The sequence below is a fragment of the Nocardioides sp. NBC_00163 genome (genome assembly GCF_045206295.1).
Lineage (GTDB): Bacteria > Actinomycetota > Actinomycetes > Propionibacteriales > Nocardioidaceae > Nocardioides.
In genome coordinates this window covers 3,561,808-3,673,791 of record NZ_CP108155.1, presented here as the reverse complement: position 1 = coordinate 3,673,791, position 111,984 = coordinate 3,561,808, and the positions used below count along the sequence as shown (strand labels likewise).

Below are 111,984 nucleotides of genomic sequence, written 5' to 3'. Positions count from 1 at the left end.
GCCTCGATGATCTCCGCCTCGGTGGTCGCGGTGACGAACTCCGCCGCCGGGCCGCCGAGATGGAAGGTGGTGTAGCCGGAGAGCTTTTCAGACACGTACGGAGACCTTCGGCATGCCGAGGACCTTCTGGTCGCCGGAGAGGACGGTCAGGGCGATCGTCGCCAGACCGTCCTCGACCGACTTCACGGTGCCGCTGATCGTCACCGAGGTGCCCTCGTCGTCATCGGGCACGACGACCGGGTTGGTGAACTTGGCGCCGAAGTCGACGACCTCGGCACCGTCGGTCCACTCCGAGACCGCTCGGGCGACCAGCGCCATGGTGAACATGCCGTGGGCGATCACGCCGGGGAGGCCGACGGCGGTGGCGATCCGGTCGGACCAGTGGATCGGGTTGAAGTCGCCGCTCGCGCCCGCGTAGCGCACCAGCGACGCCCGGGTGACGGGGTAGGTCTTCGAGGCCAGCTCGGCGCCTGCTTCGAGTGCCATCACGCGACCTCCGCCGCTCGGTGGACCAGGGTGGCCGAGGTGGTGCAGACGACCGCCCCGGATTCGTCGGTGATCTCCGAGACCGTTCCGATGATGTCGTTGCCGCCGATCTGCCGCAGCGAGGCGACGCTCAGGGTCGCGACCAGCACGTCCCCCGGTGCGATCGGCCGGGCGTACGAGAACTTCTGCTCGCCGTGCACGATCCGCGACAGCTCGACCTGGACGTCCTCCAGGAAGGCGTTCATCGCGTCGAAGGCGAGCACGATCGGGAACGTCGCCGGAACCGGGTCCCCGCTCTCCCAGCCCACACCGGTGGCGGCAGCGAACTCCCGCACCTTCTCATCGGTGACCCGATAGGGCCTGGTCGGAGGAAACGCGCGCCCTACGAGCGACCCATCAACTGCCATGCGGGCAACTCTAGTGGCCAGCCGAGAAGTCACCCACGTCGGCCGAAGCGTCACCTCGGTCACGTCTCGGCAAATGACGAACGCCCCGCCTCCCGGCCATCTGGAATTCAGTGGCGGGGGCGGGGCGTTCGGAGCGCCGATCAGCGTGGCGCTCTACTGAGAGGATTCAGCGGGTCTCGCGGTGCGGGGTGTGCTTGCGGCAACGCGGGCAGTACTTGTTGAGCTCGATACGGTCGGGGTCGTTCCGACGGTTCTTCTTCGAGATGTAGTTCCGCTCCTTGCACTCGGTGCAAGCGAGGGTGATCTTCGGGCGAACGTCGCTGCTCTTGCTGGCCACAGGAGTTTCCTTACGGTGCTGATCGAGGTGGTGCGGTCTTTGGCGGTAGCGGGGGCGGGGATCGAACCCGCGACCTCACGATTATGAGTCGTGCGCTCTAACCGCCTGAGCTACCCCGCCTCAACAGGAATCAGGCCCGCAGTATTCCTACTGCGGGACCTCAACCCAAGAATCCTAATGGACTCAGAGCCCCTTTACGGAATCGAACCGTAGACCTTCTCCTTACCATGGAGACGCTCTGCCGACTGAGCTAAAGGGGCGTTGCGTGAGAGAACATTACGGTAGGGGCGCCACGCTCAACAAATCGACACGGCCCTTCCCTTCACCGACCGCATCATCGCAGGTCAGCGGGGCCCTCGGCACCTCGATCGGGGTCCCAGATGCGAGCGAAACCCATCGCTTCCTCGAGCTCGTAGGACAGCTCGAGCAGCATTCGCTCGCGTCCCGGCGCCGCCCCGAACATCATCCCCTGAGGCAGCCCGGCGAGGGTCTGCTGAATCGGCAGCGACACCGCAGGCCCACCGGTGACGTTCTGCCACGGCGTGAACGCCACCCAGTCCATCAGCCCCTTCATGACCAGCTCGTAGACCTGGCCCGGCGCCAGCCGCCCGATCTCCGGGGTCTCGTGCGCGACCGTGGGCGTCAGGACGACGTCGTACGCCGCGTGGAACCCCTCCGCGATCGCCTGCGCCTTACGCAGCCGGACGATGGCGGCCGGGACGTACTTGGCGTTCTTGAGCGTGTGCTGTGCGAGGCCGACCGTGAGGTTGTCGAGCCGGCTGCGGTCCCAGGTCTTGCCGCGGAGCGGGCCGGCGTTGACCAGGGCGACCGCGAGGGTCCCCCAGTAGAGGACGAAGTCGTCGGCGAAGGTCTCGGGCACCGGCGGCGGCACCGTCTCGACGGTGTGCCCGAGCTCCTCCAGCACGGCCGCCGTCTTCAGCGTCAGCTCGGCGACCTCGGGACTGGCGTCGCGCCCGAGCGCACCGGTGAAGATGGCACAGCGCAGCCGCTTCGACCCGGGGCCGGTGACGTCCCCGATCGGCGGCAGCGAGGTGTGGTGCGCCTTCTCGGCCTCCCGGAAGAAGGCGGCGGTGTCGCGCACCGAGCGGGTCAGCACGCCGTCGGTGACGATCTTGAGCGGCAGCAGACCGTAGAGCGGGTCCTGGGGCAGCCGGTCGCGGGTCGGCTTGAGCCCGACCAACCCGCACGCAGCCGCCGGTATCCGGATCGAGCCGCCGCCGTCGTTGCCGTGGGCGATCGGTACGGCCCCGGCGGCCACCAGTGCACCCGAACCGGCCGACGAAGCGCCCGCAACGCGGCCGGTGTCCCACGGGTTGCGCACCGCGCCGAGACGCGCGTGCTCGGCCGTGCCCGAGAACCCGAACTCCGAGAGCTGGGTCTTCCCCAGCGACAGCAACCCGAGCTTGAAGAGCAGCTTGGTCATCTCGCCGTTGCGTGAGGCCGGCGGCATGACGTACGAATCCGTGCCGTTCCTGGTGGGCACGCCGGCGACGTCGGTGTTGTCCTTGATCAGGGTGGGGACGCCGGCGAAGAAGCCGGCCCGGGGAGCGCGCGCCTGGATCCGGGCCCGGTCGAAGGTGCGGTAGGCCATCGCTCCGAGCGCGGCATCGACCGCCTCGATCCGGGCGATGGACGCCTCGACCGCCTCGAGAGTGCTGAAGTCACCGCGCCGCAGAGCCTCGGCGACCCCGACCGCGTCGAGAGTGCCGAGTACGTCGTCGGTGAAGGCATGCACACGGGCCATGAGACCAACGGTAGGCCGCAGGGAGCCTCAGAGGAGGAAGTACGCCACCAGCGGAACCAGGAGACATGTCACAACCGCGGTGAGTCCCATCGCCAGTCCGGAGAAGGCGCCCTCGACCCGGCTCTCCTCCAGCATCCGGGCGGTGCCGATGCCGTGGGAGACCGCCCCGACGGCGATGCCGCGGGCACGCGGGTCGCGGATGCGGAGCAGGGTCAGGACCCGCGGTGCGACCATCGCGGCGAAGGTGCCGATCACGATCGCGAAGCACGCCGACAGCTCCGGGTAGCCGCCCAGCCGCTCGGCCAGCGCGATCGTCACCGGAGCCGTGACGGCCTTCGTGGCCATCGTCCGCTCCAGCACGTCCCCGCCACCGAGCCAGCGCACCAGCAGGATGCCGCTGACCATCGACACGACCGCGCCGGCGGTCAGCGCGACCAGGACGGGCACCACCATCCCCTTCAGCCGCGCGACCTGGTGGTAGAGCGGGATCGCCAGCGCGACCGTCGCCGGGCCGAGCAGGAAGCTGATCAGCGTGGTGGCGTCGGCGTAGTCGTCGTAGGACGTGCCGCTGACGGCCAGCAGGGTGCCGACGATCACGATCGCCACCGCCACCGGCTGGGCCAGCGGCGAATGGGTCCGCTTGCGAAGCCACCGCCCGAACTCGTACGCCGCCACCGTCACGAAGAGCCACAGGATGACGCTCACTCGATCTCCTCCCCCGGCGCGCCTTCGGTGCCGGCGACCTCGGGCACGCGGCGCAGGAACAGGCTGAGCACCCAGCCGACGGTGACCAGCCCGAGGAACCAGGAGCCGAGCAGCGCGACGACGATCGGCACCGCCGCGTCGCGGATGACCGCGAGGTAGGCGATCACGCCGACTCCGGCCGGGATGAAGAAGAGCTGCAGGTGGGAGAGGAAGTAGTCGCCGACCTGGATGACCGGGTCGTCCTCGCCGTCACGGCGCCGCAGGACGAGGACGACGAAGAGCAGCAGCATCCCCACGACGGGGCCGGGCAGCGGGATCCCGGTCAGCTCGACGATCGCGGTTCCGGCCAGCTGGCATCCGAGCAGCCAGAGCAGGCCGACGATCACTGCGGGTCGGAGAGGGACTCGATCGCCATCGCGGCGCAGCCCACCAGGCCCGAGGAGTCGCCGTGGAGCTGAGCCATGAAGGTGAGCTCGCGGGTGGCGATCGGGTTGGAGCGGGCGTAGACGCTCTCGCGCACCCCAGCGGTGTAGAGGTCGAAGGCACCGGCCATGTCGCCGCCGATGACGACGACCTCCGGGTTGAGCAGGTTGACGGCGATGGCCACGACTTCGCCGAGCTGTCGTCCGCCCTCGCGCAGCAGCCCGCGCGCGACGGCGTCACCGGCGAGCGCGGCGGCCACCAGGTCGCGTACGTGGCCAGCGGGGACCCCGGAGTCCGTCAGCCGTTGGGCGAGCGCCCAGCCGGACGCGACGGTCTCCAGGCAGCCGGTCGAGCCACAACGGCAGGGCCGGTCTCCGGCCGCGTCGATGCGGGTGTGGCCGATCTCGCCGGCCGCCCCGAGTGCGCCGGTGACGACCTTGCCGTCGACGATGATGCCCATGCCGAGACCGGTCGAGGCCTTGACGACCAGGGCGTTGCGTACGGGATGGTCGGAGTTGAAGAGCTCCGACCGAGCCAGCGCGTGGGCGTCGTGGGCGAGGATCAGCGGCGCGTCGGTCAGCGCGGTGAAGTAGGGGGCCAGCTGGACGCCGTCCCAGCCGCCCATCGCCGGGGTGTCGATGCTCATCCCGAGATCGGGGTTGACCACGCCGGGCAGACTCATCCCGATCGCCAGCACCGGCAGGTCGATCGAGGTCACCATCTTGGTCATCCGCTCGACGACCTCGGGCATCAGCACCTCGGCGGAGATGCCGACCTCGTGGTCACGGGTGTCGCCGGCCAGCTCGCGCCCGGCGAGGTCGAAGACCGCCGCCTGGCTACGGCTGCGGCCCACCGCCACGGCCAGCACGACCCCTGGGTCTGAGGATTCGTCACTCACGACTGCAGTCTAAGCACGAACTGAGCACGAGCACTGACGCGACCTAAGACCGCGAGCGAAGCCGCGCATTGGGAAGCGGGGGTGCCGGGATCGGCCGCTGGTGGTTGCCCTCGACCACACCGAAACGGCCCTCGGCCAGGTCCTGGGAGTCCTCGACCACCTCGCCGCCACCGCGGGTGACCTGGCCCTGCCACTCCTCGCGGAAGCCGACGACCTCCTCGTGGGTGCGCCCGACGAAGTTCCACCACATGATGATCGACTCGCCGAACGGCGTACCGCCGAGGAGGAGCAACCGGGTCCACGCCTCCCCGGCCTGCAGGATCAGCGTGGTGGCGCCCGGAGGGGCGTAGGCGAGCGAGTCCTTCTCCACCTCGGCCGAAGCCGGGCCGGACGCGCCCAGGCCGGTCATCGACACCTCGCCGGTGTCCACGAGTACGCCGTGCTCGAACCGCTCGTCCACCGGGATCTCGAGCCGGGTGCCGGGCTCGAGCAGGATCTCGGCGCCGAGGATCTCGGAGTGGGTCCGCACCGGCGAGGTGACGCCGAGGAGCGACCCCATGAAGACCCGTACGGTCGCCCCGTCGCGCTCGATCGGCGTGGGCGCATGGTTCTGGAACCCCGGCTCGACGTCGCGGAACTCGTCCGGCAGCGCGACCCACAGCTGCGCTCCGTGCAGGACGGTGGTCTCGGCGGTGGAGTTCTCCGAGTGGGATATCCCTCGCCCGGCGGTCATCAGGTTGACCTCGCCCGGGCGCACCATCGCGACCGTGCCGACCGAGTCGCGGTGCTCGATCTCCCCGGTGAACAGCCAGGAGACCGTCGCCAGCCCGGTGTGCGGGTGCGGCGGCACCTCCATCCCGCCGGAGACGACGACGTCGTCGGGACCGTAGTGGTCCAGGAAGCACCACGCGCCGATCAGCGAGCGCGAGCGGGCGGGCAGGGTGCGGCGTACGTTCATCGCTCGTGGACCGCCCAGCGGGACGTCACGCGGAGTGATGATCTGGATCTCGACGCCTTCGTCCCCGTTTCCACCGACACACTCGACGGGGATGGGGTGCGCGTCCAGGTTGGTCATATCTTCAACGATATCTCGTACGTTGCCTCGCCATGCCGACGTCACATCGAGGTCGCCGCAGGGCTACCTCGATGCCACACGATGTGGCCGTGCTCATCGCTCAGCTCGCGAACTTCGTCGGCCCCACCTCCGGCGGCATGAAGACGGCTCTGGAGGCCCTCGCCCGTGGCTATCTCGAAGCGGGCCACGACCGACTTCTGGTCGTCCCCGGTCCGTACGACTCGGTCACCTCGACCGACCTCGGCGAGGTGGTGCAGCTGAGAGCGCCTCGCGTGGGCGGCGGCTACCGGCTGATCATCGAGCCGTGGCGGGTGACCGACGTGCTGACCCGCTTCAACCCGACGAGCCTCGAGGTCAGCGACAAGTTCACGATGCTGCCCGTCTCCCGCTGGGCCCGGCGCCAGGGCATCGGGACGGTGCTCTTCTCCCACGAGCGGCTCGACGAGTACATGCCCACCTACACCGGCATGGACACCACCTCGAAGGTCTCCACCGCGCTGCTCAACCGGATGCTGGTGCGCTCCTTCGACCAGGTGCTGGTGACCTCCGACTACGCCCGGCACGAGTTCGAGCCGCTGGCCGCGACCGTCGGCTGCCCGATCGCGCAGGTGCCGCTGGGCGTCGACCTCGACTTCTTCCAGCCCTCGCTCGGGCACCGCGACGACACTCTGAGGCTCGTCCACGTCGGCCGCCTCTCCCGCGAGAAGTCCCCCGACCTCGCCGTCGCCACCGCCGTCGAGCTGCATCGGCGAGGGTTCGACGTACGCATGGACGTCTACGGCGACGGGCCGCACCGTGCCGAGATCGAAGCTCTCGCCGCCGGAGCGCCGGTCATCTTCCACGGGCACGTCTCCGACCGCCACCGGATCGCCCGGGCGCTCGCCGAGGCCGACGTGGCCCTCTCCGTCTGCCCGCGCGAGACCTTCGGACTGGCCGTCCTGGAAGCCCTCGCCAGCGGTACGCCGGTGGTGACCGCAGACCGCGGCGGCGCCCGGGAGCTCATCGACCCCAGGTGCGGAGCCTGGGCGTCCGCCCATCCGGCGGCGCTTGCCGACGCGGTCATCGACGTCGCCGAGCGGCCGGTGGTGGCGACCCGGCACGCGGCACGCGAGCGGGCCGAGCAGTTCCCCTGGTCGCGCACGATCGAGGACATGCTGGAGCTTCACGAGAGCCTCACGCAGGAGACCGCGCCGACATATCTCCTCGCCCGCTCGCGGCAGCGACAGGCCGCCCGGCGGGCTCGGCGCTATGCGTGAACGGAGCGGGTTCGTCAGGGTGTCGGAGCGCAATTTCTGTTGGGACACCGTTACCCTGCTGTGACCATTCCCTGCAATGACCACGTGAGGCGCACATGAGTGAGTTGACGACGAAACAGCGCACGCACTTCGCCGACTCCTTCGGGCCGGTGTGTCGGGCGTACGGAGAAGAACCGCTGACCTCCTACGACTATCGAGACGTCACCTGTGGTGAATGCCGGCATGCCGCGCCCTACATCAGCGCGCTGCCCGAGCACCTCAAGCCCAGGTCGACCAGGCGCCGCTCGTGGCCGCGATCGATGCAGGACCGCTAGGAGACCCGGATCTCGGTTCGCTCGTCCTGCACCGGGGTCCATCTGCTCGCCGACCGTGACCGGGCGAGCCCGACGATCCCGGTGACCAGCAGCGCGCCGGCGCTCACCGCGACCCACAGCGTGGGGGCCGAGGCGCCGAAGGCGACCACCGCGGCGACGTACGAGACGGTGGGGTTGGTGATCGTCATCGCCGCCATCGCCCAGGGCAGCGGACCGGCGGCGAGGGCCGCCTGGGTGAGCACGATCCCGAGGCCGCAGGTGCACAGCAGCCCGTAGAACGCCGGCAGCGTGAACAGCCCGAGGAATCCGTCGGCGGCGGCCCGGTCGGCGGTGATCTTCAACAGCACCGAGGTGGTGGCGAACGAGCAGCCGGCCGCGACCGCGGTGGTCGCCGCCGCGACCGGCGGCGGGAACCGGTGCGCCGCCAGCAGGAGTACGCAGATCACGACCGCCACACACCCGGCGAAGAGCGCGACGCGGCCGACGTCGGCATAGGTGCCGCCGCGATGGTCGTCGGTGACCAGCAGGATCACGCCGCCACAGATCGCGGCCCCGCTGAGCCAGTCGGAGACCGTCGGCCAGTGGCGGGCGGCGATCGAGGCGAAGACGAGCGCGAAGAGCAGCTGCGTGGGCATCACCGACTGCACGACGGAGACCGACCCCAGGTGGAGTGCGACCGCCTGCACCCCGAAGCCGATCGCGTTGATCATCGCGCCGATGACCCACAGCGGATTGCGCACCAGCGCCAGCATCAGCTGCTCGACGCCGGCCATTCCGCCGCTGCGGCCGGGCGCGAGCGCGCTCGCGCGCTGCTGGACCGCGGCGGAGAGCGAGAACAGGACGCATGCGCCGATGGCCAGGCTCACGGCCGCAGCATGATCCATGCTTCGACGCTAGGCCCCGCGAGAAAAGCCCAGCCGCCGCGCGCGCGAGCATCGTGCGATCAGCGGATGAACCCTGAGGGTCAGATCTTCACCTTCGCGCCCAGGATCTCGCCGTACTCGACCCCGAGGACCGAAGCCTCGCCGTCCTTCGGCACCAGCACCGCGACCGTCACCGCGGTCCGGATGGACAGGTTCTTGCCGGCCTGGCTGCGGAACTCGTCGAAGGGCGGGTTCCACTCCCACTCGGTGCCCTGGCCACCGACGATGCTGTCGACGGTGAACTCCAGCATCGCGAACACGCCCTCGCGCGTCTGCACCATCCGGGGTCCGGTCTCATCGAATGGCTCCACGGTCGTCTTGACCGTGTCCACACCCATCTCCGCGACGTACGCGTCCATTTCGCGCCGCGGTGCCTTGAGCTTCTTGAGCCCGGCGAGACCTTCGACCCTCTTGGGCTTGCCGAGGTATGCGTCGATCTCGTCGGCGACGTCCTGGACCCGCTTCGCATCGGCGGCGGAGACCGGCGCGGCGCCCTCGACCTCGGTGGGGATGGCGCTCGCCTTGACCTTGACCTCGCCACGGTGCTTCCAGGGCGAGAGGGCGTCCTGCTGCTCGTAGACCGCCAGCGGAGACCTCCGGTCGCCGCCGTTGATCTCCACGATGGCCCACATCGGATACTCGCCGAGCTGCGCCGACCAGACCCGGCCCGCATCCACATTGAAGGTGCGCGAGCGCTGCTTGTAGCCAGTGGCCTCGGCCGCGACCGTCGCGGCCTGGAACACGGCGAGCATGGGACCAGTGGCGGCCTGGTCCCATGCCTCGACCTTCCACTTCCCACGCCCGTTGGCCCTGATCGCCTCGTTGCTGCGCGCGTTCCAGTCCCGCATCACAACGCCGACGTCGTCGCTCCGCAGCGAGACCTTGCTCGGCTGCTCGAGCTCGACGGACGCGGGCATCGAGCATCCAGTCAGCGAGAACGCCACGACGCCGATCCCGGCCGCTACGCCTAAGCGGCGGTAGAGCCCGCCGGCCGGCGGACGCGGCATGGCCAGGCGAGTCGGCGCCGGCCCCGTCGGCCCCGTCGGCCCCGTCGGCCCCGTCAGGACAGGACGGGCCGGCTGGGTCGGGTAGCCCGGCTGGGCGGGGTGGGGCGGCTGGGCGTACGAAACCGGTGGCCGGGGCGGCTGCCACTGGTGCCGGCGTTCACGCTTCCCGGTCACCAGCAGGACGACCGCGCCGATCAGCAGAAGGGCGCCGAAGCCCGCAATGCCCAGCGCGACCAGGAAGATCCCATCGAGCCGATAGCCGAAGGCGACCTTGATCGGCGCACCGTCCCGGCTCGCGGCCAGGAACGAGACCGGCTCCCCAGTGAGCGTCACGTTCAGCTCCTGGGCGCCGGAGCCCGAGACCGTCTCGTCCCACCACGGCGCCTCGGAGGCATCCGGCACGTTCTCCCCCGAGCCGGCCGCACCGCTGACCCTGGTCAGCGGAGTCTTGGCGATCTCGACGGCCTTGGTGCCCTTGACGACGTCGAGCACGTCGACCGGGTTGCCGACACCGACGTACGCCTCCCCCATCGCCTCCACGCGCACGGTGACCGGTAGCCGGTCGAAGGCGAACGCCTCCGGCGTGGAGTACGCCGCGCCCTGCTGGATCGGGGTCTCCTTGCCCATCACGACGTCGTCGGGTCCGGCCGCGACGGCCAGGCCCGCTCCGACGAGAAGGAGTGGTGCGCCGAGCAGGCCGATGAGCACCGACAGGAGGACCCTGCCGCCCTTCCTCGGCCGACTGGAATCAGCGATCACGGGTGCGTACGTTGCCGAGCTCATCGATGCCTTCTAGGTGGGGGTCCCGAGAAGAGGACGCGGCAATCTAGCGCGCTCGACGAATTCCAGGAATCCAATAACCCGACCGGGCATGGTATTACCCGGCGGTATGGAACGTTTACGTCCACTTGGTAATTACGAAGCCGTGTCGGACAGAACATCGCACGGTGAGCATCCCTAGCGTCATGAACCGCACGCGGACGTGTCGAAACGAGTGTTATCAGCTCGGCGGCCGCGATGCGATCGATTCGAATTGACGATGAAAGGTATGAAATGAGCAAGAAGACAGGGCTGCTCCGCCGCGCCGCGGCCATCGCCGCCTTCTCGGGTGTCGCCGTCGCACTGACCACCGGCACCGCCGTCGCCGCGCCGGCGCCGGCCACCGCCAGCGTCTCCTCCTCCGACCTCTCGCCCTCCTCGCAGAAGGCGTGGGAGGACTTCATCCTCGGCGGCTCCTACGTCGCCGGCGGTGCTGCCCAGATGGTCAGCGGCGCCTGGGTCGGCGCCCCGGGCCTGATCCTCGCCGGCGCCACCGGCTCCCCGATCACCCCGGAGCAGCTGGCTGCCTGGGAGAACTGGGACGAGGGTGGCCACAAGATCGGTGAGGGTGCCGCCATGATGGTCGCGGGCGCCTACGTCGGCGCCCCCGGCATCATCCTCGACCAGATCGCGGGCGGGGCGACCCCGAGCGACCTGTCGCCGAGCGAGCTCGAGCAGGTCACGTTCCTCATCCCGCAGGACAGCCCGGCACTCGACGGTGTTCCCACCGAGCAGATCCCGAACCCGATGGCTCCCTTCGGGTCCTTCTGAGCGTCGACATGACGACCGCCGACCGACCGTAGCTCCCACCACGATCCGATCGGCGCCGTCCCCAGATGGCCCCGGCCGTGCCTTCGCGCACGACCGGGCCATCTGCGCATTTACGCACGTTCAAACAAGAACGTTGCAGATTGGCGAAAATTACGTCATTACATTTCATTTGTCATTAGTTGACATGAAAACAGCCGTGTCGACTTGCTGCGATGGTCGTTGATTCTCCTAGCATCACTTCCCGGATGCGAACGTATCGATGCATCTGTTATCGATCCGGGGGTCGCGTCCGTGCGTGATGTTTCAATTCGAATTGATCGATGAAAGGTACGAAATGAACAAGAAGACAGGGCTGCTCCGCCGCGTCGCGGCCGTCGCCGCCTTCTCGGGTGTCGCAGTCGCACTGACCACGGGTACCGCCACCGCAGCCGACGGCACCCACCACAACCGCACCGAGGCCGAGTGCATCGCGGAGAACTCCTCCGGTGCCTCGGACCTCTCGCCCTCGAGCCAGAAGGCCTGGGCCGGCTTCATCTGCGGCGCCGGTCAGGCGACCGGCGGCGCGGCCCGCATGGTCTCCGGCGCCTGGGTCGGCGCTCCGGGCCTCATCCTGATGGGCGCCACCGGCGGCGAGCTGAGCCCGGCGCAGAAGAAGGCCTGGGTGAACTGGGACGGTGGCTCGCACCAGGTCGGCAACGGTGCCGCCATGGTCGTCTCCGGCGCCTACGTCGGTGCCCCCGGCATCGTGATGGACAAGATCATGGGCGGCGCCCTGCCGTCCGAGCTGTCCGACAGCGAGATGGACCAGGTTTCGTTCCTGCTCCCGATGGAGAACCCGGCTCTCGACGGCCTCCCCGTCGACCAGGTCCCGAACCCGCTGGCGCTCGGCACCTTCTGAGAAACATGACGATGGCCGAGTGATCAACCCCCTACCGACTGCTCGGCTACGTCACACAGGTGGCCCTGGGCGTGCACACGTGCACAGCCGGGGCCACCTGCACGTTTTCCGCTGTGTCCAGGCATGTTCAGGAGTGTTCAGTCGTACGCCAGCGGCTCCTCGATCACGTCCATCACCGCTCTGGCGATCCAGTAGTGCCGGCCGCCGCGGCCCGACCGGCCGGCGGCCTCGATCCACCCACGCCGCTCGGCGTCCTGGATCAGGTTGCGGGCACCCTGGTTGGTCAGGCCGGTCGCGTCCTGGACGCGCTTGACGGTCAGGTAGGGGTTGGCGAACAGCAGCGTGACCAGCCCGGACAGGTTGGCGCGCGAGGTGGCGGCCTCATCGAGATAGCTCTCCCGGAGCGCGACCAGGCGCTCGGATCTGGTGGTGGCGTCCTCGGCCGAACGTCGCACCGCGGTGAGGAAGAACTGCAGCCACTCCTGCATCTCACCGCGCTCCCGGACGCTCTGCAGCCGCTGGTAGTAGGTCTGGCGGTTGGCCTCGATGTAGCCCGAGAGATAGAGCAGCGGGGTGGTCATCCGCCCCTCCTCCATCAGCATCAGGTTGATCAGCAGCCGCCCGATGCGCCCGTTGCCGTCGAGGAACGGGTGGATCGTCTCGAACTGGTAGTGCATCAGCGCGCACCGCACCAGCGTCGGACTGAGATCGGGGACGTTGACGTACGCCTCCCAGTCGGCGATCAGCTCGGGCAGGTCGGGAGGGAGGGGTGGGACGTACGCGGCGGTGGTGGGGTTGTCGGTCGGCGACCCGACCCAGACCGGGCTCCGCCGGAACTCGCCGGGGTGGCGCTCGTGACCCCGGACGCCGGTGAGGAGGGTCTTGTGCAGCTCGAGGACGAGCCGCTGGCTGAGCGGCCAGCTCCTGATGAGCTCGAATCCCTGACGGGTCGCGGCAAGGTAGGCCTTGACCTCGGCGACGTCCTCGCTCCTGGTCGCCTGACCGCTGACCTCGTCCTGGAGGACCTCCTCGAGGGAGGTCTGGGTGCCCTCGATCCGGGAGGAGGCGACCGCCTCCTGGGTCAGGTAGGGCCCGATCAACAGCTCGGGGTCCTGGATCAGCGCGCTCACTCCTTGGAGGCGCCCCAGCGCGGCGTCGGCATCCGAGAGCGCCTTCACGGTGAGCGGCTGTAACGGCAGGTCACGCGGGATGTGGGCGGGTCGGTAGTACCAGTAGGCCCACTTGTTCCCCGGCTCGCGCGTCGCCCTGCCGAACTGCGGAGCGTCGTACCTCTCCGGATCCATGACGGGTCAACTTACCACTCAGGGGTGGTTTGAGTTGGAAGTTGATGAGAACTTCCAAGTGGAGCTTGGGAGTTCCCCACCAACCTCCAAGTCAGAGCCGGTCGAGCAGGAGCTCGGTGGCTCGCCAGAGCTCGTCCTGGGCAGAGACGTCGGTGGCCGGATCCGCGGGAACGAGCTCGCGCCTGTGCTTCTCGGTGACGTACAGGCCGCTTCGCCCGGCGTAGCGCGCCTCGGTGGCGAGGTCGACGATCAAGCCCGCGCCGCGAGCAGGGTCACCGATGCGCAACGCTCGAAGCACCCGCTCGAGTCCGGCAGCGAAGCGGAGGTCGCGACCCAGGCCCGTCACGTTGAACCCTGGGTCCACGCAGTTGGCGGTGACCGTGGAACCGTCGAGTCTCCGAGCGAGCGCGAGCGTGAACATGATGTCGAGGAGCTTGCTCTGTCCGTAGCGCTCCGACGACCCGCGGGCCGTGAACGGGGTCGTGTCGCTCAGGACCTGCGGGATGCGGAGGTCGCCGTGTCGACGCGACGCCTCGGAGGCGACATTGACCACCCGGCCCGCGGGAGATCGCCGCAGCGACGGCAGCAGCTCACGGGTCAGCACGAAGGGCGCGAGGTAGTTGACCGCGATCATCTCGGGGAGTCCGTCCGCCGTGACCCGCGGCTCGAAGGCATGTATCCCCGCGTTGTTGATGAGTACATCGATCCGCCCGTGCCGAGACCGGATCTCCTCGCCCACCTTGCGCACCTCTCCCGGCCGGGAGAGGTCGACCACGAACACCTCCGGATCCGCGGACGGCGCGGCCTCGCGTACGGACGAGATCGTGGCCTCCGCGCGCTGCGCGCTCCGCGCCGTGATGACCAGGTGCGCTCCCGTCGCGGCCATCGAGGTCGCGGCGAGAGCACCGAGGCCACCCGTCGCCCCGGTGAGGACGATCGTCGGAGCCTCGTCGTTCATTCGGCACTGCCTCTCTTCGACCCAGCGGCCGATATAGTGTGAATATGCCCACTATATCTAATGGTGTGCAAATGCCCATTACTTGGAGAGCTGCATGACCCCGGCGACCACACGGCTCGGCTTCGAGCTCAACGCTCTGCTCAGCGCCTCGCGCGCACTCACCGAACGGTCCGCCGCGGCGTTCCACGAAGAGCTTCGCCCGGCCGCCTTCCACCTCGCCCGCTGGCTCTACGCGTACGGCCCAGCCAGACCGAGCGCAGTGGCCGAGGCCGTGGCGATGGACCGCAGCTCCGCCAGCGCCCTCTTCAAACGCATGACGTCCCTCGGTCTGGTCCAGAGCGATCGTGCGCCCGAGGACGGACGCTCGGTGCTCGTGTCCCTGACCGACGAGGGCCGCACGCAGGTCGAGCGAGCGCTCGCGCTGCGCCAGGACGAGCTGGAACGGCGTGTCGACGGCTGGTCCGAGGACGACCTGGATCGGCTCGTGTTGCTGCTCCATCGGTTCAACGACCTGCCGGGCGGTGGGGTGCAGCGAGACGGCAGTTGAACCTAGTGTGGGAACCGTGCAGTTCGGCCAGTACCCATCTCCACGTCATACGATCGCCCACCTCTCCGACCCTCACCTCTATGCCGGGGACCGGCGGATCTTCGGCAAGGTCGACCCGACGCCCGGGTTCGAGCGGGCGCTGGATCGGCTGCGGGGGATGACGACCCCACCGCAGGCGATCGTCTTCACCGGCGACCTCGCCGACCTCGGTGAGCGCGAGGCCTACGTACGCCTCCGGAAGCAGGTCGAGCCGGTCGCCGCGGACCTCGGCGCCGAGATCATCTGGGTGATGGGCAACCACGACGAGCGGGAGGTCTACTCCGAGGTGCTCTTCGGCGAGGCCTCGGACGCGCCGCAGGACCGGGTCTACGACATCGACGGGCTGCGGATCATCGCCCTGGACACCACCGTGCCCGGCTGGCACCACGGCGACATCACCGACCCCCAGCTGGACTGGCTGGCCGAGGTGCTCGCCGAGCCGGCGCCGCACGGCACCCTGCTCACGATGCATCACCCGCCGGTCCCGCTCCCCCTCAACGAGGCCAGCGTGATCATCGAGCTCGACGGCCAGGACCGGCTCGCTTCGGTGCTGGCGGGGACCGACGTACGCGCCGTTCTCGCAGGTCACCTGCACTACTCGACCTTCACCACCTTCGCCGGCATCCCGGTCTCGGTCGCCTCCGCGAGCTGCTACACCTCGGCGCCGGCGACCCTCGACCGCTACTCCGCCTCCGTCGACGGCCACCAGGCGATCTCGCTGGTCCACCTTTACGACGAGGGCGTCGGCGACGTCCCCGGCGCGCCGGTCGTCCACACCACCGTGCCGATCGGCGAGGCCCCCGAGGTCGCCGGCTTCCCCGCCTCCGTCCTCGAGAAGCTCGGCCCGATGACCCCGGCCGAGCGCCGCGACCTCTTCTCCCGCAAGGGCAAGGCCGCTCGCGCCCTGCGGCGTCAGCTTCGAGACTGACCAAGAACGCCTCGATCTCCGACTCGAGGCTGATGTGGGCGTACGCCCGGGCCCGGAACGATGGCTGCGAAACGTCAACGACGACAGGAGCAGCCATGTCTCGGACCCTCGTCCGCACGGGCACCGCAGCGATCGCCGCGGTGCTCCTTCCCCTGACGGCCGTATCGGCCGCGTACGCCCAGCCTGATCCCGAGCCCGCGGCGGCGGTCGCGCCGGACCCGACCGCACTGACCCGGGAGGCGACCGCGATCGCCGAGCGGGCCGCCGCCGAACGGCAGGGTCTCCGGGCCCGGTCGGCGACTCCCACGGCCGCCGACCTCGACCGTGCCGTCGACGCGTTCATCGCCGATGGCGCCGTCGGCGTGACCGCCCGGGTGGAGACGCCCGGCCTGGAATGGTCGGGGGCGGGTGGCGTACGCGAGGTCGGGAAGAAGAAGCCGGTAAGGCCCGGCGACCGGTTCCACGTGGCCAGCAACACCAAGACGCTGATCGCGACCCTGGTGATGCAGGAGGTCGAGCGCGGCGGCTGGACCCTGGACACGCCCGCCAACGACCTGCTCCCGGGCACCTTCCCCGACGGCGTCACGATCAAGCACCTGCTCAACCACACCTCCGGCGCCCCGCGCGGGCCCGAGGAGATCCTCTTCGATCGCGTCGAGGACCCGACCTCGTGGGACCAACTGATCGACGCGCTCGGGCAGTACTACTCCGAGGCCGAGCACCTCGCCTTCATGCGCGGCGCCGGCTGGCTCTTCGAGCCCGGCACCGACTTCTCGTACTCCAACTACGGCTATGTCGCGCTCGGGGTCATGCTCGAGAAGGAGACCGGGGAGCGGATCGAGGATCTCGTACGCGACCGGGTGCTCGAACCGGCAGGCATGCGGCAGAGCGCGTACCCGACCGACGCCCGCAACCGCGGCCCGTTCCTCGAGGACGCCGGCCACTACGAGGGCCGCTGGCGGCCGATGACCGACCTGCACCCCAGCATCTTCCACGCCGCCGGGGCCGCGACGAGCACCACCGAGGACCTCGCCGACCTCAACGAGTCGCTCCTCACCGGGCAGCTGCTCAGCCCGGCCTCGGTCGAGAAGATGTTGCCGCCGATCGCGGGCAGCGCCGACCCGGAGTACGGGTTCGGGATCTACCGGGTCGCCGACCCGTGCAATCCCGGCGAATATCTGTACGGCCATGACGGCGCCCACATGGGTGCGCAGTCGATCAGCTGGGGCTCACCGGACGGCACCCGCCAGATCACGCTCGGCTGGACCGGCCGCAACTGGGACAGCACCGACCCGATCTACGACCTCGGTCTCCTTCTCGAGCCCATGCTGCTGGCGACCTGCTGAGCCGTTGGGTGCCGTCGCCCGGCGTCAGGGTCGCAGGATGCGGCGCTCGATGGCCGTGGCGACGGCGCCGGCTCGGGTGTCGACGCCGAGCTTGGTGTAGATGTGGGAGAGGTGTGACTTGACCGTCGCCTCGCTGACCAGGAGCTCGCGGGCCATCTCCTTGTTGCCCAGGCCCCGGGCGAGCAGCCGCAGGATCTCGACCTCGCGCGGGCTCACCTTCGGCACCGGCGAGGCGGCCCGCTGCAGCAGCCGGGTCGCGACCGACGGCGCCAGCACGGTCTCTCCTCGTGCGGTGCCGCGGATGGCGCGGAACAGCTCGTCGGGCGGCGCGTCCTTCAACAGGTAGCCCGCGGCACCAGCGTCCACGGCCTCGAGGACGTCGGCCTCGGTGTCGTAGGTCGTCAGGACGAGTACGTGCGGCGGCGACGGCAGCTCCCGGACCAGCCGGGTGGTCTCCGCTCCGCCCGGTCCGTCGCCGAGGCTGAGGTCCATCAGCACGACGTCCGGCCAGGTCTCGCCGACGACCGCGACGGCCTGGGCCGAGTCGGCCGCCTCGCCGACCACGTCCAGGTCGTCCTGGGCGTCCACCAGGGCGCGTACGCCTGCCCGGACCACCGGATGGTCGTCCACCAGCACCACCCGGATGCGTTGCTCAGCCACGACGTTCCTCCCCCTGAGATGCTGCCTGTCCGGCCGCGAACGAGGCCGCGACCACCGTGCCCTCGCCCGGGGCGCTCTCGATGACCAAGTCTCCACCCAGCAGGCGGGCGCGAGCCCGCATTCCGGCCAGGCCGTGTCCGCGCAGCCCGTCCGGTTCCTTGAGCTGGGCCGCCTCGAACCCGGCTCCGTCGTCGCGTACGTCCAGGGCGACCCCGCCCTCGTGGAAGGTGAGCGAGACGACCGCCGTGCTCGCGTCGGCGTGCTCGGCGACGTTGGCGAGCGCGCCCCGCAGGGTGCGTACGACGGCGGTCGCCACCCGCCCGCCGACCTCGTGCGGGTCGCCGTGGACGTGGACCGGGACGCTGAGCCCGGTGGTGGCGGCGACGTCGTCGGCGACCTGGCGTACGGCGGTGGCCAGCGCCGATCCGCCGGTCAGCTCGGTGGGGGCGAGGTCGCGGACGACCCGTCGCGCCTCGTCGAGCGAGGAGCGGGCCATGGTGGCCGCCTGGTCGACGTGGCTGCGGGCGTCGGCCGGGCGCGACTCCCACTCCTGGTCGGACGCCTGGAGCAGCAGGTTGATGCTGGTCAGGCCCTGGGCGACGCTGTCGTGGATCTCCCGGCTCAGCCGCGCGCGCTCGGCCACGACACCGGCTCGGCGCTCGGCGTCGGCGACCTCGTCCTGGGCTGCCTCGAGCTCGTTGAGGAGTGCACGACGAGTCATCGCGTCGCGCTCGAGAGCACGGTAGGCGGTCACCGCGAGCACGGCGACACAGACCGGCCCGAGCAGCACGGTCGGGTCGGCAAGGCCGGTCATCCGGCTCCAGGCGACGGCGACGACCGCGACGAGGAACACCGTGACGGCCACGGCCCAGCGGAACGGCAGCACCCGCAGCGCCAGGAAGACCAGCGGCACGGCCGCCCACGAGAACGACGGCGCGATCAGCGCCAGCACCGTCCAGCAGGCGATCACTGCGCTCAGCCAGACGACCGCGGCCGTGCCGGCGAGGCGGCGGCCCGCGGCGTACGCGATCAGGAGGACGGCGGCGCCGGGCAGGACCACCTCGGCCTGGTCGCCGAAGCCGTGCCCCTGCAGGTAGCGCGCTACCGAGGCGATGACGAGCACCACCAGTGAGACGTGGAGCCAGCGGTCGAGCATCGTCTGGCCGGCCAGGATCCCACCGGCGCTGGGTCCTGGAGCTGGCGCGGCATCGGTCGACATGGTCGTTCAAGGCTAGGCCGCTCGCGGGGCTCCGGCATCATCCGATCGGCTATCCGGGGTGTCGCCGAACGGCTATCCAGACGTCGCCGGTCACCCGATGTCCGGACCCCTCCCCGACGGCGATGGTTGATGCATCAGCTCGACCAACCGCACCGAACACCGGAGGAGCACCACCATGCGTACGTCCCGAATCGCCGCCCTCGCCGGCCTGGCCGGCATCGCCGCCTCGGCCACCCTGTCCTTCACCGCCCTCGGCATGGGCACCGCGGCCAACGCCGCCGAGGGCAACGGCCGCCCGGCGAGCTACCTGCTCGAGGGCGACCCGTCCGCCCAGGGCGGCTCGAAGTTCGAGGGCATCGGCGTGGACCAGGAGTCCGGGAGGTTCTACGTCAGCGAGGTCACCGGCGGCGAGATCCAGCGCGGCTCGGCCGACCGTGCCCAGGCCGAGGAGTGGCTGGCCGGTGACGGCACCGACGGCCGCTACACCGCTCGCGGCATCACCGTCGACGACGAGGGCCGCGTCTACATCGCCGGCGGCCCGAACGGCACCGGCAATGACCGCCCCGACCTGTGGGTCTACAGCCCCGAGGGCGAGCTGCTCGCCGCCCTCCGCGTCCCCGACGACAACGCGTTCCTCAACGATGTCGCGATCGGGCCGGACGGGGCTGCGTACTTCACCAACTCCAACGACCCGACGATCATCCGCGTCGCCGAGGGTGCCGAGACGACCGGAGCGAGGTCGAGCGGCGAGCTTGCTCGTCCGCTTGCGCCGAGCGAGGGAGTAACCGCGCGAAGCGCGGACGGCTGGCAGGCCACCGAGTGGGCCGACGGCAGCTCGCTGATCACCCCGGTCGAGGGCTTCAACCTCGGTGGCATCGTGCTGAGCCAGGACCGCTCCGCGTTCGTGGTCGCCCAGGGCACCACCGGGCAGCTGTGGCGCTTCTCCGTCGCCACCGGCGAGGTCAGCGAGATCGACACCGACGGCGCGAACCTGCGCAACGCCGACGGTCTGATCCGGCAGGGGCGCGACCTCGCGGTGATCCGCAACTTCGACAAGGAGATCGTGCACCTCGAGCTGAACCCCTCCGCCACCTCCGCGGAGCACGTCTCCTCCCGTGCCACCGACCCGAACCGCGTCTTCACCACCGGCAAGCTGCTCGGCGGCAGGTTGCTGCTGGTCGACAGCCACTTCGACGAGCAGACCGCGCAGGGACCGTACGAGATCGTCACCGCCCGGATGCCGCGATGACGCTGTCCACATCTGCGCGGCCACACCTGCGGTGGTCGACCGCCGCCGCGGCGTTGGCCGTGCTTCTGGCAGGCTGCGCCGCGGCGCCGTCGGAGACTGCCGAACCGTCTCCATCGAGCTCCGCGTCGAGCCCGGCGTCCGCCCCGACGAAGGGGGCGAAGAGCACCCCCGACCCCGAGGAGCGACAGCGGATGAACGAGCAGCTGATCAAGGCCGCCTGGGACAACGACGTGGCCCGTGCCCGTCAGCTGATCCAGGCCGGGGCCGACGTCAACTACGAGGACGAGACCCAGCAGAGCGCCTACCTCATCGCCGCGAGCGAGGGCTATGTCGACCTGCTCGATCTGACCCTCCGCAACGGCGCCGAGGTCAACGCCAAGGACTCCTACGACGGCACCGCGCTGATCCGCGCCGCCGAGCGCGGCCACGCCGACGTCGTGGGGCGTCTGGTGCAGGCCGGGATCGACCTCGATCACGTCAACAACCTGGGCTGGACCGCCCTGCACGAGGCGGTCGTCCTGGGTGACGACGGCCCGGACGCGGCCGACACCGTACGGGTGCTCGTCGCGGCCGGCGTGGACATCTCGATCGAGGCGGGCCGGGACGGGAAGACAGCCCTGGAGCACGCCGAGGAGCGTGGTTTCGACGCGATCGTGTCGACGCTGCGTACGGCTTCGGCCGAGGTCGCCGACGGTGACCAGCAGCTCCTACGTTCCGCGTCAGGGGGTGATGCGGACTCGGCCGCGGCGGCCCTCCGTGGCGGCGCCGATCTGGAGACCAGGGACGGCAACCGGCGTACGCCGCTGCTGCTCGCGGTCACCGACGACCACCTCGAGACGGCCCGTCTGCTGGTGCACCTGGGTGCCGACCCGGACGCCCTCGACGGCCAGCACGACACGCCCTGGCTGGTCACCGGTGTCACCGGGAGCGTCCCGATGGCCGAGCTGTTGCTCAGCGTCGACCCGGACCTGACCGTACGCAACCGCTACGGCGGCCTCTCGATCATCCCCGCCAGCGAGCGCGGCCACGCGGACTACGTGGAGCGGGTCGCTCGCACCGAGATCGACATCGACCACGTCAACGACCTCGGCTGGACCGCCCTCCTCGAGGCCGTGATCCTCGGCGAGGGGTCCGACCGCTGGCAGCGGGTCGTCCGCAGCCTGCTCGAGAACGGCGCCGATCCGGGCATCGCCGACCGCGACGGCGTGACCCCGCTCGAGCACGCCCGCAACCGAGGCTTCACCGAGATCGCGCGGATCATTGAGCAGCAAGGCGGCTGATCAGCCGGCTCAGGTGACGCGAAAGACGGGCCAGCCGATCTCGGTGCGCCACGCAGCGGGATCGCTTGTGTCACGAGGACCGACGACGTAGACCTCCCGCACCGGCCCGGCCACCGACATCGCGTTCTCCACCACCCAGGTCCCGAGCTCGCCGTACGTCACCTCGATGCCGTCGTGCTCGCCGACGTGGGTGGTGACTGCCAGCTCCGCGGCCGGAAGGGTCGCGGGGTGCACACGGCCGGTGCGAGGTGGCGCATCGGTCGGCAGGTAGACGAGCGCGTGACCGCGCTCCTGCTCGAAGAGGGCGTTGTCGTAGCTGCCGCCCGGCGGTCCGGTCACGGCGGTGCCGACGGCCGCCTCCAGCTCGGCCATCGCGCCGGCGTACCAGGTCTTGACGTCGCGATGCCCGACGACGGCCTCCACCGCGGCGACCGTCCGGGCGGGCTCCGCGCGCAGCTCGACGTCGATCGGCGCGGGGTCGGGCCGGAGCAGGCGGCGCAGCGACACGACCGCGGCCCGGGTGCGGTCGAGCTCGTCCTCGAGGCGTTGCAGATGGTCCGCGACCAGGGCCGCCCGGACGCCCGGGTCGGGGGTCCGCAGGATCCGTTGCACATCGCCCAGAGGGACGTCGAGCTCGCGGAGTCGGTGGATGACCTGCGCGGTCGGGATCTGGTCGACGCTGTAGTAGCGGTATCCGGTGGTCTCGTCCACCACAGCGGGATCCAGCAGGGCCGCCTCGTGATAGCGACGCAGGGTCCGCACACTCAAGTGGGTCAACCGCGAGAACTCCCCGATGGTCAGCACCCCCTCATTGTGAACGCTCCCCCTGGGGGAGAGTCCACCGCTTGACCCTCCCGCGCGGCGAGGCCAGATGGTGGGCTCATGACACAGCACACCGATCTTCCGTCCGACCTGCTCCCGACCACCGTGCGCGAGTTCCTCGCCGCCCACGTCGCCCGCGACGCCGACACCGCCTCGTCGTTCCTCGTCGAGGATGCCGTGGTCGTCGACCAGGACGAGACCTTCCGCGGCCGAGAGGAAGCCCACGCGTTCCTGCGGGACGCCGGCACCGAGTTCGAGTACACGACCGAGCAGATCGGCGCTCGCCGCGTCGATGACGCCCACTGGGTGGTCACCGTGCGGCTCGAGGGCACCTTCCCGGGTGGCGTCGCCGAGCTCGACTACCGGTTCACGCTGCGAGACAGCCTCGTCGCCGAACTCGTCATCGCCAACCACCCAGCCTGACCGAACCCCACCACCTCGATCTTCAAAGGAGAGAAATGTCCATCTCAGATCGCGATCGTCTCGATGGTCGCCGGGCGTTGGTCACGGGCGGCTCGAAAGGCTCGGGCAAGACCGTCGCGGAGAGACTGCGAGAGCTGGGTGCCGACGTGTACGTGACGGCGCGCACCATGCCCGACGGGTACGAGCACCCTGACCGGTTCATCGAAGCAGACATCCTGACAGCAGAAGGCACCGACGCCGTGGCCGCTCGCATCGCGGAGGCCGGCGCACTCGACATCCTGGTTCACGTCGTCGGAGGGGCGTCGACACCGTCCGGTGGATTCGCGGTCATCACCGATGACCAGTGGTTCACGGAGCTGAACCTCAACTTCCTCGGGGCGGTGCGGCTGGATCGAGCTCTTCTCCCGGCGATGATCGGGGCCGGGTCGGGCGTGGTGCTGCACTTCACCTCGATCCAGCGTGAGCTGCCCCTGTACGACGCGTCCTTGGCCTACGCAGCAGCGAAGGCCGCGCTGCGCACGTACAGCAAGGGGCTTGCCAACGAGCTCGCGCCGCGCGGCGTACGGGTCAACGCGATCAGCCCCGGCGGGATCGAGACCGAAGCGTACGAACGATTCGTGGACCGGATCGCCGAGGGCAACGGACTCACCCGTGAAGCAGCCAAGCAGACGATCTACGACTCCCTCGGAGGAGTACCCCTGGGACGGTTCGCGAACACCGAGGAGATCGCGGACCTGGTCGGATTCCTCGTCTCGGACCGCGCCTCGGCGATCGTCGGCGCCGAGTACGTGATCGACGGCGGCACCGTCCCGACCGTCTAAGCCGGGCGCCGTCAGCGAGCAACCACCTCGTCCCGGCTGAACGTGAGCTGCTGGACGTCGATGTAATCGGCCGCGAACCCGGCCCGGGAGTACTCGAGGTAGAAGTGCCACATCCGCAGGAACGTCTCGTCGAACCCGAGCGCCCGGACCTCCTCGGCGCGATCACGCAGCGAGGCGTCCCACCGTCGCAGGGTCTCCGCGTAGTGGGCGCCGAAGGAGGGCCGGCTCCGCAGCCGGAGCCGGGTGTGTGCCTCGGTGACGCCGGTGATCGCCTCGGTCGAGGGGAGCAGCCCGCCGGGGAAGATGTACTTGGTGATCCAGGTCTCGGTGTTCCGGGTGGCGAGCATCCGGTCGTGCGGCATGGTGATCGCCTGGATCACCGCGGTGCCGCCCGGGGCCAGAACCTCGTCGATCTTCGCGAAGTAGACCGGCCAGAACCGTTCGCCGACCGCCTCGATCATCTCGACCGAGACCACCGCGTCGTACGTCCCGTCCACGGCCCGGTAGTCGCGCAGCTCCACGTCCACCCGATGGTCCAGACCGGCCGCGCCGATCCGGCGCCGGGCCAGCGCGGCCTGCTCGACGGAGAGGGTCACCGAGGTGACCTGGGCGCCCCGGGCGGCGGCCCGCAGGGCGAGCTCTCCCCAGCCGGTCCCGATCTCGAGCAGACGGGTGCCGGGTCCGACTCCCGCCTCGTCGAGGATCCGGTCGATCTTGCGGTGCTGGGCGAGCGCCAGGTCCTCCGTCGAGGGCAGAGTGGAGAAGAGGCCCGCCGAGTAGCTCATCGTCGGGTCCAGGAAGAGCGCGAAGAACTCGTTCGACAGGTCGTAGTGGTGGCCGATGTGCTCGCGCGCGTTCTCCGGGGTGTTCAGGTCCTTCGCGCCGCGGCGCCGCTCGTAGACCCCGCGCATCCGCTGCGCCCACCCGGGCAGGAGACCGTCGAGGTCCCGGCACAGCACGGTCAGGGTCTCCCCCAGCTCCGGGGCGTCCCAGGCTCCGGTCATGTACGCCTCGCCGAAGCCGATCAGCCCGTGCCGGCTGAGCCTGGCGTAGAACTCCTCGGGCCGGTGCAGCACGATGTCAGCCGGGCTGCCGTCCTCGCTCACATTGATCCCGAGCCGCTTCGTAGCGGCCCGGAAGACGGCCGCGGCGGCAGCCGCGGTGCCCCGGGTCACCGGGCCGCTCGGTGCTTCCTGCAGCATCGGCCAACGCTCACCCACCAGGTTCTGGGCGGCGGGGGCTTCGATGGTCTTCATCGGACTCCTTCGTGGTGGTGCAGTGGTGTCTACGTACCGGCAGGCGTCGTAGCCCCGGTCGCGGAGTCGGGCCGCTCCGCGGGGGTGGTCCAGGACAGTCCCAGCCGCTGGACAGCCCGGGCGCCGGATCGGGCGCCGTCCTCGTGGAACCCCCAGCCACGCCAGGCGCCGGCGAAGACCAGCGCGCCGGAGTCCAGCTCGTCGGCCCGCTGTTGCGCGGCCACCGACTCCGGGGTGTAGAGCGGGTGCTCGTACTCCATGGTGGCGATGACCTTCGCAGGATCGATCAGGTCGGCCCCACCGAGCGTGACCAGGTGACGTACGCCGCCTGGAGCCGGCAGCCGCATCAATCTGGTCAGGTCGTAGGTGACCGTGACCTGCCCGCGGCCCGGGCGCTCCAGATAGTTCCACGAGGACCGGACGTGCTCGCTGTCCGGCAGCAGGCTGGTGTCGGTGTGCAGCTGAGCCTGGTTGGCGGAGTACGGGAACCCACCCAGGATCTCCCGCTGGGCCGCCGTGGGCTCGCCGAGCATCGCCAGCGACTGTCCGGGATGGGTCGCCAGCACGGCCGCGTCGAAGAGCTCGGTGCGCCCGTTGCCGTCGGTGATCTCGATCCCCCTGCCGGTCTCGACCACGTTCACGACCTTCGTCGAGGTCAGCACCCGGCCGCCGCGGTCGCGGATCGCGGCGGCGACCCGCTCGACGTACGTCGCCGACCCGCCGGTGACCGTGCGCCAGCGCGGCGAACCGAAGATCTGCAGCATCCCGTGGTGGCTGAGGAACTCGAAGAGGTAGCGAGCCGGGTAGCTCAGCGCCGTGGCCGGGTCGCAGGACCACACCGCGGCGACCAGCGGAGCCATGAAATGGCGGCGGAAGTGCGGCGTGAACCCGTGCTCGTCCAGGAACGCCTCGAGGGTGCGATCGTCGGGCTCACCGCCGGCGAGGAGTGCCCGCGCCGCCCGGTGGAACCGCGGGATCTCGGTGAGCATCCGCAGGTGCGCCGGACGGAACGCACGACGGTCGGGCTGCACCCCGCGCAGCCCGCGCGCGCCTGCGTACTCCACTCCGGCGCTCTGCGAACGCACCGACATCGACATCTCGGAGACCTGCGTCGGCACATCGAGCTCCGCGAAGAGCCGGAGCAGGGTCGGATACGTACGCCGGTTGTGCACGATGAACCCCGTGTCGATCGCCAGCTCGCTCCCGTCCGGCGCGGTGACGCGGTGGGTGTCGGCATGGCCGCCCAGCCTGTCGTCGGCCTCGAAGAGAGTGACCGCGCCGTTCAGGGACGCGACGTACGCCGCGGTCAGGCCGGCCACCCCGCTGCCCACCACGGCGACCCGACGGCGATCGTGGTCGGGACTGCTCATCAGACTCCTCGGTGTCGAAGTGGGCGGTCGGCGCACACGCGCCGCCACCCGGTCTTCGGTCACCGGGGCGAATCGGATTGGCTTCAGGCCATCTTTTCCGTGCCGTCACCGAGACCGGCTCGGTGGGTAGCTGGTGCGAGTCCTCGGCCTATCTGCGTCTGGTGAAGCGGATGTCGCCGCTGGGTAGGCGCTCGTGGAGGTACGCGGTGTCGTGGGCGCGGTGGTGGTGATGGGAGCAGAGCAGGGCGGCGTTGTCGAGGTCGGTGTTTCCGCCGAGTGCCCAGGCGATCCAGTGGTGGGCCTCGGCCCAGGTGCCAGGGATGTCGCAGCCCTCGGCCTCACAGGTCGCGGATCGGAGCAGGAGGGCTCGGCGTTGGGCAGCGGTGAAGAAGCGTTGCATGCGGCCCAGGTCAAGAACCTCGGAAGCACCGCCGAGGACGGCGGGGATGATGTTCGCGTTGCAGGCCAGCCGGCGGGCCTCGGCGGCGGTGATCGGGGTGCCGCCCACGATCTGGGCGATGCCGGCCTCGGTGCGGAGCTGGTCGAGGTCGATGGTCACGATCACCGTGGTCGCATCCCCACCATGGATCGGGAGCCGGGTGGGGTCGAGGGTCTCCAGCATCTGGCACAACGCACGTCCGAGCCTGCGGTCGTAGGGCAGATATTCGCCGGTCTCGGTGCGGGTGCCGTCGTCGCGCCGGGGCGAGGCGAACGCTTCCAGGTTGGTCGCGAGCCGATCCGCGGCCCCGTCTGGGACCACCGCAGTGATCCGGGTGGTGCCGTCCCCGACACGGCGCATGGTCAGCCGGGTCTTCTTCCGAGCGTGGGCCTCCTCGGCCGCGAGCCGTCGGGCTTCCTCGGCCTCGGCGATCTCAGGGGCGATCACGTCCAGGATCCGGCGGCCCAGGCGACGCAGCTGGGTGGGATCGAACCGGGTCGCATAGGCGACCAGCGTCTCCTCGGCCTTCGTCTTGATCTCGGGATCGAGGTCAGCGGGGAGGTCGTCGAGGGCATTCACGATGACGAGGGCCTGGGCCGGGTTGCAGGCGCCGGCGCGCATCGCGGCCGCGACCAGCCCGTAAGAACGGTCCAGGGCCACGGCCAGCCGCAGGTCGGCGCGCAGGACCTCGGGCCGCTGGCGGGTGTGGTGATGCAGCCAGGCCGCCACATCCCGTGCCGCGCTCTCGGCCGCCACATCGTCAGCGGCGGCGAGCACCCGGAGCTCGAGCTCAGCCAACTGCGCCTTCGCCCGCGCGATCTCGACCAGCGTGGCGGCCTTCTGATCGGTGGCCATGAACGACGGGTTCGCCTCCGCAACCTCCTCAAGCGCGGCGGTAACCGCGACCACCGCCCCCAGCACAGGGTGTTGTGGCTGCTGCAGCATGGTCATCACGGTCACCTCCCGACGTACGAACACAAGGGTTTCTGCCTGTGCAGAATCCCGGTTGGTTCGCTGGTCTCGGAGGCCCGGCAGTACGGGCTATTACTTACCCTCGCAGCTCAGCGTTCACGCCCCTGGTTCCCCTGGATTACCCCACCCCCGTTATCTCCCGGGTAGAAGAGGCACGCCTCTTTCGAGGTGGTCGGCCTTCACGTTCACGCCTGCGCCGAGCCTACCATATTGTGCAAGCCGAAACGACCTCGGAAACCCGAGAGGGAACGACCGAAAACCCGATCAGGGACAGGTATCCCAGGCAAACCGGACCGCTGCTGGAAGCCCGCAAGACAGCCACATGGCACCCAGGCCAGGCACCCTGCTTCTAAATCTCCCAGCCCAGACACCGTATCGGCCCCACCCGTGCTGGCACCCGGACACGGGACCAGACAGACACTCATCCACCGGCCCCACACGCAGGCGGCCAGCGAGCCGCGAGGCCACGATGGCAGCGAGTACCCAACCGTGATGGCGGCACCGGAGCTCGAAGTCTGCGGATTCAGACCAGCACATGTTGCCTACGATGGGTCAGTGGTCGAACTGGTTGCGCCCGACCCTGCACTGCGAGATGCGTGGCTCGAGTGCCATCGGGAATGGGGCCCTGGAGTCCACGAGGACGGCTTCGGCCTCGCACCCGACGATGACGTAGAGAGCCCGAACGGTTTCGCCGCCTGGGTGGATCGGATCCGTGCCAAGCCTGCGCACTTCTGGTGGATCGTCGACCGAGACGCGATCCTAGGCGGCATCGTGCTGCGTACGACCAACAGCGACCAGGTGCTTCGAACCGGGCATGTGGGTTACGGCATCCGGCCGTCAGCCCGACGACGAGGGCTCGCGAGCTGGGCACTCGCTGAGATCCGCCGACATGGACGCGCGGCCGGTCTGGAGCGTCTCCTCCTGGTCTGCGCCGACGACAACGTCGCCTCGATCAAGACGATCGAGGGATGCGGCGGGCTTCTGGAGGGCACCGTGAGCCACGGCGCCGACCAGGTCCGGCGCTATTGGGTCAGTCTTTGAGGATCCCAAAGCCGGTCAGCCGCGACCGGCGTACGGCATCCCGGTCGCGAGAATGGTCATCGTGGGGACGCTGACGCCGAGCGGGAGCTGGGCCATGGCGACGACCGCGTCGGCGACGTGCTGCGGGTCGAAGGTCGGCTCGGGGCGTACGGAGCCGTCGGCCTGACGGGCGCCGACAGCGATGCCGGCGGTCATCTCGGTGGCGGCGTTGCCGATGTCGATCTGGCCGACCGCGATGTCGTGGGCACGGCCGTCGAGGGCCAGGGCACGGGTGAGACCGGTGATCGCGTGCTTGGAGGTGGTGTAGGCGGCGCTGCCCGGTCGCGGTACGTGCGCGGAGATAGAGCCGTTGTTGATGATCCGCCCGCCCCGAGGGTTCTGCCGCTTCATCTGGGCGAAGGCCTCGCGGGCGCAGAGGAAGGAGCCGGTGACGTTGACGGCCAGGGTCGCGGCGAACTCCTCGGGCGCGATCTCGTCGGCCTCGCCACTCGGCCCGAAGGTGCCGGCATTGTTGACCAGCAGGTCCACGCGGCCCCACATCCCGACGGCAGCGGCGAACGCCGCCGACACCTCGGCGGCGGAAGCCACGTCCGTGGGCAGTACGAGGGACCGTGCCATCACCGACGCGGTCTCCTCCAGAGACGACCGGGTGCGGCCGAGGAGCGCGACCTGGAAGCCGGCGCCGTCCAGCGCCTGCGCGATCACCCTCCCCAGGCCGGAGCCAGCCCCGGTGACGACCGCGACCGCCATCAGGTGAACTGCCGGCTCAGCTGGGCGTGCCGGTTGACGTCCTTGTAGAGCAGGTAGCGGAACCGGTCGGGACCACCGGCGTAGCAGGCCTGCGGACAGAAGGCCCGCAGCCACATGAAGTCGCCCTCCTGCACCTCCACCCAGTCCTTGTTGAGCAGGTAGACGGCCTTGCCCTCGAGGACGTAGAGCCCGTGCTCCATCACGTGCGTCTCCGGGAACGGGATCGCGCCACCCGGCTCGAAGCTGACGATGTTGACGTGCATGTCGTGGCGTACGTCATCGGGGTCGACGAAGCGCTGGGTCTTCCAGGCGCCGTTGGTGCCCGGCATCTCGCCGCCGGGCACGTCGACCTCGTTGGTGACGAATGCGTCCGGCACCGAGATTCCCTCGACCCGCTGGTAGGCCTTGCGGATCCAGTGGAAGCGGGCGACCTGGTCGCTGGTGTTGTGCAGCGTCCAGGTGGAGCCGGGCGGGAGGAAGGCGTAGCCGCCGGGGGTGAGATCGTGCTTCGCGCCCTCGACCGAGAGCGTCAGCGCGCCCTCGACCACGAACAGGACGCCCTCCGCGCCCGGGTCGAGCTCGGGCTTGTCGCTGCCGCCGCCGGGCGAGACCTCGACGATGTACTGCGAGAACGTCTCGGCGAACCCCGAGAGCGGGCGGGCGATCACCCACAGCCGGGTGCCCTCCCAGAACGGGAGCTTGCTGGTGACGATGTCGCGCATGGTGCCACGGGGGAGCACGGCGTACGCCTCGGTGAAGACGGCCCGGTCGGTGGTCAGCTCACGCTGCGACGGGTGACCGCCGGTCGGGGCGTAGTAGCGGGGTTCGCTCATGGTCGGGCTCCTTCTCGGGTGACTCGGGTGAGCAGCCGGCCCTGGGGCGCGGCCTCGATGTCGATCTTCTCGCCACGCAGCCAGGTCTCGCGGACAACTCCCGCGAGGGTGCGGCCGTGGTAGGGCGTGACGGCGTTCTTGTGATGGAGCTTCGCGGCATCGACCACGTAGGAGTCCTCGGGGGCGAGGACGCAGAAGTCGGCGTCGTGGCCGACCTGGATCCGGCCCTTTCGGCTCAGCCCGGCATGACGTGCCGGAGCCTCGGACATCCAGCGGGCGACGTCGGCGAGGGTGAAGCCGCGGCTCCTTGCCTCGGTCCAGACTGCCGACAGGCCCAGCTGGAGCGAGGAGATGCCTCCCCAGGCGACCCCGAAGTCGCCGGTGTCGAGGGCCTTCAGGTCCGGCGTCGAGGGCGAGTGGTCGGTGACGACCATGTCGATGACGCCTTCCCGCAGGCCGTTCCACAGCAGCTCGCGGTTGGCCGCCTCCCGGATCGGCGGGCAGCACTTGTACTGCGTCGCGCCGTCGGGGATCTCCTCCGCGGCGAAGGTCAGGTAGTGCGGGCAGGTCTCCGCCGTGATCGGGACCCCGTCGCGACGGGCCGACGCCAGCATCGCGAGCACGTCGGAGCTGGAGACGTGCAGGATGTGGACACGGCAGCCGGTCCACCGGGCCAGCTCGATCACCTGGGCGATGGCGAGGTTCTCCGCGCCCCGCGGACGGCTGTGCAGGAAGCGTTCGTACGCCTCACCACCCGCCGCGGGCGCGTGCTCGATCGCGTGGGCGTCCTCGGCGTGCACGATCAGCAGCCCGTCGAAGGAGCGGATCTCGCGCATCGCCTGCTCGAGCTGCTCGGCGTCGAGCGGCGGGAACTCGTCGACCCCCGAGTGCAGCAGGAAGCACTTGAAGCCGGAGACCCCGGCCTCGTGCAACGTACGCAGCTCTCCGACGTTGCCCGGGATTGCCCCGCCCCAGAAGCCGACGTCGACGAAGGCCTGGCTCGCGGCGGTCCTGCGCTTGAGGTCGAGGGCCGGGAGGTCGCAGGTGGGCGGGATGCTGTTGAGCGGCATGTCCACGATCGTGGTGACCCCGCCGGCGGCCGCGGCGCGCGTCGCCGAGGCGAAGCCCTCCCACTCGGTCCGACCCGGGTCGTTGACGTGTACGTGCGCGTCGACGACCCCGGGCATCAGCACCTCGTCGTCGGCGAGCTCTACCACCTGGACCGCGGTCAGGCCCTCCGCGATCGGCGCTACCGCGACGATCTCGCCGTCGCGAACTCCGACGGCTCCCGCTCGCTCGCCCTCGGGGGTCACCATCCGTGCCGCCCGGATGACGACATCGAGATCTCGACTCACACCCTCACCTCCGCCTCATCGACTGCCACCACCCGCGTCCGCTGACGCCCGAGGCCGGTCACCTCGGCCTCGACCACGTGCCCCTCCCGCAGGAAGGGCCGGGGCTCGGGCCGCAACGCTGCGACCCCACCAGGTGTCCCGGTCAGCACCAGGTCGCCGGGCTCGAGTGTCATCAGCGTACTGAGGAAGGCGAGGAGCTCACCGACGCCGTAGGCCATCCGGGCAGTCGTCCCTCGCTGTCTCCGCTCGCCGTCGACCCAGAGCTCCAGGCCGAGGGCCTGCGGGTCGCCGACGGCGTCGGGGGTGACCAGCCACGGGCCGATGGGGGTGAAGGTGTCGGCACACTTCCCCTTGGCCCACGTCGGCCCGGCCGCGATCCGCGCACGCTCGCTGACGTCGTCGGCCGTGAGGTAGCCGCCGACCGAGGCCAGGGCCTGCCGCGGGTCTCTGCACCGGGACAGCCGGCGCCCGATCACCACGCCCAGCTCGACCTCGTAGTCGGTCATGGTCGACCCCGGCGGCAGCTCGATCGCGTCGTGGGGCCCCACGACGGAGGTCGAGGGCTTGAGGAACACGACCGGCTCGTCCGGGATGGCGACACCGGCCTCCTCCGCATGGTCCTCGTAGTTGAGCCCGATCCCGACGACCTTGCCCGGCCGGGCCACCGGCGGTCCGATCCGGGTGCCGTCGGCGACGACGGGCAGGCTGCCCAATGCGATCAAGTCTTGGATCAACCTGAGCCGCACCGGGTCGCCGAGCACGTTGCCGTCGATCGCCGGCACGACGACCGACAGATCGCGCAGTACGTCCTGGTCGTCGAGGGCCGCGGGGCGCTCCTGGCCCGGCGGACCCACACTCAGCAGTCTCATGCGTCCTCCTTGATGAGATGGTCGGCGGCGATCCGCTCGGCGATCTGCTCGAGCAGGGCGGCGCCCTCGGTCAGGCACCGTTGCCGGTCGGGCTGGAGGTCCGTCAAGGCGTACGCAGCGCCGATCCCGGCCGCCCGCAGCCGGTCGTGGTCGAGATGGTTGACCCCGCAGACCGCCACGACCGGGACACCGGCGCGTGCGGCCGCGGCGGCGACCCCGGCAGGGGCCTTTCCGTTGAGGGTCTGCTCGTCGAGCGCGCCCTCACCGGTGACGACGAGGTCCGCCCCGTCCAGCCCGGCGGCGAAGTCGACCAGCTCGAGCACGAGCTCGATGCCCGATCGCAGCTCCGCGCCCAGCAGGGCGAGTGCGGCGAAGCCGACGCCGCCGGCCGCTCCGGCGCCGGGGTGACCACGGAGATCGGTCCCGGTGAACGACGCCACCAGAGATGCCCAGCGGCCGAGCGCGGCGTCCAGCCGTCGTACCTGGTCCGCATCGGCCCCTTTCTGCGGGCCGTAGACCGCGGCCGCCCCGGTGGGGCCGGTGAGCGGGTTGTCGACGTCGCACGCGACCGTGACCGAGACCCCGTCGAGGCGCCGCCGCAGCTCGTCGACCTCGATCCGGGCGACCTCCTCGAGCCCGGCTCCGCCTGGACCCACCGGTTTCCCGGCGACGGTGAACAGCCTGGCGCCGAGCCCGCAGAGCAGACCCGCTCCCCCGTCGGTGCTGGCGCTGCCGCCGATCCCGAGCACGATCCGGCGACAGCCCGCATCGATCGCGGCCGCCATCGCCTGCCCGGCCCCGAGGCTGGAGGCCCGCATCGGATCCGGCACACCCGGCAGCCGCGCCAACCCGGAAGCGTCGGCGAGCTCGACGACCGCGACTGCGTCGCGACGGGCGTACGCGGTCTCGACCGGCTCTCCCGTCGGCCCGGCCACGCGGACCGGGACGAGGACGAACCCGGCGGACTCGGCCGCCGCCAGGGTGCCGTCGCCACCGTCGGCGACCGGGATCGCGTCGACGGTCACGCCAGGACTCCCCCGGCGGATCCCGGAGCTCACCGCCGCCGCGACCTCGGCAGCGGTGAGCGATCCCTTGAACTTGTCGGAGGCGACCAGCACGCGGACCACGGGGTGCCGCCCTCAGCCCAGCGGGACGAGCGCGGTCGGGGCGTGCTCACCACGCTCGGCCAGCTCCTCGAACTCGACGACGCCGTCGATCTCGACGCCCATCGAGACGTTGGTGACGCGCTCGAGGATCACCTCGACCAGCACCGGCACGCGGTATTCGGCCATCAGGGCCTTGGCCTTCTCGAAGGCGGCACCGAGATCGGCAGGATCGGTCACCCGGATCGCCTTGCAGCCCAGGCCTTCGGCGACCTTGAGGTGGTCGACGCCGTAGCCCTCGAGCTCTGGGCTGTTGACGTTGTTGAAGGCGAGCTCGACGCAGAAGTCCATCTCGAACCCACGCTGGGCCTGGCGGATCAGGCCGAGGTAGGAGTTGTTCACGACCACGTGGATGTAGGGGATGTTGAACTGGGCGCCGACCGCCAGCTCCTCGATCAGGAACTGGAAGTCGTAGTCGCCCGAGAGCGCGACGACCTGGCCGTCGGGGACGGCGGTCGCGACCCCCAGGGCGGCCGGCAGGGTCCAGCCGAGCGGGCCGGCCTGGCCGGCGTTGATCCAGTGCCGCGGCTTGTAGACGTGCAGCAGCTGCGCCGCCTGGATCTGGGACAGACCGATCGTGGTGACGTAGCGGGTGCCGGAGCCGAAGGCCCGGTTCATCTCCTCGTAGACCCGCTGCGGCTTGATCGGGACGTTGTCGAAGTGGGTCTTGCGCTGAAGGGTCCGCTTGCGCTCGGCGCACTCCTCGGCCCAGGCCGCACGGTCGGGGACGCGCCCGGCCGCCGACCACCCCTTCGCGACCTCGACGAGCACCTCGAGCGCCGCACGGGCGTCGGAGACGATCGAGTAGTCCGCCGCGAAGACCCGGCCGATCTGGGTCGGCTCGATGTCGATGTGCACGAACGTACGTCCGCGGGTGTAGGTCTCGACCGAGCCGGTGTGGCGGTTGGCCCACCGGTTGCCGATGCCGAGCACGAAGTCGCTGGCCAGCATCGTCGCGTTGCCGTAGCGGTGGGAGGTCTGCAGCCCCACCATGCCCGCGTTGAGCGTGTGGTCGTCCGGGATCGTGCCCCAACCCATCAGCGTCGGGACGACGGGAACCCCGGTGACCTCGGCGAGCTCGACGAGCAGGTCGGCGGCGTCGGCGTTGATCACGCCACCGCCCGCGACGATCAGCGGGCGCTCCGCCTCGAGCATCATCGCCAGCGCCTTCTCGGCCTGGGCACGGCTGGCCGCCGGCCTGGCGATCGGCAAGGGCTCGTACGTCTCGATGTCGAAGTCGATCTCGGCCTGCTGGACGTCGAGCGGCAGGTCGATCAGGACCGGGCCGGGACGTCCCTCGCGCATGAGCCGGAAGGCCTTCTGGAAGGTGCCCGGGACCTGGGCGGGCTCCATCACGGTGACCGCCATCTTGGTGAGCGGTCCGGCGACGGAGGCGATGTCGACCGCCTGGAAGTCCTCCTTGTGGAGCTTCGCGACCGATGCCTGGCCCGTGATGCACAGGATCGGGATCGAGTCTGCGGAGGCCGAGTAGAGCCCGGTGATCATGTCGGTGCCGGCGGGACCGGAGGTGCCGATGCAGACGCCGATGTTGCCGGCCTTCGCTCGGGTGTAGCCCTCGGCCATGTGCGAGGCCGCCTCGACGTGGCGGGCGAGCACGTGCTGGAGCCCGCCGTGCTTGCGCATCGCGCTGTAGAACGGGTTGATCGCGGCACCCGGGAGGCCGAACAGCTGGGTCGCGCCCTCCTTCTCCAGGATCAGGACGGCGGCGTCGACCGCGCGCATGCGTGCCATGTCAGTTCTCCCCCTTGCTGCCCGAGCCGCTCAGGCGCTCGACGCCCCGCAGCAGGGCGGAATGGTCCAGGCCGCCGTCGCCGTTGGCCCGCGCGCTCGCCATCAGCTGGGCGACCAGCGAGCCGAGCGGGACCACGACGCCGGCCTCGCGGGCAGCGGCGGTGACGATCCCCATGTCCTTGTGGTGCAGGTCGATCCGGAAGCCGGGCTGGAAGGAGCGGGTGAGCATGTTCTCCTTCTTCTGGTTGAGCACGCTCGACCCGGCGAGCCCGCCACCGAGCACCTCGAGGGCGGCCTTCGTGTCCACGCCGTACGCCTCGAGGAAGACGACCGCCTCCGAGAGCGCCTGGATGTTGGCGGCGACGATGAGCTGGTTGGCGGCCTTGACGGTCTGGCCGGCGCCGCTCGGGCCGACGTGGACGATGGTCTTGCCGACGACATCGAAGAGCGGCCTCGCGGTGGCGAAGTCGTCGGCTTCACCGCCGACCATGATCGAGAGGGCCGCGTTCTTCGCGCCCGCCTCGCCACCGGAGACCGGGGCGTCGAGGATGCGGAAGCCACGCGTCGTGGCCTGCTCGGCGAGCGCGGCGCTCACGTCGGGCCGGATGCTGGAGAAGTCGATGATCAGCGCGCCGGCCGGGGCGGTCTCGAAGACGCCACCCTCGGCGGTGAGCACCTCCTCGACGTGGGGCGAGTCCGGGACCATGACGCAGACGACGTCGGCGTCGCGGCAGGCCTCCGCGGTCGAGGTCGCCGCACGACCGCCCGCGGTGGCCAGGGCCTGGGTGCGCTCGGGGCTGTGGTCGAAGCCGGCGACGGTGTGACCGGCGTCGACGAGGTGGGCGGCCATCGGGCTGCCCATGATGCCGAGGCCGATGAAGGCGATGTTGCTCATGATGTTCCCTCCTACGGGGTCGTCAGTGGGTGGCGGTGGCGGTGGCGGTGGCGCGGCGATCTCGCGGCAGCCAGTCGAAGCTCTCGGCCGAGGTCGTGGCGGGCTTGTACTCCAGCCCGACCCAGCCGGCGTACCCGGCCGCCTCGAGCGCGGCGAGCTGCCGCTCGAGCGGGAGCTCGCCGGTGCCGGGTTCGTTGCGGCCCGGGGCGTCGGCGATCTGTACGTGGGCGATGCGAGCGGCGTACGCAGCGATCACCGCGTCGACGTCGTCGCCGTTCACGGCGAGGTGGTAGAGGTCGGCGAGCAGGCCGATGTTGGCCTCCCCGGCTCGGTCGATCGCCGCGATCGCGTCGGCGGCGGTGAGCAGCGGATAGCGATCGGCACCGCTGACCGGCTCGACCAGCACGGTGCCGCCGATCCGGGCGGCCGCGCGGGCGGCCAGCGCGAGGTTCTCGGCGCCGAGCTCGTCCTGCGCCTCGGGGGCGACGCCGACGACGCGGTTGCCGTAGAGAGCGTTGAACGCGGCGCAGCCGAGCCGCTCACCGATGCCGATCGTGACGTCGATGTTGTCGCGGAACTCCGCCGAACGAGCCGGCCAAGAGACCAGGCCGCGGTCACCGGCGGGCATGTCGCCGGCGAAGAAGTTGAGGCCGACCAGGTGCACCCCGGCGTCCTGCACGGCGGCGACGAAGGCGTCTACGTCCTTGTCGGACGGCACCGCCTCGGCGAACGGCCACCAGAACTCCACCGCGTCGAAGCCGGCGGCCTTCACCGCCGCGGGGCGCTCGAGCAGCGGGAGCTCGGTGAACAGGATCGAGCAGTTCACCTCGTACCGGAGCTGGTGGTTCATCACACCGTTCCTTCCGTATTGCGGAATTTGATTTCTGACATTCGAAATATAAGGATGTGAGCGGAGTCACGTCAACCCCGAGCAGGACTCGGCCGCAAAGTGGTGAAGAAACGACAACGGGCCTCCCGCGTGTATGCGCGGGCGTTGTACGTTCCTCCAAGACGCGGCCGAATTGGACCGGCCGACCGGTGGAGGCACCGTGCTACTTGCAGAGCTGTTGGAGACGCCCAGCCTGGGCCTGCGACTCCTGCACGCGCCCGAGGGCTCGCTCGAGCGTCCGGTGGGGCGCACGATCACGATCGACCTGCTCGAGCCGGGTCGCTACCTGAACGGCGGCGAGCTCGTGCTCACCGGTCTGGTCTGGCGCCGCGGGCCGGAGGACAGCGAGACGTTCGTGTCCTCGATCGCGGAGGGCGGCGCGACGTGTCTGCTGGCCGGGGCGGCCCTCCTCGGCGCGGTTCCCGACGACCTCGTCGACGCCTGCCACCGCCATCAGGTCGCCCTGGTGGAGGTGCCCGGCGATGTGGCGTTCGCCGACGTGACCGAGTACGTCGCGGCCGCCGGCGCCGCCGGTGCGAGCGCCCGGATGTCGGCCAGTCTGGCCCGTCAGCGCCAGCTCCTCTCCGCCATCGCATCGGGCCGCAGCCTCGACGAGCTGGCCGCACGGGTGACCTCCGAGATCGGCCACGCGTGCCGGGTGCTCACCGCGAGCGGACGCCATGTCGTACCGGGACCCGGGGAGCTCGATCCGGAGACGGTCGACGCGCTGACCCGCCGCTTCCTGACCGCCGACCTGCTGCCCGCCGTGGCCGAGGTGGGCGACCGCAGCTACTCGCTGTTCCCGATCGGATCGGGCCTGGCCGACCGCCTCACCGGATGGACCGTGGCGGTCGAGGGCGACCACACCACCTGGCCGCGGGAGGACCTCGACATGGTCCACGAGTTCGGCGCCATCACCGCACTGGACCGCTCCCGGCGCGACGAGGGATTTCGCGTCCTGCGACCACTCGCGGCGGCGACCCTCGCCCACCTGGAGGCCGGTGCCTCACCTACCGAGATCGCGACCGGGCTACGCCAGTCCGGGCTCGATCCGGAGCGGCCGCTGGTGCTCGCCGTGGCCGAGCTCGGACCGGGTGGTCCGCCGGACGCGGTGGCCGCGGTGCTCGAGGATGTGGCCCTCGGCCTGGGGCCGTCCGTGGTCGCGAGCGCGCGGGACGGTTGTGCCGTCGCCTTCCTCCCGGCCCGCCCGGACCTCACCGACCAGCTGCGCCGCTCGCTCACCCGGCTGGCGCCGGCTCTGGTCCGCGGCTCGCTGTCGGTCGGGCTGAGCGGCGAGAGCGGCGTCGACGCGCTGGCCGGCGCGCTCGAGGAGGCCCGGTTCGCGCACCGGGTCGCCCGCTCCGGCGGCGGCGCGGTGGCGTTGTCCAGCTCGGAGGAGGTCACCTCTCACGTACTCCTGCTCGCCACGGTCCCCGACGACATCCGCCGCACCTACGCGCAGCGCGTCCTCGGCCCCGTCCTCGAGCACGACCAGCGCACCGGCAGCGACCTGGTGCCGACGCTCGACCGGTTCCTGACGTACGCCGGGTCATGGACGCGTACGGCGGAATCGCTCCACCTCCACGTCAACAGCGTGCGCTACCGGATCTCCCGGGTCGAGGAGCTGACCGGGCGTGACCTGACCACGATGGAGGACCGGGTCGACGTCTTCCTCGCCCTCAGATCGCTGTGAACCAGCCTGCAACGCGCTGGGCCGGCGCCGTGTAACACGTCGTTCGTAGGACTACTCGCCCTATTGGAACGACCGGAAAGTCCTACGAACAGCGTGTTACACGCCGATCCCGGAGCCGTGTTTCACGCCACGGAAACCACACGGAAACCGGCCGTACGTCATTCTGGAGCATCACACAAAGGCCGTATCCGCGGTGACCTCATCTTCGGATGATCGGCGGGTGCCGCTCGGGGCCTCGACGGACCAGGCTGTGGGGTAAGTCACAGCTCACCTGCCCGCCAGGGCTCCCCCGAGAAAGGTGTGAGGATGAACGCAAGAGCAGTGCTGAGGTCGATCCGGCCCCAGAAGAAGGACGGTGGCCGCCCCGTTCACCCCGTCGACGAGGTGCTCCCGGCGCCCAAGCTCGCCGTCTACGGCCTCCAGCACGTGCTCGCGTTCTACGCCGGGGCGGTGATCGTCCCGATCCTGCTCGCCAACTCGATCGGGTTGAACCAGCAGGAGTTGATCCACCTGATCAACGCCGACCTGTTCACCTGCGGCATCGCCTCGATCATCCAGTCGGTCGGCTTCTGGAAGGTCGGCGTACGCCTGCCGCTGCTGCAGGGCGTCACCTTCACCGCCGTCTCGCCGATGATCGCGATCGGGCTCGCGGCGGGCGGCGGCACCGACGGGCTGCTCGTCATCTACGGCGCGGTGATCGTCGCCGGTCTGGCGACCTTCTTCATCGCCCCCTACTTCAGCCGGCTGATCCGGTTCTTCCCGCCGGTCGTGACCGGCTCGGTGATCACCATCATCGGCATCGCGCTGCTCCCCGTCGCGGCTGCGGACGCGACCGGTGGCGCCGGCCCGACCTCGGACCCCACCAGCGGCCGCAATCTCGCGTACGCCCTGGGCACGCTGGCACTGATCGTGATCATCCAGCGGGTGTTCAAGGGCTTCATGGCCACCGTCGCCGTGCTCGTCGGCCTGGTCGTCGGCACCCTGGTCGCCTGGGCCCTCGGGGACGCCCACTTCGACGCCGTGGCCTCCTCCGACTGGGTCGGGGTGACCACCCCGTTCCACTTCGGCTGGCCACAGTTCTCCGCCGCCGCGATCGTGTCGATGATCGTCGTCATGCTGATCACCGCCGTCGAGACCACGGGTGACGTCTTCGCCACCGGCGAGATCGTCGAGAAGCGGATCGGCCGCAGAGACATCGCCCGCGCCCTGCGCGCCGACGGCCTGGCCACCACCATCGGCGGCGTCTTCAACTCCTTCCCCTACACCTGCTTCGCCGAGAACGTCGGCCTCGTCCGGCTGACCCGGGTCAAGAGCCGCTGGGTCGTCGCCACGGCCGGCCTGATCATGGTGTTCATCGGACTCCTCCCGAAGGTCGGCGCGATCGTCGCCGGCATCCCGCACCCGGTCCTCGGCGGCGCCGCCCTGGCCATGTTCGCGACGGTCGCGGTGGTCGGCTTCCAGACGCTCAGCAAGGTCGACTTCCACGACCATCGCAACGTGGTGATCGTGGCGACCAGCGTCGGCCTGGCGATGTACGTCACCGCACAGCCCGAGGTCGCCCAGGCCGTCCCCGACTGGGCCGAGATCATCTTCGGCAGCGGCATCACCCTCGGCAGCCTCACCGCCATCCTGCTCAACATCCTGTTCCACCACGTCGGCCCGGACTACGGCCCCGCCGTCGCCGGCCAGCCCGGCGAGGGCGTCCGGCTCGACCAGGTCAACCAGATGGGACGTACGGAGTTCGTGGAGACGTTCGACGGGCTCTTCCAGGGCCCGCGGTGGATGGTGGAGCGGGCGTGGGAGCAGCGTCCGTTCGCCGACACGCACGCCCTGCGTCGCGCCTTCCAGGACGCCCTCTTCAGCGGCTCCGCCGAGGAGCAGCGCGAGCTGATCGAGGCCTACCCCGAGCTGGGTTCGCGGCTGGTCTCGGACGGGATGGTCGGCGAGGAGTCGCTGCGCGACCAGTCCTCGCGCGGCCTGACCCACCTGGCCGAGCCGGACCAGGAGACGCTGGCCTCGCTCACCGACGCCTACCACGAGCGGTTCGGCTTCCCGCTGGTCATCTCCGTACGCGACTCCGACTCGCTCGACCGGATCCTCGCCGAGGGCCGGTCGCGGCTCGGCAACTGCGAACGGCAGGAGCACGCCGCCGCGCTGATCGAGATCGCCAAGATCGCCGGCCATCGCTTCGACGACTTCCTGCGCGATGCCAACCCGATCCACAGCGCCCGCACCCGCAACCCGATCCGGAGCCAGTCATGACCACCCCCAGCGCCCCCGGTGTCCCCTGTGTCACCGTCAACGGGGACCAGGTGCCCCTGACCGGGGTCGCCACCCACACCACCGCCCTCGACTGGCTGCGCGGCCGCGGCCTCACCGGCGCCAAGGAGGGCTGCGCCGAGGGCGAGTGCGGCGCCTGCTCGGTGCTGGTCGCCCGCCCCGGCACCGACACCGCGACCGAGTGGACCGCCGTCAACGCCTGCCTGGTCCCGGTCGCTGCGCTCGACGGCCAGGAACTGGTCACCAGCGAGGGCCTCGGCACCAGCAGCGACCTCCACCCGGTCCAGCAGGAGATCGCCGTACGCGGTGGGTCGCAGTGCGGCTACTGCACCCCCGGGTTCGTCTGCAGCCTGGCCGCGGAGTTCTACCGCCCCGGACGTGCCGCCGACGCCGAGGCCGAGCCCTGCGATCACGAGCACGGCCCGAACGGGGTCGACCTGCACGCCCTGAGCGGCAACCTGTGCCGCTGCACCGGCTATCGCCCGATCCGCGACGCGGCGTACGCCCTGGGCGCACCTGACGAGGACGACGCCCTCGCGGCCCGCCGCCAGGCACCGCCGCCCGCCCCGCGCCCGACCAAGATCGCCGTCGACGGCGCCGAGTTCGTACGTCCCGCGACCCTTGCCGAGACCCTCACCCTGCTCACCGAGCGGCCGGAGGCGCAGGTCGTCGCCGGTTCGACCGACTGGGGCGTGGAGGTCAACATCCGCGGCCGCCGGGCGCCGCTGGTCGTGGCGGTGGACCGGCTGCCCGAGCTCCGCTCGCTCACGGTCGGCGACGACACGATCGAGATCGGCGCCGCGCTCACCCTGACCGAGATCGAGCGTCGCCTCGACGGGCAGGTCCCGCTCCTGGCCGAGCTGTTCCCGCAGTTCGCCTCGCGCCTGATCCGCAACGGCGCGACGATCGGCGGCAACATCGGCACCGCCTCTCCCATCGGCGACGCCCCGCCGGCGCTGCTCGCGCTCGACGCCGACGTCGTCCTGGCCTCGCCGCGCGGCGAGCGGGTCGTCCCGCTGGCCGACTACTTCACCGGCTACCGCGAGACGGTCCGGGCCGCCGACGAGCTGATCCGCAGCGTACGGCTCCCGCTGCCGCTGGCCCCGCTCGTCGGCTTCCACAAGATCGCCAAGCGCCGCTTCGACGACATCTCCAGCGTGGCCGTGGGCTACGCGCTCGAGATCGCCGACGGCACCGTGGCCCGCGCCCGGATCGGGTTGGGCGGCGTCGCGGCCACCCCGCTGCGTGCCGTCGCCACCGAGGACGCCCTGGTCGGCCGGCCCTGGACCGAGGAGACCGTACGCCGCGCCGCGGCCGTCCTGGCAGGCGAGGGCACACCGATGGACGACCACCGCGCCAGCGCGTCCTACCGCTCGGCGATGCTGGGCCAGTCCCTGCTGCGCCTGTTCCACACCCACCCCGAGACCCACACCGACCGTCAGGAGGTGCCGGCATGAGCGCCCTGTCCGAACGCCCCGAGAACCCGATCGTCGGGATCCCGCTGCCCCACGAGAGCGCCGCGCTGCACGTCACCGGCGAGGCGCTCTACACCGACGACCTGGTCGGGCGGATCGCCGGCACGCTGCACGCCTGGCCGGTCCAGGCCCCCCACACGCACGCCCTGGTCACCGCGCTTCGCACCGAACCGGCGTACGCGGTCCCGGGGGTCGTCCGGGTGCTGACCGCCAACGACGTACCCGGCATCAACGACGCGGGCGTCAAGCACGACGAGCCGCTCTTCCCGACCGAGGTGATGTTCCACGGCCACGCGGTGTGCTGGGTGCTCGGCGAGACCCAGGAGGCCGCCCGGCTGGGCGCGGCCGCGGTCGAGGTCGACTACGAGCCGCTGCCCTCCCTGGTCACCGTGACCGAGGCGATCGCGGCGGAGAGCTTCCAGGGCACCCCGCGCAACCTCGAGCGCGGCGACGTCACGGCGGCCCTGGAGAACGCCGCCCACGTCTTCGAGGGCGAGTTCGAGTTCGCCGGCCAGGAGCACTTCTACCTCGAGACCCACGCCTCGCTGGCCCTGGTCGACGAGGGTGGGCAGGTGCTGGTGCACAGCAGCACCCAGCACCCCTCCGAGACCCAGGAGATCGTCGCCCACGTGCTCGGCGTCCCGAGCCACGAGGTCACCGTCCAGTGCCTGCGGATGGGCGGCGCGTTCGGCGGCAAGGAGATGCAGCCGCACGGCTACGCGGCCATCGCCGCGCTCGGCGCCACCCTGACCGGGCGTCCGGTGCGGCTGCGCCTCAACCGCACCCAGGACATCACCATGTCCGGCAAGCGACACGGCTTCCACAGCACCTGGCGCGTCGGCTTCGACGACGAGGGCCACATCCTCGGCCTCGAGGCCACCCTCACCGCCGACGGCGGCTGGAGCCTCGACCTCTCCGAACCGGTGCTGGCCCGCGCGCTGTGCCACATCGACAACGCCTACTGGGTGCCCGACATCCGTGTCGACGGCCGGGTCGCGCGCACCAACAAGACCTCGCAGACCGCCTTCCGCGGCTTCGGTGGACCGCAGGGCATGCTCGTCATGGAGGACCTGCTCGGCCGGTGCGCACCGCTGCTCGGCATCGACCCGCTCGAACTGCGCCGCCGCAACTTCTACCAGCAGGACCAGACCACGCCGTACGGCCAGCCCGTACGCCAGGCCGACCGGCTGGCGGCCTGCTGGGACCAGGTCGCCTCGTCCGGCGAGATCGCGCGGAGGCGCGCGGAGATCGCGGAGTTCAACCGCGTCCATCCGCACACCAAGCGGGGCCTGGCGATGACGCCGGTGAAGTTCGGCATCTCGTTCAACCTCACCGCCTTCAACCAGGCCGGCGCTCTCGTGCACGTCTACAAGGACGGCTCGGTGCTGATCAACCACGGCGGCACCGAGATGGGCCAGGGCCTGCACACCAAGATGCTCCAGGTGGCGGCCACCGCGCTCGGCCTGCCGCTTTCCCGGGTCCGGTTGGCACCGACGCGCACAGACAAGGTCCCGAACACCTCGGCGACCGCGGCCAGCTCCGGCGCCGACCTCAACGGGGCCGCGATCAAGAACGCCTGCGAGCAGATCCGTGAGCGGCTCGCCCAGGTCGCCGGCGGTCGTCTCGGGATCAGCCCCAGCGACGTACGTTTCGACGACGGCGTCGTCCACGGCCTCTCCCCCGCTTCAGGGGAGATCGGCTGGAGCGAGCTGGTCAACGTCGCGTACCACCAGCGGGTGCAGCTGTGGGCGGCCGGCTTCTACCGCACCGAGGGCCTGCACTGGGACCCCAACGTGATGCAGGGTGAGCCGTTCAAGTACTTCGCCAACGGGGTCGCGGCCTCCGAGGTCGAGGTCGACGGCTTCACCGGCGCCTACACGCTGCGGCGCGTCGACATCGTCCACGACGTCGGTGACAGCCTGAGCCCGCTGATCGACATCGGCCAGATCGAGGGCGGCTTCGTGCAGGGCGCCGGCTGGCTGACCCTCGAGGACCTGCGCTGGGACACCTCCGACGGACCCAACCGGGGCCGGCTGGCGACGCAGGCGGCGAGCACGTACAAGCTGCCGAGCTTCTCCGAGATGCCCGAGGACTTCCGGGTGAAGCTGCTCGAGAAGGCCCATGAGGAGGGCGCCGTCTACGGCTCCAAGGCGGTCGGTGAGCCTCCGCTGATGCTCGCCTTCTCCGTACGCGAGGCGCTGCGCGAGGCGGCCGCCGCCTTCGGCCCGGCCGGCACCAGCGTCGACCTGGCCTCCCCGGCGACGCCGGAGGCGGTCTTCTGGGCGCTCGACAAGGCACGTACGCCCCAGGCCCCCGAGACCACGCCCGCCGACGCCGAGCCGGTCCTGGCCGGAGGGAAGGGATGACATGGAGTGGCTGAAGGCCGTCCAGCGCCTGCGCGAGCAGCGGATCCCCGGCGTACTGGTGACCCTGACGTCCGTACGTGGTCATTCGCCGCGCGAGGCCGGGGCGAAGATGGTCGTCTCTGCCGACCGCACCTGGGCCACCGTCGGTGGTGGCAACCTCGAGGCGGTCGCGATCGAGCGCGCCCGCGCGATGCTCATCGAGGACCGTGCGGTGCCGGAGACCCTGAAGGTGTCGCTCTCTGACAAGGCGCCCTACCAGCACGGTGTCCAGTGCTGTGGTGGCGAGGTCGAGCTGCTGCTCGAGCCGCTGCCCGTCGTACCGTCCGTGGCCATCTTCGGGATGGGCCACGTCGGGCTCGAGCTGGCGCGCATCCTCGCCCGCCACGATCTCGAGCTGCACCTGGTCGACTCCCGCACCTCCCAGCTCGAGCCGGAGCAGCTGCGGGGGCTCGACGATGCCGTCGCCGGCATCCACGTCCACCAGGTGCCGGTGCTGCCCGAGCTCGTCATCGGCGAGCTGCCCGAGGGCACCCACGTCCTGGTCATGACCCATGATCACGCCGAGGACGCCGCGCTGTGCGACGCTGCGCTGCGCGCCGGGCATCTGGCGTCGATCGGGCTGATCGGCTCGAGCGCCAAGTGGAGCCGGTTCCGGGCCAAGCTCGCCGACGAGGGCCACGCCCCCGATGCGATCGCCCGCATCACCACACCCATCGGACTTCCCGATCTCGGCGGCAAGGAACCGGCCACGATCGCGGTCAGCGTCGCGGCCCGGCTGCTCCAGATCTTCGCGGGCGAGCCCGCATCAACCGAACAACAATCAAGGTGAACCCCACGATGACGCTCTTCCGAGGAACCTTCCTCGACACGCCCGACGACCCCTTCACCGGCGGTCGGCTCCGCGCCGAGCAGGACGGTGCCATGCTCGTACGCGACGGTGTGATCCGCGCCCGCGGTAGCTACGCCGACCTGCACCGTCAGCACCCCCAGGAGGACGTCGTCGACCTCTCCGGCGGCTTCGTGCTGCCCGGATTCGTCGACACCCACGTGCACTTCCCGCAGGTACGCGTCATCGGCGGCCTCGGCCTGCCGCTGCTCGACTGGCTCGACCAGTGCGCCCTCCCCGAGGAGGCGCGCCTGGCCGACCCGGCCTACGCCGAGGGCGTGGCCAGCGACTTCGTCCGCGGCCTGGTCGGTGCGGGCACCACCACGGCACTGGTCTTCGGCAGCCACTTCGCGCCCGCGGTCGACACGGTCTTCGCCGAGGCCGCCCGCGTCGGGCTGCGGATCACCAGCGGCCTCGTGGTCAGCGACCGGCTCATCCGCGAGGACCTGTTCACCGACCCGGACCGGGCCCGCGAGGAGTCTCTTGCCCTCGCGGCCCGCTGGCACGGCGTCGGCCGGGCACGCTACGCCGTGACGCCGCGGTTCTCGCTGTCGTGCTCTGACCCGCTGCTGGCGGCCTGCGCCGACGTACTCCGTGCCGTGCCTGGGGCGATGCTGACCTCTCACGTCAACGAGAACACCCGCGAGATCGAGACCGTCGAGGCGCTCTTCGGCTGCGACTACGTGACCTCCTACGACCGGCACGGCCTGGTCGGCCCCGGCACCGTCCTGGCCCACAACGTGCACCCGACCGACCCCGAGCTCGCTCTGTTGGCCGCCCGCGGTGCCGCCGTCGCGCACTGTCCCTCCAGCAACGCCGCCCTCGGCAGCGGCCTCTTCCCGCTCGCCCGCCACCGTGCCCACGGGGTGCGGGTCGCGATGGGCTCCGACGTCGGCGCCGGCACCGGGTTCTCCCTGCTCAAGGAGGGCCTGAGTGCGTACGTCGCCCAGCAGCTCCTCGGCGAGGCCGGACACCCATTGACCCCCACCCACCTCCTCCATCTGGCCACCCGCGCCGGCGCGGAGGCCCTCGGCCTGGGGGCCGCGGTCGGCGACTTCTGCGTCGGCCGCCGCTTCGACGCCCAGTGGATCAAGCCGGCCGCGAGCACACCCCTCGACGTCGGCCTCACCCACGCCGCCGACCCCGGCGACGCCCTGGCCAAGATGTTCGCCCTCGGCACCCCCGCCGACGTCCGCAGCGTCTGGATCGAGGGCGAGCTCGTCAACGCCCCCGACCCTCACCTCGTGGGCTGACCCTCCCCCGAGGCCGAGTCGGCGCATCCCGACGAAAATCACGCCGAGTCGGCTCGTTATGACGAGCCGACTCGGCGGGTTTTCAGGTGACGACGGGCCGACTCGACCTCCGGAGAGCGGTAACGCCCGCCCCGACGGGGCGGGCGCTGCGACGTACGGCATTCCTCAGCAGACAAGCAGGCAACCTGCTCAGGGCAGCAAGTCCCAGTACTGCTTTCGGGCCGGCATCGCGTGGATGACCATCTCGTCGCCACTTTCGAAGATCAGCACAACTGTCTCGAGCAGGCGCGCCCGGGTGTCGAAGCCGAGGCGCAGTTCACGGTGTGGCCAGTCGTCTTCCTCGAGAGGCTCGATCCACTGCGACCAGTCAGCCGCCTGTACCGCGTCCTCATGCGCCACCCCATGCTTGAGCGCGCTGGGATGGACTTTCACGCGGCGTAACCGGCCAGGGCACGCCTGATCGCCTCGGATCGGGACAAGTGCTCTCGTTCGGCCAGCGCATCCAAGGCTTCGAGCTCCTCGGCGGTGAGACGGACGGCGACGACCTGCATCGGCTCGGCGCCCCGCCCCGGGCGACCGCGCCCGCGACGCTTCAGTTCCTCGACGTCGTAACCCGCCTCGGCCTCATCCGCCCACTTCTGGATCTGCTCGTCAGTGCCCATAAGGAAATCGTATGACGAAAATCGGGATAGCGGTAGCGCCCGCCCCGTCTACCAGGGCGGGCGCTGCGACGTACGGCAATCCTCAGCCGATCACGATCGCTCGATGTCGTCGTCGAGCCGGTCGCCGAAGCCCTCACGAGAGTCCTGGGAGGCGGCGAAGACCGAGGCACCGGAGCGGTTGCCGACGGTGATCTCGTTGAACAGCAGGTTGAGCACGACGGCGACCAGGGCGGTGGCGCTGATGCCGGAGTGCATGATGACCCCGAGCCACTCCGGGAAGGCGTCCCAGAAGGTCGGTGCCGCGATCGGCAGGATCCCGACGGCGATCGCCACGGAGACGATCACCATGTTGAGGTTGTCCTCGTAGTCGACGCGCGACAGGGTGCGGATCCCGCTCGCGGCGACCGAGCCGAACAGAACGATCCCGGCACCACCGAGCACGGGATACGGGATCGCGGCCACGACCGCTCCCACCACCGGCAGCAGCCCGAGGAGCAACAGCACGAGGCCGCCGGTGGCGACGACGTACCGGCTCCGGACTCCGGTGAGAGCCACCAGCCCGACGTTCTGCGCGAACGCGCTGCACGGGAACGTGCCGAACAGCGGGGCGACCGTCGTGGCGGCCATGTCGGCACGGAGGCCGCGGGCGACGCGCTTGGTGTCCACGTCGGTCTCCACGATCTCGCCGATCGCCAGGATGTCGGCGGTCGTCTCGGTCATGATCACCAGCACCACGATCGTCATGGAGACGATCGCCCCGACCTCGAAGGTCGGGCCACCGAAGTGCAGGACCGGCGGGAGCGCGACCAGATCGGATTCGCCCACCGAGGAGAAGTCGGCCCGGCCGGCAACCGTCGCGATCACCGTCCCGACGACGATTCCGATGAGGATCGAAAGACGTGAGATCGCACCCTGGAACACCCGGCTGATCACCAGGATGATGAGCAGGGTCAGGCCGGCGTACGCGATGTTGGTCATCGACCCGTAGTCCGGCGCCGCCGCGTCGTTGCCCATCGCCCACCGGAACGCCACCGGCATCAGCGAGAGGCCGATGACCGTGATGATCGTGCCGGTGACGACCGCCGGGAAGAGCCTGACCAGCTGGGCGAAGAACGAGGAGAGCACCAGTCCGATCAGGCCGGCGACGATGATCGCGCCGAAGACCGGGCGCAGCCCGTCCTCGCTGGCGATGGTGACCATCGTCGAGACGCTGGCGAACGAGATGCCCTGCACGATCGGCAGCCGGCTGCCGAAGGGCCCGAGGCCGAGCGTCTGCAGCAGCGTGGCGAAGCCCGACACGAAAAGGCCCGCGGTCACCAGCAGCGCCAGGTCCGTGCCCGACAGGCCCGCGGCACCCCCGACGATGAGCGGCGGCGCGATCACGCCGCCGTACATCGTCAGGATGTGCTGCGTGCCGTAGGCGAGGAGCTGGCCCGGCGGATGCCGCTCGTCCTCAGGTCGGGTCGTGATCGGCGCGGTGGCCTGCCTCCTGCGACCTAACATGGCCGGCCTCAGCAGAATCCGGGGATGGCGTGCCAGGCGTTGCCGGCATCGGGGGCCTCGTCGCGTACGACCGAGGCTTCGATCAGGCCGTAGGGCCGGTCCGCGGCGAAGAAGACCTCGCCGGGGTTGTCCAGGCCGAAGGGCGAGAGGTCGGAGAGGAAGTGGTGCTTGTTGGGCGCGGAGAACTTGATCTCGGCGACGTCGCCGTGCTGCTCGAGCACCGAGGTGCCCATCCCGTGCAGGGTCTGCTGCAGCGCGAGACTGTGGATCTCCGCGAACCGCTGCAGCAGCAGGGCCCGGATGGAGTCGTACGCCTTGTCCCAGTCGACATCAGTGCCGTCATAGCGCCACCGGGCGACGAGCGAGGTCGCCAGGATCCGGTCGGTGGTCTCCTGCAGGGTCGTGTATTCGTCCTTGAGGAAGCCGTGGAACTCCGAGCCGGTCGACTTGAGCACGACCAGGTCCTTGATGCCGGACACCACATGGGCGACCCGGTCCTCACCACGGCCGTCCACGTTCACCACGGTGGTCCGTACGCCGCCACCCGAGCGGACGAAGGAGTGGTCGTGCCCCGCTCCGTCGATCTGGATCCGGTCCCAGGCGTACTCATCGATCTCGACCCGCGCCCCCTCGGCGGCCGGACAGGCCTCGAGGTAGCGGTCGGCCAGAGCCAGCGCGAACTCCTCGATCGAGGCGACGCCGATCTCCTTCGCGTACGCGAAGACGGTGTTCTTCTGGGTGTCGGTCGGCAGTACGTCCTGCTGGTCGCCGCTGGTGTGGGCGTCGTCGAAGCGGCCGCGCAGCGATGTGGAGACGTTGAGGTCGCGGATCTGGTGGCGAGGAGTGTCGCGGTAGATGCGTACGACGCGGTTCTCGGCCTTGCCGTACTGGTTTGGGCCAAGACGAATGGCACCGTGACGAATGGGCATGTCAGCTCCCTCGGTAGGTGGAGTAGGCGAACGGGCTCAGCAGAAGTGGCACGTGGTGGTGCCGCCGGTCGGTGACCGCAAAGGTGACGGAGACCTGCGGGTAGAAGCACTCCTGACCGGTCGCCGCGTAGTAGGCGGCGGTGCCGAACCGGAGCTGATAGGTGCCGGCCGGGACCTGATCGGGTCCCAGGTCGGTCGCCCGGCCGTCGTCGTCGGTGACGGCGTCGGCGAGGACATGGTCTGAATCGTCGATCCGGCTGAGCCGGACCGGGACACCGGCGGCCGGGCGGCCGAGCGCGGTGTCGAGTACGTGGGTGGTGATGGCGCTGGTCATGCGGAGACCTCGGCGGTGAGGACCCGCTCGAGGCGGAGCAGCGCGATCCGGCGCAGCTCGTCGGCGACCGCGGCCGCCTCCTCGTCGTGCTCGTGACCGAGCCGGTCGCGGAGGGAGGCCAGGACCTGGTCGGCCGAGAGTCCCGAGGCGCAGATCAGGAAGACCCGGCCGAAGCGCTCCTCGTAGGCCCGGTTGCCCTCGGCGAGGGCCTGAGCCGTGGCCTGGTCGGTGGCGACCGCGGCCTGCTCGCGCCGTGACCAGGCGGCTTCGGCGTGCTCGCCCTCGGCGCGCTCCCCGATCCTGGGGTGGGCGGCCAGCGCCTGGTCGACGTCGGCCGCGGTGAACCGTCGGGCCGCCTCGTCGGCGGCCCGGACGACGTCGGCCTCGTCGGCGTAGGGGCGCCCGGCCAGGACCGCGGCGACCCAGCTCGGAGCGTCGCAGCAGGCCTGCAGCACGGGCCGTACGACGTCCGCCGGTGAGGTGTTGAAGTTCTGGAGATCCATGAACCGTTCTCTCTCGCTATGCGGAAACTAATTTCCGTACAGCAACAACGATTGCATGTGTCTCTCGTCACAGTCAACAGTTTGTTGAAAAGTCTGGGAAGACTACTCCCGTTCGCGGTTCAGGTAGTTGTAGACCGTGAAGCGGGTGACGCCGAGCGCCGCCGCCACGATCTCCGCGCTCTTGCGGTAGTCGAAGGCGCCGCGCTCCTCCAGCAGTCGCACGGCGCGCTGCTTCCCCTGCCGGTCCAAGGCCGCCAGGTCGCCACCGAGACTCTCCGCGACCTCGGCGAGGAGCGCGTCCAACCCGCTGGCCGTACGCCGCGGCGCGCTGTGTCCCTCGACCCGGACCTGGAAGGTGATCTGGTCGGCGCCGTGGTCCAGGCCCGCGGCCACCACCTCGGCCAGCGTGGCCAACACCGCGTCCCGCTCGCCGCGCACCGACGTGCCCAACGGCCCGAAGTCACACTCCAGACCGGCCTCGCGGGCGGCCGCGAGCGCCGCCGTCGCATGCTCGGGAGGCTCGCCCTCGCCACGGAACGGTTCGGTGGTGAACTCGGCTTCGACGCGCATGGCGGCAGGCTACCCAGCCTGCCGCCATGTCCGACGCAATGAAACAGCTGGCGTCAGCCGATCCGCCGGCGAGCCAGCTCGGCCAGCTTGGCCTGGTCGATCCCGGCGAGCGTCTCGACCTCGTCGGCCGCGACGGCACCGCACTCGACGCCACGCAGCACGAACGCAGCGAGCGCGGCAGCGGTGGCGGGCTCGTCGAGATAGCTGGAGTGGCCGCCGTGGACGTACGCCCGCAGCCGGGCCGAGGCGACCTCGAGCCCTTCTCGGAAGAACGCGTAGGTCGCGATGTAGCGGCTGGGCAGCTGGGCCGGATGCAGATCCCAGCCCTGATAGATCCCGCGGGCCAGCGACCGGCTCACCAGGCGTGAGTGGAGCCGCCACGCCGCGCGTACCGCATCGGGGTCCCCGACCGGAAGCACGTTGGTCGAGCCGTCCGAGACGAAGACGCCGGTGCCGGCGGCCGCCACCTGCATCACGTCCTTGGCGTGGTCGGCGACCGGGTGCTCCATGCTCTGGAAAGCGGCCGCGACCCCGAGCGAGGCGGAGTAGTCGTAGGTCCCGTAGTGCAGGCCGGTGACGCGGCCGGCGCCGGCGGCGATCATCCGCGCGATCAGCGCCGTGCCGTCGGAGCCGAGGATCGCCTGCGGCGTCTCGACCTGGATCTCGAACCGAAGACTTTCGGCCCCGATGCCGTGAACCGCCTCGAGCGCGTCCAGGGCGGTGACCATCGCGGTGACCTGCTCGACGGAGGTCACCTTGGGCAGCGTGATCACGAAGCCGTCACCGAGCCCGCCCTCTCGGACGAGCTCGCCGAGGAAGAGGTCGAGCGTACGCAGCCCGCGGTGTCGCGTCGGGGCCTCGAACGACTTGATCCGGATGCCGTGGAACGGCGTCGCGGAGCCGTCACGGACGGTGGCGGCGAGCGCCCGAGCGGCCGCCACCACGGCGGCATCCTCGTCCTCGTCGGGCCGGTCCCCGTAGCCGTCCTCGAAGTCGATCCGCAGGTCCTCGATCGGCTCGTCGGCCAGCTTGGCCGTCACCCGATCGTAGATCTGGTCTGCCAGGTCGGGGCTCAGGTCGAACGCCTCGGCGACCTCCGCCACCGAACCCCCGAACTCAGCCAGCACCTGACCGGACTCAGCGGACCACTCCGCCACCGTCTTGTCGGAGTAGCGGTCGCCCGGGACGTACACGGTGTGCACCGGCTGACGTACGCCACGATCCCCCGGATAGCTCGCGGCGAGCGCGGCATCGGCGCCGGCGAGCGCCCGGTCGAGCCGGTTCGCGAGATCCTCAAGATGGCTCATACCCCCACCACCTGCTCGTAGGCCGGCAGGGTCAGGAAGTCGACGTAGTCGTCGGCGAGCGCGACCTCCTCGAAGATGGTGCGGGCCTGCTCCAGACGGTGCTCGATCCCGTCGGCCGCTGCGAACAGCTTGGCCATCTCCTCGTCCAGGACCCGGCGTACGAGCTCTGCGGTCACTTGGGTCCCGTCGTCGAGCTTCGACTCGTTGTGCACCCACTGCCAGATCTGCGAGCGGGAGATCTCGACCGTGGCGGCGTCCTCCATCAGGTTGTGGATGGCGACGGCGCCGGCGCCACGGAGCCAGGCGTCGAGGTAGACCAGCGAGACCTCGACGTTGTCGTGCAGCCCGGCAAGGGTGATCGTGCCGCCTGCGGAGGCTACGTCGAGGAGGTCCTCGGCGCGCACCTCGACATCGTCGCGCTGCCGGTCGACCTGGTTCGGCCGGTCACCGAGAACACCGTCGAAGATCTCGCGACAGATGGGGACCAGGTCAGGGTGGGCAACCCACGAGCCGTCGAACCCGTCGCCGGCCTCGCGCTCCTTGTCCTCACGGACCTTGGCGAAGGCGACGGCGTTGACCTCCTGGTCCCGGCGGCTCGGGATGAAGGCGGCCATGCCTCCGATCGCGTGGGCGTTGCGGCGGTGGCAGGTCTTCACCAGCAGCTGGGCGTACGCACGCATGAACGGCGAGGTCATCCCCACCGTCGCCCGGTCGGGCAGCACGAAGGAGGGCCCGGCGTCGCGGAAGTACTTGATCAGGCTGAACAGGTAGTCCCACCGGCCAGCGTTGAGCCCCGAGGCGTGGTCGCGCAGCTCGTAGAGGATCTCGTCCATCTCGAACGCGGCCGGAATCGTCTCGATGAGGACGGTCGCGCGTACGGTGCCGTGCGGGATCCCGAGCTCCGCCTGGGCGAAGGCGAACACGTCGTTCCACAGCCGCGCCTCGAGGTGGCTCTCCATCTTGGGGAGATAGAAGTACGGCCCGCTCCCGCGCTCCACGAGCTCGCGGGCGTTGTGGAAGAAGTAGAGCCCGAAGTCGACCAGGGCGCCGACGACCGGCTTGCCGTCGACCAGGACGTGCAGGTCGTCGAAGTGCCAGCCGCGCGGGCGCATCACGATCGTGGCCAGCCGCTGGTCCTGCTTGAGCTCGTAGAGCTTGCCCTGCGGGGACATCGCCGAGATCTGCCGCCGCACGGCGTCGTACAGGTTCACCTGACCGCCGACCACGTTGCTCCAGTGCGGCGTGCTGGCGTCCTCCATGTCGGCCAGCCAGACCCGCGCCCCGGAGTTGAGGGCGTTGATCGTCATCTTCCGGTCCGTCGGGCCGGTGATCTCGACGCGGCGGTCCTGGAGGTCGTCGGGGACCGGAGCCACGGTCCAGTCGCCGGCGCGTACGTCGGCCGTCTCGGGCAGGAAGTCGAGCCGGCCGGTGCGGGCGACCTCCTCGCGGCGCACTCGGCGGGCGGCCAGGAGCTCGTCACGGCGGGCCCCGAACCGTCGCTGCAGTTCAGCGACGAAGTCGAGGGCCTCGGGAGTGAGGATCTCGGCTCCTCGCTCGACCTCGCCACCGGTGATCTGAATGTTCACGAGCTCCACCCTCCCAGGGCTTCAGTTTTCCTTTGAATGGATTCTTCTTTCCGCATTGCGGATATTAATCCGGCCAGACAAGGGACGCAACCAGCCAGATTTCCTCTACACGACGCTAGACTTCCGTCATCCGGAAGACAGTACCCATAGATCGGGGAGCTCAGGTGAGCGAGAACGAGAAGGCGCCGAAGGCACGCACCGGGGCCGTGCAGTCGATCGAGCGCGCCTTCGCACTGCTGGAGACGATGGCCGACGCCGGCGGGACCATGGGGCTCTCCCAGCTCGCCGCGGCTTCCGGCCTGCCGCTGCCGACCATCCACCGGCTGGTGCGCACCCTCGTCGACCTGGGCTACCTCCGCCAGGAGGCCAACCGACAGTACGTCCTCGGCCCCAAGCTGATCCGGCTCGGCGAGAGCTCCTCGCGCATGCTCAGCACCTGGGCCCGCCCGCACCTCACCCGGCTCGTCGACGAGGTCGGCGAGTCGGCGAACCTGGCGATGCTCGACGGCGACCAGATCGTCTACGTCGCCCACACCGAGTCGCGCCAGTCGATGCGTATGTTCACCGAGGTCGGCCGCCGGGTGTCCCCGCACTGCACCGCCGTCGGCAAGGCCATCCTCGCCGACATGGTTCCCGACCAGGTCCGCGACATCCTCCGGCGCACCGACATGGTCCCCTACACCTCGACAACGATCACCTCGCGCGATGACTATCTCGACCAGCTCGAGCAGGTCCGCGAGCGCCGCTACGCCATCGACGAGGGCGAGCAGGAGGCAGGCGTACGCTGCGTCGCCGTCGCCGTCCCCGACTACGCCCCGCGCCTGGCGATGTCGATCAGCGGACCCACCGGCCGGATGAGCGACGAGCTCATCGAACGCGCCGTCCCGCTGCTCACCGAGGCCGGCAAGCAGCTCGCCGCCGACCTGGCCTGACCTGCGCCCGAGCGTGTCGCCGACCGCTGTTCGTGGTACGTATTGATGTCCACGGGTCACATCGACCCGGTAGATCTCGGGAGATCTCCATGTTGCGCACCACCGTCGGGCTGAACCGTCGCGCCCTGCTCCAGAGCGCAGTCGCCATCGCTGGGCTCACCGCTCTGTCCTCGTCAGCGGCCGCATCCGCGACCTCCGCCGGCCCACCGCACCCCACACCGCACCAGAGCCCCATCCGCATCTACCGCGGCGACACCCAGCAGGCACACCTGCCCGCCCTGCACGTCCACTATCCCCACGACGCGACCGTCACGATGAAGTACATCCGCGAGGACGCCGACGAGCCCGACGGCTGCACCGTGCGCGGCGACGAGGAGACCGTACGCGCCGAGCTCCCGCCCGGGGTCGGTTCGCTCGAGATGGACGGCGTGACGTACGGCCTGGTGCAGTTCCACTGGCACACCCCGAGCGAGCATCTGCTCTCCGCCCGGGACTACCCGATCGAGATGCACTTCGTCCACCAGGACGCCTCCGGCCACACCCTCGTCGTCGGCGTCTGGGTCCGCCCGGGCCTCACCAACCCGACACTCGGCCGCCTCTACGACCACCTGGTCTCCGAGTGCTCGACCGCCGACCACGTCGGCCACATCGACGTCGGCGCCCTCCTGCCCCGCCGGCACACGTCCTACCGCTACGACGGCTCCCTCACGACCGCGCCGTACACCGAGCACGTCCAGTGGGTCATGCTCACCGACCCCATCACCGCCTCGCCCCGCCAGATCGACCGGTTCCGCACCATGTTCCCGACCGGCAACCGCCGAGACGTCCAGGACATCAACGACCGCGTCGTCCTCACCGACCGCTGATGCGTGTCCCGGTGAGCGTTGGCCGGCCGGAGTCAGCCGTCCGCAAGGGTCCGGGCGAGCGTCGGGGCAAGCGGAGCGTCGGGAAGCAGCAGCGCGTTGACGGCGTGGTACGCGTCCGGCTTGTCCGGCCAGGTGCGCCCGGAGACCTTCAGGGCGTCGTCGAGCTCGTGGTGCCAGCTACCGTGCTCGTGGTCGACGAAGTGGTTCTCGATCGCGCGCCACCACCGGTCGAGTTCGGCCGCACCAACAGCACCGTCGGTACGCCGCGCCAGGGCATCGGCGGCCGCGACCGCCTCGGCCATCACCCAGTGAAAGCGCTCACGAGTCACCGGCTCACCCGCCCAGTCCGTGGTGTAGACGATCGTGTCGCCAAGGGAGCCGTCGCGTACTGCTCGGCTGTAGAGCTCCGTGGCCGCCTCGACCAGCCATGCGGGCGGGTCGTCGAGCGCACCTTCGAGCCCGATCAGCAGGCGCGACCACTCGAGCCCGTGGCCCGGCGTCGCACCATAGGGCCGGAACGGGTCGGCCGGGGCACTGGCGTTGTAGTCGAGGAGAACCCGCCACTCGGCGTCGAAGTGCTCGGGCAGCCGCCAGTCGTTGGCCCGAGCCCCGGCGACGACCTGCTCGCAGATGCGCAGCGCCCGATGCCGCCAGCGCGGGTCACCGGTGGCGTCGGAGGCGGTCAGGTAGGCCTCGACGGTGTGCATGTTGCTGTTGACCCCGCGGTACGCCTCGGCCGTCGTCCACCCCGCGTCCCACGCTTCGCGGCAGCGGCCGGCCCGTTCGTCCCAGAACCACCGCTCGTGGACGATGAGCGCCTCGTCGAGCAGCTCGGCGGCTCCCGGGACTCCGGCGATCCGGGCGGCCGACGCGGCCAGAACGACGAAGGCGTGCTCGTAGCAGCCCTTGCGGGTCTCGGCCGGCCGGCGATCAGAGGTCACGGCGGCGAACCAGCCGCCGTGCTCGGGATCTTCGAAGAGATCGCGCAGCGCTCGGACGCCATGCTCGGCCAGCGGGTCGACGGTGCCCTCGCGCATCGAGGCGATCGCGAAGACGTACGTCATCCGGGCGTTGATCCACAGCTCGAGCCCGCGCTCCGCCTGGACGTCGCCGGCTGCGTCGAGCCGTCCGAAGCCGCCGTCGGTCAGCGCCGAGCGGCGCGCGAACCTCAGCACGGAGTCGAGCTGCTGCTCGCGCCAGGGCCGGGAGCCGGGAATGGGTCGGGACATGATCATGCTCCCTTCGGGGTGGTGTCGGCGGGGAGGGCCGGGAAGAGCTCCGGCAACAGGGCGTACGCGTCGTCGCGGGCTACGGCCACCGCCGAGTCAGGCGCCGGCAGGTAAGGCCAGCGAACCCGCAGACCGATGTCGGCCCAGCCGCCGACGGCCGCGAGCAGCTTGTCGAGCGCGGGGTCGGAGATGCCGGCGCGCTGGAGCGGGAGGATGTGCCGGGTGAACCATTCACCGATCCGGCGCTCGAGGTCACCTGCCATCGCCCGATCGGCGGTCATCAGGTCATACCAGCGCACGGCGCCCGCCGGGGAGAGCCCCGCGATGTTGGAGTAGCTGCCGCCTGCACCGCGGGCCAGACCGGACGCGAGCTGGTGGCCGGGGACGAACACCGCGCAGCGCTCGAGCACGCCGAGCGTGCGCAACTCGTCCCACCACGCGTCGTCACCGCCGGGCACCTTGACGCCGATCAGCGACGGTGTCTCGTCGAGGAGTCGGCCGAGGAGCCTTGGCGTGAGCGTCGTGGTGGCGCCGCCAGGGTTGTAGAGCACGAGCGGGATCGGCGCAGCGGCCGCGGCGACTCTGGTCACGAAGGCGACGCATTCGTCGTCGGTGAGCGGTAGCCAGTCCGGCAGTGCGACCTGGTATGCCGACGGCCTCAGGTCGCGGGTGCGAACGATCCGCTCCAGCGTGACCTGCGGAACGGGATGGCTGGCGCCAAGCTGGAAGGCCTTGCCCGTCGCCGCGCACGCGGTCGCGAGCATCCGGCACACCCGATCGGCCTCATCGTCCAGCAGCAGGTGCAGCTCTCCCGCCGTCCCGTGCGCGTAGACGCCGTGCAGCGGGGACGCCGCTAACGTAAGGATCTCGGCCTCGAGCCGCGCCCAGTCGATGTCGTCGCCGGCCCGGAGCGGCAGCAGGACCGAACCCCACACCCCCCGCAGGGTCGCCGCCGACAGAGTCATCGGCGCACCCGCCAGATCACGGGGGTGCGCACCCCGGGCCGGACCTCCCCGCTCGCGATGACGAGGGCGCCATCCCACTCCACCGCCGGCGTTGTCACCTGCGAGGCGCCGGGGAACCGGTCGACCGCCGACCAACGACCGGTACGCAGGTCGTAGCGCAGCACATCGGTGTTGAACCCGGTGTGGTGGTCCTGGAACCACGCCACCACGTCGGCATTCCCAGCCGCGGTGTGCTCCTGGATGAGGTCCCACCGCTCGACGTCGCCGTCACCGGCGTACACCGTGATCCCGCGGCGATCACCGACCCCGACACCGGCCATGACGCATCGCGGCAGGTCGGCGAGGCGGGACCAGCTGCCGTCACGGGGGTCGAAGGAGTACGCGTCGGTGTGCAGCGTCCACGAGCCGTCCGGCTGCTGGTTGCGCCCGGAGATCAGGTAGAACCGGCGACCGTCTGAGGCCGCCACCGCGACGGTTCGCGGCCCACCCGGCCAGGTCGGCAACGTCCTCCAGCCGGAGTCCGGGGCGGCGAGGTCCAGCGCATAGAACGACTCGCCCTCGGCGACGTACGCGGTCGTACCGACCATCGCGGCGGCACCATAGGAGAGCGGTCGCGGCAGAGACGGCAGGTCGTCGCGTACGAGCGCCTCGGCCACGGGATCGAAGCGGAGGAGATAGACGTCGGCGAACTTCTCCGTGGTGGCTCGCGCGGCACCGTTCGGTCCACCGCGGAACCCCTCGCCACCGATCACGAGGACGCCCCGAGGCGTGCTCAGGCACGCGGCGTAGGCGACCGCGTCGGGCAGGGTCAGCGGCAGATCGAGCCAGTTGTACGCCTCGCCGGACCGGTGCAGCACGAACGCGTCGTTCCAGTAGACCTTGCCCAGCACCGGATCGCGCCCAGCGGTGCGGCCAGGCTCGGGGAAGTTGGCTCCACCCGCGACGATCAGGTGATCGCCGTGGGCGCCGGCGACCGGCCCGGCGAGGCCGACCTGGCGCCAGTACCCCTCCCCGACCGGTATCTCCTCGGCCCAGTCCGTGCGGTTGGGCGGTAGATCAGGCAGACGCTCCCAGCCGGCGGTGCCGGCGTCGGGACCGCCGGCCCGTCCCACGGCCGCGGCACGGGTCGGGGAGGTCAGGCCCAGACCGCTGGCACCAACGGCGCCGACGGCACCGGCAGCCCCGGCGAGCAGCGCGCGGCGCGTGGTCATCGCAGCTCGCCGACCGGGATGCGGCGGAACGTGATGGTCTCGTTGGCGCCGCTGGTGCCGGTCTCGTAGAGGAGCCCGAGCTGGCGGCCGGGGAGCTGCACCAGGTCGGAGTACGCAGCCGGGTCGGTCGACACGGTGAGACGGTTCTCCCAGGTGTCACCCGCGTCTTCGCTGACCCGCAGCGCCATCCCGGCACGCCGGGTCGGGTTGCTCGGACCGGAGTACACCAGCGGCCAATCGCCGCCGCGCACCTGGAGCACGCTGCCCTGGACGACAGGGCCCACCAAGCCAGGCTCGGCGGCGTACGGCGTCACCAGCGACTCACCCCCGTTGACGGAAACGGCGTCGGCACGGGTGGCCGGCGAGCTCCCGTTCTGGTCTCGGGTGTTGAAGTAGAGGCTGCCGTCGCGCAACTGGGTAGCGATCGACTCGTTGGTGTTGAGCTCGCCGTCGAAGGTGCTGTCGTCGAAGCCGATCCGCCAGGTGCGGCCACCGTCGTCGCTGAGCAGGCTGTGCGCGCCGTAGTACTTGGCCTCGGCACCGGTGTCGGCCGAACCGGCCGGGGGCGCGCTCGAGTGGTTGGCCGGGACCACGAGCCGCCCGTTGTGCTCGCCACCGATCACGGCCACCGCGTGGCCCGGCCCTGTCGCGTACCACCGCCAGTCCGGGAGCTTCGTGGTGGCGGTGATCTCCTCCAGTGGCGAGAACGTACGTCCGTCGTCGGTGCTGCGCTGCACGAACACCCGCCGACTGTCCTCAGCCGGCACCTCGCCACGGAGGATCTCGGCCTCGCTGGCGGTGCCGGCGTTGCGGGTGCTGAGCAGGACCAGGTCCCCGGTCCTGGGGTCGACCACCGGCGCAGGGTTTCCGATGGTGTTCTCAGCCTGGTCGGCGACGACCGCCTGCGGGCCCCACGTGCAGCCACCATCGACCGACCGGCGCCGTACGAGGTCGATCGAGCCCGCATCGGAGCTGGACTCGCGCGCTTCGGCGAAGGCGACGACCGCCCCGTCGGCGGCCCGGACGACTGCTGGGATGCGGTAGACGGCGTAGCCGCCGTCACCGGAGACGAACGGGACCGATCCGGTGCAGCTGGACGACTCCGGGTCGGCTGTGGGGGTGCCGGCCCGGGCAGTGTCCGCGTTGACGAGCAGCGGGGTGGCCATGGTCGCCGCAGCGGCGACCACGGCTGCGTGATGGAGGTTCCTCATGATGCGTTCCTTCTCTCTCGACGTCGATGACGTTGTCGTGTCGTTGTCGTTGGATGACGCTGATCCTGATGGTCCTTCCGCAGCTCAGGCGCGGTCCTGCAGTAGCCGCGCCCGGACGCGTACGTCGTCGAAGTGCTCGAACATTCGGGCCGTGGCGAGCTCGGCGTCCCCTGCCTGCAGGGCACGCACGATCGCGAGGTGAGCCTCGCCGCGGTTGCGCTCGGGACTTCCCGGGATGGCGTCGCCCACCCGGACGAAGAGCTCCCAGAACAGCTCGATCAGGTTCTCGACCAACGGATTGCCGAGGGTCTGGTAGAGCGAGAGGTGGAACTCCCGATCGACGTCGGCGAAGCTCTCGCCGCGCTGTTCCCGCTCGCTCATCTCGGTGGCCAGGTCGGCACACCGGGACAGTGCTTCCTCCTCTTCGTCCCGCAGCCGGCACACGGCCGGCATCAGCCCGGCCTCCATGGCCTCGCGGGCGGTGAGCAGCTCTTCCAGCGAGGCGCCCGGCTCGGCCAGCCCGTAGGGCAGCTGCTCGATCACCGGCCGGAAGGAGAACGCGGCGACGTAGAGCCCGTTGCCGGGCCGGGCCTCGATCACGCCGAGGGTCTGCAGGCTTCGCGATGCCTCCCGCAGCGAGAGGCGGCTGACCTCGAGCTCGGCGGCCAGCACGGCCTCTGGCGGAAGCCGGTCGCCGGGCCGCAGGCCGTGCTCTCGGATGAAGTCGCGCAGCCGGACCTGGGCCTCGCGGTAGATGGAACCGTGCTTCACGACTGCCCGGCCTGCTCGACGGCGACCCGCAGTCGGTCGGCGAGGGCGTCCGCCTCGGCGATGGCCGTCGCGTCCAACGGACCCCACGGCGTACGCGGCGCGCCCGTGTTCGGGCCGAGTCGGTTCATCAGCTCCTTGACGAAGCCGAGCCCTCCGTGACGGCCGGCGACGGCCGCGATCTCACGGAAGGGTCGGTGCAGCTCGTAGGCACGCTCAGGCTCTCCCGAGTCGTACGCCTCGACGACCCGGTGCGCGACCGGCCCGAGCCCGTTGTAGAGACTGCCGATCACCGCCTCCACGCCGATAGCCAGGCCGGCGGGGAGGAGCTCGTCGCGACCGAAGAAGACCCTGACCCCGGTTGCGCGGGTGCGGTCGCACTCGATGAGGTCCTCGTCGGTGAACTTCACCCCGGCCAGGGTGGGAATCCGCTCCCGGGCGGCGGTGACGACATCGGCTGGCAGATGGGTCGAGCCGGTCATGCTCGGGATGTGGTAGTAGCACAGCGGCGTCTCGCCGGCGGCCGCCGCGATCCGGGCGAGGTGGTCGACGACCAGCTCGACGCGCGGCGCCTCGCCATAGAACGGAGCGGTCGCAGCCACGAAGTCGACACCGTGGTCGGCGGCATGCGCCGCGAGCTCGGCTGCTTGGGCCAGGTCGTTGGAACCGACTTGGGCGGCGAGCCCGAACCCCTCGGGCCGTACGGCCGCCCAGGCCTCGAGGAGCGTGCGCCGCTCCTCGGTGGTCAGAGACGGGTACTCGCCGGTGGTGCCTGCCACGAATGCGCCGAACACCCCGGAGTTTCGCAGGTGCTCGGCCTGCGCGGGGACGACCGAGAGATCGAGACGACCGTCCGGGTCGAAGGGCGTCGGTGTCGCCGCCCAGATTTCCAATCGACTCAACTCTTCGTCGCTCCTTCGGTCAGTCCAGCCACGATGTAGCGCTGGAGGAAGATGAACAGGACGATCACGGGCAGCGCGATGATCGCTGACACCGCCATCAGGTCGTTCCACTTGGTTCCGAATGCGTTGGTGATGCCGGCAAGCACGACCGTGACCGGCTGGTACTTCTCGTCCGGGGCCAGCGCGAGCCCGAAGACGAACTCGCCCCAGGCCTGCAGGAAGCTCACCGCCCCGACCGTGATGATGCCCGGCGTACTGACCGGGACAGCCACCCGCCAGAACGCGGTGAGCTCGTTGCAGCCGTCGATCTTGGCGGCCTCGACGATCTCCTCGGGGATGGCGAGGAAATAGGGTCGCAGGATGGTGATCGCCAGTGGCACGGCGAGCGAGCAGTTGGCGATGATGAGGCCGGCGTAGCTGTTCACCAGTCCGACGCCGCTGAAGAGCACGAACATCGGCAACGCCAGGTTGACCGACGGCACCATCTGCACGGCCAGGAAAAGCATCAGGAACGCCGAGACGAAGCGCACCTTCAGCCTGGCCAAGGCGTACGCCGCCGGTAGGGCGACCAGCAGCGTGACCACGGTCGTGCCGACCGCGATGATGCCGCTGTTCACGAGCCCGCGGGCGATGTCCCCGTCGGAGAAGACCGCACGCGCGTACGAGCCGGTGGTCGGGGGGAGCGGAAGCAGGTCCGGCGGCGTCGCGAAGATGTCCTCCGCGCCCTTGAAGGATGTGTTGAGCATCCAGTAGACGGGGATCAGGTAGATGGCCGTGATGAGCACGGCTGCGAACGCCAGCAGCCGGTGCCGGGAGACGGCGCTCATGCGCCCTCCTCGCTCCGGAGGGCACGGAAGTAGACCAGCGCGAGCGCGATGGAGATCACCATCAGCACCGTGGTCGCCACCGCCGCGGTGTCGAACCGGGAGAACTCGAATGCCTCGTTGTAGGCGTACACCGGCAGCGTCTCGGTTGCGTTGCCGGGACCTCCGCCGGTCATCAGGAAGATCGTGTCGAAGGTCTTGAAGGTGAAGATGAAGATCAGCAGCGTGACCGTCAGGCTGACCGGCCTCAGCAAAGGGAAGGTCAGCGAGCGGAACTGCTGCCATGCGGAGGCACCGTCGATGCGGGCTGCCTCGTAGTAGGTCGGCGAGATGCCCTGGAGCCCGGCGGCCAGCAGGATCATCGCGAACGGCGCGAAGCTCCAGGCCGTCGCCACGGTCACCGCAAGCAGCGCGGGGTTCGGCTCTCCGAGCCAGAACAGGTCGCGATCGAGCAGTCCCAGGCCGCTGAGCGCAGCGTTGAGCAGTCCATAGCTGCCATCGAGCAGCCAGCGCCAGACGTTGGCGCTGACAACCGTGGGCAGGATCCAGGCCAGCAGCAGCAGCGCGCGTAGGACGTTGCGGCCCCGGAACTCACGATGGAACAGCAGCGCCAGGCCCAGCCCGACCGCGAACGCGATCATCACCGTGCCGATGGAGTAGACCAGCGAGACGACGACTGCGTGCCAGAACTCGGGGCGCCCGAGCTGGTCTCGATAGTTGTCGAGCCCGACCCAGGTGGCGCCGCCCTGGACGACCTCACGCAGGCCGACGTCGAAGAAGCTCTGCAGGATGTTGTAGATCAACGGGTAGACGACGGTGAGGACGACGAAGACCACCGCCGGGGCGAGGAAGAGGTACGGCGCGAGATTCGGCCGTCGCTGCCCCGGCCGGACTGTCGTCCGAGCGAGGGAGCTCACGACCCGAGAGCGCCGTCGATCTTGGCCTGCGCCGCCGTAGCGGCGTCGGCCGGGCTGCTGCTGCCGCTGATGGTGGCCTGCAGGGCTTCCTGGATCGCGGTCAGCGACTCGTTGGAGTGCGTCGCGACGTCTCCCTCGGGCGCCCAGGCGTTCTCGAGCTGGTCGGCGAAGGTCTTGCGGATAGGGTCCTCGACCGCCTTGGGAACGTCGTCGCGGGCAGGCAGCTTGTTGCGGGCCGGGAGGTACTCCTCCAGAACCGGCTGCTCCTGCAGGTGGGCGATGAGGTCCCAGGCAGCGTCCGGGTCTCCGCTGCCCGCGCCGATGGTGAGGTTCTCCGCCGACAGGAAGCTCTTCGTGACCTCGTCCTTCGGCAGCGGCACCACGCCCCAGTTCAGGTCCGGCACCTCGTCACGCAGGATGTTCACGTAGGTCGCCGAGTTGATCATCATCGCGGCGCTGCCGCCCGCGAACTGGGTCTTGGCGTCGTCCTCGAGCCAGGTCAGGAACCCCTTCGAGAGCCCGCCGTTGTCGACCATCCGCTTGAAGGACTCCAGCGCCGCGGCGCCGGTCCCGTCGCCGAACGTCTTGAGATCTCCGCCGGCCGCGAGCTGGCGGAGCAGGATCCCGGTGGCGCCCTCGGCGCCCTCGCGCCCGGAGACGGCCAGGCCGTACTTGACTTCCTTTGCCAAGGTCGCGGCGGTGCTCTCCATCTCGTCCCAGGTCTTGGGAGGCTGCACTCCGGCCGCCTCGAAGACGTCCTTGTTGTAGTAGAGCGCGTAGTCGTCCGCGACGTGCGGGATGCCGTACGTCTTGCCGCCGACCTGCGTGGTCTCCCAGCTCGTGGGGTAGTAAGCGTCCTGCTCACCCCACTCCTCGACCTGGTCGCTGATGTCCTCGATCACGCCCGCCTCGGCCATCTGCTGTGTGTCGAAGGCGTTGATCAGGGCGACGTCTGGGCCCTCTCCCGCGGCCGCACCCTGCTGCAGGGTCCGGTTGAAGTCCTCGAAGGGGATGAACCGGATCTTCACCTTCACATCGTCGTTCTGAGCGTCGTACGCCTCGAGTGCGTCGTAGAGAGGCTTGCCGGTCGGCATCTGCTCATCGCCGTAGTACTGCCAGACCGTGACCGTTCCGTCCGAGGAGTTCGACTCGGACTCGCCGCCCAGCGCGCCACAAGCCGTGAGCGAGATGGCCAGCATGGAGATGAGACCGCCAACGGCGGTGCGGCCGACGACGTTCGTGCGGGTTCGGATCATGACGTCCTCCGAAGTGGGGGTGATGTGATGCCGATCACAGTAGTCAGATATCTGATAACTCGCAAGAGAAACGACGACGCTCTTCCCCGGAGGGGGCTTTCATGCCCTGTCGGCGCTCACCAACCCGATGGACGTACGTTGCCCAACACCCGGGTCACGGTGATCTCGATGACCACCCGCTCCGGGTTGGGCCGGGGCTGCCGGTAGCGCTCGGCGTACCGCCGCTCGGCCTCGGCCACCGACTCCGCGTCGTCCTTGACCACCGCCGTGCCCTCCAGCGTGCACCAGCGACGCCCGTCGACCTGGCTGACCGCCGCCTGCGCGCCGGCCCCGGCTGCGCGTACGTTCCGGACCTTCTTGCTGCCCGCGCTGCTGATGACGCGCGCGATGCCGGCCTCGGGATCGAACGTCACCCCCACCGGGACGAGATGCGGGCTGCCGTCCGGGCGGCTCGTCGTCAGGAAGCAGACCCGACGCTCCCGCCAGAACTCGTCGTTCTCTGCGGGGGACGGTGCGTCGACTGTCATGGGTGCTCCTTCGTGAACCAGGGCCGTGGCTGCCACGGCTCTATCGGTGGGTCAGCGGTTGTCGCCACTGCCACCGATGGCGTCGCGCTGCTGACGATCGGCGAGCTTCTTGATGTTGAGCTCGGCAACGTCCGCGAGCGGAAGCCCGAAGTGGTCAGCGAGGACCGCCAGGTACCACAGTGTGTCGCCGAGCTCCTTGGCGAGATCATCGAGGTCCCACTGGGCGAAGTCGCTGTCGTGGTCCCGAATGATCTTCTTCGCCTTCTCGGCGATCTCGCCCGTCTCGCCGACCAGCCCCAGCAGCAGATGGAACACCTCGTTGGGCGTGCCCTTCGACCCCGCGGTGCGCAGCGCTGCCTGCTGGTAGGCGTTCATATCCATCACCAGAACCTATCGCGCCTCCCGCCCCACCGCCGCTGCACGGCGGGCCGCCGGAGACCTCAGTCACGGATACGGTCGGATACGCGAAACACCCCTGGCGGCCAGTGTTTGTGCTGGTCACCAGGGGTGTTCTCCCAGGCGTGGCAGATGAAGGATTCGAACCTTCGAAGGCAAAAGCCGACGGATTTACAGTCCGCTCCCATTGGCCGCTCGGGCAATCTGCCGGGATCGCGCGCGCTCCCGCATAGGGGATCGCGACAGCAAGAAACAATAGCGCAGGGCCTGGCGGCGTACGAAAACGGGACGAGGTCCTAGGGTGAGACACCACAGACTTGGTCAGAATCTAGAGGAGAGAGTCATGGCGGACTCGTCATTCGACATCGTGAGCAAGATCGACCGCCAGGAGGTCGACAACGCGCTGAGCCAGACCGCACGGGAGGTCTCGACGCGGTTCGACTTCAAGGGCACCAACGCGACCATCGAGTGGAGCGGTGAGCAGGGGATCGAGATCTCGGCGTCCGCCGACGACCGCGCGAGCGCGGTGCTCTCGGTCTTCCAGGACAAGCTGATCAAGCGCAAGCAGTCGCTCAAGATCCTCGACGCGAGCGAGCCGCGCCAGTCGGGGCAGCAGTCGAAGATCTCGATCACCCTCAAGGAGGGCATCTCCTCCGAGGACGCGAAGAAGATCTCCAAGCTGATCCGCGACGAGGGGCCCAAGGGCGTCAAGGCGCAGATCCAGGGCGACGAGCTCCGCGTCTCCTCCAAGAAGCGCGACGACCTGCAGAACGTGATCTCGCTGGTCAAGGGCCAGGACTACGACTTCGCGGTGCAGTTCATCAACTACCGCTGAACTCGTGGCCTACGAGCACCCGCGAGCCTCGATCGAGATCGACGCTCCGATCGACGTGGTGTGGCGGGTGATGGTCGAGACCGAGGCGTACGCCGCCTGGAACCCGTTCGTCGTGTGGGCCGAGACCGCGCAGCCGGCGGCGGTGGGCAACCCGATCGTGCTGCATGTGACCTGGGCGAACGGCGGCCGTGCGCGCTCGCCGGAGCGGATCTCGGCGCTCGAGGCGCCGGTAGTCGGCGCGGACGGGGTCGGGGTTGCGTACCTGGCCTATGTCTATGAGGGCTGGCCGGCGCGGCTCGGCCTGGTGCGGGGCGTACGTCACCAGCGGCTGACCCAGCGACCCGGCGGGCCGACGTGTTACGAGACAGTCGAGGAGTTCTCCGGTCCGCTGGTCGGGCTGGCCGGACCCGAGCGGGTTGCGGACGGGTTCCGGCGGCATGCCGCAGCTCTCAAGGTGCGATCCGAGACGCTCGTGAATGAAAGTGGACTTGACCACTAGATTGAGCGAAATTCTGCATTCATCTGCAAGAATGTGGCCGTGCGAGTATCTGCCAAGTCCGACTACGCCCTCCGCGCCCTCATCGAGATGGCCGCGCGCGAGGACGGAAAAGCTGTCAGCGCCGAAGAGCTCGGCCGCGCCCAGGAGATCCCTCACGGATTCCTGCAGGCGATCCTCGCCGACCTCCGCAAGGCCGGCGTCGTCATCTCACAGCGCGGCCAGTCAGGCGGTTGGCGCCTGGCCCGCAAGGCGTCGGACGTCTCCGTCGCCGACGTGATCCGCGCCGTCGACGGTCCGCTGGTCTCGGTCTACGGGCTGCGGCCCGAGGGCGTCACCTACAACGAGCGCGCCGATGTCCTCCAGCACGTGTGGATCGCCGCCCGCGACTCGCTGCGCGAGGTCTTCGAGAAGGTCTCGATCGCCGAGCTCGCCTCTCGTGAACTGCCCGACGAGGTCACCACCCGCACCGCGCGCGACGAGGCTTGGCTGCCTCACTGAGCCGTTGGGATACCCGGTTAACCGGGTATTCCTGCACTTCTCTGGCATTGCAACACCTGAGAAGTGCCAGTTTCACCGGTTAACCGGGTATCCCGTCCCGCCGCTACGCCGCAGGCGCCGGCATCGTGTAAGCCCCGGGCGACGGCGTGACGAAGACGTTGACGCCCTCCTCGAGCTGCAGAGCCCGGGCATGCGTACGCGTCAGCTCGGCGGTCACGACCTCACCGTCGTCGGTGAGGACGGTGAGGCGCACCTCGAACCCGATCCGCAGGACGCGCGAGACGGTGCCCTCGAGTGAGTGCTCGGAGATCGGCGACGGGGTGACCTCGACGTCATGGGGCCGGATCAAGGAACCGCCCAGGGTGGTCACGTCGCCGAGGAACGACATCACGAAGTCGTTGGCGGGCTCGTCGTAGAGCTGCTCGGGGGTGCCGATCTGCTCGATGCCGCCCTGGTTGACGACCACGATCTCGTCGGCGACCTCGAGGGCCTCCTCCTGGTCGTGGGTCACGAAGACGGTGGTCACGTGCACCTCGTCGTGGAGGCGTCGCAGCCAGTCGCGCAGCTCCTTGCGTACCTTCGCGTCCAGGGCGCCGAAGGGCTCGTCGAGCAGCAGCACGGACGGCTCGATCGCCAGGGCCCGCGCCAGCGCCATCCGCTGCCGCTGGCCGCCGGAGAGCTGCGAGGGCAGCCGGTTGGCGAACTGCGAGAGGTGGACGAGCTCCAGAAGCTCCGAGACCTTCTTCGCGACCTCCGCCTTGGGGCGCTTGCGGATCTCCAGCCCGAAGGCGACGTTCTTGGCGACCGAGAGGTGCTTGAACGCGGCGTAGTGCTGGAAGACGAAACCGACATTGCGCTTCTGGACCGGCAGCGAGGTCGCGTCCTTGCCCTCGATCACAACCGACCCGGTGTCGGGCGTCTCCAGTCCGGCGATGACCCGCAGCAGCGTGGTCTTGCCGCCGCCGGAGGGCCCCAGCAGGGCGGTCAGCTGCCCGGTGGGGATGGTCAGGTTGATGTCCTCCAGCGCGACGAAGTCGCCGTAACGCTTGTTGACACCACTTACTTCGATGCTCATGGGATGTGTCCTTTCACCGCACGCGCGCACCGCGGGCGCGCAGCACGAAGACGATGAGGATGCAGATGACCGAGACGCTGGCGAGGAGGAAGGCGACCGCGTACGCGCCCTGCTGGTCGAAGTTGAGGTACTTCTCCTCGACCGCGAGGGTGGCGGTACGGGTCTGGCCGAGCACGTTGCCGGAGACGACCTTGACCGCGCCGAACTCGCCGAGCGAGCGGGCCAGGGTGAGCACGACGCCGTAGATGACGGCCCACTTGATGCCCGGGAGCGTGATCCGCCAGAACGTCTGCCAGCCGCTCGCGCCGAGCGACGCGGCGGCCTGCTCCTGCTCGGTGCCGATCTCCTCCAGCACCGGGATGACCTCACGGATCACCAGCGGAAGCGAGACGAACGCGGTCGCCATGATGATGCCGGGCGTCGAGAAGATGATCTGGATCCCGGCCGACTCGAGCGTCGGCCCGAACCAGCCGTCGCGGCCGCCGTAGACCAGCACGAGCGCCAGGCCCACGACGATCGGCGAGACCGACAGCGGCAGGTCGATCATCGCGCTCAGGAGGCGCTTGCCAGGAAATTCGGTACGCACCAGCAGCAGCGAGATCGAGACGCCGAAGAGCAGGTTGATCAGCGTCGCGACCACTGCGGCCACGCAGGTCAGCTGGATCGCGTGCATCATCTGCGGGTCGTTGAAGATCGCGGTGAACGCCTCGGTCGTGAACCCGACATCGGGCACGTAGAAGGCGTTCCAGGCGACCAGGACCACCGGCCAGGCCACCAGGAGCCCGAGGTAGGCGATGACGATGACGCGGAGGACGTACGTCAGTGGTGTGCGCGGAGCACGACGGGTCTCAGCCACGGCGGACCATCCTCCTCTGGACCAGGTCGAGGACGACGATGACGAGGAGAGAGACGCCCAGCAGCATCGCCGCGATCGCCGCCGCGCCCTCCGGGTTGTCGTTCTCGATCGCGGACAGGATCCGCACCGAGGCGACCTCGGACTTGAACGGCAGGTTGCCCGAGAGCAGGACCAGGGAGCCGTACTCCCCCATCCCGCGCGCGAAGGAGAGCGCCGCGCCCGCCGCGATGGCCGGGGCCAGCGACGGCAGGATGATCCGCCAGAACGTGGTGAACCGGGACGCCCCCAGTGAGGCCGCGGCCTCCTCCACGTCGGTGTCGAGCTCCTCGAGGACGGGCTGCACCATGCGTACGACGAAGGGCAGCGTCACGAAGGCGAGGGCGAGGTAGACCGACGTCGACGTGTTCGCCCAGTGCAGGCCGAGGGGCGACTCGGCGCCGTAGAGGGAGAGCAGCACGAGGCCCGCGACGATCGTCGGCAGTGCGAACGGGATGTCGATGATTACCTCGAGCAGGCCCTTGCCCCAGAACTTGTCACGGACCAGGACCCAGGCGATCACGGTGCCGATGACGACGTTGATCAGGGTGACCACGATGGCCGCACGGATCGTCAGCAGGATCGCCGAGGCGGTCTGCTCATTGGTGAGCTGGTTCGCGAAGGCGGACCAGCCGCCGCTGGAGGCGGTGATGATCACCGCCACCAGCGGGATGAGGACGAGCAGGCTGAACCAGAGCATCGTGATACCGAGCCCGATGCCGCTGGTCCTTGTCAGAGTGTTGCCCGGCCGGCTGCGACGGGCAGCCGGCCGGGCCGTAGGGATGGTTGTCGTCATGACCGGGCTACTGCGAGGCCTTGCCGGACTTGGCGATGGAGTCGGTCACGATGCCGAGGTCCTCACCGTCCTCACCGGTGCCGAAGAGCTTCTCCTTGACGCCCGACCAGTCGCGGCCGCCGAAGTCGTTCTCCAGGGTGAGCAGCTGCTTCGGGGCCGGGAACGGGTCGGCCGGGTCCTTGGCGCCCTTGATGTCCTCCGGCTCGAGACCGATCGCGTCCCAGTCGACGACGCCGGGCTCGGCGGTGTTGACCGGGCGGAAGCCGGTCAGCGCGAACTGCTTCTGACCGCCCTTCGGGTCGAGGACGAAGTCGAGCCAGGCCTGAGACGGCTTGGAGGAGTCCTTGAGGATCGCGCCGGGGTTCTCGATCAGGACGGTGGAGTCCGGGATGATGTACTCGAAGCCCTCGCCCTGCTGGGCCGCGAGGATCGCCTCGTTCTCGTAGGCGAGCAGCACATCGCCGGTGCCGCCGAGGAAGGCGGTGGTGGCGTCGCGGCCGGAGTTGGTCAGGGTGACGACGTTCTTGAAGAGCTTGTCGAGGTACGCCTTGCCCTCCTCCTCGGTGCCACCGTTCTTCACCACGGAGCCCCACGCGGCCAGCGCGTTCCAGCGGGCGGCGCCGGACGAGGCCGGGTTGGCCGTGACCACGCCAACCCCGGGCTTGACGAGGTCCTCCCAGCCCTGGATGTTCTTCGGGTTGCCCTCACGGACACCGAGTACGACGACCGAGCTCGACACGATGCCCTTGTTGTCGCCGTCGTCCCATGACGCGTCGACGAGGCCGGCCTTCTCCAGGCGCTGTACATCGGTGCCGACGGACAGATGGACATAGTCGGCCTTCAGGCCGGACTCGACCGCACGGCTCTGGTCTCCCGAGGCGCCGTAGGAGGTCTGGAAGGTGACGCCCTCGCCCTCGGGGGTCTTGTTGAACTCCTTGGCGATCGCCTTGTTGGCCGTCTCGGGGACGGCGAAGCCGACGATGGAGATCGACTCCGCGTCGCTGTCGCCGCCGGAGCCACCGCACGCGGTCAAGGTCAGGATGCTCGCAGCGGCCAACGCCACTGCAACCTTGATCTTCTTCATCTGGTTCCTCACTTCTGCCCTGCCGAGTCAAGGTCGATCGGGTTACGAATGTCGAGGAGAATACTTGAATTAGTCGATTGAATGTGAAAACGCGCGATCGGTCCGCTCCTTGGACGCACGCAGTCGCCGAGACGTCACTCAGGTCGGTCGAGATGGCAGCTGGGTGCCATCTCGACCGACCTGAGTGACGTCTCGGCAGGCGGGGCTGACGTCTCGGCGGGGGCGGGGCTAGACGGTCGTCGTGCTCGGCGGGGTCACGAGCGTCCGCAGGACCTTGCGGCGGTGGTGGATGGCCTCGGCGCTGAAGATGACCAGGGCGATCCAGACGATCGCGAAGCCGGCCCAGCGGCCGGGAGGCATCGCCTCGTGGGCGATGAAGACGCCGACGGCGAACTGCAGGATCGGCGCGAGGTACTGGAGCAGCCCGATCGTGACCATCGGCACCCGGATGGCGGCCGCACCGAAGCAGGCCAGCGGCACGACGGTGATGACGCCGAGGCTGATCAGGAGGAGTACGTGGAGGGCACCGTGACCGAAGAGCGTGCCGTTCCCGGTTGCCTGGAGAGCGACGATCAGGGCCAGCGCGAACGGCGCTGTCACGGCAGTCTCGACGGCCAGCGACTCGAACGGCCCGACCCCCGCGCTCTTCTTGAGCAGCCCGTAGGTGCCGAAGGAGAAGGCCAGGATCAGCGCGACCCACGGCAGCCGGCCGTAGTCGACAGTGAGCACGATGGTGGCCAGGAAGGCGATCCCGAGCGCCACCCACTGCAGCTTCCGCATCCGCTCACGCAGGATGATCACGCCCATCAACATCGTGACGAGCGGATTGGTGAAGTAACCCAGGCTCGTCTCCACGATCCGCCCGTTGTTGACGCCCCAGATGTACGTCACCCAGTTGATCGAGATCACCGCCGCGGCCGCAGTCAGCAGCACGAGCTTGCGCCGGTCGCGCAGGATCGCGGCCACCTGCTGGCGGCGGCCCACGATCAGCACCAGCGCTCCGGCCACGACCAGCGACCACAGGATCCGGTGTCCCAGGATCTCCCAGGCCCCGGCGGGCTCCATCAGCGGGAAGTAGAGCGGGAACGCTCCCCACATGATGTAGGCAGCGGCGCCGAACATCACTCCACGCCGTTGCTCATTCACGTCGCAACGGTACTGCCAGGGCGTGGATACCCTTTACCGAATATCGCGCCTCGGCTCAGACGGAGCGGACGGCGACGATGTCGGCGAAGGCCTCAAGGGCCTTGCGGACGGGGCCCTCGGGGAGCGGCGCGAGGGCGGCCTTGGCCTCCTCGGCGCGGGACTGGACGTAGGCGCGGGCCTCGGTCAGCGCCGGGTGGGCGCGGAGGAGGCCGACGCACTCGGCCAGGGCCGCGTCGTCGGTGAGGTCGCTGTCGAGCAGCTCCAGCAGCCTTGCGTCGCCGGCGTCGGTGGAGCGGCGGGCCAGCAGCACCGGGAGCGTCGGGACGCCCTCACGGAGGTCGGTCCCCGGCGTCTTGCCGGACTCGTCGGAGGCGATGTCGAGGATGTCGTCGGAGAGCTGGAAGGCGACGCCGACGATGTCGCCGTAGGCGAGCAGGGCCTCCTGGATCTCCTTGTCGGCGCCGGCGAAGAGCGCACCGTAGAGAGCCGAGGTGGCGATCAGGACGCCGGTCTTCCCGGCCAGCACCTCGAGGTGGTGGTCGACCGGGTCGACACCCTCGGGCGGCGCGACGCCTTCGAGGATCTGACCCTCGACGAGCTTGGCGAAGGTGGCCGCCTGGATGCGTACGGCCTCCGGACCCAGCTGGGCGGTCAGCTCCGAGGAGCGGGCGAAGAGGAAGTCGCCGGTCAGGATGGCGACGTGGTTGTCGAAGCGGGCGTTGGCGGTGTCCTCGCCGCGGCGCACGAGCGCCTCGTCCATGACGTCGTCGTGGTAGAGCGAGGCCTGGTGGGTGAGCTCGACGACGCAGGCGGCAGTGATGACCTCGTCGGCGAGCTTGTCCGGGCCGTACTCGGCGGCCAGCAGCACCAGCAACGGCCGGAACCGCTTGCCGCCGGCCTCCAGCAGATGGGAGGCCGCTTCCGTGACGAACGGGGAGCTGCTGCGGGCGTAGCCCGCCAGCTTCTCCTCCACGATCGCCAGCCGAGCGCGCAGCCGCTGCTCGAGCTCGGGATCGGTGATCGGGAGGGCGAGTTCAGGGGCTCGGTCGGTGGGTGCGCTAGTGCTCACCCGATGAATCCTCCCGCATCCACCAACAGGCTGAGCACAGGGCCCGGAATTACACCCAACAAGACGGTGGCGACAGCGCTCAGTGCGATCACGACGGTGGTGGCGTACGACGGGGTCACGACCGCGGCCGCGTCCTCGCGTGGGTCGGTGAAGAACATCAGCATCATCACCCGTACGTAGAAGAAGATCGCGATGATGCTCGAGCCGATCGCGACCACGACGACGGGCCACTGACCGGCGCCCAGCGCGGCAGCGAAGACGCCCCACTTACCGATGAACCCTGCGGTCAGCGGCAGCCCGGCCATCGAGAGCAGGAAGACGGCGAAGGTCGCCGCGACCCACGGGTTGGACCGGCCCAGGCCGGCCCAGCGCTCCAGCGAGTTGACCTCACCGTTGGGGCCCCGCACCAGAGAGACGATCGCGAAGGCCCCGAGGGTCGCGAACCCGTAGGCGGTCAGGTAGAAGAGCACCGCCTGGGTGGAGCCGAAGGCGTCGGTCTGTACGCCGAGGAGCCCGGTCAGCAGGAAGCCGGTGTGGGCCACGGCGGAGTAGCCGAGCATCCGCTTCACATCGGTCTGGACCACCGCGAAGGAGGCGCCCAGCAGCATCGTCAGCACCGCGATGACGCCGATCGCCGGGCGCCAGATGTCGCCCTCAGCACCGAAGGCGACATAGAAGAGCCGGAGCATCGCGGCGAAGGCGGCGATCTTGGTGGCAGCGCTCATCCACGCGGTGACCGGCGTCGGGGCGCCCTGGTAGACGTCGGGGGTCCAGGAGTGGAAGGGCACAGCACCGGTCTTGAAGAGCAGGCCGACGGCCATCAGGCCGATGCCGAGGAGCAGGAGCGGGCTGGAGCCGTCCTCGGCCGCCACCTCACCGATCTCGGCCAGCGACATCGACCCGGCGAAGCCGTAGACCAGCGCGAGGCCGTAGAGGAAGATGCCGGAGGAGAACGCGCCGAGCAGGAAGTACTTCAGCGCCGCTTCCTGGGAGAGCAGCCGGCGACGGCGCGCCAGCCCGGTCAGCAGGTAGAGCGGCAGCGACAGCACCTCGAGCGCGACAAAGAGCATCAGCAGGTCGCCGGAGATGCAGAAGAGCATCATCCCGCCGACCGCGAACATCATCAGCGGGTAGACCTCGGTGTGCTCCAGCCCCCGCTGAGAGGCGGTGCGCTCGGCCGGTGTGCCCGGCAGGGCCGCGGCCTGACCGGCGAAGGCGCTCACGCCGTTGTCGAGACGTCGCTCGGCGAAGAGCGCGACGCCGCCGAGCGAGACCAGCAGCACCAGGCCCTGGGAGAAGACCCCCGGGCCGTCGACGATCAGGGCACCCTCACCCGTCGAGGCGCCGAGGCTGGACCCGGCGCCGACGGCGACGGTCCCGGCGAGCGCGGCGACCAGGCCCGCCAACGCCAGCGACACCTGGGTGTTGAAACGCGCGGCACGCGGCGCGAAGGCCTCCACCACGACACCGGCGCACGCGACGCCCAGCACCAGCAGGACGGGCCAGAGGGTGGCGTACGAAATTCCGGGGGACTCGAACATCGCGTCACTCACCTGCCTGGATGACATCAACTAGAGGAGCCACGACCGGTTGGGCCGCCGAGATCAGAGGTCCGGGGATGAAGCCGAAGAAGAGAAGGGCGACCAGCAGCGGAGCGAGTACGCCGACCTCTCGCCGGTTGAGATCGGGGACCGGTTTGGAGAGCTGAGCGGGTCCGGTGAAGATCCGCTGGTAGGCCCACAGCACGTAGATGGCGGCGAGCACGATCGCGGTGACCGCGATGACGCCGACCAGCCAGTGGTAGTCGAAGGCGCTGATCAGGACCAGGATCTCGGAGACGAACTGGCTCAGACCCGGCAGCCCGGCGGTCGCCAGTCCGGCGATGAGGAACGTGCCGGCGAGCACCGGCGTCGCCTTCTCCATCCCCCGCATCGACGAGATCGAGGCGGTGCCCTTGCGGGCGATCAGGAACCCGGCGATCAGGAACATCGCCGCAGTCGCGACACCGTGGTTGACCATGTAGAGGATCGCCCCGACCAGGCCCTCGCGGGTGGCCGCGAAGATGCCGAGGGTGATCAGCCCGAAGTGCGACAGGGAGGTCAGACCGATCAGGCGGAGCAGGTCGTCCTGCCCGATCGCCAGCACAGCGCCGTAGACGATCGAGATCAGCGCCAGCACCACGACGACGGGCGTCGCCCAGGCGGACGCCTCCGGCACCAGGCCCAGGCAGAGCCGGATCATGCCGAAGGTGCCGATCTTGTCGAGGACGCAGACCAGGAGCACCGAGGTCGGCGTGGTGGCCTGCTCTGTGGTGTCGGCCAGCCAGGTGTGCACCGGGAACAGCGGCGCCTTGACCGCGAACGCGATGAACATCGCCACGAAGATCCAGCGCTCCGCGTTGGTGCCGATGTCGAGCTGCGCGAGGTCGCTGATCAGGTACGACGGCGCGCCGGCCTCCGAGGAGACCACGAAGAAGCCGATCAGCGCACCGAGCAGCACCAGTCCGCCGCCGAGCTGGAACATCAGGAACTTGAGCGCGGCTCGGGCCCGGTTGGGGCCGCCGTGCTGGCCGATCATGAAGTACGCCGGGATCAGCGTCGCCTCGAAGGCGATGTAGAAGAGGAAGAGATCGCCGGCGGTGAAGGTGAGCAGCGCGAAGGCCTCCAGGGCCAGCGCCCAGGCGTACCACCGCTTGTCGTGGTCCTTGACCGCCGCGACCATCACGAGCGGGACCAGGACGACAGTCAGCATCACCATCAGCTTGCCGAAGCCGTCCATCTCGAGCGCCCAGTGGACGCCGAGCGGCTCGATCCAGACGAGATCGGTGTCGGGGGCCGTGAACATCGTGACGATGCCGGCGATCAGGGTGGCGATCGCGAAGCCGAAGGCCCACGCCTTGGGCCGCGCCGGCATCACCGCGGTGATCAGCGCGCCCGCGAACGGGACGAGGACGAGGATTGTCAGCATCAGTTGACCACCAGGATCACGAGGGTCACCAGCACAGTGCCGCCGAGGACGGAGAGGGCGTAGGAACGTACGTAGCCGGTCTGCGTCTTGCGGAGCTCACCGGCGATCGCCGCGAGGGCGATCGGGCCACCGCTCATCAGGCCGTCGACGCCGTACTTGTCGGTCGCGAGGGCGCCGCGGGTGATCGCCATCCCGGGCGGCACCACGACGTCCTCGACGTGCGGGACGTGCAGGTAGGGAGTCGGCTCGGTCGTGATCGGACGGCGCCCGAAGACGAACCCGGCAGCCGCGACCCCGATCGCGACGACCAGCACCGCGAGGACTGAGGTCGCCCAGACCGGGAGCGGGCCGTGGTGCTCGGCGTGGCCGATCGCGACCACCGGCTCGAGCCAGTGCTCGATCCAGCCGCCGAGCGCGAAGACGCCACCGAGGACCGACAGTGCGGCGAGGACGACGAGCGGACCGGTCATGATCCGCGGCGACTCGTGCGGATGTACGCCCTCGGGCCACCGCTTGCGGCCGAAGAAGGCGAGCATCATCAGGCGGGTCATGTAGAACGCGGTCACACCGGCGGCCAAGAGGGCGATGATGCCGACCAGCCAGCTCTCGGCGAACGCGACCTCGAGGATCTTGTCCTTGGACCAGAAGCCGGCGAACCCGGGGAAGCCGATGATGGCCAGGTAGCCCATCGAGAAGGTGAGGAACGTGACCGGGAGCGCCCGGCTCAGCGCGCCGTAGTGCTTGAGGTTCACGTCGTCGTTCATGCCGTGCATCAGGGAGCCGGCGCCGAGGAACATGTTGGCCTTGAAGAAGCCGTGGGTGAGCAGGTGGAAGATCGCGAACGCGTAGCCCGGTCCACCCAGCCCGGCGGCCAGCATCATGTAGCCGATCTGGCTCATCGTCGAACCGGCCAGGACCTTCTTGATGTCGTCCTTCACGCAGCTCACCGCGGCGCCCCAGATGATCGTCACCAGGGCGACGACCACGACGGCGGTCGAGGCGGCCTCAGCGGCGTCGAAGATCGCGCTCGACCTGACGATCAGATAGACGCCGGCCGTCACCATCGTGGCCGCGTGGATCAGCGCCGAGACCGGGGTCGGGCCCTCCATCGCGTCGAGCAGCCAGCCCTGCAGCGGGACCTGGGCGGACTTACCGCAGGCACCGACGAGCAGCAGGATGCCGAGCCAGTTGAGGGTGGTCGTGGTGGTGTCGCTGATGTCGATCGCCGAGAACGACGTCGACCCGAAGGTGACGAAGCAGAGCGCGATCGCCAGCGAGAGGCCCATGTCGCCGACCCGGTTCATCACGAACGCCTTCTTGGCGGCCGCCGCTGCCGACGGCTTGTGCTGCCAGAAGCCGATCAGCAGGTAGGACGCCAGGCCGACGCCCTCCCAGCCGAGGAAGAGGCCGACGTAGTTCTCCGCCAGCACCAGCATCAGCATCGCGGCCAGGAAGAGGTTGAGGTAGCCGAAGAACCGGGTGCGCCGCTCGTCGTCGGCCATGTAGCCGACCGAGTAGACGTGGATCAGTGTGCCGACGCCGGTGATGAGCAGCAGGAACAGGCTGGAGAGCTGGTCGTAGAGCAGGTCGAAGCCCACCGACAGGTCGCCGGTGTCGAACCAGGTGTAGAGGTGCTGGACGACCTGCCTGCTCTCCTCGTCGCGACCGAGGGCCGCGATGAAGAGGACGAGCGACAGCACGAAGGACGCACCCGCGAGCCCGACCGCGAGCCAGTGCCCGATCCGATCGAAGAGGGCCGGAGCAAACGGCCGGCCGATCAGGATCAGAGCAGCGCCGGCCAGGGGCAGCGCGATGACCAGCCAGATCAGCGAGAAGACGCCGCTGGCCTCGACAGGATTCACCACTTGAGCATCCTTGGCTCGTCGACCGAAGCCGTGTTTCTGGTGCGGAAGATGGTCATGATGATCGCCAGTCCGACGACCACCTCAGCGGCCGCGACGACCATCACGAAGAACGCGGTCACCTGCCCGTCGAGGTTGCCGTGCATCCGGCTGAACGCCACCAGGGCCAGGTTGGCCGCGTTGAGCATCAGCTCGACGCACATGAAGACGACGATGGCGTTTCGCCTGGTCAGCACGCCGATCGTGCCGATCGTGAAGAGGATGGCGGACAGGATGACGTACGCCGTGGTGTTGTCTGTCATGCCGCCGCCTCCGTAGCGCAAGCGCCATCATACGAACGCGGCGGCATGTTGATCCCATGACTCGCTCGCTGACGCTCGCTCATGCGTCCTCTCCTTCGTCCGCACGACCGCCGGCGAGGATGGCCGGGACCGACTTCGTGCTCTGCGACCCGTCCGGCAGCAGCGCCGGGGTGTCGTTGCTGTTGTGCCGCGCGAAGGTGCCCGGTGGGGGCAGCGGGCCGAGGTGCTTGCCGCTCTTCGCGTAGTCGGCGACCCGCTTCTGGGCCAGGTCTGTCTGGGTCTGCTTCGGGTCGATCCGCTCGCGGTGGGCCAGCACCATCGCGCCGATCGCGGCGGTGATCAGCAACGCGCTGGTCGCCTCGAAGGCGATCACGTAGCGGGAGAAGAGAAGGTCCGCGAGGCGTTGTACGTTGCCGCCCTCGTTGGCGCTGGCCAGCCCGCGCATCGTGGCGATGCTGGCCTGGCCGACGCCCGCGATCAGCGTCGCGCCCAGACCGACCCCAAGGATGACGGCGAGCACCTTCTGCCCCGCGATCGTCTCCTTGAGCCTGTCGGAGGTGTCGACGCCGACCAGCATGATCACGAACAGGAACAGCATCAGGATCGCGCCGGTGTAGACGACGATCTGCACCGCGAACAGGAACGGTGCCTCCAGCATCGCGTAGATCATCGCCAGCCCGATCATCACGACCGCCAGCGACAGCGCGGCGTGGACCGGCTTGCGCGCGAACAGGAGGCCCATCGCCGCGATCACCATGATCGAGGCGAGGATCACGAAGCTCATCGCGTGGGCTCCTTGGGCTCCGGGGCGTAGTAGGAGGTGTCGTCGTTGCCGAGGAACATCGGGTGCGGAGGCGCCTCCATCCCGTCCTCGAGCGGTGCGAGCAGGTCCTGCTTCTCGTAGATCAGGCTCTCGCGCGAGGTGTCGGCGAGCTCGTACTCGTTGGTCATCGTCAGGGCCCGCGTCGGGCAGGCCTCGATGCACAGCCCGCACAGGATGCAGCGCAGGTAGTTGATCTGGTAGACGCGGCCGTAGCGCTCACCGGGTGAGTAGCGCTCCTCCTCGGTGTTCTCCGCACCCTCGACGTAGATCGCGTCGGCGGGGCAGGCCCAGGCGCACAGTTCGCACCCGATGCACTTCTCCAGGCCGTCGGCGTGCCGGTTGAGCTGGTGCCGGCCGTGGAAGCGCTCCTCGGTCGGCTCCTTCTGCTGCGGATACTGCTCGGTGACCGGCTTCTTGAACTGCGTCCCGAACGTCACCGCGAACCCGCTGACCGGGTCCCAGAAACGCTCCTTGAACGAGCGGTCGTCGTTGCTCACTTGGCCTCCTCAGGAGAGGGAAGAATGCGTACGCCGTTGGTGGCTGTCGGCACAGCCGGCGGTCCGAACACCAGCGGCTGGGCGGCCCCGCGCACGGCCCCGCCGAGCGGCAGGGCGGGTGTGGGGAAGCCGCCGGTCGGCTTGGTGACCTGGGCCTCCTTCTCCGGAAGCCGGTTGAGGAAGCCGAGCACGACGACCACAGTGACGGCCAGACCGAAGCCGAAGAGGATCCAGTCGGGGCTGAAGCCGCCCTGGATCGCGGCCATCTTGATCACGGCGACGACGACGATCCAGGCGAGGCTCGCCGGCAGCAGGACCTTCCAGCCGAGCGACATGAACTGGTCGTAACGCAGCCGCGGCAGCGTGCCGCGCAGCCAGATGAAGACCCAGATGAAGAAGAACATCTTCAGGAAGAACCACAGCACCGGCCAGTAGCCCTCGTTGGCGCCGGCCCAGAGGGTGCCGAGGCCGAGCGGGGCCCGCCAGCCGCCGAGGAACAGCGTCGTGGCGAGCGCGCTGACGGTGGCCATGTTGATGTATTCGGCCAGGAAGAAGAGCGCGAACTTCAGGCTGGAGTATTCGGTGTGGAAACCACCGACCAGCTCACCCTCGGCCTCGGGGAGGTCGAACGGCGCGCGGTTGGTCTCGCCGACCATCGAGATGCAGTAGATCAGGAAGGACGGCAGCAGCAGGGCACCGAACCACCAGTCCGTCTGGGCCGCCACGATCTGGCTCGTCGACAGGCTGCCGGCCATCAGGAAGACGGTGACGAGCGCCAGGCCCATCGAGACCTCGTAGGAGATCATCTGGGCGCTGCTTCGCAGGCCACCGAGCAGGGAGTACGTCGAGCCCGATGCCCAGCCGCCCAGCACGATCCCGTAGATGCCGATGCTGGCGATCGCCATCACGAACAGCACCGCGACCGGCATGTCGGTCAGCTGCAGCGGAGTCTGCACTCCGAAGAAGTTGACCTCGGGCCCGAACGGGATCACCGAGAACGTCACGAACGCCGGCACCGTGGCCAGGATCGGGGCGGTGATGAAGACGATCTTGTCGGCCTTCTCCGGTGTCAGGTCCTCCTTCAGCGCCAGCTTCACGCCGTCGGCGAGCGACTGGAGCAGACCGAACGGTCCGTGCCGGTTGGGCCCGATGCGGTGCTGCATCCGGGCCACGACCTTGCGCTCCCACCAGATGTTGAACAGCGTCAGGACGACGCAGACGACGAAGACCAGCAGAACCTTGATCGCGATGATCCACCAGGGGTCCTGGCCGAACTGCTCCAGCCCGTTCACTTGGCCCCCTCCACAATCACCGTCGAGCCCGGCGAGGCGAGATCCGCCCAGACGCCTCGACCGAAGCTGTTCGTCGGCACCCACACGGTGTTGTCGGCCAGCTCGGCCGCCAACGCCGGAAGCGTCCAACTCCCCCGGTCGCCGGTGATCGTCACGACGTCACCGACCTCCTCGTGGAGCGCTGCCGGGATGCGTACGAACGCCGGTCGCGCGGTCGCGGCCAGCGCCTTGTCGCCGCTCTGCAGCGTCCCGTTGTCGAGCATGAGATGCCAGGTCGCCAGACGAAGCCCCGCCGAATCGGTAGTTGTGGCGGCCGAGTCGGTAGTTGTGGGCGACGATTCGACACTTTCGTCCGCCACTTCTGCGGATTCGGCGCCCAGTTGTACGAACTCGGCGGTGATGTGGCCGAGGACCTCGGCGTCGGAGTAAGCGGCGGGCTTGTCGAAGACCTTCGGGAACGGGCGGCGGCGACCTTCCCAGGTGACGAAGGTGCCGGCCTTCTCGGAGGCGGTGGCGACAGGAAGTACGACGTCGGCGCGCTCGGTCACGGCGGTGACCCGCTGCTCGAGGCTGACCACGAAGCCGGCCTGGTCGAGGGCGGCCAGGAAGGCGGCCGGGTCGGCGGTGTCGTCGGGGTCGACGCCGGCGACCACGAGGGCGTCGAGGCCGGCGCGGACGATGGCTTCGGCGTCGAGACCGCCCTCACCGGGCAGCAGGTCTGCCTCGACCGCACCCCGGTCGCCGGCACGACGCGGCACCCAGGCGAGCCTGGCGCCGGTGCGATCGGCGAGCTCGGCAGCGGCGGAGTAGGCGCCGGGGCTGGTCGCCAGCCGCTCGCCGACCAAGATCACCGAAGCCTCGGCGACCCAGCTGACCTGCGAAAACGCGTCCTTCTCGGCACCGGGAGCAGTCAGGACGACCTCGGCTCCGAGCTTGCGCGAGCCCTCCGAGCCGTACGGACTAAGGGTGGTGATCCGCAGACCGTTCTTGTTGGCCTTGCGCAGCCGGAGGAAGAGCGTTCCGGCCTCGTCCTCGGGCTCGAGGCCGGCCAGCACGACGTGGTCGGCGGCGTCGAGGTCGGCGTAGGTGAGGCTGGTCCCCGCGACGCGTGAGCGCAGGAAGCCGGTCTCCTCCTCCGACAGCGGCCGCGCGCGGAAGTCGATGTGGGGAGTGCGCAGGGTGTCGCGGGCGAAGGCGGCGTACGCCTTCGCGTCCTCCAAGGTCAGTCGCCCACCGGGCAGCACCCCCACCGAACCGGCACCGGCCAAGCCCTGGGCGGCGACGGCGACGGCCTCCAGCCAGGACGCCGGCCGGAGCTCGCCGTCCTCACGGACCATCGGCGAGGTGAGCCGGTCGCGGACGGCGTAGCGGAAGCCGAAGCGGTCCTTGTCGGAGATCCACTCCTCGTTGACCTCGGGGTCGTTGCCGGCGAGACGGCGCATGACCTTGCCGCGGCGGTGGTCGATGCGGATCGCGGCGCCGCAGGCGTCGTGCTCGGCGACGCTCGGGGTGGAGACCAGGTCGAACGGCCGAGCCCGGAACCGGTAGTCGTCCGAGGTCAGCGCGCCCACCGGGCAGATCTGGATGACGTTGCCGGAGAAGTAGGACGAGAACGGCTTGTCCTCGGCGATGCCGATCTGCTGCTGCGCGCCACGCTGGATCAGCGCGATCCCCGGGTCGCCCGGGATCTCGGCGGCGAAGCGGGTGCAGCGCTGGCAGACGATGCACCGCTCACGGTCGAGCAGCACGTTGGGCGAGAGGTTGATCGGCTTCGGGAAGGTCCGCTTGGTCCCCTCGAAGCGGGTCTCACCCTGGCCGTGGGACATCGCCTGGTTCTGCAGCGGGCACTCGCCGCCCTTGTCGCACACCGGGCAGTCCAACGGGTGGTTGACCAGGAGAAACTCCATGATCCCGTGCTGGGCCTTCACAGCCGTGGAGTTCTGCGTCTCCACCACCATGCCCTCGGCCACCGGGATCGTGCAGGAGGCCTGCGGCTTCGGGAAGCCACGGCCGTTGCCCGCGTCGGGGATGTCGACCAAGCACTGCCGGCAGGCGCCGACGGGCGCGAGCAGCGGGTGGTCGCAGAAGCGCGGGATCTCGATCCCGGCCTCCTCGGCCGCCCGGATCACCAGCGTGCCCTCGGGCACGGTCACGTCATGTCCGTCGATCTTGACGGTCACATCGGTCACTGCACTGCCTCCGCTCGGTGGCCGGTCCACCCGTGTAACACGTCGTTCGTAGGACTATCCGGTCGTTCTGATAGGGCGAGTAGTCCTACGAACAGCGTGTTACAGCTCGCGCAGCTCATCGCGGCCCCTCCGCCCATGCAGTCGAGTCGGCCGCGTTGAAGGGGCAGCCGCCCTGCTCCAAGTGGGCCAGGTACTCGTCCCGGAAATACTTGATCGAGCTCGTGATCGGGCTCGTCGCACCATCACCGAGCGCGCAGAACGAGCGGCCCAGGATGTTGTCGCACTGGTCGAGCAGCAGGTCGAGGTCCTCGGGCTTCCCGTCACCCTTCTCCAGCCGCTCCAGCACCTGCACCAGCCACCACGTGCCCTCACGGCACGGCGTGCACTTGCCACACGACTCGTGCTTGTAGAACTCCGTCCACCGCAGCACCGCGCGCACCACGCAGACGGAGTCGTCGAAGATCTGCAGCGCGCGGGTGCCGAGCATCGAGCCGGCCGCATGCACGCCTTCGAAGTCCAGCGTCACGTCCAGGTGCTCCTGGGTGAACAGCGGGGTCGAGGAGCCGCCCGGGGTCCAGAACTTCAGCTCATGCCCTTCGCGTACGCCGCCGGCCAACTCGATCAGCTTGCGGAGCGTGATGCCGAGCGGCGCCTCGTACTGACCCGGCTTCTTGACGTGACCGGAGAGCGAGAAGATGCCGACGCCGGCCGACTTCTCGGTGCCCATGCCGGCGAACCAGTCGGCGCCGTTCTTCACGATGGCCGGCACCGAGGCGATCGACTCGGCGTTGTTGATCACGGTCGGGCTCGCGTAGAGACCGGCGACGGCGGGGAACGGCGGCCGCAGCCGCGGCTGACCGCGGCGCCCCTCGAGCGAGTCGAGCAGGGCGGTCTCCTCACCACAGATGTAGGCCCCGGCACCGGCGTGCACGACCAGCTCGAGGTCGTAGCCGGAGCCGTGGATGTCCTTGCCGAGGTGGCCGGCGGCGTAGGCCTCGCGGACCGCCGCCTGCAGCCGCCGGATCACGTGCAGCACCTCGCCGCGTACGTAGATGAAGGCACGCTCCGCGCGGATGGCGTAGGAGGAGATGATCACGCCCTCGACCAGGGTGTGGGGCGAGGCCATCATCAGCGGGATGTCCTTGCAGGTGCCCGGCTCGGACTCGTCGGCGTTGACCACCAGGTAACGCGGCTTGGGCTTCTCGGGGTCGGGCGGCGGCAGGAAGCCCCACTTCACCCCGGTCGGGAACCCGGCGCCACCGCGACCGCGGAGCCCGGAGTCCTTGACCATCGTCTGTACGTCCTCGGACGCCATCCCGAGCGCGACGTCGAGTGCGTCGTAGCCGCCCTGCTCGGCGTAGGCGGGCAGGGTCCAGGCCTGCTCGTCGGCCCAGTTGGCGGTCAGCACCGGGGTCAGAGTGTCAGTCATCGGACGCCTCCTCGGCGATCGTCTCCGACTCGGCGCGACGGGTGTCGGCCACCTCGACGGCCTCGGGCAGCTCCTCCGGCAGATCGGCAGAGCCATGGGTATCCCCGGGCGCGGCCCAGCTTCGCTCGCGGGCGATCTCCAGCCCGACAAGTGACGCCGGCCCGGCCGCAGGACCCTCGTCGACGAGCCCGTCCTCGAAGCCGGCGAGGACCCGCTCCGCCTCGCGCCAGCTCGTGATCCGCGCGCCGCGGGAGGCCACGACCTCGCGGCCCTCACGGAGGTCGTCGACCAGCTGCGAGGCCGACTCCGGGGTCTGGTTGTCGAAGAACTCCCAGTTGACCATCACCACCGGCGCGTAGTCGCAGGCCGCGTTGCACTCGATGTGCTCGAGCGTGATCGCGCCATCGGCGGTGGTCTCGTCATTGCCCACCTCGAGCTTCTCGCGCAGGCAGGCGAAGATCTCGTCGCCGCCCATGACCGCGCACAGCGTGTTGGTGCAGACGCCGACGTGGTGGGTGCCGACGGGATGACGCTTGTACATCGTGTAGAACGTCGCCACCCCGCTCACCTCGGCCGGGGTGAGGCCCAGGACCTCGGCGCAGGCGTGGATCCCTTCGGGCGTGACCCGGCCCTCGACCGACTGCACCAGATGGAGCATCGGGAGGAGCCCGGAGCGGGCCTGGGGGTAGCGAGCGGCGATCTCGCGCAGCTCGTCGTAGGTCTCAGCAGCAAGCGTCATCGGTCGACGCCTCCCATCACCGGGTCGATGGACGCGATCGCCACGATCACGTCGGCAACCATGCCGCCCTCGGACATCACGCTCGTGGCTTGAAGGTTGGTGAACGACGGGTCCCGGAAGTGGACCCGGTAGGGCTTGGTGCCGCCGTCGCTGACCACGTGGGCGCCGAGCTCTCCGCGCGGCGACTCGATCGCGACGTACGCCTGGCCTGCCGGCACCCGGAAGCCTTCGGTCACCAGCTTGAAGTGGTGGATCAGGGCCTCCATCGACTCGCCCATGATGTGGCGGATGTGGTCGAGGGAGTTGCCCTGGCCGTCGGGACCGACGGAGAGCTGCGAGGGCCAGGCGATCTTCTTGTCAGCCACCATGACGGGGGCACCGTCGAGATCCGCAAGCCTCTTCAGAGCCTGCTCCATGATCCGCAGCGACTCCCACATCTCGGCCAGCCGGATCCGGAACCGACCGTAGGAGTCGCAGGTATCCCAGGTGATGACCTCGAAGTCATAGTCCTGGTAGCCGCAGTAGGGCTGGGTCTTGCGCAGATCCCACGGGTAACCGGTCGCGCGCAAGATCGGGCCGGTGAGCCCGAGCGCCAGACAGCCCTCCAGGTCGAGGTGGCCGACCTGCTCCAGGCGGCCCTTGAAGATCGGGTTGGCGTTGCACAGCGCCGCGTACTCCTCCAGGCGCTTCTTCATCAGCTCGATGAACTCGGTCACCCGCGCGACGGTGCCCTCCGGCACGTCCTGGGCGATGCCGCCCGGCCGGATGTAGGCGTGGTTCATCCGCAGGCCGGTGATGAACTCGAACAGGTCCAGGCACAGCTCACGCTCGCGGAACCCGATCGTCATCACGGTCAGCGCGCCGAGCTCCATGCCACCGGTCGCGATCGCCACCAGGTGGGAGGAGATCCGGTTGAGCTCCATCAGCAGGACCCGGATGACGTCGGCCTTCTCCGGCACCTCGGCGCCGATGCCGAGCAGCTTCTCCACCCCGAGGACGTACGCCGTCTCGTTGAAGATCGGGGACAGGTAGTCCATCCGGGTGACGAACGTGGTCCCCTGCGTCCAGGACCGGTATTCCATGTTCTTCTCGATGCCCGTGTGCAGGTAGCCGATCCCGGCACGTGCCTCGGTGACCGTCTCGCCCTCGAGCTCGAGGATCAGCCGGAGCACCCCGTGCGTCGAGGGATGCTGCGGGCCCATGTTGACGACGATCCGCTCGTCCTTGACGTCCTTGAGGGCGTCGGTCAGCTCGTCCCAGTCCTGGCCGGTGACGGTGAACGTACGTCCCTCGTCTTCTGTGGTCGTCATGAGTAGCTCCTCCGGGTGTCCGGCGGCGGGATCGTCGCGCCCTTGTATTCCACCGGGATCCCGCCCAGCGGGTAGTCCTTGCGCTGCGGGTGGCCCGGCCAGTCGTCGGGCATCAGGATCCGGGTCAGTCCGGGGTGGCCGTCGAAGACGATCCCGAACATGTCGTAGGTCTCGCGCTCGTGCCAGTCGAGCGTCGGGTAGATGCCCACCGCGCTCGGCACGTGCGGGTCCTCGTCGGGAGCCGAGGTCTCCACCCGCACCCGGCGGTTGTACGTCATCGAGAGCAGGTGGTAGACCGCGTGCAGCTCTTTCCCCTGGTCAGAGAGGTAGTGCACGCCGGAGACGCCTGAGCAGAGCTCGAAGCGCAGCTCGTCGCGGAGCACCTGCAGGGCCTCGAGCAGCCGCTCGCGGCGCACGTGGAAGGTCAGCTCGCCGCGGTGGATGACCGCCTCTGCCTCGGTGAAGGCGAGGGCGTCGGCGATCTCCTTGAACCAGCCGCCGTAGGGCTGCACCCCGACGTCGCTGGTGCGGCTCGGCATCGCGTGCTGGCGGGTGAGACCGCCGTAGCCGCTGGTGTCACCGGTGTCCTCGACGCCGAACATGCCACTGTTCTGGCCACTGTTCTGGTCGTTCACCTCAGGAGTCCCGTCTGGTCGATCAGCGGCAGCTGGCGCAGCGCCGCGGTCTCGTTGGCGACCTCCTCGCGCTCGGCGTTGACGCCCAGCGAGCCGCCCTGGATCTTGTCGTGGAGCTTGAGGATCGCGTCGATCAGCATCTCGGGACGCGGCGGACAGCCGGGGAGATACATGTCGACGGGCACGATGTGGTCGACACCCTGGACGATCGCGTAGTTGTTGAACATCCCGCCGCTGCTGGCGCAGACGCCCATCGCGAGCACCCACTTCGGCTCGGGCATCTGGTCGTAGATCTGGCGCAGCACCGGCGCCATCTTCTGGCTCACCCGGCCCGCCACGATCATCAGGTCGGCCTGCCGCGGCGAGGCCCGGAAGACCTCCATGCCGTATCTGGCCAGGTCGTACTTCGGTCCGCCGCTCGTCATCATCTCGATGGCGCAGCAGGCCAGTCCGAACGTCGCCGGCCACAGGCTCGCCTTGCGGAAGTAGCCCGCCAGACCTTCGACCGTGGTCAGAAGTACGCCGGAGGGAAGTTTCTCTTCGAGACCCATGTCAGTCCCAGTCCAATCCGCCGCGGCGCCACACATAGGCGTACGCCACGAACACCGTCAGCAGGAACAGGCCCATCTCCGCGAGGCCGAACCATCCCATCGCGTCGAACCTGACGGCCCACGGGTAGAGAAAGATGATCTCGATGTCGAAGATGATGAAGAGCATCGCGGTGATGTAGTACTTCACCGGGAAGCGACCGCCCAACGCCTGTGGCGTGGCCTCGATCCCACACTCGTAGGGATCCGCCTTGGCCTGGTTGGCGCGGCTCGGTCCGACGACCGAGCTCATGATCACCGAACCGACCGCGAAGAGCGTCGCCAGTCCCGCCAACGCGAGCACCGGCACGTAGAGCTCCATCTCGCCTCCTACCCTGAGCGACCCACCCCTTCTTGAGACTTTGTGAATGGAATCACAATGTGGGCCAACTCACATCCTGCCACTCCTGTGACGGAATGCAAGTGGGTTGCCGAAATGGCGCGCGGCACTTTCCCGCCATGGTGGGAAAGTGCGCCGACATCCGGTGGCAAACGCCCGCACAATCACGCCATGGCGGGGTTGTGGCGGCTCAGACTTGGGCGCTGACAGCCGGCACCGGCGTGTCGAGAAAGGCTCGGGGGATCACGATGATCCGCTTCTCGACATCGGTCAGCGACGCCGGCCTGCCATCGGGACCGACCTGCACCATCTCGTACGTCACGGTGTGCTTGGTTATCCGGCGCAGTTTCAGCCATCCCGGGGGCCAGGCAACGCTTCCCCACGGTCCCTGGACCTCGAGCCACTCGCCCACCGAGCCGGTGACGGTGGCACCGACCGGATACATCCCCGACATCCGCCCCTCGCCGGTGAGCAACCAGGAGAGTGGGCCGAGCGCCATCATCACCGTGATGAAGATCGCCATCGTGTTGGAGCCGCTGGCGAACTGGATTGGGATGTTGATCCCGACCGCGGCCGGGAACAGCCATGCTGCGATGCCGAACTGCGCCCGCAACCATGCCCGGACTAGCCGCCACCGCAAGACCCGATCGACGACGACCGGCACCCCGGCCATCGGGGTCTCCGCAGGCTCCCGACTCGACCCCTTCGCCAACTCACGGCTGATCTCCGACCCGATGAGTTGGGCCGGGAAGTCGACCGACCGCGCCTGCTCATCCGGACCCCCCGGAAGATACATCGGTACGGCCAACGCGCTCCGGCCTCTCTGCCGACACCGCACGAACACCGGTCCCACCTCGACCTGCGTCAGCCGGGACCACGGGTAGAAGGTGAGTCGGCGGAACGTACGCACGCCCAGCCCCGCCTCCGTCGCCCATGCCGTCAGCGTGGCGCCGACAGGGTAATCGCGCTTCACCCGACGCGGCATCGTCGACAACGGCAGCGTCAGCATCAACGCCAGGAAGGCGGTCCCGATGGTGAGCGTGATCCCCAGCTCGATGGCCTGGCCGACAGGTCCCAGAGCCGGATCATGCATGCCGAACCAGAACGAACCGGTCACCAGAATCGGCAGGACCAACCCCAGGATCCAGTACGCCCTGCTCCGCAGCCGCAGCCTCACCATGGCCCACTTGAGGCGCCGCTGATCGTCGAGCGTGACGGTCCAGACCGTCACCGATCCCGGCACCACGTCTGCGTCCACGAACGGCCCTCCTCAGCATCCCGCAGTCCAAAGTCGCCGCAGCGTACTGGATACCCAGGAGGGAATATCCACGTTTGCCGATGACTCGATGGGACCGCCGGAGCCCAAGCGCGCAGAAACCTGCCGAGTCGGCCCGTCCTCACCCGAAATCTCGCCGAGTCGGCTCGTTGTAACGAGCCGACTCGGCCGATGGTCAGTCGGGATCAGGGCGAATCCAGCCCTTGGCGAGACCCGCACGCACGAGGGCGTCGGTGGCGGCGCCGAGGGTGGTCGAGGCGGCGACGACGCCGGCCTCCCGGGCACGTACGCGGGACTCGGTGGCGCCGGGCATGCTCCAGGTGCCGCCGCGGTTGAGCCAGTTGAGGAGCATCGGCTCGAGGCGGTCCATCGCCTTGCAGAAGCGTGCCTCCGGGGTCTGGGCGGCCTCGAACTCGTCCCACAGGGCACGGATCTCACCCGCCTGATCCGACGGCAGCATCGTGAAGAGCCGCTCGGCGGCAGCGATCTCGCGCTCGACCTGGTCGACGACCGCGGCGGCGTCGAAGACCGGGCTGTCGCCGGCGTAGATCTCGACCATGTCGTGGATGATCACGAGCTTGATCGCGTGCCCGACGTCGATCGGCTCGTCGGCGTACTCCGCGAGCAGCAGCACCATCAGCGCCAGGTGCCAGGAGTGCTCGGCGTCGTTCTCACGCCGGTCGGCCGCGGCCAGCGGCGAGGCGCGCAGGATCGTCTTGAGCTTGTCGGCCTCGGCGATGAACTCCAGCTGAGCCCGCAGCCGGCCGCCTATCTCGTCCGGGAGCGGGTTCAGGTCGATGATCAGGTCGGCAGTCGAGTCGTCCATGGGACGACCTTCGCATGCCGTTCAGCGTCAGCGGGCGGGGAGGGCGGGAACGGCGCGCTTGGAACGGCTCACGTAGGCCGAGCCCTCCGGGCCGACGACGGCGTAGGAGTCGCCCATGCGGGAGTTGTACTCCAGGTGAGCACGGCCCCAGAACATGCCGATCCGGATGCCGCCGTACATCCCCGGGGCGGTGAACCAGGCCTCGTCGGGGCCGCCCTCCTCGGAGATGAGCCGAACGTCGAACGTACGCAGCTGGTTCTCGCCGCGGAACTCGGCGGTCAGCTCCGCGAGCGTCGTGTTCACGTGGAGGTTGACGTTCTCGAGGTTGTCCCCGAGCGGGGTGCCGGGGCGGAAGTAGGGGTCGAGCATGTCGAGCAGGTGGTCGTGACCGCGCCGCTTGGCGAGCTGGTAGGGCGTCTCACCGTGGGCGGTGGGCAGGGACCTGACCCCACCCAGCGAGAGCAGCTCCTGGACGGTCTCGCGCGGGGCACCGAGGTAGGCGGCGTGGTGGAGCGGCGTGAACATCGACTCACCGCCGATCTTCCAGGTGTTGACGCCGACGGTGTAGTCGTTGCGCACCTGCGAGAGCGCGCGGCGCCAGTCGCCCTGTGCGGCCGCGTCGGTGAGTGAGTCCCTGGCCTTGACCGCTGCGGGCCCGTAGGCCTCGCGAGGCATCAAGATGCCGTCCCATGGCAACGTCGTGGTCATAGTTGAACTTTCGCAGAGATCAAGCGGTTGCGTGATGAAGTGCGACGATTCCACCCGAGAGGTTCGTCCAGGTCGGAGCCTGCCAACCTGCCGCGGAGAGCATGGCGGCGAGGCCTGCCTGGTCGGGCCATGCGCGGATGGACTCGGCGAGGTAGACGTAGGCGTCCGGGGAGGACGATACCGCCCGAGCGACCGGCGGCAACGCCTTCATCAGGTATTCCACGTAGATCGTCCGGAAGGGCTTCCAGGTCGGGTGCGAGAACTCGCAGACCACGATCCGGCCGCCGGGGCGGGTGACCCGGCGCAGCTCACGCAGGCCGGCCGCCGGGTCGACGATGTTGCGCAGGCCGAACGAGATCGTCACCGCGTCGAAGGTCGCGTCGCGGTAGGGCAGCTTGGTGCCGTCGCCGGCCGTGAACGGCAGGTGGGGCTTCGCTTCCTTGCCGACCTGGAGCATCCCGATCGAGAAGTCGGTCGGAACCACCTCGGCACCCGCGTCCAGGAACGGCTGGGACGAGGTGCCGGTGCCGGCGGCGAGGTCGAGCACGAGCTCGCCCGGCTTCGGGTCGACAGCCTTGATGACCTCGCGTCGCCAGCGTCGGTCCTGGCCGAGCGAGAGTACGTCGTTGGTCACGTCGTAGCGCTTGGCCACGGCGTCGAACATCCGACGGACCTCGCCGGGCTGCTTGTCCAGATCTGCTCGGGTCACGGGCTGATTCTGTCTCGGGTCGGTGTCCGGAACCGAACTCAGGCGAGCTTCTCGAAGATCTCGTCGGCGTACTTCGCCGCGTCTTCCTTCGAGGCAGCGGTCGCCTGGACGGTCAAGTCGTTGGACGCGTGAGAGCAGGTCGCCTGGGTCTGACCGGTCGACTGGTCGGCGCTGGAGTAGCAGACGTTGTCGCGCACCTTGGAGACCTCGCCACCGCCGTAGTAGGCGCTTCCGTCACCGGCGAAGGCGCGGATCATCACGGACTTCTTCATGTCCTCGGTGATGTAGGTGCGCGAGGCCATCGAGAACCCGAGGGCGTCGGACACGTTGCGGTCCTCCGTCTTCGAGCTGGCGGCGTTCTGCTTGATGAACAGGTCCAGCTGCTCCTCGGACGCGCCCTGCTTCTTGATCACGTCGAGGTCGTAGGAGGACTTCTCGTCCGCCGGCTTGTAGCCGCCCGACAGAGTCTCCGGAAGCGTGATCTTCACGCCCGAGTGTGATTCGGAGTCGCCAACCCACCGTGGCAGGCCAACGCCCAGCACGACGAAGAGGGCCAAGGCGATGATGCCGAGGGTGATGCCGTTCTCTGCGATGAACGACTGCTCTTTGTTGGTACTCACGCCAGCGCACGCTACAACCCACATGGTCATATATGGCAACCCGGGGCGGATGCCATACATCACTTCGACTCGTCCTGGCCGACACCACGCCGATACCCTGGGGGTGTGAGTGAGTCTGAGCAGCCGTCCCTGGTAGCCACCACCGTGGCACTCGATGCCGGGTCGGAGACGCTCGACGACCTGCTCGCGCTGCTGCCCGCCCGCCGGCGCGTTCTGTCCTGGGTCCGCCACGGCGAGGGCCTGGTCGGATGGGGCACAGCCGCCGAGATCCGTACGTCCGGACCGGAGCGGTTCGCGCACGCGGCCAAGTGGTTCGAGGAGCTGGCGGCGGTCTCCACGGTCTCCGATCCCGTGCGTGAGCCCGGCACCGGCCTGGTGAGCTTCGGCTCCTTCGCCTTCTCGGACCTGCCGGGATTCTCCGTGCTCAAGGTGCCCGCGGTCGTCGTCGGGAAGCGCGGCGACGTCGCCTGGGTGACCACCGTCGGTCCGGCCGCCACGCCCCCTCCTCCCCTGACTCCGATGCCGGAGCCGGAGGCGCCGCGCGACGTCGTCTTCGCCGATGCCTACGTCGATGGCGAGCACTGGATGCGGATCGTCGCCGACGCCGTCGCCCGGCTCCAGGACGGAGAACTCGACAAGGTCGTCCTGGCCCGCGACCTGCTGGCCGCGGCCAGCGCCCCGATCGACATCCGCGCGGTGCTGCGGCGGTTGGCCGCTGCGTACCCGACCTGCTGGACGTTCCACGTCGATGACCTCTTCGGCGCGACCCCTGAGCTGCTCGTACGCCGCGAGCGCGGCCTGGTCACCTCCCGCGTGCTCGCGGGCACGATCTGGCCCACCGGCGAGGAGAACCTCGACCACGCCCTCGCCGCGTCGCTGGCGGAGTCCTCGAAGAACCTCGAGGAGCACGAGTACGCCGCCAGGTCGGTCGCAGACGCGCTGGAGCCGCACTGCTCCTCGATGAACGTGCCCGACGCGCCCTTCGTACTCAAGCTCCCCAACGTGATGCACCTGGCCACCGACATCACCGGCGTGGCCAGCGACGGGGTCAGCTCGCTCGACCTTGCCGCCGCGCTGCACCCCTCGGCCGCAGTTGGCGGCACCCCGCGCGAGGACGCCGTCGCGCTCATCGCCGAGATCGAGTCGATGGAGCGCGCCCGCTACGCCGGCCCGGTCGGCTGGATGGACGCCACCGGCGATGGCGAGTGGGGCATCGCGCTGCGTACGGCCGAGATGATCGACGACCGCACCGCCCGCCTCTTCGCCGGCTGCGGCATCGTGGCGAGCTCCGACCCGGAGACCGAGCTGGCCGAGACCCAGGCCAAGTTCGTCCCCATTCGGGACGCCCTGTCTTAATCTCCGTTCATGGAGAACTCGGACGGCCTCATCCGCACAGCCCTGCGCGAGGGAGAGGAGAACGCCGACCGGCTGGCGCGGACGCAGCTGCTCACGATTCCGTTCCTGATCGTCGCGATGATCTCGGTGCCGGCCTACCGGATCGTCCACGACGACGGCGAGGACGGCGACAGCTACGGTTTCTGGTCGGCGATCGCGTGGTTGGGCGACCGGCCCGACGACGCCCCGGGCGCCTACAAGCTGCTGATCGTCGCCGCGGTGCTGACGATCCTCTTCGCCGTGGCGGCCGCAGCGATGGGTCTCTACTTCGCCTACTCCCGCAGCAACCACCCCGCCGTCGAGATCGGGATCGCGATCGTGTCGGGGACGCTGCCGAGCGCCATCGCCGTGATCGGCGTGGTCGCGCTGCCCGAGGACTCCGCGGTGCAGATGGGCTGGGGCGTACTCCTTCCGGTCTTCCTCGGCCTCTGGCTCGCCAACATGGTCCGCTCCGACGTCTAGAGGCCGCGCGATAGATTCGGCGGCATGAGGATCACGAAGTTCGGCCATGCCTGTGTCCGGATCGAGCACGACGGGGCGGTGGTGGTCGTCGATCCGGGCGTGTTCACCCAGCCCGAGGCGCTGGACGGCGCGACGGCGGTGCTGATCACCCACGAGCACCCCGACCACTACAGCCCGGCCCTCCTGGAGGGCAGCGACGCGCCGATCTACACCATCGGCGCGGTCGCGGCGCAGATCCAGAAGGGCGCACCCGCGGTGCACGAGCGGACCACGGTGGTGAAGCCGGGTGAGTCGTTCGACGCCGGGCTCCCGGTCACCGCGATCAACGAGAAGCACGCGGTCATCCACGCCGACATGCCCCACTTCGACAACTCGGGCTACCTGATCCAGGCCGGGGACACGAAGATCTTCCACCCGGGCGACGCGCTCGACGGCCCTGGCCAGGCCGTGGACGTACTCTTCCTGCCGGTCTCCGCGCCGTGGGCGCGCTCGGCCGAGCTGATCGACTTCGCCCGCTCCGTCGGCGCCTCCAAGACCGTCGCGATCCACGACCGGGTCTACTCCGAGTTCGGCTCCGGGGTGTTCGACACGCAGGCGGCCAACCTGATCCCGGCCGAGCGCGGCTACGTACGTCTCGCGGACGGGGCTGACCTCTGATGGCCATCGTCGTGGTTCTGTACGCCTACAACGACCTCCCCGACGTACGCGCCGAGCACCTCGGCGCCCACCGGGAGTTCCTGGCGAGCCAGCCCGGGCTTCGGCTCTCCGGCCCCACCTCCGACGGCTCCGGCCTGCTCGTCTTCGAGGGCGAGGTCGACGCGGTCGAGAAGGCCCTGGACGACGACCCGTTCTTCGCGGTCGGGCTGATCAAGGAGCGTCGCGTCTTCGAGTGGACCCCGGGCCTCGGCTCCTGGAAGACCCAGCTGGGTCTGTGAGGACCGGGGGTCCACCCCGGATCGGCGCCCGGAGGATCAGCCTCGGGCGAGCGCCTGCAGGCGGTCGTACGCGCCGTTGAACGTGTTCTGGTCCAACGGTGACGAGGTGTACTGCCAGAAGGTGTAGTAGCCCCAGCCTGCGGGCAGGGTGCCCGGCGAACTGGCGTAGCGCGCGATCCAGAGCGGGTGGGCGCTGGCGAACTGCGAGGTGTTGCCGGTGCATGTCGTCCACCAGTCGGTGGTCGTGTAGATGACCGCGTCGCGGCCGGTGCGGGCGCGGTAGCGGTCCAGGAACGCCGCGATCCACGAGCGCATCGAGGCCTGGGAGAGGCCGTAGCAGGTGCCGCCGCTGTAGGGGTTGTACTCGATGTCGAGCACCCCGGGAAGGGTCTTCCCGTCGGCCGACCAGCCGCCGCCGTTGTTGACGAAGTAGTCGGCCTGCGCCGCGCCGCCCGAGTCGGACGGGTTGGCGAAGTGGTAGGCGCCGCGGATGAAGCCCTGGTTGTAGGAGCCGTTGTACTGCTGCGGGAAGTAGGTGCTGTTCCGGTAGTAGGTGCCCTCGGTCGCCTTGATGTAGGCGAACCGCTTCCCCTGGCCCCACCAGTAGGCCCAGTCGACATTGCCCTGGTGGCCTGAGACGTCCATGCCGCTCACGGTCGCCTGAGCGGTGATCGGGGTGTCGTTGGCGGTGCCGCCCGTGGCCTTCGAACCGGGCGTCGACCAGCCGACGTACGCGCCGTGCTCCGACGTGACGCCGTGGGACCTCGCCTTCTGGGTGAGACGGCGGTCGTCCTTCTCGGCGGCGCCGGCGGACTGGGTCGGGGAGAGGGAGATGGCGAGGAGGAGACCGGCGGCTATTGCGGTCACTCTCATGGATCTGCGGCGCGAAGGACTCATGGGGCTAGGCCTTTCCTGTCGAAGCGGAGCCCGAGACAAACAGGCCCGAGGAGGAGACTTGCACTGGGAAACATCGTGCCGCAACCGATGTCCCTCGGGGAATGTTTTCTGGTAAGCAAGTTACTCAACCAAACGGTTGACAATGCCGTACGCGGGAGCCTAGCCTCATTATCAACCGATTGGTTGAGGAGTACGAGATGAGCGAGGACAGACTCTCCCGAGTCTTTGCGGCCCTGGCAGACCCGACCCGGCGCGACCTGGTCGCCCGGCTCTCGTCGGCCGATGCGACGGTCGGCGAGCTGGCGGCGCCTTACGACGTCAGCCTTCAGGCGGTCTCCAAGCACCTCAAGGTGCTCGAGGACGCCGGCCTGGTGAGCCGGGAGTCGCGGCGCGCGCCCGTACGTCTCGAAGCGGAGGTGTTCGACCTCATGACCAAGTGGATCGAGAGATATCAGCAGCAGGCCGAGGAGCGCTACCAGCGCTTGGACGCACTCCTCGCCGAGATGCAGGAAAGCACGCCACCACAACAATCACGAGCAGAGGACGCATCATGACCACCACGAAGCACGAGACCACGATCGAGGCCTCCAAGGAGACCCCGACGATCACCATCGTCCGCGAGTTCGACGCTCCCCCGGAGCTCGTCTTCCGCGCCCACGCCGAGAAGGAGCTGTACGCCAAGTGGCTCGGCCCGCGCGACATCGACATGTTCATCACCGAGTGGGACTTCCGCACCGGCGGCTCGTGGGCCTACTCCGCCGAGCGCGACGGTGACGAGTTCAGCCAGTTCTTCGGCAGCTTCCACGAGGTGCGCGAGAACGAGCGCATCGTGCAGACCTTCACCTGGCGCGGCGCACCCGACGGGGCCTCGCTGGAGTTCCTCACCCTCGAGCCGCTCCCCGGCGGCCGCACCCGGCTGACCGGCCTCAGCGTCGTGGAGTCCTTCGAGACCCAGGCCGCGATCATGGCCAGCGGCATGGAGAAGGGCGTCCTCCAGGGCTACGAGCAGCTCGACGAGCTCCTTGCGGAGCTCTCGTGAACACCGGTCTGAGCATGAGCGAGCAGCACGCGTACGACGCGGCCCGGTTCGCCGAGATCGTCGGCTCCGCCGCCACCGAGGACTGGGCTCGCCCCAGTCCGGTGGCGGCCTGGACCGCCCTCGACGTCGTCACTCACCTGGTCGAATGGGCGCGAGGATTCCTGATGGGATCCTCCGGTGTGGACCTGGCGCCGCTCGACGTCGCCGCGGATCCGGTCGCCGCCTGGAAGACCCACACCGCCGACATCCAGGGGCTCTTCGACGACCCCGCCGGCCGGATGATCTCCAACCCGCACATGGGCGACAAGCGGCTCGACGTGACGCTCTCCGAGATCTACACGCCCGACATCTGGATGCACTCCTGGGACCTGTCCCGCGCCCTGGGGCGCGACTTCGACCTCGGCGCCGAGCGTGCCGCGGCGATGCTCGCCGGCGCCGCGGCCATGGAGGACGCGATGCGCGCCTCCGGCCAGTTCGGTCCCAGGGTCGAGGTCCCCGCCGACGCCACCCCGCAGGAGCAGCTCCTCGGCTTCATCGGCCGAGACCCCTACTGGCGGGCCTGAGTCAGGACAGCGCCAGCGTCCCGACGCCCGAGGTGTAGTGAGTCGCGTACGTCAGCTGCACCGGCTCGGCGCCGGGCGCCAGCAGGACGGTGGCAGCCTGCTGGATGTAGTTGCCCTCGACGTGGACGCTGACGTGGCAGGCCCGCTCGGCGGGGATCTCGAAGGACACGGTGCCCCAGTAGACGACGTACTGCCGGCCGTCGATGCTCGCGATCGGCGGCAGCTTGCCGGGGTTGTTCGCCAGCATCTTGTTTCCGCTGGTCAGGTGGAGCACGAGGATGCGCTTCGCGCCGGTGTAGTACTCGACGTAGGGCACCACGCCCGGCCACTGTGGCTGTTCGGTCACGGGCACACTGTGCCATGGCCGACCGGGTCGGCGGCTCAGGAACGGGCGAGCGCGCGGATGGCCAGGTCGAGCTCCCGGCGGCCGTCCCGGGAGACCACTCCCTCGACGACCTCGATGCCGCCGTTCGGGGAGGCGAGGGCGGCCTCGAGCTCGGGCACGGAGGTGACCGCGAGGTGTGGGATGCGGTGGGCGGCGCAGAGGGCCTCCAGCGAGGTGCCGTGCGGGGTGCCGAAGAGGCGCTCGAAGCTGTCGGCGTAGTCGTCGGCGCCCTGCTCGAGGGAGGCGAAGATCGAGCCGCCGTCGTCGTTGGCGACGACGATGGTGAGGTCCGGGCGGACCTCCTCGGGACCGAGCAGCAGGCCGCCGGCGTCGTGCAGGAAGGTCACGTCGCCCATCAGCGCGAGCGCGCGCGTCGAGGACTCGCGCCCTGCGGCGGCACCGATCGCGGTGGAGACGATGCCGTCGATGCCGGCCAGGCCGCGGTTGGCCAACACCTTCCGGCGCCCGCCGACGCGGTTGGGCCGCATCATCAGGTCCAGGTCGCGTACGGGATTGGAGGGGCCGAGCATCAGCAGCCCGCCGTCGGGCAGGGCGCGGGCGACACAGCCGGCGACGTCGTACGCCGTCATCTCCTGCTGCTCGTGGAGCAGTCGATCCAGCTGGCGGCTGACCTCGCGATCCGCTGAACGCCACTCCTCCAGCCACGCCGGATCGGGCTCGCCCTCGACGTGGAGCCGGGTGCGGATCGTGCGGTCGACCCGGAACGGGCGCGCGGGCCAGACCCCCTCGACCGGGGCCGCGATGACCTCGATGTCGGCGCGGGCGAGCAGGTTGGTGACCGGCCGGGAGAGGGTCGGGTGGCCGTAGACGACGACCCGTTCGATCTGGTCGGCGAGCGGTGACTCGAGCAGCAGCCGGTAGGAGCGCAGCGCGTTGTCGCCGGTGCGCGCACCCGAGGACGGCTCGGCGAACAGCGGCCAGCCGCCGTCCTGGGCAAGGATCCGAGAGGGCGGGCCGGCGTCGTCACCGGCGACGACGACCGTGCGCGGCGTGCCGGGGCCGGTCGGGATCGACTCGTGGATCATCAGCTCCGGACGTACCGGCGCCGGACGGGCCTCGATCTTTGTCGGCTGCCACCGGTCGGGCGGGGTCAGCGGGTCGTCGAGCTGGAGGTTCCAGTGGACGGGGCCGCGTGCGGAGTCGAGCGCCGCGATGAGGTTCTCGTCGGGCGCCTCGGCCAGGTCGAGGGTCTCCACCAGCCGGCCGAAGATGCCGACCTGGTCGGTGACCTGGTTGGCGCCGGTCTCGCGGAGCCGCGCCGGCCGGTCGGCCGTGACGACGGCCAGCGGCACTCCGGCGTGAGCGGCCTCGAGCACCGACGGGTGCAGGTTGGCGACCGCGGTGCCGGACGTGCACATCACCGCCGCGCGCGAGCCGACCTTGGTCAGGCCGAGTGCGAAGAAGCCGGCGGAGCGCTCGTCGATCCGGGTGTGCAGGCGTACCAGCCCCGCTCGCGACGCGTCGAGGACGGCGAACGACAACGGTGCGTTGCGCGATCCGGGCGCGATGACGACGTCGGTGACCCGCGCCTCGAGGAGCGCGGTGACGACCGCCCGGGCAAGCTCAGTTGCGGTGGCCATGCGTGCTCTCTTCATCGGAGGGTGTCCCGGTAGGCGAGGACATCGGCCAGGCGCCGGCGCCAGAATTCCGTACGTTCCGGGGAGGCGCTCAGCGCCGGCTCGGCAAGCAGGCGCGTCGGCGCCGGTGAAGTCGAGAGCACGGGGAGCAGCCCGCCGTCCGGGAGGAGCGGGCTGGCGGCGATGTCCTCGGTGAACATCGAGATCGTGCCGAGCCCACAGGCGTAGGGCAGCTCAGGCAGCGCCGCCGCGAGCGCGATCCCGGCGGCCATCCCGACCGAGGTCTCCAACGCCGAGGAGACCACGCACGGCAGCCCGATGTCCTCGGCGATCCGCAGGCAGGCGCGCACGCCGCCCAGCGGCTGCACCTTCAGCACCGCCACATCGGCAGCCTCGAGGTTGCGTACGCGATAGGGGTCCGCGGCACGCCGGATCGACTCGTCCGCGGCGATCGGGACATCCACCTTGCGGCGTACGTCGGCGAGCTCCTCGACCGTGAGGCAGGGCTGCTCGACGTACTCGAGCCCGCCTGCGGCCCGGTCCAGAACCCCGATCGCGGCGAGCGCCTCGTCGACGGTCCAGAGACCGTTGACGTCGATCCGCACCTTGCCGGCCGGGCCGAGGGCATCCCGGACCGCCTCGACGCGGGCGATGTCGTCGGCCAGGCTCTGGCCCGGGTCGGCGACCTTGACCTTGGCGGTCGCGCACCCGGAGCGGGTCACGATCTCGTGGGCGCGCTCCGGACCGACCGCCGGCACGGTGGCGTTGACGGGCACGGTGTCGCGCACGGCCGTCGGCCAGTCCCCCGCGGCCGCCTCCTCGGCGCAGCGCAGCCAGGGCTCGATCTCGGGGGTGTCGTAGTCGAGGAACGGCGACCACTCGCCCCACCCGCCGGCCCCCTCGAAGACGAGGCCCTCCCGCTCGGTGATACCCCGGAAACGGGTGGTCATCGGAAGGGCGAAGACGTGTGGCTGGTCGGTCATCGCGCCTCCGCGTCATCGATGGTGGCCAGCGCGAGCAGGGCCTGCCGGTCGGGCTTGCCGTTGCCGAGGAGCGGAATCTCGTCGAGCGCGACGAGCTGTCGCGGCGCCCAGGAGCGGGGATGCTCAGCCGCGACCCAGTCGCGGGCGTCGGCGGCGTCGATGTCACCGACGACGAAGGCGACCAGCCGCTGGCCCCATTCCTCGTCGGGGGTGCCGAGGACCTCCGCGGCTTCCACGTCCGGGTGTTCGCGGAGCCTTCTGGCGACGAGCGCCGCCGGCACCTTCACGCCGCCGGTGATCACCATGTCGTCGATCCGACCGAGGATCCGGAGCCGGCCGTCCTCGTCCAGGGTGCCGGCGTCGGAAGTGAGGAACCAGCCGTCGACCAGGGAGTTCGCGGTCTGCTCGGGGTCGTCCTGATAGCCGTCGAAGAGCGTCGGGCCGCTGATCCGGACCCGGCCGTCGGTGCCGATCGCGATCCCGACCCCGTCCAGAGGCATCGCGTCGTAGACGCACCCGCCACAGGTCTCGGCCGAGCCATAGGTGGCGACGACGTCGACCCCGGCGTTCTCGGCGCGGGCGCGCAGCGACGGGTCGATCGGGCCGCCGCCGAGCAGCAGCGTGTGGAACCCGGCCAGCGCGGCGAGGTCGTCCCCGCCCGACTCGATGATCCGGTGCAGCTGGGTCGGCACCATCGACACGAACCGAGGACCGTCCTGCATCGCCGCCGCGGCCTCGGCGAAGGAGCCGTGGGCGGCGGCGATCACCGGCTCGTGGCCTGCCAGCAGCGAGCGGGCGATCACGTTGGCCCCGGCGACGTACGACTCCGGCAGCGTCAGCAGCCACTGCCCACTCGCGCCGACCCGTCGCGCCGACGCCGCTGCCGACGCCTTCACGGCCTCCCGGGAGAGCATCACTCGCTTGGGCTTGCCCGTCGACCCCGAGGTCTCCACGACCCAGTGCTCCGGCCCGCCTCCGGCGAGCCACTCGGCCATCGCGGCGACGGTGCTCTCAGCCCGTTCCACCGCGTCGTTCATGAGGTCAACGCTATCCCCTGCGGTAGGTGGGATCGCGCGGTGGGCTGGTGGGCTTCGTGCGGTGTAACACGCTGTTCGTAGGACTGTCCGGTCGTTCCAATAGGGCGAGTAGTCCTACGAACGACGTGTTACACGTGGCGCAGGCGCTACTGACCGCGGATGTTGAAGTCACCCACCAGGCCGTGGTGGTCGGAGTCCAACTTGAATGAGGCATGGCGGGTGGGGGTGGCGGTGGAGCTCGAGCCAAGGAGCCAGTCGATCGTGCCGCCACCGTCGTGGGTTGCCCAGCCCTGCGGGGGCGCGCCGAGGGTCTCGAAGGACGAGGTCATCCCGGCCTTGGTCATCAACGGCTTCGGGCCCCACGGATCCCCGTTGCCGCCGTTGCGCGGGTAGGGCGAGTTGAGGTCTCCGGCGACGAGGACCGGGCCGTACTTCTGCAGACCCTGCGCCAGTCCGGCGAGCTTCGCGAAGCCGCGCTGGGCCTCGTTCTTACGCGCCTGGGGGCTGTTGGCGGGCGAGGTCATCGTGTGGGTCGAGATCACCGAGATGCGCCCGGAGCCGTCGCTGCTGGCGAGGACCACCCAGGTGGCGTACCTGTTGTCGTTCTTGACGCCGGTGACCGGCTTGGTGAGCTGGACGGTGCCCTTGTCGACCGCCACCCAGCGGTCGGTACGCCACATGACGACCGGACTGAGGGCCTGGCTACGGGTGCCGTACTCGTCCGACGAGGCGCGGTAGGTGCCGTAGCCGCGTACCGAGAGGTCGGAGACCGACCGTGACTGGGCCTCGTTGAGGGAGACGAAGTCAGGTCCGTGCTTCATGACCTTGGCCAGGTCGGAGCGGTATCTCGAGCTGGACATGGAGACCTTGATGTTGGCCTGCGCCAGGCGCACCTGCGGGCCGGAGACGGCGGCCGGGGAGGCACCGACCTGCCCCGCGCCGGGCAGCCCGCCGACCTGCTTGGTCGTCTCGAGGGTCTTGCCGATGTTCTTGTCCAGCCAGGCCGCCGGGTCCACCTGGTCCTGCAGGTAGCCGCCGCCGTGCGGGTGCACCTCGAAGTGGAGGTGGCAGCCGGTTGAGTTGCCCTCGCTGCCGACCTGCCCGATGACCTGCCCGGCCTTCACCGTCTGCCCCGCGGCCACCGAGAGCGACTGCATGTGGCCGTACCACGTGGTCAGGTTCCCGGGCGCCGTCTGCACCTTCACCAGCCAGCGTCCTGCCCAGCCCCAGCTGCCGCCCGACTCCAGCACGATGGTGCCGCCGTGGGCCGCCTGCACGGGCGTGCCGCATGGCGAGGAGTAGTCGTTGCCGGTGTGCATGTTGGCCCAGTTGGAGCCGGAGTTGCCGTAGTTGTCGTTGTCGACCGCGAGGCCGGCCTGGATCGGGCGTACGACGCTGGTGCTGATCCCGGCCATGCCGATCGTGCACGCCACGTCGGTCGCGGTGGCCGTCAGGTCGGCGGCCGAGACCCCGTCGGCGAGCGCGGCGACGAGGGCTCGCGCCTCGTCCTCGTGCTGGGCGTACGCCAGCGGGAACGCCGACCGCTGCACCGCCTGCGCCGCCGCGGTGACCTGCATCTTGCGCCAGCCCGGGATGTCCAGGAGACCGGTGTTGCCGGTGTGGGCAGCCACGCCGTAGAACGCCTGGGCCGACTTGACCGGGTTCGTGATGTCGGCGACCGAACCCCAGCCGGAGACCGGGCGCTGCTGGAAGAGACCCTGCGAGTCGCGGTCGCCGTAGTCGAGGTTGCGAAGGGTGCTCTCCTGCATCGCGGTCGCGAGCGCGATCACCCACCCGTAGGCGGGCACGCCGGACTGCTTGCCGACCGCCACGATGGTCCGGGCGTTCTGGATCTGCTCGGTGTCGAACCCGGCGATGCTGCCCTCGGGGATCTCACCGTCCGGCCCCAGGTTGCCGGCCTGGATCGCGTTGGTTCCGCCGACACAGCCCGACTCGGCCTGGTCCTGGTTGCTCTGCTCGGTGCTCGCCAGGCCACCGATGAGGATCACCAAGGCACCCGTGACCACCAGGACGAGCGTGGCCGCCCCGGCCACGATCCCCCAGATCAGACGCGCCTTGAAGATCCACATGTCAGCCTCCGGGGAGGATGTTCGCGACGTACCAGACGTTATCGACCAGCGTCAGGTAGACGACGACCTTGGGACCATCCGTGGTGACCTCGACGCGTGCCTCCCCGTCGGTCTGCTCGAGTACCTTCGCCGGGCCGACCACCTTGGTCGCCGGCACGGTCGCCGGGTCTGTGGAGCCCAGGGCTTGGGCCAGTGACTCGTCGGGGCGGGCGGCGTTGATCCCGGCCCACCATTCGTCGGTGGTCAGGTCGGGGCGGGCCCAGGCGGTGACGAACTTGACCGCCAAGGGCGTCGGGTCCGGGACGGGTGCAGGCGACCCGCTCGCCGAGGCGCTCTGCTGCGCCGACGCGGAGCCCCGCTCGGGCTGCGCGGCCGGCTCGGCGTCGGGAGCGTCGCTCCACTGGGCGATGAGCCAGATGACGAAGACGATGCCGACAACCACCGAGAAGAACCGGAACGGCGACCTCATGGGCCACCTCAGCACCGGCGCGATGACCTCCCACAGCACACCACGCGTCGTTGTCGACCGCACTACCGGGCTCCTCCTTCAGACCAGCTCGGACCGTTGTCGACGGGCACCGAGCGGTTCCCGTTCGGTGAGTAGATGACGAAGACCGCGTTGCCGTCGGCGTCGTAGTCCACGTTGGCCTCCGCCACCGGAGACTGTCGCGGCGGCTCAGGCTCGCGGTCTGCGTAAGCGGTGTAGTCGACCGGGTTCGGCGCCTCGGGGCGGTCGTTGTTGTAGACCTGTCCGGCGCCGAACCCTGGGCGGGCCTCGTCGCGGGAGGACGGTTCGTCGCGCTCGACGGAGCGCGAGTCGAACCATTGGCCGGCCACCCGCTCGCCTTCCTCGCCGCTCATCGAGGACCCCAGGGCGTACGTCGGTGTGCTGCTCGCGCTCGCTCCGGCACCCAGCGCTCCGGCAGCCGTCACCGGAGCCTGGTTGGGCACCTGCTCGGCGACCATCGTCGGTCGGCTGCCGGTCAGCTCGTGGCCGGGCATGTAGACGCCGCCGGGGCTCGAGACCGATCCGGTGCCCGCCGGGCCACCGCCCGGAACGGGCGGCCGGTCGGCGTTCGCGTCGCGGAGCCCGGCCTCAGCGCCCGTCCGAGTGCCGACGTACGAGGAGAGCATCGAGGTGAGCCGGCCCATGCCCGGCAGCGGGATCCCGTAGGCGGCGGGTCGGGTGAGCCGCCAGGCCAGCACGGTCAGCACCGCGATCAGCCCGAGCTTCAGCACGAACCACATCGTCGAGGTCAAGATCGCCGAGTCGAGCCGCAGCAGCAACAACGCGACCAGGAAGTAGATCGGGCCCATCACCAACGGACCCACCACCCGCTTCAGCATCGCCACCGCCGCGTCCCGGGTGTGGTCCAACATGAACAACACCCCCGCAGCCGGCGCGAACGGCACGATCAACCGGATCAACGCGAACGACAACAAGATCGCCAGCCCGGCCACCAGCAGGAACCCACACACCACCACGACCACCGCAAGGTTCACCAACGCGGTGGTCGCCCGCTGGGACCAGTGCTCACCCTTGAAGTACTCATACGCCACCGGGTCGGACTTCTTGACCGCCTCGGCATGCTCCTTGAACGCGTCCTGCTTGGCCTCCAGGACCTTCTTGCCCTCGCCGTTGGGGTCCTTGCGGTAGGTGTCGTACTCCTGCCAGGAGAAGTGCGTGGACCGGAACACCCGCGGCCCGTACGTCTTCGCCGTGGCCGAGTCCGGGTCACCGAACGCGCCGGCCAGCCAGGTGCGGTACTGCGTCGACCGCACCACCTCGTCCATCTGGCCATCCACGGCCTTGACCGCATCGGTCTCACCGAACTTGTCGTCATTGACCCCGGGCACCGTCCGGCCGTCGTTGAACCCGGTCGCGATCATCCCGGTCGCCGACCGAACGCCGTCATCGACCAGCTTGGTCGACTCCACCGGATACTGGATCAGCCACGAGGTCACCACCAACACACCCAGCGCCCAACCCGCCGCCGTGACCGCCCGCGCGAACCGGCCATCACGCGCCCGGATCATCACCGTCGCCGCCACCAGCAACAACACCACGCTCACCCACGGCGCCCACACCCCATCGGTGACCGCCTCCGAGGCCGCCACGATCGGGTCGTCCAGCGCCTTGAGGAAGGAGTTCTCCCCGATCACCGCGTTCAGCAACGCATGCGACCAGTTGGGCAGGATCCCCGAGATCTCCAACATGATGTTGCCGATCGAGGTCCCCGCGCCCGCGACGAACTGCCCCGTGCACCCGTTGTCATAGGTCCACCACTGCGGCGTGGTCCCATACGCCGACTCCAGCGAGACCTCGTCCTTGTTGCGGAACGGATCCAGCTCGTCGTTGATCTCCTCCGGGTCGTTCAGCTGCGTACCCGCCTTCGACGCCGCACCCAACGCCGTCATCCGCACGATGAAACTGCCGTCCCCGTACGGAGAAGCCGGCATCGGCGCATCCAGGTTGTTGCACGCATCGCTCACACCCGAGAGCCCACCCGTCGGATCGAACGGGATCGGGATGTCGATCCCCTTCGGCCCCGCTGCCGCCGCCGGTCCGGCGACGGACAGAAGCGCGACTACGAGTACGACGAGGGCAGCCGCCCTACGGCGCAGGGGTGTCCTGTGGTGAGCGGGGCGCGGCGGCATCAGCCGTTCCCATCCCCGGAGATCTCGGTCTTGGGAAGATCGGTCGGGTCGCCGCCGATGGCTCGGCTGACCCGGCGGGTGGGGTCGGCGGTCGTGTTGAGCGCCTCCTGCAGACCCGGGTGGTGGTTGAGGGTGACCTTGATGATCTCCATGCCGCCGTGACCGGTGTCGCCACCGAGGCCGTCGCGGTAGATGAACTCGCGGTAGCCGAGCTGCTCGTCGCCGCGCCTGGTGCGCGGCGAGAGCCGCGCCAGGATCGACTCGTAGCCGAGTCCCTCGGGCTTGCCGAGCAGCTTGAGCGCGTCGCGCTGGGCGCTCTCGTCCTGCGTACGTCCCACGAACGCCGCCCCGACGAAGTTGTTGATGTCGGAGCCCAGGATCGCGGAGGCGTTCTGGGTCGAGACCAGCGCGGCACAGTTGTTCTTACGGGAGTCGCTGGAAAGCTTGTGGACGAGGGCGCGACCCGTGCCGCCGGAGGCCTGGGTGATCTCGTGGGCCTCGTCGAGCGCGAACAGCTTTCGATCGTTGGGGTCGCTGCGGTAGATCAAGTGCAGCGCGGACCAGGCCGCGAGGGTCATGATCGGGCGCGCCATCTGCTCCTCGGCGCTCCACTCCTCGCGCGGCACGTGCTCGGGCGGGGTGGTGAGTCCCTTGAGGTTGTAGAAGGTGAACGGCGTGCCCTTCAGCTCCTCGTCGGACTGGAGGAAGTCGTTGCCGAAGAAGAGGCGGCCGAGCTCGCGCTCACGGGCGGCGGCGAGCTCGCGGCCGATCTCGTGGTCACCGCCGTCGCCCTCGAAGAGCATCTTCACGATCGTCGAGGTGTCGGCGCCGCGGTCGGCCTGCGCCTCCATCACGCGGGCGCGGATGCGCTTGAGCACCTCCTCGTTGTTGGCCAGTCCGACCGGGAGGCAGGCACGGAGCACCGAGACGGTCAGGTCGCGGCGCTGCTGTACGGCGGCCGACCGCTCCCGGTGGAGCCGCTCGGCGAACTCGTGGTCCGACATCGCCTCGGCCCGGATCAGCTCCGGGTTGGGGTCGGGGACGACTGCGTACGGCGACAGGCTTCCCGGGCGGCCGCCCAGGACGTCCACGCTGCGGGCGCGGGCGGGCACCTGCTGGCCGTTGCTGTGTCCTCCCGCCGGGAAGGGGCCGCCACCGATCTCGGGCAGCGTCATCAGCCGCTGCAGTCGTCCGGCCGGGTCCATGGCGACGCCGTGGATGCCGGACAGGATCGACATGTAGATGACGACGCCCATCAGGGTCGACTTTCCGGAACCGGGCGTGCCGACGAGCGGGATCAGGCCGGCCTGCTCCATGACCTCGGTGAGGTACCACGGGTCCATCAGCACGGCCCGGGACGCCATCGCCGAGGTCTCACCGAGGTAGAAGCCGCGCTTGTCGCCGACCTCGGCGGTGACCGCCGGGAGCCCGGCGGCGACCTTGAGCACCGGGAACTTCCGGGCATGCGCGGTCGACGCGAGCGGCTCGCCCGGGACGAACTCGCGAGCCAGGTGATACTGCCCCAGCTGGCGGGTGATCTTGATCTGCGGCCGGTAGAGGTCGACGACCTTCTGCGCCTTGTCGAGCGCCTCCGCCTCGCTGCGGCCGGTGACGGCGATCCGGTACCAGCCCCTGGTCCGGGTGGAGAGGCCGGTGAACTCCGAGCGCATCTCGTCCTCGACGTCGGCGGCTCGGCCGGCCTGACGGGAGAGCTGCTTGGGAGGCCGCTTGCCGTGGTCGTCGGACCAGTGGCTGACCTGGCCGTCGATGCGGCGGGTCAGGGACGCCATCTCGCGGGAGACGTCCTCCGGCGAGCGGGGCTCGACCCGGAACGACCACTCCACCGGGAAGCCGAGCGCGTCGGTCTTCGCCATCCACGGCGCGTGGGTCTCCGGGACCTCGATGTCGCCGATCCGGGAGACTGTCAGCACGCACACATGGCTGGTCTCCTGGCGGCCGCCGATGCTGCTGGTGACCTGCACGGTCGGGGCCAGTGGCTCGGCCGACCAGGCGACCGACTCGAACCACTCGGCCATGTCGTCGGTGTCGAGGAAGTTCTGCTGGGCCTCCCCCGGCTCGGGCACCGGGATCTTGGCACCCAGGGAGAGCGAACGGGCGATCATCCACTCCATGTCGTGACCGACCGCAGGCCGCGCGGAGAAGCCCGGACGCGACATCACCCGGTTGACCGTGTCGAGGCGCTCGCTGATCGCTGCCATCTCACGCTCCGCGGCGCCGGCCGAGAACTTCGCCAGCGTCCTCACCGTCGCGTCACGCCGGCCGAGGTCGACGCCGTAGTAGACGAGCTTGTCGGCCTGGCTGTGGGCGGCCATGTGGGCCTGGTTGCGCGCCATCATCTCCTCGAACCCCGGCTGCGGGTCGGGAGCGTTGGCGAACGCGGCATGCGCCCAGTGACGTACGGGATAGGGGCGGGTGGTGACCCGGCCGTGGACCGTGTTGCCGACCAGGTCGGCCAGCTGGCTCGCCTGGTCGGTGATCAGGGCCTCGAGGTCGGAGTGGGCGCGGAACGACCAGGTCTGGGGCTCGGCGAGGTACCAGGCGATGATGCGGTCACTGGTGAAGGTCAGGTGACCGCGCACCTCCTCCAGCGCCCACTGGTCGCCTCTGGGCTCACGGGCGCCCTTCGAGTCGTCGCCGCCCCGGCCGAAGACGCTCTTGCGTCCCGGCTTGGGCTTCTCGAAGCCAGGCCCGTAGGCCCGCTCCGTTCGCGGCCGCCTCATGCGGTTCCTCCGTCGTTGGGTGCGTCGTCGCCGTCGAGGCGCTTGCGGTAGTCGTCCACACTCTGCGGGCGCCCGTCAGGCACCGCCCGCTCGTCCTGATTGTCCCTGGGACGCGTACGTCCCGAGGGCGCATCCTCGAAGTCGTCCCATCCCTCGGCGTCGTCCCATTCGTCGACGTCGTCGTCGAACTTTGGCTCCGGTGCGATCACCACTGCCGGCCTCACCGCATGCGAGAGCGGCAGCCGGGCGGCCTTGGGCGCGGGCTGCGGCGCAGGCTTCGGTTCGGCCTCCGGTTCGGTCTTCGGGGCAGGCTGCTGGGCCACGGGGGCCGTCGCAGGCGGTGGCGGAGGAGGTGGTGGAGGTGGCGCAGTGGGCGGTGCCGGCTGGGCTGTGGGCTGGGCTGTGGGCTGGGCTGGGGGCGGAGGCGGCGGGGCAGCGGATGCGGCGGTCTCGGCAGCCGGAGCAGGGGGCGCAGGCGGAGTGGGCTGCTCCGGCTCCTGCCGGGCCTGCCACGGCGCACCGCCCTTCCACGGAACGTCGCGGGGCTCACGCGGCGAGGAGGACGGCCGGCTGGACCAGCCACCCTTCGCCGGACGTACGCCGGTGGCGGGCCGCTGCCTCGCAGGCTGGGCCTCGGGCTGGACCGAGAGGTGGGCCGGGAGCGGCTCCTCGACGACCTTCGCCTCGATCACGGGCCGCACGGGCGCGGCCTTGCCTCGCACCGGCTGGCTCGGGGCGCTCGGCGTCGAGGTGACGACCGTCGCCTGCAGCACCCTCGGCGAGGGGGTGGCACCCGGCTGCTGAGCGAACCGCCGGCCGGGTCGTCGCATGGCCTTCGCCCAGCCGCCGCGGGGGCTCGTGGCGTGCCGGAAGGCGACAGCCGCGCCGCCTGCGTACTGGGCGCTGGTCTCCACGCGCGGCGTGGTCAGTTCGTGCCAGAAGGTCATCAGCCAGGCACCGGCCGAGCTCTCCGAGCTGATGTAGTCGGAGGCCTTCATCGAAAGGTAGGAGGCGCCGATCAGCCACAGCCCCATGCTGAGCAGCGTCACCGGCATGCCGAGCTTGCGCAGCAGCACAAGCGTCAATGGTGCGATCACCAGAAAGAGGAAGATGGTGCGATAACGCATCTCCCCGATGTAGCGACGAGGGGGGCCGAGATAGGTCTGGTCGACCTCGTACAGCTCGTCGTCGTCAGGCAGCCTCATCCCCGAGATCCCTCCCTGGGTTAGCTAACGGGACCGGGTTCACCCCTTGAAGAGACCAGCCATCCACTGACCGAGGTCCGTGGCGTTGTTGCCCACGGCCAGGCCGAGGACGCCGAGACCGATGATCAGGCCACCGACGATCGTGACGGCCTTCGAGATGTTGCCGCTGCGGGCAGCCCACAGGACCGTGACGCCCAAGATCAGGACGACCAGCGTGATGATGTTGTCGGTGATCCACTCGGCCAGGCCGCCGGTGCCATACTCGGCGGCTTGCGTCGTACTTTGAATCAACTGGTGCGGTGCCATTGTTCTGCTCCCTTTCCCGAGGTGAGGTGTGGTTGCCGGATCCGTCCGGAAGTATTCGGTTGTCCCGCCC

At 69.7% G+C, this 111,984-nt stretch carries 113 protein-coding genes and 3 tRNA genes (1 of these 116 only partly in view); 30 read left to right on the top strand and 86 right to left on the bottom strand.

Going from position 1 to position 111,984, the window contains the following annotated elements:
• From OG801_RS17680 to OG801_RS17630, 11 genes are all read right to left on the bottom strand, one after another.
• A protein-coding gene (locus tag OG801_RS17680; RefSeq protein WP_406030140.1) for a UDP-N-acetylmuramate dehydrogenase crosses the window boundary here: on the bottom strand, positions 1-95 show its 5' portion. It extends 922 nt beyond the left edge of the window; 95 of the gene's 1,017 nt are visible here — the first part of the coding sequence; the start codon lies at positions 93-95; its stop codon lies off the left edge, out of view.
• A complete protein-coding gene (locus OG801_RS17675; protein WP_406030138.1) occupies positions 88-486 on the bottom strand; it encodes a MaoC/PaaZ C-terminal domain-containing protein in 399 nt (132 codons plus the stop codon). Before OG801_RS17675 ends, OG801_RS17680 begins: the two co-directional genes overlap by 8 nt.
• Entirely contained in the window at positions 486-893 is a 408-nt protein-coding gene (locus OG801_RS17670) for a MaoC family dehydratase N-terminal domain-containing protein (RefSeq protein WP_406030137.1), read from the bottom strand. Before OG801_RS17670 ends, OG801_RS17675 begins: the two co-directional genes overlap by 1 nt.
• 166 nt (positions 894-1,059) lie before the next feature.
• Entirely contained in the window at positions 1,060-1,230 is a 171-nt protein-coding gene (gene rpmG, locus OG801_RS17665; RefSeq protein ID WP_355019358.1) for a 50S ribosomal protein L33, read from the bottom strand.
• A 46-nt stretch (positions 1,231-1,276) separates the two neighbouring features.
• Positions 1,277-1,350: transfer RNA gene (locus tag OG801_RS17660), tRNA-Met, on the bottom strand.
• A gap of 67 nt (positions 1,351-1,417) precedes the next feature.
• Positions 1,418-1,490 (bottom strand) — tRNA-Thr (locus OG801_RS17655).
• A 74-nt stretch (positions 1,491-1,564) separates the two neighbouring features.
• Complete coding sequence (locus tag OG801_RS17650; protein ID WP_406030135.1) at positions 1,565-2,995, bottom strand: amidase; 1,431 nt, start codon at positions 2,993-2,995, stop codon at positions 1,565-1,567.
• 27 nt (positions 2,996-3,022) lie between these two features.
• Positions 3,023-3,700 (bottom strand): LrgB family protein, encoded by a 678-nt coding sequence (locus tag OG801_RS17645; protein WP_406030133.1) that lies wholly within the window; start codon positions 3,698-3,700, stop codon positions 3,023-3,025.
• Positions 3,697-4,086, bottom strand: a complete 390-nt coding sequence (locus OG801_RS17640) for a CidA/LrgA family protein (RefSeq protein WP_355019361.1) — start codon at positions 4,084-4,086, stop codon at positions 3,697-3,699. The genes OG801_RS17645 and OG801_RS17640 overlap by 4 nt, the downstream gene beginning before the upstream one ends.
• Positions 4,083-5,021 carry an ROK family protein gene (locus OG801_RS17635; protein WP_406030131.1) on the bottom strand — a complete coding sequence of 313 codons (939 nt, stop codon included), beginning with the start codon at positions 5,019-5,021 and terminating at the stop codon, positions 4,083-4,085. The genes OG801_RS17640 and OG801_RS17635 overlap by 4 nt, the downstream gene beginning before the upstream one ends.
• Positions 5,022-5,064: 43 nt before the next feature.
• A complete protein-coding gene (locus tag OG801_RS17630; RefSeq protein WP_406030129.1) occupies positions 5,065-6,096 on the bottom strand; it encodes a pirin family protein in 1,032 nt (343 codons plus the stop codon).
• 71 nt (positions 6,097-6,167) lie between these two features.
• Here OG801_RS17630 and OG801_RS17625 point away from each other — a divergent pair, with 71 nt between their 5' ends.
• Together OG801_RS17625 and OG801_RS17620 are read left to right on the top strand one after the other, a co-directional pair.
• Positions 6,168-7,352 carry a glycosyltransferase gene (locus OG801_RS17625; protein WP_406030127.1) on the top strand — a complete coding sequence of 395 codons (1,185 nt, stop codon included), beginning with the start codon at positions 6,168-6,170 and terminating at the stop codon, positions 7,350-7,352.
• A gap of 95 nt (positions 7,353-7,447) precedes the next feature.
• A complete protein-coding gene (locus tag OG801_RS17620; RefSeq protein WP_355019364.1) occupies positions 7,448-7,666 on the top strand; it encodes a hypothetical protein in 219 nt (72 codons plus the stop codon).
• Here the strand turns inward: OG801_RS17620 and OG801_RS17615 are convergent.
• Together OG801_RS17615 and OG801_RS17610 are read right to left on the bottom strand one after the other, a co-directional pair.
• Positions 7,663-8,550 carry a DMT family transporter gene (locus OG801_RS17615; RefSeq protein WP_406030125.1) on the bottom strand — a complete coding sequence of 296 codons (888 nt, stop codon included), beginning with the start codon at positions 8,548-8,550 and terminating at the stop codon, positions 7,663-7,665. The two genes, OG801_RS17620 and OG801_RS17615, sit on opposite strands and share 4 nt — an antisense overlap.
• Positions 8,551-8,630: 80 nt before the next feature.
• On the bottom strand, positions 8,631-10,379 hold the full coding sequence (locus OG801_RS17610) for a hypothetical protein (protein WP_406030123.1): 1,749 nt from the start codon (positions 10,377-10,379) through the stop codon (positions 8,631-8,633).
• Positions 10,380-10,649: 270 nt separating this feature from the next.
• Between OG801_RS17610 and OG801_RS17605 the strand changes: the two genes are divergently transcribed.
• Positions 10,650-11,186: a type III effector gene (locus OG801_RS17605; protein WP_406030122.1), complete on the top strand. Its 537-nt coding sequence runs from the start codon at positions 10,650-10,652 to the stop codon at positions 11,184-11,186.
• A gap of 334 nt (positions 11,187-11,520) precedes the next feature.
• Positions 11,521-12,084: a type III effector gene (locus tag OG801_RS17600; protein ID WP_406030120.1), complete on the top strand. Its 564-nt coding sequence runs from the start codon at positions 11,521-11,523 to the stop codon at positions 12,082-12,084.
• 137 nt (positions 12,085-12,221) lie between these two features.
• On the opposite strand, the gene OG801_RS17595 is transcribed toward OG801_RS17600, so the two are convergent.
• Positions 12,222-13,388, bottom strand: a complete 1,167-nt coding sequence (locus OG801_RS17595; protein ID WP_406030118.1) for a Fic family protein — start codon at positions 13,386-13,388, stop codon at positions 12,222-12,224.
• Between the two features lie 91 nt (positions 13,389-13,479).
• Positions 13,480-14,346 carry an SDR family NAD(P)-dependent oxidoreductase gene (locus OG801_RS17590; protein WP_406030116.1) on the bottom strand — a complete coding sequence of 289 codons (867 nt, stop codon included), beginning with the start codon at positions 14,344-14,346 and terminating at the stop codon, positions 13,480-13,482.
• Between the two features lie 94 nt (positions 14,347-14,440).
• On the opposite strand from OG801_RS17590, the gene OG801_RS17585 reads away from it, so the two are divergent.
• From OG801_RS17585 to OG801_RS17575, 3 genes are all read left to right on the top strand, one after another.
• A complete protein-coding gene (locus OG801_RS17585; RefSeq protein WP_355019371.1) occupies positions 14,441-14,893 on the top strand; it encodes a MarR family transcriptional regulator in 453 nt (150 codons plus the stop codon).
• Between the two features lie 16 nt (positions 14,894-14,909).
• Positions 14,910-15,860 carry a metallophosphoesterase gene (locus OG801_RS17580; RefSeq protein ID WP_406030114.1) on the top strand — a complete coding sequence of 317 codons (951 nt, stop codon included), beginning with the start codon at positions 14,910-14,912 and terminating at the stop codon, positions 15,858-15,860.
• Positions 15,861-15,955: 95 nt separating this feature from the next.
• On the top strand, positions 15,956-17,206 hold the full coding sequence (locus OG801_RS17575; RefSeq protein ID WP_406030112.1) for a serine hydrolase domain-containing protein: 1,251 nt from the start codon (positions 15,956-15,958) through the stop codon (positions 17,204-17,206).
• Positions 17,207-17,230: 24 nt separating this feature from the next.
• Here the strand turns inward: OG801_RS17575 and OG801_RS17570 are convergent, their stop codons facing one another.
• The gene (locus OG801_RS17570; RefSeq protein WP_406030110.1) at positions 17,231-17,866 is read right to left on the bottom strand and encodes a response regulator; all 636 of its coding nucleotides are present in this window, start codon (positions 17,864-17,866) and stop codon (positions 17,231-17,233) included.
• Positions 17,859-19,085: a sensor histidine kinase gene (locus tag OG801_RS17565; RefSeq protein ID WP_406030108.1), complete on the bottom strand. Its 1,227-nt coding sequence runs from the start codon at positions 19,083-19,085 to the stop codon at positions 17,859-17,861. The genes OG801_RS17570 and OG801_RS17565 overlap by 8 nt, the downstream gene beginning before the upstream one ends.
• A 175-nt stretch (positions 19,086-19,260) precedes the next feature.
• Between OG801_RS17565 and OG801_RS17560 the strand changes: the two genes are divergently transcribed.
• Both OG801_RS17560 and OG801_RS17555 read left to right on the top strand, forming a co-directional pair.
• Positions 19,261-20,334 carry an SMP-30/gluconolactonase/LRE family protein gene (locus OG801_RS17560; protein WP_406030106.1) on the top strand — a complete coding sequence of 358 codons (1,074 nt, stop codon included), beginning with the start codon at positions 19,261-19,263 and terminating at the stop codon, positions 20,332-20,334.
• A gap of 191 nt (positions 20,335-20,525) precedes the next feature.
• Entirely contained in the window at positions 20,526-21,614 is a 1,089-nt protein-coding gene (locus OG801_RS17555; protein WP_406030104.1) for an ankyrin repeat domain-containing protein, read from the top strand.
• 9 nt (positions 21,615-21,623) lie between these two features.
• Here OG801_RS17555 and OG801_RS17550 read toward each other — a convergent pair whose 3' ends face one another.
• A complete protein-coding gene (locus tag OG801_RS17550) occupies positions 21,624-22,376 on the bottom strand; it encodes a GyrI-like domain-containing protein (RefSeq protein ID WP_406036284.1) in 753 nt (250 codons plus the stop codon).
• Between the two features lie 120 nt (positions 22,377-22,496).
• Here OG801_RS17550 and OG801_RS17545 point away from each other — a divergent pair, with 120 nt between their 5' ends.
• Both OG801_RS17545 and OG801_RS17540 read left to right on the top strand, forming a co-directional pair.
• Positions 22,497-22,859, top strand: a complete 363-nt coding sequence (locus OG801_RS17545; protein ID WP_406030102.1) for a nuclear transport factor 2 family protein — start codon at positions 22,497-22,499, stop codon at positions 22,857-22,859.
• Positions 22,860-22,894: 35 nt separating this feature from the next.
• Complete coding sequence (locus tag OG801_RS17540) at positions 22,895-23,680, top strand: SDR family oxidoreductase (protein ID WP_406030101.1); 786 nt, start codon at positions 22,895-22,897, stop codon at positions 23,678-23,680.
• 11 nt (positions 23,681-23,691) lie between these two features.
• Here OG801_RS17540 and OG801_RS17535 read toward each other — a convergent pair whose 3' ends face one another.
• The 3 genes from OG801_RS17535 to OG801_RS17525 form a co-directional block, all read right to left on the bottom strand.
• Positions 23,692-24,936, bottom strand: coding sequence for a class I SAM-dependent methyltransferase (locus tag OG801_RS17535; RefSeq protein ID WP_406030099.1), 1,245 nt, complete (start codon positions 24,934-24,936; stop codon positions 23,692-23,694).
• 29 nt (positions 24,937-24,965) lie between these two features.
• Positions 24,966-26,306, bottom strand: coding sequence for an NAD(P)/FAD-dependent oxidoreductase (locus OG801_RS17530; RefSeq protein ID WP_406030097.1), 1,341 nt, complete (start codon positions 26,304-26,306; stop codon positions 24,966-24,968).
• 148 nt (positions 26,307-26,454) lie between these two features.
• Positions 26,455-27,696 carry a DUF222 domain-containing protein gene (locus tag OG801_RS17525; RefSeq protein ID WP_406030095.1) on the bottom strand — a complete coding sequence of 414 codons (1,242 nt, stop codon included), beginning with the start codon at positions 27,694-27,696 and terminating at the stop codon, positions 26,455-26,457.
• Positions 27,697-28,272: 576 nt separating this feature from the next.
• Here OG801_RS17525 and OG801_RS17520 point away from each other — a divergent pair.
• A complete protein-coding gene (locus OG801_RS17520; protein ID WP_406030093.1) occupies positions 28,273-28,758 on the top strand; it encodes a GNAT family N-acetyltransferase in 486 nt (161 codons plus the stop codon).
• Between the two features lie 15 nt (positions 28,759-28,773).
• Here the strand turns inward: OG801_RS17520 and OG801_RS17515 are convergent, their stop codons facing one another.
• From OG801_RS17515 to OG801_RS17480, 8 genes are read right to left on the bottom strand one after another with little or no spacing between them, the layout of a single operon-like run.
• On the bottom strand, positions 28,774-29,508 hold the full coding sequence (locus OG801_RS17515) for an SDR family oxidoreductase (RefSeq protein WP_406030091.1): 735 nt from the start codon (positions 29,506-29,508) through the stop codon (positions 28,774-28,776).
• Positions 29,508-30,341: a bifunctional allantoicase/(S)-ureidoglycine aminohydrolase gene (locus OG801_RS17510; RefSeq protein WP_406030090.1), complete on the bottom strand. Its 834-nt coding sequence runs from the start codon at positions 30,339-30,341 to the stop codon at positions 29,508-29,510. Before OG801_RS17510 ends, OG801_RS17515 begins: the two co-directional genes overlap by 1 nt.
• On the bottom strand, positions 30,338-31,696 hold the full coding sequence (allB, locus tag OG801_RS17505) for an allantoinase AllB (protein WP_406030088.1): 1,359 nt from the start codon (positions 31,694-31,696) through the stop codon (positions 30,338-30,340). Before allB ends, OG801_RS17510 begins: the two co-directional genes overlap by 4 nt.
• Complete coding sequence (locus OG801_RS17500) at positions 31,693-32,565, bottom strand: fumarylacetoacetate hydrolase family protein (protein WP_406030086.1); 873 nt, start codon at positions 32,563-32,565, stop codon at positions 31,693-31,695. The genes allB and OG801_RS17500 overlap by 4 nt, the downstream gene beginning before the upstream one ends.
• The gene (locus OG801_RS17495; RefSeq protein WP_406030084.1) at positions 32,562-33,692 is read right to left on the bottom strand and encodes a glycerate kinase; all 1,131 of its coding nucleotides are present in this window, start codon (positions 33,690-33,692) and stop codon (positions 32,562-32,564) included. Before OG801_RS17495 ends, OG801_RS17500 begins: the two co-directional genes overlap by 4 nt.
• Before the next feature lie 12 nt (positions 33,693-33,704).
• Positions 33,705-35,480, bottom strand: a complete 1,776-nt coding sequence (gene gcl / locus OG801_RS17490) for a glyoxylate carboligase (protein ID WP_406030082.1) — start codon at positions 35,478-35,480, stop codon at positions 33,705-33,707.
• Position 35,481: 1 nt separating this feature from the next.
• Entirely contained in the window at positions 35,482-36,375 is an 894-nt protein-coding gene (locus tag OG801_RS17485) for a 2-hydroxy-3-oxopropionate reductase (protein ID WP_406030080.1), read from the bottom strand.
• A 22-nt stretch (positions 36,376-36,397) separates the two neighbouring features.
• Complete coding sequence (locus OG801_RS17480) at positions 36,398-37,225, bottom strand: hydroxypyruvate isomerase family protein (RefSeq protein ID WP_406030078.1); 828 nt, start codon at positions 37,223-37,225, stop codon at positions 36,398-36,400.
• A gap of 199 nt (positions 37,226-37,424) precedes the next feature.
• On the opposite strand from OG801_RS17480, the gene OG801_RS17475 reads away from it, so the two are divergent.
• The 6 genes from OG801_RS17475 to OG801_RS17450 all read left to right on the top strand — a co-directional run bounded on the left by OG801_RS17475 (position 37,425) and on the right by OG801_RS17450 (position 47,217).
• Entirely contained in the window at positions 37,425-38,957 is a 1,533-nt protein-coding gene (locus OG801_RS17475; protein ID WP_406030077.1) for a PucR family transcriptional regulator, read from the top strand.
• 306 nt (positions 38,958-39,263) lie between these two features.
• Positions 39,264-41,219: a 2-oxo-4-hydroxy-4-carboxy-5-ureidoimidazoline decarboxylase gene (gene uraD / locus OG801_RS17470; protein ID WP_406030075.1), complete on the top strand. Its 1,956-nt coding sequence runs from the start codon at positions 39,264-39,266 to the stop codon at positions 41,217-41,219.
• Positions 41,216-42,694 carry a xanthine dehydrogenase small subunit gene (locus tag OG801_RS17465; protein WP_406030073.1) on the top strand — a complete coding sequence of 493 codons (1,479 nt, stop codon included), beginning with the start codon at positions 41,216-41,218 and terminating at the stop codon, positions 42,692-42,694. The genes uraD (OG801_RS17470) and OG801_RS17465 overlap by 4 nt, the downstream gene beginning before the upstream one ends.
• Positions 42,691-45,078 (top strand): xanthine dehydrogenase molybdopterin binding subunit, encoded by a 2,388-nt coding sequence (gene xdhB / locus OG801_RS17460; RefSeq protein ID WP_406030071.1) that lies wholly within the window; start codon positions 42,691-42,693, stop codon positions 45,076-45,078. The genes OG801_RS17465 and xdhB overlap by 4 nt, the downstream gene beginning before the upstream one ends.
• 1 nt (position 45,079) lies before the next feature.
• Complete coding sequence (xdhC, locus tag OG801_RS17455; RefSeq protein WP_406030069.1) at positions 45,080-45,907, top strand: xanthine dehydrogenase accessory protein XdhC; 828 nt, start codon at positions 45,080-45,082, stop codon at positions 45,905-45,907.
• Between the two features lie 8 nt (positions 45,908-45,915).
• Positions 45,916-47,217, top strand: coding sequence for a guanine deaminase (locus OG801_RS17450; protein WP_406030067.1), 1,302 nt, complete (start codon positions 45,916-45,918; stop codon positions 47,215-47,217).
• A gap of 189 nt (positions 47,218-47,406) precedes the next feature.
• Here OG801_RS17450 and OG801_RS17445 read toward each other — a convergent pair whose 3' ends face one another.
• From OG801_RS17445 to aceB, 9 genes are all read right to left on the bottom strand, one after another.
• Positions 47,407-47,649 (bottom strand): hypothetical protein, encoded by a 243-nt coding sequence (locus tag OG801_RS17445; RefSeq protein WP_355019401.1) that lies wholly within the window; start codon positions 47,647-47,649, stop codon positions 47,407-47,409.
• On the bottom strand, positions 47,646-47,879 hold the full coding sequence (locus OG801_RS17440) for a ribbon-helix-helix domain-containing protein (protein ID WP_355019402.1): 234 nt from the start codon (positions 47,877-47,879) through the stop codon (positions 47,646-47,648). The genes OG801_RS17445 and OG801_RS17440 overlap by 4 nt, the downstream gene beginning before the upstream one ends.
• Positions 47,880-47,969: 90 nt before the next feature.
• Entirely contained in the window at positions 47,970-49,382 is a 1,413-nt protein-coding gene (locus OG801_RS17435; protein ID WP_406030065.1) for a nucleobase:cation symporter-2 family protein, read from the bottom strand.
• An 8-nt stretch (positions 49,383-49,390) separates the two neighbouring features.
• Positions 49,391-50,311: a factor-independent urate hydroxylase gene (gene pucL, locus OG801_RS17430; RefSeq protein ID WP_406030063.1), complete on the bottom strand. Its 921-nt coding sequence runs from the start codon at positions 50,309-50,311 to the stop codon at positions 49,391-49,393.
• Between the two features lies 1 nt (position 50,312).
• Entirely contained in the window at positions 50,313-50,645 is a 333-nt protein-coding gene (gene uraH, locus OG801_RS17425) for a hydroxyisourate hydrolase (RefSeq protein ID WP_355019405.1), read from the bottom strand.
• Complete coding sequence (gene uraD, locus OG801_RS17420; RefSeq protein ID WP_406030060.1) at positions 50,642-51,148, bottom strand: 2-oxo-4-hydroxy-4-carboxy-5-ureidoimidazoline decarboxylase; 507 nt, start codon at positions 51,146-51,148, stop codon at positions 50,642-50,644. The genes uraH and uraD (OG801_RS17420) overlap by 4 nt, the downstream gene beginning before the upstream one ends.
• Positions 51,149-51,250: 102 nt before the next feature.
• The gene (locus tag OG801_RS17415) at positions 51,251-51,718 is read right to left on the bottom strand and encodes a helix-turn-helix domain-containing protein (RefSeq protein ID WP_355019407.1); all 468 of its coding nucleotides are present in this window, start codon (positions 51,716-51,718) and stop codon (positions 51,251-51,253) included.
• Between the two features lie 53 nt (positions 51,719-51,771).
• Positions 51,772-53,025, bottom strand: a complete 1,254-nt coding sequence (locus OG801_RS17410; RefSeq protein WP_406030058.1) for a DUF6986 family protein — start codon at positions 53,023-53,025, stop codon at positions 51,772-51,774.
• Positions 53,022-54,611: a malate synthase A gene (gene aceB, locus OG801_RS17405; protein WP_406030056.1), complete on the bottom strand. Its 1,590-nt coding sequence runs from the start codon at positions 54,609-54,611 to the stop codon at positions 53,022-53,024. The genes OG801_RS17410 and aceB overlap by 4 nt, the downstream gene beginning before the upstream one ends.
• A 164-nt stretch (positions 54,612-54,775) precedes the next feature.
• On the opposite strand from aceB, the gene OG801_RS17400 reads away from it, so the two are divergent.
• Both OG801_RS17400 and OG801_RS17395 read left to right on the top strand, forming a co-directional pair.
• Entirely contained in the window at positions 54,776-55,543 is a 768-nt protein-coding gene (locus OG801_RS17400; RefSeq protein WP_406030054.1) for an IclR family transcriptional regulator, read from the top strand.
• An 89-nt stretch (positions 55,544-55,632) separates the two neighbouring features.
• Positions 55,633-56,409, top strand: a complete 777-nt coding sequence (locus OG801_RS17395; protein WP_406030052.1) for a carbonic anhydrase family protein — start codon at positions 55,633-55,635, stop codon at positions 56,407-56,409.
• A gap of 32 nt (positions 56,410-56,441) precedes the next feature.
• On the opposite strand, the gene OG801_RS17390 is transcribed toward OG801_RS17395, so the two are convergent.
• The 12 genes from OG801_RS17390 to OG801_RS17335 form a co-directional block, all read right to left on the bottom strand.
• Positions 56,442-57,638, bottom strand: coding sequence for an AGE family epimerase/isomerase (locus OG801_RS17390; protein WP_406030050.1), 1,197 nt, complete (start codon positions 57,636-57,638; stop codon positions 56,442-56,444).
• Between the two features lie 2 nt (positions 57,639-57,640).
• Positions 57,641-58,603 (bottom strand): dihydrodipicolinate synthase family protein, encoded by a 963-nt coding sequence (locus OG801_RS17385; RefSeq protein ID WP_355019413.1) that lies wholly within the window; start codon positions 58,601-58,603, stop codon positions 57,641-57,643.
• The gene (locus OG801_RS17380) at positions 58,600-59,814 is read right to left on the bottom strand and encodes a kelch repeat-containing protein (RefSeq protein ID WP_355019414.1); all 1,215 of its coding nucleotides are present in this window, start codon (positions 59,812-59,814) and stop codon (positions 58,600-58,602) included. The genes OG801_RS17385 and OG801_RS17380 overlap by 4 nt, the downstream gene beginning before the upstream one ends.
• Positions 59,811-61,025, bottom strand: coding sequence for an exo-alpha-sialidase (locus tag OG801_RS17375; protein WP_406030047.1), 1,215 nt, complete (start codon positions 61,023-61,025; stop codon positions 59,811-59,813). Before OG801_RS17375 ends, OG801_RS17380 begins: the two co-directional genes overlap by 4 nt.
• 84 nt (positions 61,026-61,109) lie before the next feature.
• Positions 61,110-61,796: an FCD domain-containing protein gene (locus tag OG801_RS17370; RefSeq protein WP_355019416.1), complete on the bottom strand. Its 687-nt coding sequence runs from the start codon at positions 61,794-61,796 to the stop codon at positions 61,110-61,112.
• Positions 61,793-62,695 (bottom strand): dihydrodipicolinate synthase family protein, encoded by a 903-nt coding sequence (locus OG801_RS17365; RefSeq protein WP_355019417.1) that lies wholly within the window; start codon positions 62,693-62,695, stop codon positions 61,793-61,795. The genes OG801_RS17370 and OG801_RS17365 overlap by 4 nt, the downstream gene beginning before the upstream one ends.
• Complete coding sequence (locus tag OG801_RS17360; RefSeq protein ID WP_406030044.1) at positions 62,692-63,522, bottom strand: carbohydrate ABC transporter permease; 831 nt, start codon at positions 63,520-63,522, stop codon at positions 62,692-62,694. Before OG801_RS17360 ends, OG801_RS17365 begins: the two co-directional genes overlap by 4 nt.
• A complete protein-coding gene (locus tag OG801_RS17355; RefSeq protein WP_355019419.1) occupies positions 63,519-64,436 on the bottom strand; it encodes a sugar ABC transporter permease in 918 nt (305 codons plus the stop codon). The genes OG801_RS17360 and OG801_RS17355 overlap by 4 nt, the downstream gene beginning before the upstream one ends.
• The gene (locus tag OG801_RS17350; protein ID WP_355019420.1) at positions 64,433-65,692 is read right to left on the bottom strand and encodes a sugar ABC transporter substrate-binding protein; all 1,260 of its coding nucleotides are present in this window, start codon (positions 65,690-65,692) and stop codon (positions 64,433-64,435) included. The genes OG801_RS17355 and OG801_RS17350 overlap by 4 nt, the downstream gene beginning before the upstream one ends.
• 116 nt (positions 65,693-65,808) lie before the next feature.
• Positions 65,809-66,219, bottom strand: coding sequence for a TIGR03618 family F420-dependent PPOX class oxidoreductase (locus OG801_RS17345; RefSeq protein WP_406030041.1), 411 nt, complete (start codon positions 66,217-66,219; stop codon positions 65,809-65,811).
• A gap of 51 nt (positions 66,220-66,270) precedes the next feature.
• A complete protein-coding gene (locus OG801_RS17340) occupies positions 66,271-66,600 on the bottom strand; it encodes a nucleoside triphosphate pyrophosphohydrolase family protein (protein ID WP_355019422.1) in 330 nt (109 codons plus the stop codon).
• Positions 66,601-66,741: 141 nt separating this feature from the next.
• A tRNA-Tyr gene (locus OG801_RS17335) sits at positions 66,742-66,824 on the bottom strand.
• Positions 66,825-66,958: 134 nt separating this feature from the next.
• Here OG801_RS17335 and OG801_RS17330 point away from each other — a divergent pair.
• From OG801_RS17330 to OG801_RS17320, 3 genes are read left to right on the top strand one after another with little or no spacing between them, the layout of a single operon-like run.
• Positions 66,959-67,450, top strand: a complete 492-nt coding sequence (locus tag OG801_RS17330; RefSeq protein WP_355019423.1) for a YajQ family cyclic di-GMP-binding protein — start codon at positions 66,959-66,961, stop codon at positions 67,448-67,450.
• A gap of 4 nt (positions 67,451-67,454) precedes the next feature.
• Positions 67,455-67,949, top strand: coding sequence for an SRPBCC domain-containing protein (locus OG801_RS17325; protein ID WP_355019424.1), 495 nt, complete (start codon positions 67,455-67,457; stop codon positions 67,947-67,949).
• Between the two features lie 39 nt (positions 67,950-67,988).
• Positions 67,989-68,447, top strand: a complete 459-nt coding sequence (locus OG801_RS17320; protein ID WP_091044275.1) for an Rrf2 family transcriptional regulator — start codon at positions 67,989-67,991, stop codon at positions 68,445-68,447.
• A 103-nt stretch (positions 68,448-68,550) separates the two neighbouring features.
• Here OG801_RS17320 and OG801_RS17315 read toward each other — a convergent pair whose 3' ends face one another.
• The 25 genes from OG801_RS17315 to OG801_RS17195 all read right to left on the bottom strand — a co-directional run bounded on the left by OG801_RS17315 (position 68,551) and on the right by OG801_RS17195 (position 93,620).
• The gene (locus OG801_RS17315; RefSeq protein ID WP_406030039.1) at positions 68,551-69,522 is read right to left on the bottom strand and encodes a sulfate/molybdate ABC transporter ATP-binding protein; all 972 of its coding nucleotides are present in this window, start codon (positions 69,520-69,522) and stop codon (positions 68,551-68,553) included.
• Positions 69,523-69,535: 13 nt separating this feature from the next.
• Positions 69,536-70,378: a sulfate ABC transporter permease subunit gene (locus OG801_RS17310; protein WP_355228258.1), complete on the bottom strand. Its 843-nt coding sequence runs from the start codon at positions 70,376-70,378 to the stop codon at positions 69,536-69,538.
• Entirely contained in the window at positions 70,371-71,210 is an 840-nt protein-coding gene (gene cysT, locus OG801_RS17305) for a sulfate ABC transporter permease subunit CysT (RefSeq protein WP_406030037.1), read from the bottom strand. Before cysT ends, OG801_RS17310 begins: the two co-directional genes overlap by 8 nt.
• Before the next feature lie 7 nt (positions 71,211-71,217).
• Positions 71,218-72,294 (bottom strand): sulfate ABC transporter substrate-binding protein, encoded by a 1,077-nt coding sequence (locus OG801_RS17300; protein ID WP_406030035.1) that lies wholly within the window; start codon positions 72,292-72,294, stop codon positions 71,218-71,220.
• Positions 72,295-72,522: 228 nt separating this feature from the next.
• Positions 72,523-73,440: an EamA family transporter RarD gene (gene rarD / locus OG801_RS17295; protein ID WP_406030033.1), complete on the bottom strand. Its 918-nt coding sequence runs from the start codon at positions 73,438-73,440 to the stop codon at positions 72,523-72,525.
• A 55-nt stretch (positions 73,441-73,495) separates the two neighbouring features.
• The gene (locus OG801_RS17290; protein WP_355020660.1) at positions 73,496-74,509 is read right to left on the bottom strand and encodes a polyprenyl synthetase family protein; all 1,014 of its coding nucleotides are present in this window, start codon (positions 74,507-74,509) and stop codon (positions 73,496-73,498) included.
• Complete coding sequence (gene nuoN, locus OG801_RS17285; protein ID WP_406036283.1) at positions 74,506-76,050, bottom strand: NADH-quinone oxidoreductase subunit NuoN; 1,545 nt, start codon at positions 76,048-76,050, stop codon at positions 74,506-74,508. The genes OG801_RS17290 and nuoN overlap by 4 nt, the downstream gene beginning before the upstream one ends.
• Positions 76,051-76,054: 4 nt before the next feature.
• Positions 76,055-77,476 (bottom strand): NuoM family protein, encoded by a 1,422-nt coding sequence (locus tag OG801_RS17280; RefSeq protein WP_406030030.1) that lies wholly within the window; start codon positions 77,474-77,476, stop codon positions 76,055-76,057.
• On the bottom strand, positions 77,476-79,341 hold the full coding sequence (nuoL, locus tag OG801_RS17275; protein WP_355020662.1) for an NADH-quinone oxidoreductase subunit L: 1,866 nt from the start codon (positions 79,339-79,341) through the stop codon (positions 77,476-77,478). The genes OG801_RS17280 and nuoL overlap by 1 nt, the downstream gene beginning before the upstream one ends.
• Positions 79,335-79,640: an NADH-quinone oxidoreductase subunit NuoK gene (gene nuoK, locus OG801_RS17270; RefSeq protein ID WP_008356449.1), complete on the bottom strand. Its 306-nt coding sequence runs from the start codon at positions 79,638-79,640 to the stop codon at positions 79,335-79,337. The genes nuoL and nuoK overlap by 7 nt, the downstream gene beginning before the upstream one ends.
• Before the next feature lie 79 nt (positions 79,641-79,719).
• Positions 79,720-80,424 carry an NADH-quinone oxidoreductase subunit J gene (locus OG801_RS17265; RefSeq protein ID WP_406030028.1) on the bottom strand — a complete coding sequence of 235 codons (705 nt, stop codon included), beginning with the start codon at positions 80,422-80,424 and terminating at the stop codon, positions 79,720-79,722.
• Positions 80,421-80,960 carry an NADH-quinone oxidoreductase subunit NuoI gene (gene nuoI, locus OG801_RS17260; protein WP_355020664.1) on the bottom strand — a complete coding sequence of 180 codons (540 nt, stop codon included), beginning with the start codon at positions 80,958-80,960 and terminating at the stop codon, positions 80,421-80,423. The genes OG801_RS17265 and nuoI overlap by 4 nt, the downstream gene beginning before the upstream one ends.
• The gene (gene nuoH / locus OG801_RS17255) at positions 80,957-82,252 is read right to left on the bottom strand and encodes an NADH-quinone oxidoreductase subunit NuoH (RefSeq protein WP_406030026.1); all 1,296 of its coding nucleotides are present in this window, start codon (positions 82,250-82,252) and stop codon (positions 80,957-80,959) included. The genes nuoI and nuoH overlap by 4 nt, the downstream gene beginning before the upstream one ends.
• Complete coding sequence (locus OG801_RS17250) at positions 82,249-84,441, bottom strand: NADH-quinone oxidoreductase subunit G (protein WP_406030024.1); 2,193 nt, start codon at positions 84,439-84,441, stop codon at positions 82,249-82,251. Before OG801_RS17250 ends, nuoH begins: the two co-directional genes overlap by 4 nt.
• A gap of 115 nt (positions 84,442-84,556) precedes the next feature.
• Positions 84,557-85,870 carry an NADH-quinone oxidoreductase subunit NuoF gene (gene nuoF, locus OG801_RS17245; RefSeq protein WP_406030022.1) on the bottom strand — a complete coding sequence of 438 codons (1,314 nt, stop codon included), beginning with the start codon at positions 85,868-85,870 and terminating at the stop codon, positions 84,557-84,559.
• Positions 85,863-86,609: an NADH-quinone oxidoreductase subunit NuoE gene (gene nuoE / locus OG801_RS17240; protein ID WP_406030020.1), complete on the bottom strand. Its 747-nt coding sequence runs from the start codon at positions 86,607-86,609 to the stop codon at positions 85,863-85,865. Before nuoE ends, nuoF begins: the two co-directional genes overlap by 8 nt.
• Positions 86,606-87,919 carry an NADH-quinone oxidoreductase subunit D gene (locus OG801_RS17235; RefSeq protein ID WP_406030018.1) on the bottom strand — a complete coding sequence of 438 codons (1,314 nt, stop codon included), beginning with the start codon at positions 87,917-87,919 and terminating at the stop codon, positions 86,606-86,608. Before OG801_RS17235 ends, nuoE begins: the two co-directional genes overlap by 4 nt.
• Positions 87,916-88,554 carry an NADH-quinone oxidoreductase subunit C gene (locus OG801_RS17230; protein ID WP_406030016.1) on the bottom strand — a complete coding sequence of 213 codons (639 nt, stop codon included), beginning with the start codon at positions 88,552-88,554 and terminating at the stop codon, positions 87,916-87,918. Before OG801_RS17230 ends, OG801_RS17235 begins: the two co-directional genes overlap by 4 nt.
• Complete coding sequence (locus tag OG801_RS17225; protein WP_160025681.1) at positions 88,551-89,105, bottom strand: NADH-quinone oxidoreductase subunit B family protein; 555 nt, start codon at positions 89,103-89,105, stop codon at positions 88,551-88,553. The genes OG801_RS17230 and OG801_RS17225 overlap by 4 nt, the downstream gene beginning before the upstream one ends.
• A 1-nt stretch (position 89,106) precedes the next feature.
• Entirely contained in the window at positions 89,107-89,463 is a 357-nt protein-coding gene (locus OG801_RS17220) for an NADH-quinone oxidoreductase subunit A (RefSeq protein WP_008356428.1), read from the bottom strand.
• A 208-nt stretch (positions 89,464-89,671) separates the two neighbouring features.
• Positions 89,672-90,739: a hypothetical protein gene (locus OG801_RS17215; protein ID WP_355020670.1), complete on the bottom strand. Its 1,068-nt coding sequence runs from the start codon at positions 90,737-90,739 to the stop codon at positions 89,672-89,674.
• Between the two features lie 193 nt (positions 90,740-90,932).
• Positions 90,933-91,583, bottom strand: coding sequence for an HD family hydrolase (locus tag OG801_RS17210; protein ID WP_406030014.1), 651 nt, complete (start codon positions 91,581-91,583; stop codon positions 90,933-90,935).
• A gap of 27 nt (positions 91,584-91,610) precedes the next feature.
• Complete coding sequence (locus OG801_RS17205) at positions 91,611-92,291, bottom strand: ankyrin repeat domain-containing protein (protein ID WP_355020672.1); 681 nt, start codon at positions 92,289-92,291, stop codon at positions 91,611-91,613.
• Between the two features lie 19 nt (positions 92,292-92,310).
• Positions 92,311-93,000: a demethylmenaquinone methyltransferase gene (locus OG801_RS17200; protein ID WP_355020673.1), complete on the bottom strand. Its 690-nt coding sequence runs from the start codon at positions 92,998-93,000 to the stop codon at positions 92,311-92,313.
• Positions 93,001-93,038: 38 nt separating this feature from the next.
• Entirely contained in the window at positions 93,039-93,620 is a 582-nt protein-coding gene (locus OG801_RS17195) for a hypothetical protein (RefSeq protein ID WP_355020674.1), read from the bottom strand.
• A gap of 105 nt (positions 93,621-93,725) precedes the next feature.
• Between OG801_RS17195 and OG801_RS17190 the strand changes: the two genes are divergently transcribed.
• The 4 genes from OG801_RS17190 to OG801_RS17175 are packed head-to-tail and all read left to right on the top strand — an operon-like array spanning position 93,726 to position 96,412.
• Positions 93,726-94,976: an isochorismate synthase gene (locus OG801_RS17190; protein ID WP_355020675.1), complete on the top strand. Its 1,251-nt coding sequence runs from the start codon at positions 93,726-93,728 to the stop codon at positions 94,974-94,976.
• A 9-nt stretch (positions 94,977-94,985) separates the two neighbouring features.
• On the top strand, positions 94,986-95,477 hold the full coding sequence (locus tag OG801_RS17185) for a hypothetical protein (protein WP_406030012.1): 492 nt from the start codon (positions 94,986-94,988) through the stop codon (positions 95,475-95,477).
• A gap of 24 nt (positions 95,478-95,501) precedes the next feature.
• Positions 95,502-96,134, top strand: a complete 633-nt coding sequence (locus OG801_RS17180; protein ID WP_355020677.1) for an MBL fold metallo-hydrolase — start codon at positions 95,502-95,504, stop codon at positions 96,132-96,134.
• A complete protein-coding gene (locus OG801_RS17175) occupies positions 96,134-96,412 on the top strand; it encodes a YciI family protein (protein ID WP_406030009.1) in 279 nt (92 codons plus the stop codon). Before OG801_RS17180 ends, OG801_RS17175 begins: the two co-directional genes overlap by 1 nt.
• Positions 96,413-96,448: 36 nt before the next feature.
• Here OG801_RS17175 and OG801_RS17170 read toward each other — a convergent pair whose 3' ends face one another.
• On the bottom strand, positions 96,449-97,285 hold the full coding sequence (locus OG801_RS17170; RefSeq protein ID WP_406030007.1) for a GH25 family lysozyme: 837 nt from the start codon (positions 97,283-97,285) through the stop codon (positions 96,449-96,451).
• 221 nt (positions 97,286-97,506) lie between these two features.
• Between OG801_RS17170 and OG801_RS17165 the strand changes: the two genes are divergently transcribed.
• Genes OG801_RS17165 through OG801_RS17155 form a run of 3 tightly spaced genes read left to right on the top strand, consistent with a single transcriptional unit; the run spans position 97,507 to position 98,911 of the window.
• Positions 97,507-97,863: a metalloregulator ArsR/SmtB family transcription factor gene (locus OG801_RS17165; protein WP_355020680.1), complete on the top strand. Its 357-nt coding sequence runs from the start codon at positions 97,507-97,509 to the stop codon at positions 97,861-97,863.
• A complete protein-coding gene (locus tag OG801_RS17160; RefSeq protein WP_406030005.1) occupies positions 97,860-98,348 on the top strand; it encodes an SRPBCC family protein in 489 nt (162 codons plus the stop codon). The genes OG801_RS17165 and OG801_RS17160 overlap by 4 nt, the downstream gene beginning before the upstream one ends.
• A 14-nt stretch (positions 98,349-98,362) precedes the next feature.
• Positions 98,363-98,911 carry a maleylpyruvate isomerase family mycothiol-dependent enzyme gene (locus OG801_RS17155; protein WP_406030003.1) on the top strand — a complete coding sequence of 183 codons (549 nt, stop codon included), beginning with the start codon at positions 98,363-98,365 and terminating at the stop codon, positions 98,909-98,911.
• 1 nt (position 98,912) lies between these two features.
• Here OG801_RS17155 and OG801_RS17150 read toward each other — a convergent pair whose 3' ends face one another.
• From OG801_RS17150 to OG801_RS17105, 10 genes are all read right to left on the bottom strand, one after another.
• Positions 98,913-99,257, bottom strand: a complete 345-nt coding sequence (locus OG801_RS17150) for a hypothetical protein (RefSeq protein ID WP_406030001.1) — start codon at positions 99,255-99,257, stop codon at positions 98,913-98,915.
• Positions 99,258-99,292: 35 nt separating this feature from the next.
• A complete protein-coding gene (gene menD / locus OG801_RS17145; protein ID WP_406029999.1) occupies positions 99,293-100,897 on the bottom strand; it encodes a 2-succinyl-5-enolpyruvyl-6-hydroxy-3-cyclohexene-1-carboxylic-acid synthase in 1,605 nt (534 codons plus the stop codon).
• An 11-nt stretch (positions 100,898-100,908) separates the two neighbouring features.
• Positions 100,909-101,877, bottom strand: a complete 969-nt coding sequence (locus OG801_RS17140; protein ID WP_406029997.1) for an o-succinylbenzoate synthase — start codon at positions 101,875-101,877, stop codon at positions 100,909-100,911.
• Positions 101,874-102,914 (bottom strand): AMP-binding protein, encoded by a 1,041-nt coding sequence (locus tag OG801_RS17135; protein ID WP_406029995.1) that lies wholly within the window; start codon positions 102,912-102,914, stop codon positions 101,874-101,876. Before OG801_RS17135 ends, OG801_RS17140 begins: the two co-directional genes overlap by 4 nt.
• A gap of 146 nt (positions 102,915-103,060) precedes the next feature.
• Complete coding sequence (locus OG801_RS17130) at positions 103,061-105,004, bottom strand: peptidoglycan DD-metalloendopeptidase family protein (protein ID WP_406029994.1); 1,944 nt, start codon at positions 105,002-105,004, stop codon at positions 103,061-103,063.
• Position 105,005: 1 nt separating this feature from the next.
• A complete protein-coding gene (locus OG801_RS17125) occupies positions 105,006-105,473 on the bottom strand; it encodes a hypothetical protein (RefSeq protein WP_355020688.1) in 468 nt (155 codons plus the stop codon).
• A gap of 62 nt (positions 105,474-105,535) precedes the next feature.
• Positions 105,536-107,662: a hypothetical protein gene (locus OG801_RS17120; RefSeq protein ID WP_406029992.1), complete on the bottom strand. Its 2,127-nt coding sequence runs from the start codon at positions 107,660-107,662 to the stop codon at positions 105,536-105,538.
• A complete protein-coding gene (locus OG801_RS17115; protein ID WP_406029990.1) occupies positions 107,662-110,403 on the bottom strand; it encodes an ATP-binding protein in 2,742 nt (913 codons plus the stop codon). Before OG801_RS17115 ends, OG801_RS17120 begins: the two co-directional genes overlap by 1 nt.
• A complete protein-coding gene (locus OG801_RS17110; RefSeq protein WP_406029988.1) occupies positions 110,400-111,608 on the bottom strand; it encodes a hypothetical protein in 1,209 nt (402 codons plus the stop codon). The genes OG801_RS17115 and OG801_RS17110 overlap by 4 nt, the downstream gene beginning before the upstream one ends.
• Positions 111,609-111,647: 39 nt before the next feature.
• Positions 111,648-111,914: a hypothetical protein gene (locus tag OG801_RS17105; RefSeq protein ID WP_091043078.1), complete on the bottom strand. Its 267-nt coding sequence runs from the start codon at positions 111,912-111,914 to the stop codon at positions 111,648-111,650.
• Positions 111,915-111,984 lie beyond the last annotated feature (70 nt).

What these genes read in the sequence shown, in the direction of transcription:
- OG801_RS17675 (WP_406030138.1), bottom strand. Translation starts at nt 486, where the DNA reads ATGGCACTCGAAGCAGGCGCCGAGCTGGCCTCGAAGACCTACCCCGTC.
- OG801_RS17670 (WP_406030137.1), bottom strand. Translation starts at nt 893, where the DNA reads ATGGCAGTTGATGGGTCGCTCGTAGGGCGCGCGTTTCCTCCGACCAGG.
- OG801_RS17650 (WP_406030135.1), bottom strand. Translation starts at nt 2,995, where the DNA reads ATGGCCCGTGTGCATGCCTTCACCGACGACGTACTCGGCACTCTCGAC.
- OG801_RS17630 (WP_406030129.1), bottom strand. Translation starts at nt 6,096, where the DNA reads ATGACCAACCTGGACGCGCACCCCATCCCCGTCGAGTGTGTCGGTGGA.
- OG801_RS17625 (WP_406030127.1), top strand. Translation starts at nt 6,168, where the DNA reads ATGCCACACGATGTGGCCGTGCTCATCGCTCAGCTCGCGAACTTCGTC.
- OG801_RS17620 (WP_355019364.1), top strand. Translation starts at nt 7,448, where the DNA reads ATGAGTGAGTTGACGACGAAACAGCGCACGCACTTCGCCGACTCCTTC.
- OG801_RS17615 (WP_406030125.1), bottom strand. Translation starts at nt 8,550, where the DNA reads ATGGATCATGCTGCGGCCGTGAGCCTGGCCATCGGCGCATGCGTCCTG.
- OG801_RS17610 (WP_406030123.1), bottom strand. Translation starts at nt 10,379, where the DNA reads ATGAGCTCGGCAACGTACGCACCCGTGATCGCTGATTCCAGTCGGCCG.
- OG801_RS17605 (WP_406030122.1), top strand. Translation starts at nt 10,650, where the DNA reads ATGAGCAAGAAGACAGGGCTGCTCCGCCGCGCCGCGGCCATCGCCGCC.
- OG801_RS17600 (WP_406030120.1), top strand. Translation starts at nt 11,521, where the DNA reads ATGAACAAGAAGACAGGGCTGCTCCGCCGCGTCGCGGCCGTCGCCGCC.
- OG801_RS17595 (WP_406030118.1), bottom strand. Translation starts at nt 13,388, where the DNA reads ATGGATCCGGAGAGGTACGACGCTCCGCAGTTCGGCAGGGCGACGCGC.
- OG801_RS17590 (WP_406030116.1), bottom strand. Translation starts at nt 14,346, where the DNA reads ATGAACGACGAGGCTCCGACGATCGTCCTCACCGGGGCGACGGGTGGC.
- OG801_RS17585 (WP_355019371.1), top strand. Translation starts at nt 14,441, where the DNA reads ATGACCCCGGCGACCACACGGCTCGGCTTCGAGCTCAACGCTCTGCTC.
- OG801_RS17575 (WP_406030112.1), top strand. Translation starts at nt 15,956, where the DNA reads ATGTCTCGGACCCTCGTCCGCACGGGCACCGCAGCGATCGCCGCGGTG.
- OG801_RS17565 (WP_406030108.1), bottom strand. Translation starts at nt 19,085, where the DNA reads ATGTCGACCGATGCCGCGCCAGCTCCAGGACCCAGCGCCGGTGGGATC.
- OG801_RS17560 (WP_406030106.1), top strand. Translation starts at nt 19,261, where the DNA reads ATGCGTACGTCCCGAATCGCCGCCCTCGCCGGCCTGGCCGGCATCGCC.
- OG801_RS17555 (WP_406030104.1), top strand. Translation starts at nt 20,526, where the DNA reads ATGAACGAGCAGCTGATCAAGGCCGCCTGGGACAACGACGTGGCCCGT.
- OG801_RS17545 (WP_406030102.1), top strand. Translation starts at nt 22,497, where the DNA reads ATGACACAGCACACCGATCTTCCGTCCGACCTGCTCCCGACCACCGTG.
- OG801_RS17540 (WP_406030101.1), top strand. Translation starts at nt 22,895, where the DNA reads ATGTCCATCTCAGATCGCGATCGTCTCGATGGTCGCCGGGCGTTGGTC.
- OG801_RS17535 (WP_406030099.1), bottom strand. Translation starts at nt 24,936, where the DNA reads ATGAAGACCATCGAAGCCCCCGCCGCCCAGAACCTGGTGGGTGAGCGT.
- OG801_RS17530 (WP_406030097.1), bottom strand. Translation starts at nt 26,306, where the DNA reads ATGAGCAGTCCCGACCACGATCGCCGTCGGGTCGCCGTGGTGGGCAGC.
- OG801_RS17525 (WP_406030095.1), bottom strand. Translation starts at nt 27,696, where the DNA reads ATGACCATGCTGCAGCAGCCACAACACCCTGTGCTGGGGGCGGTGGTC.
- OG801_RS17515 (WP_406030091.1), bottom strand. Translation starts at nt 29,508, where the DNA reads ATGGCGGTCGCGGTCGTCACCGGGGCTGGCTCCGGCCTGGGGAGGGTG.
- OG801_RS17510 (WP_406030090.1), bottom strand. Translation starts at nt 30,341, where the DNA reads ATGAGCGAACCCCGCTACTACGCCCCGACCGGCGGTCACCCGTCGCAG.
- OG801_RS17500 (WP_406030086.1), bottom strand. Translation starts at nt 32,565, where the DNA reads ATGAGACTGCTGAGTGTGGGTCCGCCGGGCCAGGAGCGCCCCGCGGCC.
- gcl (WP_406030082.1), bottom strand. Translation starts at nt 35,480, where the DNA reads ATGGCACGCATGCGCGCGGTCGACGCCGCCGTCCTGATCCTGGAGAAG.
- OG801_RS17485 (WP_406030080.1), bottom strand. Translation starts at nt 36,375, where the DNA reads ATGAGCAACATCGCCTTCATCGGCCTCGGCATCATGGGCAGCCCGATG.
- OG801_RS17480 (WP_406030078.1), bottom strand. Translation starts at nt 37,225, where the DNA reads ATGAACCACCAGCTCCGGTACGAGGTGAACTGCTCGATCCTGTTCACC.
- uraD (WP_406030075.1), top strand. Translation starts at nt 39,264, where the DNA reads ATGAACGCAAGAGCAGTGCTGAGGTCGATCCGGCCCCAGAAGAAGGAC.
- OG801_RS17465 (WP_406030073.1), top strand. Translation starts at nt 41,216, where the DNA reads ATGACCACCCCCAGCGCCCCCGGTGTCCCCTGTGTCACCGTCAACGGG.
- xdhB (WP_406030071.1), top strand. Translation starts at nt 42,691, where the DNA reads ATGAGCGCCCTGTCCGAACGCCCCGAGAACCCGATCGTCGGGATCCCG.
- xdhC (WP_406030069.1), top strand. Translation starts at nt 45,080, where the DNA reads ATGGAGTGGCTGAAGGCCGTCCAGCGCCTGCGCGAGCAGCGGATCCCC.
- OG801_RS17450 (WP_406030067.1), top strand. Translation starts at nt 45,916, where the DNA reads ATGACGCTCTTCCGAGGAACCTTCCTCGACACGCCCGACGACCCCTTC.
- OG801_RS17440 (WP_355019402.1), bottom strand. Translation starts at nt 47,879, where the DNA reads ATGGGCACTGACGAGCAGATCCAGAAGTGGGCGGATGAGGCCGAGGCG.
- OG801_RS17435 (WP_406030065.1), bottom strand. Translation starts at nt 49,382, where the DNA reads ATGTTAGGTCGCAGGAGGCAGGCCACCGCGCCGATCACGACCCGACCT.
- pucL (WP_406030063.1), bottom strand. Translation starts at nt 50,311, where the DNA reads ATGCCCATTCGTCACGGTGCCATTCGTCTTGGCCCAAACCAGTACGGC.
- uraH (WP_355019405.1), bottom strand. Translation starts at nt 50,645, where the DNA reads ATGACCAGCGCCATCACCACCCACGTACTCGACACCGCGCTCGGCCGC.
- uraD (WP_406030060.1), bottom strand. Translation starts at nt 51,148, where the DNA reads ATGGATCTCCAGAACTTCAACACCTCACCGGCGGACGTCGTACGGCCC.
- OG801_RS17415 (WP_355019407.1), bottom strand. Translation starts at nt 51,718, where the DNA reads ATGCGCGTCGAAGCCGAGTTCACCACCGAACCGTTCCGTGGCGAGGGC.
- OG801_RS17410 (WP_406030058.1), bottom strand. Translation starts at nt 53,025, where the DNA reads ATGAGCCATCTTGAGGATCTCGCGAACCGGCTCGACCGGGCGCTCGCC.
- OG801_RS17395 (WP_406030052.1), top strand. Translation starts at nt 55,633, where the DNA reads ATGTTGCGCACCACCGTCGGGCTGAACCGTCGCGCCCTGCTCCAGAGC.
- OG801_RS17390 (WP_406030050.1), bottom strand. Translation starts at nt 57,638, where the DNA reads ATGTCCCGACCCATTCCCGGCTCCCGGCCCTGGCGCGAGCAGCAGCTC.
- OG801_RS17385 (WP_355019413.1), bottom strand. Translation starts at nt 58,603, where the DNA reads ATGACTCTGTCGGCGGCGACCCTGCGGGGGGTGTGGGGTTCGGTCCTG.
- OG801_RS17380 (WP_355019414.1), bottom strand. Translation starts at nt 59,814, where the DNA reads ATGACCACGCGCCGCGCGCTGCTCGCCGGGGCTGCCGGTGCCGTCGGC.
- OG801_RS17375 (WP_406030047.1), bottom strand. Translation starts at nt 61,025, where the DNA reads ATGAGGAACCTCCATCACGCAGCCGTGGTCGCCGCTGCGGCGACCATG.
- OG801_RS17360 (WP_406030044.1), bottom strand. Translation starts at nt 63,522, where the DNA reads ATGAGCGCCGTCTCCCGGCACCGGCTGCTGGCGTTCGCAGCCGTGCTC.
- OG801_RS17350 (WP_355019420.1), bottom strand. Translation starts at nt 65,692, where the DNA reads ATGATCCGAACCCGCACGAACGTCGTCGGCCGCACCGCCGTTGGCGGT.
- OG801_RS17345 (WP_406030041.1), bottom strand. Translation starts at nt 66,219, where the DNA reads ATGACAGTCGACGCACCGTCCCCCGCAGAGAACGACGAGTTCTGGCGG.
- OG801_RS17340 (WP_355019422.1), bottom strand. Translation starts at nt 66,600, where the DNA reads ATGGATATGAACGCCTACCAGCAGGCAGCGCTGCGCACCGCGGGGTCG.
- OG801_RS17330 (WP_355019423.1), top strand. Translation starts at nt 66,959, where the DNA reads ATGGCGGACTCGTCATTCGACATCGTGAGCAAGATCGACCGCCAGGAG.
- OG801_RS17315 (WP_406030039.1), bottom strand. Translation starts at nt 69,522, where the DNA reads ATGAGCATCGAAGTAAGTGGTGTCAACAAGCGTTACGGCGACTTCGTC.
- cysT (WP_406030037.1), bottom strand. Translation starts at nt 71,210, where the DNA reads ATGACGACAACCATCCCTACGGCCCGGCCGGCTGCCCGTCGCAGCCGG.
- OG801_RS17300 (WP_406030035.1), bottom strand. Translation starts at nt 72,294, where the DNA reads ATGAAGAAGATCAAGGTTGCAGTGGCGTTGGCCGCTGCGAGCATCCTG.
- nuoN (WP_406036283.1), bottom strand. Translation starts at nt 76,050, where the DNA reads ATGTTCGAGTCCCCCGGAATTTCGTACGCCACCCTCTGGCCCGTCCTG.
- OG801_RS17280 (WP_406030030.1), bottom strand. Translation starts at nt 77,476, where the DNA reads ATGCTGACAATCCTCGTCCTCGTCCCGTTCGCGGGCGCGCTGATCACC.
- nuoK (WP_008356449.1), bottom strand. Translation starts at nt 79,640, where the DNA reads ATGACAGACAACACCACGGCGTACGTCATCCTGTCCGCCATCCTCTTC.
- OG801_RS17265 (WP_406030028.1), bottom strand. Translation starts at nt 80,424, where the DNA reads ATGAGCTTCGTGATCCTCGCCTCGATCATGGTGATCGCGGCGATGGGC.
- nuoF (WP_406030022.1), bottom strand. Translation starts at nt 85,870, where the DNA reads ATGACTGACACTCTGACCCCGGTGCTGACCGCCAACTGGGCCGACGAG.
- nuoE (WP_406030020.1), bottom strand. Translation starts at nt 86,609, where the DNA reads ATGACGCTTGCTGCTGAGACCTACGACGAGCTGCGCGAGATCGCCGCT.
- OG801_RS17235 (WP_406030018.1), bottom strand. Translation starts at nt 87,919, where the DNA reads ATGACGACCACAGAAGACGAGGGACGTACGTTCACCGTCACCGGCCAG.
- OG801_RS17225 (WP_160025681.1), bottom strand. Translation starts at nt 89,105, where the DNA reads ATGGGTCTCGAAGAGAAACTTCCCTCCGGCGTACTTCTGACCACGGTC.
- OG801_RS17220 (WP_008356428.1), bottom strand. Translation starts at nt 89,463, where the DNA reads ATGGAGCTCTACGTGCCGGTGCTCGCGTTGGCGGGACTGGCGACGCTC.
- OG801_RS17210 (WP_406030014.1), bottom strand. Translation starts at nt 91,583, where the DNA reads ATGGACGACTCGACTGCCGACCTGATCATCGACCTGAACCCGCTCCCG.
- OG801_RS17205 (WP_355020672.1), bottom strand. Translation starts at nt 92,291, where the DNA reads ATGACCACGACGTTGCCATGGGACGGCATCTTGATGCCTCGCGAGGCC.
- OG801_RS17185 (WP_406030012.1), top strand. Translation starts at nt 94,986, where the DNA reads ATGGAGAACTCGGACGGCCTCATCCGCACAGCCCTGCGCGAGGGAGAG.
- OG801_RS17180 (WP_355020677.1), top strand. Translation starts at nt 95,502, where the DNA reads ATGAGGATCACGAAGTTCGGCCATGCCTGTGTCCGGATCGAGCACGAC.
- OG801_RS17175 (WP_406030009.1), top strand. Translation starts at nt 96,134, where the DNA reads ATGGCCATCGTCGTGGTTCTGTACGCCTACAACGACCTCCCCGACGTA.
- OG801_RS17170 (WP_406030007.1), bottom strand. Translation starts at nt 97,285, where the DNA reads ATGAGAGTGACCGCAATAGCCGCCGGTCTCCTCCTCGCCATCTCCCTC.
- OG801_RS17165 (WP_355020680.1), top strand. Translation starts at nt 97,507, where the DNA reads ATGAGCGAGGACAGACTCTCCCGAGTCTTTGCGGCCCTGGCAGACCCG.
- OG801_RS17160 (WP_406030005.1), top strand. Translation starts at nt 97,860, where the DNA reads ATGACCACCACGAAGCACGAGACCACGATCGAGGCCTCCAAGGAGACC.
- OG801_RS17155 (WP_406030003.1), top strand. Translation starts at nt 98,363, where the DNA reads ATGAGCGAGCAGCACGCGTACGACGCGGCCCGGTTCGCCGAGATCGTC.
- menD (WP_406029999.1), bottom strand. Translation starts at nt 100,897, where the DNA reads ATGGCCACCGCAACTGAGCTTGCCCGGGCGGTCGTCACCGCGCTCCTC.
- OG801_RS17140 (WP_406029997.1), bottom strand. Translation starts at nt 101,877, where the DNA reads ATGACCGACCAGCCACACGTCTTCGCCCTTCCGATGACCACCCGTTTC.
- OG801_RS17135 (WP_406029995.1), bottom strand. Translation starts at nt 102,914, where the DNA reads ATGAACGACGCGGTGGAACGGGCTGAGAGCACCGTCGCCGCGATGGCC.
- OG801_RS17130 (WP_406029994.1), bottom strand. Translation starts at nt 105,004, where the DNA reads ATGTGGATCTTCAAGGCGCGTCTGATCTGGGGGATCGTGGCCGGGGCG.
- OG801_RS17125 (WP_355020688.1), bottom strand. Translation starts at nt 105,473, where the DNA reads ATGAGGTCGCCGTTCCGGTTCTTCTCGGTGGTTGTCGGCATCGTCTTC.
- OG801_RS17120 (WP_406029992.1), bottom strand. Translation starts at nt 107,662, where the DNA reads ATGCCGCCGCGCCCCGCTCACCACAGGACACCCCTGCGCCGTAGGGCG.
- OG801_RS17115 (WP_406029990.1), bottom strand. Translation starts at nt 110,403, where the DNA reads ATGAGGCGGCCGCGAACGGAGCGGGCCTACGGGCCTGGCTTCGAGAAG.
- OG801_RS17110 (WP_406029988.1), bottom strand. Translation starts at nt 111,608, where the DNA reads ATGAGGCTGCCTGACGACGACGAGCTGTACGAGGTCGACCAGACCTAT.
- OG801_RS17105 (WP_091043078.1), bottom strand. Translation starts at nt 111,914, where the DNA reads ATGGCACCGCACCAGTTGATTCAAAGTACGACGCAAGCCGCCGAGTAT.